The sequence below is a fragment of the Microbacterium sp. 05T445 genome, from assembly GCF_056395865.1.
This window is the reverse complement of the sequence record NZ_JBFTKJ010000001.1, coordinates 511,967-620,701: the sequence shown is the minus strand read 5'-3', so window position 1 is coordinate 620,701 and position 108,735 is coordinate 511,967. Positions and strand designations below refer to the sequence as shown.

Annotated in this window: 115 protein-coding genes (1 of these 115 running past the window's edge); 56 read left to right on the top strand and 59 right to left on the bottom strand. The window is 71.7% G+C overall.

Features of this window, described 5'->3' with window-relative positions:
- The first annotated feature begins 150 nt into the window (after window positions 1–150).
- From AC1DDU_RS02990 to rplL, 3 genes are all read left to right on the top strand, one after another.
- Entirely contained in the window at window positions 151–1,137 is a 987-nt protein-coding gene (locus AC1DDU_RS02990; protein WP_477431142.1) for a hypothetical protein, read from the top strand.
- A 396-nt stretch (window positions 1,138–1,533) separates the two neighbouring features.
- The gene (gene rplJ / locus AC1DDU_RS02985; RefSeq protein WP_310285091.1) at window positions 1,534–2,022 is read left to right on the top strand and encodes a 50S ribosomal protein L10; all 489 of its coding nucleotides are present in this window, start codon (window positions 1,534–1,536) and stop codon (window positions 2,020–2,022) included.
- A gap of 48 nt (window positions 2,023–2,070) precedes the next feature.
- Complete coding sequence (rplL, locus tag AC1DDU_RS02980; RefSeq protein WP_477431141.1) at window positions 2,071–2,454, top strand: 50S ribosomal protein L7/L12; 384 nt, start codon at window positions 2,071–2,073, stop codon at window positions 2,452–2,454.
- 78 nt (window positions 2,455–2,532) lie between these two features.
- On the opposite strand, the gene AC1DDU_RS02975 is transcribed toward rplL, so the two are convergent.
- The gene (locus AC1DDU_RS02975) at window positions 2,533–3,582 is read right to left on the bottom strand and encodes a LacI family DNA-binding transcriptional regulator (RefSeq protein ID WP_477431140.1); all 1,050 of its coding nucleotides are present in this window, start codon (window positions 3,580–3,582) and stop codon (window positions 2,533–2,535) included.
- Window positions 3,583–3,825: 243 nt separating this feature from the next.
- On the opposite strand from AC1DDU_RS02975, the gene AC1DDU_RS02970 reads away from it, so the two are divergent.
- The 4 genes from AC1DDU_RS02970 (at window position 3,826) to AC1DDU_RS02955 (ending at window position 10,103) form a co-directional block, all read left to right on the top strand.
- Complete coding sequence (locus AC1DDU_RS02970; protein ID WP_477431139.1) at window positions 3,826–5,154, top strand: ABC transporter substrate-binding protein; 1,329 nt, start codon at window positions 3,826–3,828, stop codon at window positions 5,152–5,154.
- 90 nt (window positions 5,155–5,244) lie between these two features.
- Window positions 5,245–6,585 (top strand): carbohydrate ABC transporter permease, encoded by a 1,341-nt coding sequence (locus AC1DDU_RS02965; protein WP_477431138.1) that lies wholly within the window; start codon window positions 5,245–5,247, stop codon window positions 6,583–6,585.
- On the top strand, window positions 6,585–7,562 hold the full coding sequence (locus AC1DDU_RS02960; RefSeq protein WP_477431137.1) for a carbohydrate ABC transporter permease: 978 nt from the start codon (window positions 6,585–6,587) through the stop codon (window positions 7,560–7,562). Before AC1DDU_RS02965 ends, AC1DDU_RS02960 begins: the two co-directional genes overlap by 1 nt.
- A 90-nt stretch (window positions 7,563–7,652) precedes the next feature.
- The gene (locus tag AC1DDU_RS02955; RefSeq protein WP_477431136.1) at window positions 7,653–10,103 is read left to right on the top strand and encodes an HAD-IC family P-type ATPase; all 2,451 of its coding nucleotides are present in this window, start codon (window positions 7,653–7,655) and stop codon (window positions 10,101–10,103) included.
- Here AC1DDU_RS02955 and AC1DDU_RS02950 read toward each other — a convergent pair whose 3' ends face one another.
- Genes AC1DDU_RS02950 through AC1DDU_RS02940 form a run of 3 tightly spaced genes read right to left on the bottom strand, consistent with a single transcriptional unit; the run spans window position 10,104 to window position 11,960 of the window.
- Window positions 10,104–10,547, bottom strand: coding sequence for a hypothetical protein (locus AC1DDU_RS02950; protein ID WP_477431135.1), 444 nt, complete (start codon window positions 10,545–10,547; stop codon window positions 10,104–10,106).
- Between the two features lie 28 nt (window positions 10,548–10,575).
- Complete coding sequence (locus tag AC1DDU_RS02945) at window positions 10,576–11,247, bottom strand: DUF305 domain-containing protein (RefSeq protein ID WP_477431134.1); 672 nt, start codon at window positions 11,245–11,247, stop codon at window positions 10,576–10,578.
- Window positions 11,248–11,249: 2 nt separating this feature from the next.
- Complete coding sequence (locus tag AC1DDU_RS02940) at window positions 11,250–11,960, bottom strand: DUF3105 domain-containing protein (RefSeq protein WP_477431133.1); 711 nt, start codon at window positions 11,958–11,960, stop codon at window positions 11,250–11,252.
- Between the two features lie 315 nt (window positions 11,961–12,275).
- On the opposite strand from AC1DDU_RS02940, the gene AC1DDU_RS02935 reads away from it, so the two are divergent.
- Window positions 12,276–13,619, top strand: a complete 1,344-nt coding sequence (locus tag AC1DDU_RS02935) for a multidrug effflux MFS transporter (protein ID WP_477431132.1) — start codon at window positions 12,276–12,278, stop codon at window positions 13,617–13,619.
- A gap of 10 nt (window positions 13,620–13,629) precedes the next feature.
- Here the strand turns inward: AC1DDU_RS02935 and AC1DDU_RS02930 are convergent, their stop codons facing one another.
- Both AC1DDU_RS02930 and AC1DDU_RS02925 read right to left on the bottom strand, forming a co-directional pair.
- Entirely contained in the window at window positions 13,630–14,127 is a 498-nt protein-coding gene (locus tag AC1DDU_RS02930; protein WP_477431131.1) for a nitroreductase family deazaflavin-dependent oxidoreductase, read from the bottom strand.
- On the bottom strand, window positions 14,127–14,624 hold the full coding sequence (locus AC1DDU_RS02925) for a nitroreductase family deazaflavin-dependent oxidoreductase (protein ID WP_477431130.1): 498 nt from the start codon (window positions 14,622–14,624) through the stop codon (window positions 14,127–14,129). Before AC1DDU_RS02925 ends, AC1DDU_RS02930 begins: the two co-directional genes overlap by 1 nt.
- Window positions 14,625–14,692: 68 nt before the next feature.
- Here AC1DDU_RS02925 and AC1DDU_RS02920 point away from each other — a divergent pair, with 68 nt between their 5' ends.
- From AC1DDU_RS02920 to AC1DDU_RS02895, 6 genes are all read left to right on the top strand, one after another.
- The gene (locus AC1DDU_RS02920; protein WP_477431129.1) at window positions 14,693–15,355 is read left to right on the top strand and encodes a phosphatase PAP2 family protein; all 663 of its coding nucleotides are present in this window, start codon (window positions 14,693–14,695) and stop codon (window positions 15,353–15,355) included.
- A gap of 4 nt (window positions 15,356–15,359) precedes the next feature.
- Window positions 15,360–17,315: a helicase HerA-like domain-containing protein gene (locus AC1DDU_RS02915; protein ID WP_477431128.1), complete on the top strand. Its 1,956-nt coding sequence runs from the start codon at window positions 15,360–15,362 to the stop codon at window positions 17,313–17,315.
- A 67-nt stretch (window positions 17,316–17,382) separates the two neighbouring features.
- The gene (locus AC1DDU_RS02910; RefSeq protein ID WP_477431127.1) at window positions 17,383–18,024 is read left to right on the top strand and encodes a DUF305 domain-containing protein; all 642 of its coding nucleotides are present in this window, start codon (window positions 17,383–17,385) and stop codon (window positions 18,022–18,024) included.
- Between the two features lie 47 nt (window positions 18,025–18,071).
- Window positions 18,072–20,549, top strand: a complete 2,478-nt coding sequence (locus tag AC1DDU_RS02905) for an FdhF/YdeP family oxidoreductase (protein ID WP_477431126.1) — start codon at window positions 18,072–18,074, stop codon at window positions 20,547–20,549.
- 25 nt (window positions 20,550–20,574) lie between these two features.
- A complete protein-coding gene (locus tag AC1DDU_RS02900; protein ID WP_477431125.1) occupies window positions 20,575–21,054 on the top strand; it encodes a MogA/MoaB family molybdenum cofactor biosynthesis protein in 480 nt (159 codons plus the stop codon).
- A complete protein-coding gene (locus tag AC1DDU_RS02895; protein WP_477431124.1) occupies window positions 21,054–21,482 on the top strand; it encodes a molybdenum cofactor biosynthesis protein MoaE in 429 nt (142 codons plus the stop codon). Before AC1DDU_RS02900 ends, AC1DDU_RS02895 begins: the two co-directional genes overlap by 1 nt.
- 9 nt (window positions 21,483–21,491) lie before the next feature.
- Here the strand turns inward: AC1DDU_RS02895 and AC1DDU_RS02890 are convergent, their stop codons facing one another.
- The 6 genes from AC1DDU_RS02890 to AC1DDU_RS02865 are packed head-to-tail and all read right to left on the bottom strand — an operon-like array spanning window position 21,492 to window position 25,488.
- Window positions 21,492–21,725, bottom strand: coding sequence for a MoaD/ThiS family protein (locus AC1DDU_RS02890; protein ID WP_477431123.1), 234 nt, complete (start codon window positions 21,723–21,725; stop codon window positions 21,492–21,494).
- The gene (locus tag AC1DDU_RS02885) at window positions 21,725–21,994 is read right to left on the bottom strand and encodes a DUF6457 domain-containing protein (protein ID WP_477431122.1); all 270 of its coding nucleotides are present in this window, start codon (window positions 21,992–21,994) and stop codon (window positions 21,725–21,727) included. Before AC1DDU_RS02885 ends, AC1DDU_RS02890 begins: the two co-directional genes overlap by 1 nt.
- On the bottom strand, window positions 21,991–22,635 hold the full coding sequence (gene mobA / locus AC1DDU_RS02880; protein WP_477431121.1) for a molybdenum cofactor guanylyltransferase: 645 nt from the start codon (window positions 22,633–22,635) through the stop codon (window positions 21,991–21,993). Before mobA ends, AC1DDU_RS02885 begins: the two co-directional genes overlap by 4 nt.
- Window positions 22,632–23,123 (bottom strand): cyclic pyranopterin monophosphate synthase MoaC, encoded by a 492-nt coding sequence (gene moaC / locus AC1DDU_RS02875; RefSeq protein ID WP_477431120.1) that lies wholly within the window; start codon window positions 23,121–23,123, stop codon window positions 22,632–22,634. Before moaC ends, mobA begins: the two co-directional genes overlap by 4 nt.
- Entirely contained in the window at window positions 23,120–24,367 is a 1,248-nt protein-coding gene (locus tag AC1DDU_RS02870) for a molybdopterin molybdotransferase MoeA (protein WP_477431119.1), read from the bottom strand. Before AC1DDU_RS02870 ends, moaC begins: the two co-directional genes overlap by 4 nt.
- Window positions 24,364–25,488 carry a ThiF family adenylyltransferase gene (locus AC1DDU_RS02865; RefSeq protein WP_477431118.1) on the bottom strand — a complete coding sequence of 375 codons (1,125 nt, stop codon included), beginning with the start codon at window positions 25,486–25,488 and terminating at the stop codon, window positions 24,364–24,366. The genes AC1DDU_RS02870 and AC1DDU_RS02865 overlap by 4 nt, the downstream gene beginning before the upstream one ends.
- A 56-nt stretch (window positions 25,489–25,544) precedes the next feature.
- Between AC1DDU_RS02865 and AC1DDU_RS02860 the strand changes: the two genes are divergently transcribed.
- The gene (locus tag AC1DDU_RS02860; RefSeq protein ID WP_477431117.1) at window positions 25,545–25,721 is read left to right on the top strand and encodes a hypothetical protein; all 177 of its coding nucleotides are present in this window, start codon (window positions 25,545–25,547) and stop codon (window positions 25,719–25,721) included.
- A 155-nt stretch (window positions 25,722–25,876) separates the two neighbouring features.
- On the opposite strand, the gene AC1DDU_RS02855 is transcribed toward AC1DDU_RS02860, so the two are convergent.
- Genes AC1DDU_RS02855 through AC1DDU_RS02845 form a run of 3 tightly spaced genes read right to left on the bottom strand, consistent with a single transcriptional unit; the run spans window position 25,877 to window position 28,688 of the window.
- Entirely contained in the window at window positions 25,877–26,797 is a 921-nt protein-coding gene (locus AC1DDU_RS02855) for a hypothetical protein (protein ID WP_477431116.1), read from the bottom strand.
- Between the two features lie 14 nt (window positions 26,798–26,811).
- A complete protein-coding gene (locus AC1DDU_RS02850) occupies window positions 26,812–27,663 on the bottom strand; it encodes a hypothetical protein (RefSeq protein ID WP_477431115.1) in 852 nt (283 codons plus the stop codon).
- Window positions 27,660–28,688 carry a hypothetical protein gene (locus AC1DDU_RS02845; RefSeq protein WP_477431114.1) on the bottom strand — a complete coding sequence of 343 codons (1,029 nt, stop codon included), beginning with the start codon at window positions 28,686–28,688 and terminating at the stop codon, window positions 27,660–27,662. Before AC1DDU_RS02845 ends, AC1DDU_RS02850 begins: the two co-directional genes overlap by 4 nt.
- A gap of 210 nt (window positions 28,689–28,898) precedes the next feature.
- Between AC1DDU_RS02845 and AC1DDU_RS02840 the strand changes: the two genes are divergently transcribed.
- From AC1DDU_RS02840 to AC1DDU_RS02815, 6 genes are all read left to right on the top strand, one after another.
- Window positions 28,899–29,291, top strand: coding sequence for a TOBE domain-containing protein (locus AC1DDU_RS02840; RefSeq protein WP_477431113.1), 393 nt, complete (start codon window positions 28,899–28,901; stop codon window positions 29,289–29,291).
- Window position 29,292: 1 nt separating this feature from the next.
- A complete protein-coding gene (modA, locus tag AC1DDU_RS02835) occupies window positions 29,293–30,096 on the top strand; it encodes a molybdate ABC transporter substrate-binding protein (RefSeq protein ID WP_477431112.1) in 804 nt (267 codons plus the stop codon).
- Window positions 30,093–30,926 carry an ABC transporter permease gene (locus AC1DDU_RS02830; RefSeq protein ID WP_477431111.1) on the top strand — a complete coding sequence of 278 codons (834 nt, stop codon included), beginning with the start codon at window positions 30,093–30,095 and terminating at the stop codon, window positions 30,924–30,926. The genes modA and AC1DDU_RS02830 overlap by 4 nt, the downstream gene beginning before the upstream one ends.
- On the top strand, window positions 30,923–31,987 hold the full coding sequence (locus AC1DDU_RS02825) for a sulfate/molybdate ABC transporter ATP-binding protein (RefSeq protein WP_477431110.1): 1,065 nt from the start codon (window positions 30,923–30,925) through the stop codon (window positions 31,985–31,987). The genes AC1DDU_RS02830 and AC1DDU_RS02825 overlap by 4 nt, the downstream gene beginning before the upstream one ends.
- Window positions 31,988–32,050: 63 nt before the next feature.
- Complete coding sequence (locus AC1DDU_RS02820; RefSeq protein ID WP_477431109.1) at window positions 32,051–32,662, top strand: GNAT family N-acetyltransferase; 612 nt, start codon at window positions 32,051–32,053, stop codon at window positions 32,660–32,662.
- Between the two features lie 47 nt (window positions 32,663–32,709).
- Window positions 32,710–34,269 (top strand): SDR family oxidoreductase, encoded by a 1,560-nt coding sequence (locus tag AC1DDU_RS02815; RefSeq protein ID WP_477431108.1) that lies wholly within the window; start codon window positions 32,710–32,712, stop codon window positions 34,267–34,269.
- Here AC1DDU_RS02815 and AC1DDU_RS02810 read toward each other — a convergent pair.
- From AC1DDU_RS02810 to AC1DDU_RS02790, 5 genes are all read right to left on the bottom strand, one after another.
- Complete coding sequence (locus AC1DDU_RS02810; RefSeq protein ID WP_477431107.1) at window positions 34,261–35,205, bottom strand: capsular polysaccharide synthesis protein; 945 nt, start codon at window positions 35,203–35,205, stop codon at window positions 34,261–34,263. The genes AC1DDU_RS02815 and AC1DDU_RS02810 overlap by 9 nt on opposite strands.
- Before the next feature lie 39 nt (window positions 35,206–35,244).
- Window positions 35,245–36,942: a thiol reductant ABC exporter subunit CydC gene (cydC, locus tag AC1DDU_RS02805; RefSeq protein ID WP_477431106.1), complete on the bottom strand. Its 1,698-nt coding sequence runs from the start codon at window positions 36,940–36,942 to the stop codon at window positions 35,245–35,247.
- A complete protein-coding gene (cydD, locus tag AC1DDU_RS02800; protein WP_477431105.1) occupies window positions 36,939–38,624 on the bottom strand; it encodes a thiol reductant ABC exporter subunit CydD in 1,686 nt (561 codons plus the stop codon). Before cydD ends, cydC begins: the two co-directional genes overlap by 4 nt.
- Window positions 38,625–38,777: 153 nt before the next feature.
- A complete protein-coding gene (cydB, locus tag AC1DDU_RS02795; RefSeq protein ID WP_477431104.1) occupies window positions 38,778–39,815 on the bottom strand; it encodes a cytochrome d ubiquinol oxidase subunit II in 1,038 nt (345 codons plus the stop codon).
- A 17-nt stretch (window positions 39,816–39,832) separates the two neighbouring features.
- The gene (locus tag AC1DDU_RS02790) at window positions 39,833–41,278 is read right to left on the bottom strand and encodes a cytochrome ubiquinol oxidase subunit I (RefSeq protein ID WP_477431103.1); all 1,446 of its coding nucleotides are present in this window, start codon (window positions 41,276–41,278) and stop codon (window positions 39,833–39,835) included.
- A 225-nt stretch (window positions 41,279–41,503) separates the two neighbouring features.
- On the opposite strand from AC1DDU_RS02790, the gene moaA reads away from it, so the two are divergent.
- On the top strand, window positions 41,504–42,592 hold the full coding sequence (moaA, locus tag AC1DDU_RS02785) for a GTP 3',8-cyclase MoaA (protein WP_477431102.1): 1,089 nt from the start codon (window positions 41,504–41,506) through the stop codon (window positions 42,590–42,592).
- Window position 42,593: 1 nt separating this feature from the next.
- Entirely contained in the window at window positions 42,594–43,511 is a 918-nt protein-coding gene (gene fdhD, locus AC1DDU_RS02780; RefSeq protein WP_477431101.1) for a formate dehydrogenase accessory sulfurtransferase FdhD, read from the top strand.
- Window positions 43,512–43,516: 5 nt separating this feature from the next.
- Here the strand turns inward: fdhD and AC1DDU_RS02775 are convergent, their stop codons facing one another.
- Window positions 43,517–44,125 carry a helix-turn-helix transcriptional regulator gene (locus tag AC1DDU_RS02775; protein WP_477431100.1) on the bottom strand — a complete coding sequence of 203 codons (609 nt, stop codon included), beginning with the start codon at window positions 44,123–44,125 and terminating at the stop codon, window positions 43,517–43,519.
- A gap of 54 nt (window positions 44,126–44,179) precedes the next feature.
- Window positions 44,180–44,542, bottom strand: a complete 363-nt coding sequence (locus AC1DDU_RS02770; protein ID WP_477431099.1) for a hypothetical protein — start codon at window positions 44,540–44,542, stop codon at window positions 44,180–44,182.
- A 289-nt stretch (window positions 44,543–44,831) separates the two neighbouring features.
- Between AC1DDU_RS02770 and AC1DDU_RS02765 the strand changes: the two genes are divergently transcribed.
- Window positions 44,832–46,259 carry an amidase gene (locus AC1DDU_RS02765; RefSeq protein ID WP_477431098.1) on the top strand — a complete coding sequence of 476 codons (1,428 nt, stop codon included), beginning with the start codon at window positions 44,832–44,834 and terminating at the stop codon, window positions 46,257–46,259.
- Between the two features lie 48 nt (window positions 46,260–46,307).
- Here the strand turns inward: AC1DDU_RS02765 and AC1DDU_RS02760 are convergent, their stop codons facing one another.
- From AC1DDU_RS02760 to AC1DDU_RS02750, 3 genes are all read right to left on the bottom strand, one after another.
- Window positions 46,308–46,505, bottom strand: a complete 198-nt coding sequence (locus tag AC1DDU_RS02760) for a hypothetical protein (protein ID WP_477431097.1) — start codon at window positions 46,503–46,505, stop codon at window positions 46,308–46,310.
- Window positions 46,506–46,607: 102 nt separating this feature from the next.
- Window positions 46,608–47,624, bottom strand: coding sequence for a CdaR family protein (locus AC1DDU_RS02755; RefSeq protein WP_477431096.1), 1,017 nt, complete (start codon window positions 47,622–47,624; stop codon window positions 46,608–46,610).
- A gap of 84 nt (window positions 47,625–47,708) precedes the next feature.
- Window positions 47,709–48,713 (bottom strand): alpha/beta hydrolase, encoded by a 1,005-nt coding sequence (locus AC1DDU_RS02750; RefSeq protein ID WP_477431095.1) that lies wholly within the window; start codon window positions 48,711–48,713, stop codon window positions 47,709–47,711.
- A 124-nt stretch (window positions 48,714–48,837) separates the two neighbouring features.
- Here AC1DDU_RS02750 and AC1DDU_RS02745 point away from each other — a divergent pair, with 124 nt between their 5' ends.
- Window positions 48,838–49,581: a sulfurtransferase gene (locus AC1DDU_RS02745; protein WP_477431094.1), complete on the top strand. Its 744-nt coding sequence runs from the start codon at window positions 48,838–48,840 to the stop codon at window positions 49,579–49,581.
- Window positions 49,578–49,985 carry a DUF3054 domain-containing protein gene (locus AC1DDU_RS02740; RefSeq protein ID WP_477431093.1) on the top strand — a complete coding sequence of 136 codons (408 nt, stop codon included), beginning with the start codon at window positions 49,578–49,580 and terminating at the stop codon, window positions 49,983–49,985. Before AC1DDU_RS02745 ends, AC1DDU_RS02740 begins: the two co-directional genes overlap by 4 nt.
- A gap of 12 nt (window positions 49,986–49,997) precedes the next feature.
- Here AC1DDU_RS02740 and AC1DDU_RS02735 read toward each other — a convergent pair whose 3' ends face one another.
- From AC1DDU_RS02735 to AC1DDU_RS02715, 5 genes are all read right to left on the bottom strand, one after another.
- Window positions 49,998–50,297 carry a hypothetical protein gene (locus tag AC1DDU_RS02735; RefSeq protein WP_477431092.1) on the bottom strand — a complete coding sequence of 100 codons (300 nt, stop codon included), beginning with the start codon at window positions 50,295–50,297 and terminating at the stop codon, window positions 49,998–50,000.
- A gap of 128 nt (window positions 50,298–50,425) precedes the next feature.
- A complete protein-coding gene (locus tag AC1DDU_RS02730; RefSeq protein WP_477431091.1) occupies window positions 50,426–51,340 on the bottom strand; it encodes an ABC transporter substrate-binding protein in 915 nt (304 codons plus the stop codon).
- A 28-nt stretch (window positions 51,341–51,368) separates the two neighbouring features.
- Window positions 51,369–52,094 (bottom strand): ABC transporter permease, encoded by a 726-nt coding sequence (locus tag AC1DDU_RS02725; protein ID WP_477431090.1) that lies wholly within the window; start codon window positions 52,092–52,094, stop codon window positions 51,369–51,371.
- Entirely contained in the window at window positions 52,091–52,765 is a 675-nt protein-coding gene (locus AC1DDU_RS02720) for an ABC transporter permease (RefSeq protein ID WP_477431089.1), read from the bottom strand. Before AC1DDU_RS02720 ends, AC1DDU_RS02725 begins: the two co-directional genes overlap by 4 nt.
- Entirely contained in the window at window positions 52,762–53,586 is an 825-nt protein-coding gene (locus AC1DDU_RS02715; RefSeq protein ID WP_477431088.1) for an ABC transporter ATP-binding protein, read from the bottom strand. Before AC1DDU_RS02715 ends, AC1DDU_RS02720 begins: the two co-directional genes overlap by 4 nt.
- Window positions 53,587–53,733: 147 nt before the next feature.
- Here AC1DDU_RS02715 and AC1DDU_RS02710 point away from each other — a divergent pair, with 147 nt between their 5' ends.
- Entirely contained in the window at window positions 53,734–55,149 is a 1,416-nt protein-coding gene (locus AC1DDU_RS02710) for a dihydrolipoyl dehydrogenase family protein (RefSeq protein WP_477431087.1), read from the top strand.
- Between the two features lie 60 nt (window positions 55,150–55,209).
- On the opposite strand, the gene AC1DDU_RS02705 is transcribed toward AC1DDU_RS02710, so the two are convergent.
- Both AC1DDU_RS02705 and AC1DDU_RS02700 read right to left on the bottom strand, forming a co-directional pair.
- On the bottom strand, window positions 55,210–56,016 hold the full coding sequence (locus AC1DDU_RS02705) for an SDR family NAD(P)-dependent oxidoreductase (protein ID WP_477431086.1): 807 nt from the start codon (window positions 56,014–56,016) through the stop codon (window positions 55,210–55,212).
- Window positions 56,017–56,092: 76 nt separating this feature from the next.
- Window positions 56,093–56,566: a MarR family winged helix-turn-helix transcriptional regulator gene (locus AC1DDU_RS02700; RefSeq protein ID WP_477431085.1), complete on the bottom strand. Its 474-nt coding sequence runs from the start codon at window positions 56,564–56,566 to the stop codon at window positions 56,093–56,095.
- A 141-nt stretch (window positions 56,567–56,707) separates the two neighbouring features.
- Between AC1DDU_RS02700 and AC1DDU_RS02695 the strand changes: the two genes are divergently transcribed.
- Both AC1DDU_RS02695 and AC1DDU_RS02690 read left to right on the top strand, forming a co-directional pair.
- Window positions 56,708–57,268, top strand: a complete 561-nt coding sequence (locus AC1DDU_RS02695; protein WP_477431084.1) for a PadR family transcriptional regulator — start codon at window positions 56,708–56,710, stop codon at window positions 57,266–57,268.
- Window positions 57,269–57,363: 95 nt separating this feature from the next.
- Window positions 57,364–59,061 carry an ABC1 kinase family protein gene (locus tag AC1DDU_RS02690; RefSeq protein ID WP_477431083.1) on the top strand — a complete coding sequence of 566 codons (1,698 nt, stop codon included), beginning with the start codon at window positions 57,364–57,366 and terminating at the stop codon, window positions 59,059–59,061.
- Between the two features lie 34 nt (window positions 59,062–59,095).
- Here the strand turns inward: AC1DDU_RS02690 and AC1DDU_RS02685 are convergent, their stop codons facing one another.
- On the bottom strand, window positions 59,096–59,503 hold the full coding sequence (locus AC1DDU_RS02685; protein WP_477431082.1) for a gamma-glutamylcyclotransferase family protein: 408 nt from the start codon (window positions 59,501–59,503) through the stop codon (window positions 59,096–59,098).
- Window positions 59,504–59,608: 105 nt separating this feature from the next.
- Between AC1DDU_RS02685 and AC1DDU_RS02680 the strand changes: the two genes are divergently transcribed.
- Both AC1DDU_RS02680 and AC1DDU_RS02675 read left to right on the top strand, forming a co-directional pair.
- A complete protein-coding gene (locus tag AC1DDU_RS02680; protein WP_477431081.1) occupies window positions 59,609–60,289 on the top strand; it encodes a DUF1345 domain-containing protein in 681 nt (226 codons plus the stop codon).
- A gap of 34 nt (window positions 60,290–60,323) precedes the next feature.
- Window positions 60,324–60,941, top strand: a complete 618-nt coding sequence (locus AC1DDU_RS02675) for a GyrI-like domain-containing protein (protein WP_477431080.1) — start codon at window positions 60,324–60,326, stop codon at window positions 60,939–60,941.
- Between the two features lie 49 nt (window positions 60,942–60,990).
- Here the strand turns inward: AC1DDU_RS02675 and AC1DDU_RS02670 are convergent, their stop codons facing one another.
- Complete coding sequence (locus AC1DDU_RS02670) at window positions 60,991–62,070, bottom strand: type I restriction endonuclease (RefSeq protein ID WP_477431079.1); 1,080 nt, start codon at window positions 62,068–62,070, stop codon at window positions 60,991–60,993.
- A gap of 149 nt (window positions 62,071–62,219) precedes the next feature.
- Between AC1DDU_RS02670 and AC1DDU_RS02665 the strand changes: the two genes are divergently transcribed.
- Window positions 62,220–62,597: a PH domain-containing protein gene (locus AC1DDU_RS02665; RefSeq protein WP_477431078.1), complete on the top strand. Its 378-nt coding sequence runs from the start codon at window positions 62,220–62,222 to the stop codon at window positions 62,595–62,597.
- Window positions 62,598–62,684: 87 nt separating this feature from the next.
- On the opposite strand, the gene AC1DDU_RS02660 is transcribed toward AC1DDU_RS02665, so the two are convergent.
- The 4 genes from AC1DDU_RS02660 to msrB all read right to left on the bottom strand — a co-directional run bounded on the left by AC1DDU_RS02660 (window position 62,685) and on the right by msrB (window position 65,965).
- Complete coding sequence (locus AC1DDU_RS02660; RefSeq protein WP_477431077.1) at window positions 62,685–63,587, bottom strand: hypothetical protein; 903 nt, start codon at window positions 63,585–63,587, stop codon at window positions 62,685–62,687.
- A gap of 139 nt (window positions 63,588–63,726) precedes the next feature.
- Window positions 63,727–64,872 carry a hypothetical protein gene (locus tag AC1DDU_RS02655; RefSeq protein WP_477431076.1) on the bottom strand — a complete coding sequence of 382 codons (1,146 nt, stop codon included), beginning with the start codon at window positions 64,870–64,872 and terminating at the stop codon, window positions 63,727–63,729.
- Window positions 64,873–64,946: 74 nt separating this feature from the next.
- Window positions 64,947–65,501, bottom strand: a complete 555-nt coding sequence (msrA, locus tag AC1DDU_RS02650; protein WP_477431075.1) for a peptide-methionine (S)-S-oxide reductase MsrA — start codon at window positions 65,499–65,501, stop codon at window positions 64,947–64,949.
- Window positions 65,498–65,965 (bottom strand): peptide-methionine (R)-S-oxide reductase MsrB, encoded by a 468-nt coding sequence (gene msrB / locus AC1DDU_RS02645; protein WP_477431074.1) that lies wholly within the window; start codon window positions 65,963–65,965, stop codon window positions 65,498–65,500. The genes msrA and msrB overlap by 4 nt, the downstream gene beginning before the upstream one ends.
- Window positions 65,966–66,173: 208 nt before the next feature.
- On the opposite strand from msrB, the gene AC1DDU_RS02640 reads away from it, so the two are divergent.
- On the top strand, window positions 66,174–66,635 hold the full coding sequence (locus tag AC1DDU_RS02640; RefSeq protein WP_477431073.1) for a VanZ family protein: 462 nt from the start codon (window positions 66,174–66,176) through the stop codon (window positions 66,633–66,635).
- On the opposite strand, the gene AC1DDU_RS02635 is transcribed toward AC1DDU_RS02640, so the two are convergent.
- Window positions 66,608–67,705 carry a sensor histidine kinase gene (locus tag AC1DDU_RS02635; RefSeq protein ID WP_477431072.1) on the bottom strand — a complete coding sequence of 366 codons (1,098 nt, stop codon included), beginning with the start codon at window positions 67,703–67,705 and terminating at the stop codon, window positions 66,608–66,610. The two genes, AC1DDU_RS02640 and AC1DDU_RS02635, sit on opposite strands and share 28 nt — an antisense overlap.
- Window positions 67,702–68,361 carry a response regulator transcription factor gene (locus AC1DDU_RS02630; protein ID WP_477431071.1) on the bottom strand — a complete coding sequence of 220 codons (660 nt, stop codon included), beginning with the start codon at window positions 68,359–68,361 and terminating at the stop codon, window positions 67,702–67,704. The genes AC1DDU_RS02635 and AC1DDU_RS02630 overlap by 4 nt, the downstream gene beginning before the upstream one ends.
- Window positions 68,362–68,448: 87 nt before the next feature.
- Here AC1DDU_RS02630 and AC1DDU_RS02625 point away from each other — a divergent pair, with 87 nt between their 5' ends.
- Together AC1DDU_RS02625 and AC1DDU_RS02620 are read left to right on the top strand one after the other, a co-directional pair.
- Window positions 68,449–69,048: a M15 family metallopeptidase gene (locus AC1DDU_RS02625; protein ID WP_477431070.1), complete on the top strand. Its 600-nt coding sequence runs from the start codon at window positions 68,449–68,451 to the stop codon at window positions 69,046–69,048.
- 64 nt (window positions 69,049–69,112) lie between these two features.
- A complete protein-coding gene (locus AC1DDU_RS02620; protein ID WP_477431069.1) occupies window positions 69,113–71,146 on the top strand; it encodes an acyltransferase family protein in 2,034 nt (677 codons plus the stop codon).
- Here the strand turns inward: AC1DDU_RS02620 and AC1DDU_RS02615 are convergent.
- From AC1DDU_RS02615 to AC1DDU_RS02580, 8 genes are all read right to left on the bottom strand, one after another.
- Window positions 71,137–72,051: a GNAT family N-acetyltransferase gene (locus AC1DDU_RS02615; protein WP_477431068.1), complete on the bottom strand. Its 915-nt coding sequence runs from the start codon at window positions 72,049–72,051 to the stop codon at window positions 71,137–71,139. The genes AC1DDU_RS02620 and AC1DDU_RS02615 overlap by 10 nt on opposite strands.
- Window positions 72,041–72,970: a Gfo/Idh/MocA family oxidoreductase gene (locus AC1DDU_RS02610; RefSeq protein WP_477431067.1), complete on the bottom strand. Its 930-nt coding sequence runs from the start codon at window positions 72,968–72,970 to the stop codon at window positions 72,041–72,043. Before AC1DDU_RS02610 ends, AC1DDU_RS02615 begins: the two co-directional genes overlap by 11 nt.
- A gap of 3 nt (window positions 72,971–72,973) precedes the next feature.
- A complete protein-coding gene (locus tag AC1DDU_RS02605) occupies window positions 72,974–73,975 on the bottom strand; it encodes a hydroxyacid dehydrogenase (RefSeq protein ID WP_477431066.1) in 1,002 nt (333 codons plus the stop codon).
- Entirely contained in the window at window positions 73,972–75,036 is a 1,065-nt protein-coding gene (locus AC1DDU_RS02600; protein ID WP_477431065.1) for a dihydrodipicolinate synthase family protein, read from the bottom strand. Before AC1DDU_RS02600 ends, AC1DDU_RS02605 begins: the two co-directional genes overlap by 4 nt.
- Window positions 75,036–76,070, bottom strand: coding sequence for an NAD-dependent epimerase/dehydratase family protein (locus AC1DDU_RS02595; protein WP_477431064.1), 1,035 nt, complete (start codon window positions 76,068–76,070; stop codon window positions 75,036–75,038). The genes AC1DDU_RS02600 and AC1DDU_RS02595 overlap by 1 nt, the downstream gene beginning before the upstream one ends.
- A gap of 36 nt (window positions 76,071–76,106) precedes the next feature.
- Window positions 76,107–77,009 (bottom strand): carbohydrate ABC transporter permease, encoded by a 903-nt coding sequence (locus AC1DDU_RS02590; protein WP_477431063.1) that lies wholly within the window; start codon window positions 77,007–77,009, stop codon window positions 76,107–76,109.
- Window positions 77,006–77,911 carry a carbohydrate ABC transporter permease gene (locus AC1DDU_RS02585; RefSeq protein ID WP_477431062.1) on the bottom strand — a complete coding sequence of 302 codons (906 nt, stop codon included), beginning with the start codon at window positions 77,909–77,911 and terminating at the stop codon, window positions 77,006–77,008. Before AC1DDU_RS02585 ends, AC1DDU_RS02590 begins: the two co-directional genes overlap by 4 nt.
- A 64-nt stretch (window positions 77,912–77,975) precedes the next feature.
- Window positions 77,976–79,217 carry an ABC transporter substrate-binding protein gene (locus AC1DDU_RS02580; protein ID WP_477431061.1) on the bottom strand — a complete coding sequence of 414 codons (1,242 nt, stop codon included), beginning with the start codon at window positions 79,215–79,217 and terminating at the stop codon, window positions 77,976–77,978.
- Window positions 79,218–79,421: 204 nt separating this feature from the next.
- Here AC1DDU_RS02580 and AC1DDU_RS02575 point away from each other — a divergent pair, with 204 nt between their 5' ends.
- From AC1DDU_RS02575 to AC1DDU_RS02535, 9 genes are all read left to right on the top strand, one after another.
- A complete protein-coding gene (locus tag AC1DDU_RS02575; protein WP_477431060.1) occupies window positions 79,422–80,603 on the top strand; it encodes an ROK family protein in 1,182 nt (393 codons plus the stop codon).
- A complete protein-coding gene (locus AC1DDU_RS02570) occupies window positions 80,600–81,595 on the top strand; it encodes a Gfo/Idh/MocA family protein (RefSeq protein ID WP_477431059.1) in 996 nt (331 codons plus the stop codon). Before AC1DDU_RS02575 ends, AC1DDU_RS02570 begins: the two co-directional genes overlap by 4 nt.
- On the top strand, window positions 81,592–82,617 hold the full coding sequence (locus tag AC1DDU_RS02565) for a Gfo/Idh/MocA family protein (RefSeq protein ID WP_477431058.1): 1,026 nt from the start codon (window positions 81,592–81,594) through the stop codon (window positions 82,615–82,617). The genes AC1DDU_RS02570 and AC1DDU_RS02565 overlap by 4 nt, the downstream gene beginning before the upstream one ends.
- 33 nt (window positions 82,618–82,650) lie before the next feature.
- Complete coding sequence (locus tag AC1DDU_RS02560) at window positions 82,651–83,856, top strand: aminotransferase class III-fold pyridoxal phosphate-dependent enzyme (protein WP_477431057.1); 1,206 nt, start codon at window positions 82,651–82,653, stop codon at window positions 83,854–83,856.
- The gene (locus AC1DDU_RS02555) at window positions 83,853–84,602 is read left to right on the top strand and encodes an amidohydrolase family protein (RefSeq protein ID WP_477431056.1); all 750 of its coding nucleotides are present in this window, start codon (window positions 83,853–83,855) and stop codon (window positions 84,600–84,602) included. The genes AC1DDU_RS02560 and AC1DDU_RS02555 overlap by 4 nt, the downstream gene beginning before the upstream one ends.
- Complete coding sequence (locus AC1DDU_RS02550) at window positions 84,599–85,408, top strand: amidohydrolase family protein (RefSeq protein WP_477431055.1); 810 nt, start codon at window positions 84,599–84,601, stop codon at window positions 85,406–85,408. Before AC1DDU_RS02555 ends, AC1DDU_RS02550 begins: the two co-directional genes overlap by 4 nt.
- A gap of 86 nt (window positions 85,409–85,494) precedes the next feature.
- Complete coding sequence (locus AC1DDU_RS02545) at window positions 85,495–86,454, top strand: NAD(P)-dependent alcohol dehydrogenase (protein WP_477431054.1); 960 nt, start codon at window positions 85,495–85,497, stop codon at window positions 86,452–86,454.
- A gap of 109 nt (window positions 86,455–86,563) precedes the next feature.
- Complete coding sequence (locus tag AC1DDU_RS02540) at window positions 86,564–87,757, top strand: serine hydrolase domain-containing protein (RefSeq protein ID WP_477431053.1); 1,194 nt, start codon at window positions 86,564–86,566, stop codon at window positions 87,755–87,757.
- A 76-nt stretch (window positions 87,758–87,833) separates the two neighbouring features.
- Window positions 87,834–89,105, top strand: a complete 1,272-nt coding sequence (locus AC1DDU_RS02535) for an HNH endonuclease signature motif containing protein (RefSeq protein WP_477431052.1) — start codon at window positions 87,834–87,836, stop codon at window positions 89,103–89,105.
- Window positions 89,106–89,177: 72 nt separating this feature from the next.
- Here AC1DDU_RS02535 and AC1DDU_RS02530 read toward each other — a convergent pair whose 3' ends face one another.
- Complete coding sequence (locus tag AC1DDU_RS02530; protein WP_477431051.1) at window positions 89,178–90,197, bottom strand: serine hydrolase domain-containing protein; 1,020 nt, start codon at window positions 90,195–90,197, stop codon at window positions 89,178–89,180.
- A gap of 121 nt (window positions 90,198–90,318) precedes the next feature.
- On the opposite strand from AC1DDU_RS02530, the gene AC1DDU_RS02525 reads away from it, so the two are divergent.
- On the top strand, window positions 90,319–90,663 hold the full coding sequence (locus AC1DDU_RS02525) for a DUF2200 domain-containing protein (protein ID WP_477431050.1): 345 nt from the start codon (window positions 90,319–90,321) through the stop codon (window positions 90,661–90,663).
- On the opposite strand, the gene AC1DDU_RS02520 is transcribed toward AC1DDU_RS02525, so the two are convergent.
- The 7 genes from AC1DDU_RS02520 to AC1DDU_RS02490 form a co-directional block, all read right to left on the bottom strand.
- Window positions 90,594–91,457, bottom strand: a complete 864-nt coding sequence (locus tag AC1DDU_RS02520; RefSeq protein ID WP_477431049.1) for an FAD:protein FMN transferase — start codon at window positions 91,455–91,457, stop codon at window positions 90,594–90,596. The two genes, AC1DDU_RS02525 and AC1DDU_RS02520, sit on opposite strands and share 70 nt — an antisense overlap.
- Window positions 91,454–92,023, bottom strand: coding sequence for an FMN-binding protein (locus AC1DDU_RS02515; protein ID WP_477431048.1), 570 nt, complete (start codon window positions 92,021–92,023; stop codon window positions 91,454–91,456). The genes AC1DDU_RS02520 and AC1DDU_RS02515 overlap by 4 nt, the downstream gene beginning before the upstream one ends.
- A 14-nt stretch (window positions 92,024–92,037) precedes the next feature.
- Window positions 92,038–93,459, bottom strand: a complete 1,422-nt coding sequence (locus AC1DDU_RS02510; protein WP_477431047.1) for a ferredoxin reductase family protein — start codon at window positions 93,457–93,459, stop codon at window positions 92,038–92,040.
- Window positions 93,460–93,490: 31 nt separating this feature from the next.
- Window positions 93,491–93,997, bottom strand: a complete 507-nt coding sequence (locus AC1DDU_RS02505) for a hypothetical protein (protein WP_477431046.1) — start codon at window positions 93,995–93,997, stop codon at window positions 93,491–93,493.
- A gap of 90 nt (window positions 93,998–94,087) precedes the next feature.
- Window positions 94,088–95,113: a sensor histidine kinase gene (locus AC1DDU_RS02500; RefSeq protein WP_477431045.1), complete on the bottom strand. Its 1,026-nt coding sequence runs from the start codon at window positions 95,111–95,113 to the stop codon at window positions 94,088–94,090.
- Window positions 95,110–95,793 (bottom strand): response regulator transcription factor, encoded by a 684-nt coding sequence (locus tag AC1DDU_RS02495; protein WP_477431044.1) that lies wholly within the window; start codon window positions 95,791–95,793, stop codon window positions 95,110–95,112. Before AC1DDU_RS02495 ends, AC1DDU_RS02500 begins: the two co-directional genes overlap by 4 nt.
- A 143-nt stretch (window positions 95,794–95,936) precedes the next feature.
- Window positions 95,937–96,911, bottom strand: coding sequence for an aggregation-promoting factor C-terminal-like domain-containing protein (locus tag AC1DDU_RS02490; protein ID WP_477431043.1), 975 nt, complete (start codon window positions 96,909–96,911; stop codon window positions 95,937–95,939).
- 249 nt (window positions 96,912–97,160) lie between these two features.
- Here AC1DDU_RS02490 and AC1DDU_RS02485 point away from each other — a divergent pair, with 249 nt between their 5' ends.
- Entirely contained in the window at window positions 97,161–98,462 is a 1,302-nt protein-coding gene (locus AC1DDU_RS02485; RefSeq protein WP_477431042.1) for a M18 family aminopeptidase, read from the top strand.
- A 6-nt stretch (window positions 98,463–98,468) separates the two neighbouring features.
- Here AC1DDU_RS02485 and AC1DDU_RS02480 read toward each other — a convergent pair whose 3' ends face one another.
- Complete coding sequence (locus tag AC1DDU_RS02480; protein ID WP_477431041.1) at window positions 98,469–100,100, bottom strand: FAD-dependent oxidoreductase; 1,632 nt, start codon at window positions 100,098–100,100, stop codon at window positions 98,469–98,471.
- A 145-nt stretch (window positions 100,101–100,245) separates the two neighbouring features.
- On the opposite strand from AC1DDU_RS02480, the gene AC1DDU_RS02475 reads away from it, so the two are divergent.
- Entirely contained in the window at window positions 100,246–100,971 is a 726-nt protein-coding gene (locus AC1DDU_RS02475; RefSeq protein ID WP_477431040.1) for an NUDIX hydrolase, read from the top strand.
- Window positions 100,972–100,980: 9 nt separating this feature from the next.
- Here AC1DDU_RS02475 and AC1DDU_RS02470 read toward each other — a convergent pair whose 3' ends face one another.
- Window positions 100,981–101,559, bottom strand: coding sequence for a DUF2510 domain-containing protein (locus tag AC1DDU_RS02470; RefSeq protein WP_477431039.1), 579 nt, complete (start codon window positions 101,557–101,559; stop codon window positions 100,981–100,983).
- Window positions 101,560–101,632: 73 nt separating this feature from the next.
- On the opposite strand from AC1DDU_RS02470, the gene AC1DDU_RS02465 reads away from it, so the two are divergent.
- Window positions 101,633–102,034 (top strand): PPOX class F420-dependent oxidoreductase, encoded by a 402-nt coding sequence (locus AC1DDU_RS02465; protein WP_477431038.1) that lies wholly within the window; start codon window positions 101,633–101,635, stop codon window positions 102,032–102,034.
- A 62-nt stretch (window positions 102,035–102,096) separates the two neighbouring features.
- On the opposite strand, the gene AC1DDU_RS02460 is transcribed toward AC1DDU_RS02465, so the two are convergent.
- Entirely contained in the window at window positions 102,097–102,972 is an 876-nt protein-coding gene (locus AC1DDU_RS02460) for an SDR family oxidoreductase (RefSeq protein ID WP_477431037.1), read from the bottom strand.
- A gap of 111 nt (window positions 102,973–103,083) precedes the next feature.
- Here AC1DDU_RS02460 and AC1DDU_RS02455 point away from each other — a divergent pair, with 111 nt between their 5' ends.
- From AC1DDU_RS02455 to AC1DDU_RS02420, 8 genes are all read left to right on the top strand, one after another.
- On the top strand, window positions 103,084–103,446 hold the full coding sequence (locus AC1DDU_RS02455; protein ID WP_477431036.1) for a winged helix-turn-helix transcriptional regulator: 363 nt from the start codon (window positions 103,084–103,086) through the stop codon (window positions 103,444–103,446).
- A 1-nt stretch (window position 103,447) separates the two neighbouring features.
- Window positions 103,448–103,843 (top strand): nitroreductase family deazaflavin-dependent oxidoreductase, encoded by a 396-nt coding sequence (locus tag AC1DDU_RS02450; RefSeq protein ID WP_477431035.1) that lies wholly within the window; start codon window positions 103,448–103,450, stop codon window positions 103,841–103,843.
- A 233-nt stretch (window positions 103,844–104,076) separates the two neighbouring features.
- Window positions 104,077–104,871: a 23S ribosomal RNA methyltransferase Erm gene (gene erm, locus AC1DDU_RS02445; protein ID WP_477431034.1), complete on the top strand. Its 795-nt coding sequence runs from the start codon at window positions 104,077–104,079 to the stop codon at window positions 104,869–104,871.
- Between the two features lie 152 nt (window positions 104,872–105,023).
- Window positions 105,024–105,632 carry a dihydrofolate reductase family protein gene (locus AC1DDU_RS02440; RefSeq protein WP_477431033.1) on the top strand — a complete coding sequence of 203 codons (609 nt, stop codon included), beginning with the start codon at window positions 105,024–105,026 and terminating at the stop codon, window positions 105,630–105,632.
- Window positions 105,629–106,714 (top strand): DNA glycosylase AlkZ-like family protein, encoded by a 1,086-nt coding sequence (locus AC1DDU_RS02435; protein WP_477431032.1) that lies wholly within the window; start codon window positions 105,629–105,631, stop codon window positions 106,712–106,714. Before AC1DDU_RS02440 ends, AC1DDU_RS02435 begins: the two co-directional genes overlap by 4 nt.
- Window positions 106,715–106,737: 23 nt before the next feature.
- Window positions 106,738–107,247, top strand: a complete 510-nt coding sequence (locus AC1DDU_RS02430; RefSeq protein ID WP_477431031.1) for an N-acetyltransferase family protein — start codon at window positions 106,738–106,740, stop codon at window positions 107,245–107,247.
- A 101-nt stretch (window positions 107,248–107,348) separates the two neighbouring features.
- Window positions 107,349–108,557, top strand: coding sequence for an ROK family protein (locus AC1DDU_RS02425; protein WP_477431030.1), 1,209 nt, complete (start codon window positions 107,349–107,351; stop codon window positions 108,555–108,557).
- Window positions 108,554–108,735, top strand: the 5' end (the start) of a protein-coding gene (locus tag AC1DDU_RS02420) for a carbohydrate ABC transporter permease (RefSeq protein WP_477431029.1). 775 nt of this gene lie beyond the right edge of the window; 182 of the gene's 957 nt are visible here — the first part of the coding sequence; its start codon is at window positions 108,554–108,556; its stop codon lies beyond the right edge, outside the window. The genes AC1DDU_RS02425 and AC1DDU_RS02420 overlap by 4 nt, the downstream gene beginning before the upstream one ends.

The window sequence follows — 108,735 nt, the reverse complement described above, 5'->3', positions numbered from 1 at the left end:
GCGGCTCGGCGGCGTACGGCGAGCCGGTGTGGGGGGAGGGGTGGGCTCCGTTCCTCCCCAAGAGCGCTGTGGTCGGACCGCGGGGAACGTCATACACAGGAGCGGGAGTGGGCCGGGTAGGGCCCGCGAGGAGAGAGCAGGATGCGGAGGATGCCGCGTCAGATCTCGATCGAACAAGCGCTGGGCGTCGTGCGCACGCGGGGCGATCTGGCCCGCGAGGGATGGCGGGAGCGGCGCATCGCCCAGGCTCTGGAGGACGGCTCGCTCCGGAGGCTGCAGCGGAACCGCTACGTGCTCGACGCGCACTGGGCCGATCTCTGGCCGGAGTCGCGCCACCGGAACGAAGCGGTTGCGGCGTTCAGCGAGATGCGGGACGGCGGGGCCGTCGCTGCGTACGATTCCGCGGCTGTGGTGTGGGATCTCCCGCTCTACCGTCACGTTCCCGCCGCGGTCCACGTGACGATTCCCGGTGGCACGCACCTGCCGAGCCGTCGCGGGCTGCGCAGACACACCGACGCGCTTCCGCCGGAAGATGTCACGACCCGCGAGGGGATACGTTGCACGACGCTGGAGCGGACCGTCTTCGACCTCGCCCGCACGCTTCCCTTCGAAGCGGCGGTCGCCGCTGCCGACGCGGGGCTGCGCCAGACCGCGTGCATCGGCCGTCACTATGACGAGAGCCTCGCCGCGCAATGGCGGGAGCGGATGGGGCAGCGCGCGGCCAGGGCGTCCGGGCGACGTGGCGTCAGACAGGCGACCGAGGTGATCGCGGTCGCCGATGGTCGTGCCGAGTCGCCTGCGGAGAGCGTCGGGAGAGCTCAGCTGCACCGGCTCGGTTTCCGCACGCTTCGACTCCAGGTGCCGGTCGCCGGCCCGCACGGCCGGGAGTACCGCGTCGACATCGAGATCGAGGAGCTCGGCGCCTTCGTGGAGATCGACGGGGTGGGGAAGTACCAGGACGAGGCGCTGCGTTCCGGCCGCACCATCGAGCAGGTGCACATCGCCGAGAAGCGGCGCGAGGACTGGATCCGGGGTGTCACCCAGCAGAGGTTCGTGCGAATCGAGGAGCGCCACGTCGCCAGCGCCGATCGGCTGGCGCAGCGACTCACCGCATTCGGCATCCCGCTGCCTCGCTGACCCACCCCCTCGGGTGGCGGTCGAAGACATACGGCTTCGCCGAGGCATCACGCTCGGCGCGCGGGAGACACGCGTTCTCGGCGAGGACGTGCGGTCTCGCTGTTCCGCCCGCGTGGTGACGGGCGAGCGGGTGGGCGCGATTTGGCGGAGGCGGCGGCATCCCGTACCCTTATGGGAGCCGAAGACCGCCGGTCATCGACGTGCGTGCGAACGCATGGAGATCGAAGCACTGCAATGCAGGGGCCCGCGCAGGTGTCACGAACGATTCTCCTTCGGGAATCCAGCTCCGTGCGCTTGCGCCGGAGCTTTTTTGTTGCCGTGACGAGATGGGATGACCCTGAGCCTTCGGCCGGCGCCCCGCCATCGCGGAGCGTCTCATACACACAAGGAGTGACCATGGCGCAGAAGGATGCATCGGTTGCCGAGCTCACGAAGAACTTCGAGGACTCGAACGCCGTTCTGCTGACCGAGTACCGCGGTCTGACGGTTGCCCAGCTCAAGCAGCTGCGCAACAGCATCCGTCAGGACGCGGAATACGCCGTGGTGAAGAACACGCTGACCAAGATCGCCGCGAACAACGCGGGGATCACGTCGCTGGACGAGGACCTCAAGGGTCCGTCGGCCATCGCGTTCGTGCACGGTGACTTCGTCGCCACCGCGAAGGCTCTGCGTGACTTCGCCAAGGCCAACCCGCTTCTCGTGATCAAGGGCGGCGTTTTCGAGGGCAACTCCCTCAGCGCCGACGAGGTCAACAAGTACGCCTCGCTCGAGAGCCGTGAGGTTCTGCTGGCGAAGGCCGCGGGCATGATGAAGGCGACGATGGGCAAGGCTGCCGCGACCATCGACGCGCTTCGCGAAAAGCTGGAGACCGCCGAGGCCGCGTAAGCGACAGGCGATCTCTTCCCACAACCCCATCTATCTAGGAGATACATCATGGCGAAGCTCACCACTGAGGAACTGCTGCAGCAGTTCGCCGACCTGACCCTCGTCGAGCTCAGCGAGTTCGTGAAGGCGTTCGAGGAGAAGTTCGACGTCACCGCTGCTGCTCCCGTCGCCGTTGCCGGCGCTGCGGGCGCGGGCGGGGCCGCTGAGGAGGTCGAGGAGAAGGACTCGTTCGACGTCATCCTCGAGGCTGCCGGCGACAAGAAGATCCAGGTCATCAAGACGGTCCGCGAGCTCACCTCGCTCGGCCTCGGCGAGGCCAAGGCCGTCGTCGACGGTGCCCCGAAGGCCGTCCTCGAGGGCGCCAACAAGGAGACCGCCGAGAAGGCCAAGGCCGCTCTCGAAGAGGCCGGCGCGACGGTTACCCTCAAGTAATCCCGCGCTGCTCTGCAGCGATTCCACGAAGACCCCGGATGCTCGCATCCGGGGTCTTCGTCATGCTCGGGCGCGCGATCAGGCCGTGCCGAGCGGGCCCACGCCGATGATCGCGGACGCGTCGTCGTCGACCGGCGCGGTGGAGTTGCGCACCACCAGCGGCGAGGACTCGTACAGCCGGTGCGTCGGGGCGTCGGGATCGTCGAGCTGCCACATCAGCAGTCGCACCGCCGCGCGCCCCTGCTGATGCGGCCGCTGCTGCAGCGTCGTCAGCGAGAACATGTCCGCATAGGCGTGGTCGTCGATCCCGACGACGCTGAGGCGCTCGGGAACGCGGATGCCGAGCCGCCGCGCCGCGATGATCGCACCCACCGCGACCTCGTCGCACACTCCGGCGATCGCCGTCGGGCGGGTGCGCCGGTCGCCGAGCAGCTCGACGGCGGCGCCGTAGCCCCCGGGCATGGTCACCTCGGACTGGATGTGGCGGGTGGATGCCGCCAGCCCCGCGTCGCGCATCGCCGCGAGGTACCCGTCGAGCCGGCGCCCGTCGCCGAAGCTGGTGCGGCGGCCGTCGGGATCGCCGCCGAGAAAGACGATGTCGCGGTGCCCCAGGCCGATGAGGTGGTCGGTGGCGATGCGTGCGGCGGCCTCGTCGTCGATCGACACCGCGTCGGTGCCGACGTCGTAGCCGCCCACCGTCACGACCGGCTTGCCGAAGTCGACCAGCCGCTCGAGCTCGCGGGCGTTGGGTTCGATGCCCACCGCGATGAGCCCGTCGAACCTCTTGCGGGCCAGGAAGTGCTCGAACATCTCGCGTCTTGCGGCGGACTCGGGCGGCGCGCCGTACAGCGCGAGGTCGTAGCGGTGCTCGAGGAGCGCGTCCTGGACGCCTTCCAGCACCTGCGCGAAGAACCACCGGTCCAGCGAGGGCATGACGACCCCGACGGTCTGGGTGCGCCCCGTCACAAGGCTCACCGCGCTCGTGGTGGGGACATAGCCCAGCGCGGTGGCGGCATCCTGCACCCGCGTACGGGTCGCCTCCGAGACGTAGCCGGCGCCGGTGAGGGCACGGGAGGCCGTCGACTTCGACACGCCTGCCGCCCGCGCCACGTCGGCGATGCCCGCCATCGGGTCCTCCTCCTACCTCCCGGGACGCCGCCGTCGCGCGGGATTCTGGAACCGGTTCCCGGCTCATCTTGCCCTGATGCCTGGCGCGAAACCACCCTGGGTTTCGGTGTTTATCGAGTTGTGATCGTTGGTCATTGTGCCGTGTTGCGGCATCCCCTAGCGTGAGCATGGAATCGGTTCCCGATCTCAAAACGTGCGGAATCCGAAGGTGTTTCCGCGATCTCGAAGAGGAGGCAGACGAACATGAGTGCTTTGCGATCACGTCGTCGACACGGCTACATCGCGCTGGGGCTGACCACGGTTGCTGCGCTGGCTCTCGCCGGCTGCGCCGAGGGTGGCGACTCCGGTGACTCGGGCGAGGGGAAGACCGTCCAGATCGCGGGCGGCATCACCGGCTCCGAGGCCGACAACCTGCAGAAGTCGTTCGAGCAGTTCACGAAGGACACCGGCATCAAGGTCGTCTACACCGGCGACAAGGGCTTCGAGGGCAACATCGTGACCAAGGTCGCCGGCGGTTCGGCACCGGACATCGCGATCGTCCCGCAGCCCGGTCTGCTCGCCTCGCTCGTCGGCACCGGCGAGGTCAAGGAGGGCACCAAGGCGGTCTCCGACAACGTCGACAAGTACTGGGCTCCGGCCTGGAAGGACTACGGCAGCGTCGACGGCACGTTCTACTCCGCGCCGATGCTCGCCAACGTCAAGGGCTACGTCTACTACTCGCCGAAGAGCTTCGCCGAGTGGGGCGTCGAGGTGCCCACCACGTGGGACGAGCTGCTCACGCTGACGAAGACCATCCGCGAGAAGACGGGGGAGGCCCCGTGGTGCGCGGGCTTCTCGTCCGGTGACGCGTCCGGCTGGCCGGGTACGGACTGGGTCGAGGACCTCGTCCTGCGCCAGGCGGGTGCGGACGTCTACGACAGCTGGGCTGCCGGCGACACCCCGTTCACCGACCCCGACATCGAGGCGGCGTTCAACTCGGTGGGAGACATCCTCCTCAACCCGGACTACGTGAACGCGGGCTTCGGCGACGTCAAGAGCATCAACTCGACGGCGTTCGGCGATGTCGCGGCGAAGGTCGCGGACGGCACGTGCGCACTCACGCACCAGGCGTCGTTCCTGACCGCCAACCTGCTGACGGTGCAGACCGCCGACGGTCAGACCCCGACGATCGCCCCCGACGGCGACGTGTACGCGTTCGTGCTCCCCGGCCCCACCGCCGGCGAGGTCTCGATCGAGGGTGGCGGCGAGTTCGTCACCGGGTTCTCGGACGACGCGAACACGCAGAAGGTGCTCGAGTACATGTCGACGCCCGAGTTCGCCGATGCCCGCGTGAAGCTGGGCGGCGCGATCTCGGCCAACACCGGCGCCGACCCGTCGCTGGCGTCCAGCGAGTTCCTGACCGAGGCGATGACCCTCCTGCAGGACCCCGCGACGACGTTCCGCTTCGACGCGTCCGACCTCATGCCGGCCAGCGTCGGCTCGGGTTCGTTCTGGCGCGGCATGGTCGACTGGATCGACGGCAAGCCGACGCCGCAGGTCCTGAGCGACATCCAGGCGGGTTACCAGAACTGACGCACCGCACCTCGGTGCCGGGTCCGCGCACGACGTGCGGACCCGGCCCAGGGTGACGTCATCCGTCGACGACGACGGGGGAAGGCTGAAATGTCTCAGACCGCAACATCGGCGGATCAGGCGCAGACGACGCCCCCGCCCGCACCCGGGAGAAGGAAGCTCTACTCGCAGCGGACGACGCGCCTGGTCGTCACGATCGGGTTCATCCTGATCGCGGCGCTGATCGTCTTCCTCATCCTGAGCCCTCCCAACCCCGACGCGAAGCCGGTGTCGTTGGGCTTCTCTTTCAACTCGTTCTTCCGGTGGATCGGCGAGCTCGGGCCGATCGTCCAGATCCCCATCGTGATCGTCATCTTCGCCGCGGTCGTGGGGGTGCTGCTCATCCTCATCGAGTTCGCGCCGCGGCCCGGCACGGGGTACTTCTGGCTCCGGCTCGTCTCCTGTTTCGCGATCCCGTTCCTCGCGTTCATGATGCTGCGGCCGTACCAGAACGCCGCCATCTACGTCATTCCCATCGCCCTCATCGTGGGCGGCCTCCTGTTCTACGCCGACTACCGCGCTCGTGAGGGGGCGGGGTACCTCTATCAGCTGGTGCTCTTCCTCGCTCCGGCGGCGATCCTGCTGCTCGTCGGGCTCATCTACCCCGCGATCTCGACGATCATCCAGTCCTTCTTCGACAAGACCGGCGAGAACTTCGTCGGGATGGACAACTACGTCTGGGCATTCACGAACCCGCAGGGCTTCTGGTCGATCATCAACACGCTGATCTGGGCGATCTTCGTCCCGATCTTCGCCACGGTCGTCGGTCTCGCCTATGCGGCGTTCATGGAGCGGGCGCGAGGTGAGCGCCTGCTGAAGGTGCTCGTGTTCATGCCGTTCGCCATCGCGCCGGTGAGCATCAGCCTCATCTGGAAGTTCGTCTACGACTACCGGCAGGGCAACCAGATCGGCCTGCTCAACGCGATCGTGGTGGCCTTCGGCGGGGAGCCGGTGCGGTGGCTGGACACCTGGCCCCTCGTCAACACCTTCTGCCTGCTGATCGCGTTCGTGTGGGCGCAGACCGGCTTCGCGATGGTGATCCTCTCGGCGGCGATCAAGGCGGTGCCCGCCGAGCAGATGGAGGCGGCGCAGCTCGACGGCACGACGGCATGGCAGCGGTTCATCAACGTGACGGTTCCCGGCATCCGCACGTCCATCGTGGTCGTGCTCACCACGATCACGATCGCCGCGCTGAAGCTGTACGACATCGTCGCGGTGATGACCGGCGGACGTTCGAACTCGACGGTGCTGGGCTTCGAGATGGTCAACCAGCAGCAGCGGTTCCAGAGCTACGGGCACGCGGCGGCCCTGGCGGTGCTGATCTTCGTGTTCGTCGCACCGCTCATCGTCTACAACGTCATACAGCTCCGCAAGCAAAGGGAGGTGCGGTGATGGCCACCGTCGAGACCGCAGCGACCCCGAAGTTCGACAAGGCCGCAGCGCGCAAGGTCGCCAGAGACACCCGCAGGAACGAGTCGAGGGCGCAGAAGCGGCTCACTTCGCCGGTGGCGACCGTGATCGCGATCGCCATCGCGTTCCTGTGGACCATCCCCACTCTGGGCCTGCTCATCACCTCCTTCCGGCCCGGCGCCGACTCGGCGACGACCGGCTGGTGGACCGTGTTCACCAACCCCGACTTCACGCTGGGCAACTACCAGGAGGCGCTGACCTCGGGGGGCACCGCGCTGACGCTGGGCGCGTCGTTCCTCAACTCGCTGGCCATCACGATCCCCGTCACGGTGTTCGTGATCTCCATCGCCGCGCTGGGCGCCTACGCCTTCGCGTGGATGGACTTCAAGGGCCGCGGGTTCCTGTTCGTCGCGATCTTCGCTCTGCAGATCGTGCCGATCCAGATGGCCCTCGTCCCACTGCTGAGCCTCTTCTCGCGAGGACTCGAGATCGGTGAGGTCACCGTCTTCCCGGGCCTGGAGCTGCGGGAGATCGACCATAGCTTCGCAACCATGTGGATCGCCCACGTGATGTTCGGACTGCCGCTGGCGATCTTCCTGCTGCACAACTTCATGGCGGAGATCCCGTCCGACGTCATCGAGGCGGCTCGCGTCGACGGTGCCGGTCACGGCCAGATCTTCTTCCGCATCATCCTGCCGCTGTCGATGCCGATCCTCGCGTCGTTCGCGATCTTCGAGTTCGTCTGGGTGTGGAACGACCTGCTGGTGGCGACGATCTTCGCGCCGACATCGTCTTTGCCGATGACGCAGACACTGAACTCGCTATCGGGTTCGTGGGGCGACCGATGGTACTTGGTGTCGGCGGGCGCGTTCCTCGTGCTCCTCGTGCCGATGATCGTGTTCCTCGCACTGCAGCGGTTCTTCGTACGCGGCCTGATGGCCGGTGCGACCAAGGGCTGACCGGGGCTCTGAAGAGGATGCCGCGGGCCGGGCGCCGAGCGCCTGCCCGCGGCATCCGTCCGTCCGGCGCCGGGTCGCTAGCCTGATCGCATGGATGCCTCCGCGGACGCCCGCGCCGACGCCCCCGCCGCGCTGCGCGGCCTGAGCGCCACGGAGGTCGCGGAGCGCGTCGCCGCGGGCCAGGCGAACGCGCACACGGCGGACACCAGCCGCAGCGTCTGGACGATCGTGCGGGCGAACGTGTTCACGCTGTTCAACGGCATCGTGTTCGCGTGCTTCTTCGTGCTGTTCGTGCTGGGACGCTGGCAGGATGCGCTGTTCGGGCTCGCCGCGTTCGCGAACTCGATCATCGGGTGCGTGCAGGAGTTCCGTGCCAAGGCGGCGCTGGACCGGCTCGCCCTGCTGAGCGCACCGCTGGCGCGGGTGCGGCGGGAGGGCGTCGAGGCGGAGATCGCGCCCGGCGAGGTCGTGCTCGACGACATCCTGGTGCTGCGGGCAGGCGACCAGGTTCCCGCCGATGCCGATGTGGTCGACAGCCGCGGGCTGCAGATCGACGAGTCGATGCTCACCGGCGAGTCGGACGCCGTCGACAAGCAGCCCGGCGACGAGGCGCTCTCCGGCTCGATCGTTGTCGCCGGCGAAGGCGCGGCGCACGTCACCCGGGTCGGGGCCGACTCGTACGCCAACCGTTTCGCGGGCGAGGCGAAGCGGTTCTCGCTCGTCGCGTCCGAGGTGCGCAACTCGGTCAACCGGGTCCTGAAGTGGATGAGCTGGATCATCGGGCCGGTCGGACTCCTGGTCTGCAACGCGCAGATGATGGTCTTCGGCGGCTGGGTGGCGGCGTGGGAGAGCGGCGACTGGGTGCAGGCGATCGTCAACACGATCGCCGCCGTGACGGCCATGATCCCGCTCGGTCTGGTGCTGATGACCTCGATCGCCTTCGCCGTGGGGGCCGCCAAACTCGCCGGTAAGCAGGTGCTCGTCAACGAACTGCCGGCCGTGGAGGGCCTCGCGCGCGTCGACGTCATCTGCCTCGACAAGACCGGCACCCTCACCGCCGGCGAGATCGTGTTCGACGCGCTCCACGTGATGACCGAGCCCGCGGCCCCCAACCTCGAGAGCTCGGCCGATCGTGGTGTCGAGGCGGTCCTCGGGTGGTTCGGGGCGGCACCCGACGCGAACGCCACCGCGCGGTGCCTGCGCGAGCCGTACCCGGTCGCGGCACCGCTGGACGCGGCGGCGTATATCCCGTTCTCGTCGGCGCGGAAGTGGAGTGCCGTCTCGTTCGAGACCGGGCCCGTGGGAACGTGGGTGCTCGGCGCGCCGGAGATGGTGTTCGGGGATGCCGCAGCCGACCGGTCGACCGACCTCGGCCGCACGGTCGCCGACCTCGCCTCGACGGGGCGGCGCACCCTCGTCCTGGCGCGCGCCGACGGGGTGCTCACCGCCGCCGACGTCGACGCCGAGCGTCTCCCGGTGCACCCGGCGGCGGCCGCGGTCGTGACGTTCCAGGAGCAGGTGCGCCCGGACGCCGCGCAGACGCTGGAGTACTTCGCGGCGCAGGGCGTCGGCATCCGGATCATCTCGGGAGACAACCCCCGCACCGTCGCCGCGATCGCCCGTGCTGTCGGGCTGGACGCGACCGACGGGTTCGACGCCCGCAAGCTCCCCGACGACGAGACGGAGCTGGGCGAGGTGCTCGAGCACAACCTCGTGTTCGGACGGGTGACGCCCGAGCAGAAGAAGCGGATGGTGATCGCGCTGCAGCAGCGCGGGCACACTGTCGCGATGACCGGCGACGGCGTGAACGACGCCCTCGCCATCAAGACCGCCGACCTCGGCATCGCGATGAACTCGGGCTCGGCGGCGACGAAGGCTGTCGCGCGCATCGTCCTGCTCGACGGACGCTTCTCGCACCTTCCCGAGGTCGTCGCCGAAGGGCGCCAGGTGATCGCCAACATCGAGCGGGTGTCGATGCTGTTCTTCACCAAGACCGCGTACGCCACCGGACTCGCGGTGCTGTTCGGGCTGCTCGTGCTCGCCTTCCCGTTCCTGCCGCGTCAGCTGTCGATCACCGACGGGCTCACGATCGGGATCCCCGCGTTCTTCCTGGCGCTGCTGCCCAACACGCAGCGATACGTGCCCGGGTTCCTGCGCCGTTCGCTGAGCTTCGCGATCCCCGCCGGCGCGGTCATCGCGATCGCCCTCACCCTCTACACGCTCGGTGCGATGTCGCTGGGCGTGGACCAGGCGCAGCTGCGGACCGGGTCGACGATCATCCTCGCGATCGTCGGCATCTGGGTGCTCACGGTGCTGTCGCGGCCGATCACGCGCCTCGAGGCGCTCATCATCGGCACCATGTTCATCGGGCTGGTGGGCGTGTTCACGCTCCCGCTCGCGGCGGAGTTCTTCCAGCTCGTCGACCCCGGCGAGGACGTGGCGTGGCTGGTCGCGGTGGTGACGTCGCTCGCGATCGGTGCGATCGAGATCGTGCGGTTCTTCCACCGCCGCTTCGTGGCGCGCTCCCTCGCGCGCGGCTGATCACGCCGCGGGGGCGGGATCCGGTTCCGTCCGGCGGAAGTGCCGAGCGCCCGGGGGCGCCCACAGCGCGATGAGGATCAGCGTCTCGACCGCGAGATCGAGGATCGAACCCCAGTCCCAGCCGTCCGTCGTGAACACGGTGATCAGACTGAGGACGAGCAGGACGCCGAGGTACACCGTCGCGAGGGTGCGCGACAGCCGGCTGCCGCGGGCGATCCCCGATGCGACGGCGAGCAGCAGCAGGCCGAAGAGGATGACCGCGGCGCCGAGCAGCGAGACGGGCAGCACGTCGGCCCGGTCCACGCCGTAGCGGCTCAGCAGCACCAGGGTGCCCAGGACGACGTTCGCGATGGCGCTGATGTACACCAGGATCACCGCGATCGTCACGATCACGGGGCGCCGCCGTCGAGGCGTCGGCGCGGTCGCGGAATCCTCGGCGGTCACGCGACCACTGTAGCGAGCGGATGCCGCGTCAGCCGGTGCAGCCCAGCCGCACCTGCATCGCCTGCATGGCGTCGAGCTCGGCCGTCTGGCCCGTCTTCATCGCTTCGGCGACCTCGAGCGCACGCGCATCGGTGCCCTGTTCGAGGAGGGCGTCGGCCATCGGGATCGCGCCCTCGTGGTGCCGGATCATCAGTGTGAGGAACCGGCAGTCCGCCTCGGTGCCCGTGGCCGCCTGCAGTGCGGCGATCTCGTCGGCGGAGGCCATGCCCATCGCCTGGCGGGCCTCCTCGTCGGTCATCGGTGCGGAGGCGGTGCCGCCGTGCCCTTCGTGGCCGGTGGCATCGGCATCCATCCACTGCATCATCGGGCCGCCCGACTGCGACAGACCCCACTGCACCAGCCAGTCGTACATCTCGCCGCGCTGCGCGGCCTGACCGGTGGCGATGTCGTAGGCGAGCACCCGCAGCTGCTCGTCGTCGGTCTTGCGGTAGATGTCCATCGCGAGCTCGATCGCCTGCGCATGGTGGACCTGCATGTCGCGCGAGAAGCCCGCCTCGGGGGAGTCGGTGCCAGGAGTGAGCGGGCCCTGGGAGCCGAACGTCGAGAAGCGTCCGACGGCGAAGGCGAGCGCCGCGATCAGCACCAGCGCCACGCCGACGACGGCCCAGCGGGCCCGCCCGGTCGCGGCCGAGTCGGTCACGGCTACTTCTTGCCGGGCGCGTCGTACGCGCCGGTGCAGGCCGCGTTCGGCTCGGGCGCGTTGGTGCTGCGCCAGTAGGCGCGAATGAACTCCTCGATGCGCTCGTCGTCGGGGGAGTCGACCTTCAACTGCGCGTTCCAGGCGGTCACCGCGATCGGGGTGTCCAGTCCCTCGTAGGGCGAGAGCACCGAATAGGTCGACGGCAGCTCGGCCTCCAGCGCGGCGACGTCGTCGTCCGACACCTGCGCGGGGTCGTACGTGATCCACACCGCACCGTGCTCGAGGGAGTGCACGGCGTTCTCGTTCGGGACGGGCTGCGTGTAGACGCCGCAGTTGAGCCACATCACGTTGTGGTCGCCGCCGGTCGGCGGGGTCTGCGGGTAGTCGACCGTGCCCTCGACGTGGTTGGAGGTGTTCTTGTAGGTCTGCACGCCCTCGATGGCGCTGCCGTCGCTGTCGCCGCGCGCGTAGCTGGGCGGCGGCTTCGGGGCGAAGACGATGGATGCCGCGATCGCCGCCACGACCACCACGGCCGCCGCCGAGCCGACGATCCACCACACGGTCTTGCTGCGGCGGCGCTTGGCGACCTGCCGCTGGTACTCGGCGAGCTTCTCCTGGCGCTTCTGCTCGCGCTGCTGCTTGACGCTCAGGTCGATCCGGGCCTGCGTGGCCGGGTTGCCGCTCTTGCGCTTGCCTTCGGGGGTCGGGGTCATGCTCGTGATCTCTGCCAATCGCTGAACAGGGGTCTGGGCACCGGGCTCGTGCCGCGCGACGCGGCCCTCGGGTTGTCGTCATCCTATGCGGACGCATCTATGTCGCCGCTGGGAATCCGGTATCATGGCTCTCGAATCGATTCGACGATGTGCCGGATCGATCGCGAGTCGCGATGCCGATCGGCAGCATCGGACGATCCGCACCTCTCTCGGCCCCGTGAACAAGTGCGCCCTGAGCCGGCCCGGCCGGTATCGACGCCGCCCCGTCTCGCCCTCGTTCCCGTCAGGGGACCCCTGTCTCGAATCGAAGTCCCCGTGCTCGACACCGCCTCCGTTCCCGTCCACAAGCCCGACGACCGCGTGCCGCCGGTGCCGTCGTCGACGGGCGCGATCCGCACGCTCGGCAGCAACCCGGCCACCGCGCCGATCGTGCTGCACCCCGGCGACTCGATCCCTCACCGTCGGCGCGTCCTGTACATCGTGCTGCTCGGCGCGCTCACCGCCCTCGGTCCGTTCACGATCGACCTGTACCTGCCGGCGTTCCCGGTGCTCGAGGCCGACTTCGACACCACCGCCGCGGCGATCCAGCTGACGCTCACCGGCACCATGATCGGCTTCGCGCTCGGCCAGCTCATCGTCGGACCCCTCAGCGACAAGGTCGGCCGCCGCGTTCCGCTGCTGTCGGTGACCGCGCTGCACGTCGCGGCGAGCGTCGCCGCCGCCCTTGCGCCGACCCTCGAACTGCTCTCGGCGGCGCGCGTGCTGCAGGGTGCAGGTGCCGCGGCCGGCGGCGTGGTGGCCGCGGCCATCGTGCGCGACCTGTTCGGCGGGCGCCGCCTGGTCGTGATGCTGTCGCGGCTGGCCCTGGTGTCCGGCGTGGCCCCGGTACTGGCGCCGCTGGTCGGGTCGGCGCTGCTGGCGGTCATGCCGTGGCGCGGCGTCTTCGTCGTGCTCGCGGTGTACGGCGCGGTGATGCTCGTCTCCGCGCTGGTCTTCCTTCCCGAGACGCTGCCGCCCGCGCGACGCAGCGAGCGCGGCTCCACGACCGTGTGGCAGCGCTATCGCAGCGTGTTCACCGACCGCGTGTTCATCGGTGTGCTGATCATCGGCGGCATGACGTTCTCGGGCCTGTTCTCGTACCTGTCCAGCTCGTCGTTCCTGTTCCAGCAGCAGTACGCGTTCAGCCCGCAGCAGTACGGCCTGCTGTTCGCCGCCAACTCGGTCGGCGTCGTGGTGGGCGTGCAGGTCGCATCCCGTCTGGCATCCCGCTTCGGCCCGCAGTGGGTGCTGGCCTGGTCGACCGCGGTGCTCGTGGTCGCGGCATCCGCCATCATCGTCACCGACCAGCTCGGCTTCGGACTGTGGGGCACGGTCGTGCCGCTGTTCGTCTTCATGACGGCGTGCGGGTTCACGTTCCCGTGCGTCCAGGTGCTGGCGCTGGACCGCCACGGCAAGGCCGCGGGCACGGCGCAGTCGATCATCGGCGCGACCAACTTCGGCGTCGCGGGCATCATCTCGCCGCTGGTGGGCTGGATCGCGAAGGATGCCGGCATCACCGCCACCACGATGGCCTCGGTCATGGTCGGCTGCGCGCTCGTCGGCGTGCTCGCGCTGTGGCTCGTCGTGCGGCCCCGCACGGTGGAGCGGCTCGCGCCCTGACCCGGCCGGTTCAGGGCTGCGGCAGGCGCCGCACCGGCTGCAGCACGAAGATCCGCGCGGTGCGGCCGGAGTCGCGCTCGTACTCCCGGTAGTCGGGCCACTGCGCCTCCATGATCGCCCAGGCGGCGTCACGCTCGTCCTCCGGCACGAGCGACGCGCGCACCGCCATGCGGCGCCCACGGACCGTGATCTCGGCATCCGGATGGGCGAGGAGGTTGGCCGTCCATGCCGGGTGCTTCGCACCGGCCCAGTTGGTCCCCGCGACGAGGGCGCGGCCGTGCCCGTCGGCCGTGTACATCAGCGGCGCATCACGCGGCTCTCCCGATTTCGCGCCGATCGTGTGGAGCACGAGCGACGGCACGAGGAACGCGGTCAGCTGCACGCGTCCGCGGGTGATGCGGGAGACGATTCGCTCCAGCGACGGCAGCACCGTCGTCGCGAAGCGGCGGAACGGCCGCGTCCGCGAGATCGGAGCGGTCAGTCCGCGGACGACGTCGACGGCGGGCATCAGGGTTCCTCTCGGACGGGCTGCAGGCGGAACAGCCGCACGGTGCGGCCTGACTCGCGCTCGTAGTTGCGGTAGCCCGGCCACTGCGCCTCGATGAGCGCCCACACCTCGTCGCGCTCCGCGTCGGGGACGGGCATCGCGCGCACCGGCAGACGGCGACCGCGGACGGTGATCGCGGCGTCGGGGCGGGCGAGCAGGTTGGCGGTCCAGGCCGGATGCCGCTCCCCGGCGAAGTTCGTGCCCGCCACGATCGCGCGGCCGTGCCCGTCGGGGGTGTACATCAGCGGCACGTCCCGCGGTGCGCCCGACTTCGCGCCGACGGTGTGGAGCACCAGCGACGGCACCAGCAGGGCGCTCAGCTGCACGCGCCCGCCCGACACCCAGGCGACGAACCGCTCGACCGGCGGCAGGAACGTCGGTCCGATCACGCGGCGGAACACGCGGGTGCGCGTGAGCGGTGCGATCACGGCACGGACGACGTCGACGATGGCGGCCATGGTCCCATCTTGCCGGTGCGCGACCCGGTTCGATGCGCGAGCTGTGGCGGGACCGGCAGAATGGGCCCATGGGTGGCGCGCAGCGGCGGGTGGGGGCATCGGTCGCCGTGTTCGCGGTGGTGGGCGCCATCCTCGTGGCGATGTCGTGCGTGCTGGGGTGGTGGATCTCCTCACTCGACGAGCCGCTGGCCGTCGACACCGCGTGGAACGCCGCGATGTCGGAGCTGTGGCATCCCGCGCTCATCGGCTTCTCGCGTGTCATGAACTGGGTGGGCGGCGGTTGGGTCGGTGTGATCTTCGTGCCGATCGGCGCCGCGATCGGGCTCATCGTGCTGCGCCGCCCGTGGGCGGCCGCATACTTCCTCGCCGCCGAGGCGGCATCGGCGGCCGGCGTGCAGGTGCTCAAGCACGTGTTCGGACGCGTGCGCCCCGAAGACATCCTCGTCATCTCGGACTACGGCTCATACCCGTCGGGGCATGTCGCCAACGCCGCGACGATCGCCGTCGCGGCGGTGGTCATCTTCCCGCGGGTGTGGGTGGGCCTGATCGGCGCCGCGTGGGTCGTGCTGATGGCGTTCAGCCGCACCTACCTGCACGCGCATTGGCTGAGCGACACCGTCGGCGGCGCCCTCGTCGGTGCGGGGGCGGCGCTGCTCGTCGCGGCCGCGTTCGCCGTGCCGCTGCTGCGGGAGCGACCGGATGCCTCCTCCGGAGCCGCCTGGCTAGGCTGAGCGCATGACCGCGCCCGCCACGCCCGATCCCGCCGTCGCCGCCGCCGAGGCCGAGCTCGCCCGTCTGCGGGCCGAGGCAGAAGCCGCCGAAGCGCAGCTCAAGGCCGCTCAGGCGAAGGCCGCGCTCGCCGCGGCCGAAGCCGAGGCGGCGAAGTCCCGCGCGGCCGGTGCCGCCCCGGCCGCGAGCACCGGTGCGCCGGCCGACGCCCCGGTCGCCGTCGACGCACCGGCTCCGGAGGCGACGACGCCCCCGCCCGCCACGGCCGCCCCGGTGCCGGAGGCCGAGCTGCAGCCCGTACCCTCGGCGCAGTCCGGTCCGCTCGGCGACGAAGACGTCCAGAAGGTCGTCGCCGGCTACACGTTCGAGGCGGCCACGCTCGACCTCGGCGCCCTCATGAACGGCGACCCGGTCGCACAGGCGCAGATCCGCATCCCGCTTGCGATGATGAACCGCCACGGACTGGTTGCGGGCGCTACCGGCACCGGCAAGACCCGCACGCTGCAGGGCCTTGCCGAGCAGCTGGCCGCCAAGGGCGTGCCGGTGTTCGCGGCCGACATCAAGGGCGACCTGTCCGGCGTCGCGACGCCGGGGGAGCCGAGTGAGAAGCTGCTCGCGCGCACACAGGCGATCGGGCAGGACTGGAAGCCGGAGGCATCCGTCACGGAGTACTTCGCGCTCGGCGGCATCGGCAAGGGTGTGCCGGTGCGTGCGACGGTGTCGGGCTTCGGGCCGCTGCTGCTCAGCAAGGTCCTCGGCTTGAACGACACGCAGGAGTCGAGCCTCGGCCTGGTGTTCCACTACGCCGACGCCAACGGCCTCGCGCTGGTGGACCTGTCGGACCTGCGCGCGGTGCTCACCCACCTCACGAGCGACGAAGGCAAGGCCGAGCTCAAGGAGCTCGGCGGGCTGTCTGCGGCGACGGCGGGCGTGATCCTGCGCGAGCTGATCACCTTCGCCGATGCCGGCGCCGACGTCTTCTTCGGCGAGCCCGAGTTCGACGTGGCGGACTTCATCCGCACCGCGCCGGACGGGCGGGGCATCATCAGCCTGCTCGAGGTGCCCGGCGTCATCGACAAGCCGGCGTTGTTCTCGACGTTCCTCATGTACCTGCTGGCCGAGCTGTTCGAGATCCTCCCCGAGGTGGGGGATGCCGACAAGCCCAAGCTCGTCTTCTTCTTCGACGAGGCCCACCTCCTCTTCAAGGACGCCTCGAAGGACTTCCTCGCGGCGATCGTGCAGACGGTGCGCCTCATCCGCTCCAAGGGGGTCGGCGTCTTCTTCGTGACGCAGACCCCGAAGGACGTGCCCTCCGACGTGCTGGCGCAGCTCGGCTCGCGCGTGCAGCACGCGCTGCGCGCCTTCACGCCCGACGACGCCAAGGCGCTGCGTGCGACGGTCGGCACCTACCCGAAGTCGGGCTACGACCTCGAGCGGGTGCTGCAGGAGCTCGGCACCGGCGAGGCGATCGTGACCGTGATGAGCGAGAAGGGGGCGCCGACGCCCGTCGCCTGGACGCGGCTGCGCGCCCCGCAGGGCCTGATGTCGCCGACGCCCGACCCGGCGATCGAGGCCGCGGTGAAGGCATCCCCGCTGCTGGCGAAGTACGGCACCGCGATCGACCGCGAGTCGGCGCGCGAGATCCTCGCAGCCAAGATGAAGGCCGCCGACGACGCGGCCGCGGCCGAGGACGCCGCACTCGCGAAGGCGAAGGCGGATGCCGAGTACGCCAAGCAGAAGGCCGCGATCGACAAGCAGCAGGCCGCCGCCGACAAGGCCGGCGCCGCCGCGGAGAAGAAGGCGCAGCAGGAGTACGAGCGGCTGCTCAAGAAGACGGCGGGCACCACCCGCACGTCGCGGTCGGCCCAGAAGTCGCCGCTGGAGCAGATTCTCAACTCCAAGTCGACGCAGACGATACTGGGTGGGGTGATCCGCGGGATCTTCGGCACCGGCAAGCGCTGAGGCATCCCGCCCCGAGCGCAGCCGCTCCGAGGTGCGGGCGGATCCCTCCCGATCCGGAAGGTCCCTGGTGCGCCGCAGAGCTGTCGCCGTCGTCGCGCTGACGCTCGCCCTGGCGACCGCCGCGGCGGGCATCGCGCTGGCCGTGGCAGCCGGTGCGGCGAGGACGACGGATGCCGCGGCCGCGGCATCCGCTTCTCCGTCCGCGTCGGCGCCGGCTCCGGTGACGGCCGACGACTACTGCTACGTCGAGGCGATGATCTACTACCGCGTCAAGGAGCAGGAGCTCGCGCAGACGCTGCTGCGCAAGGACGGCATCGCCCCGGAGGCCGAGGAACTCGCCGGCCGGCTGGCGGGAGCGGATGCTGCCGAGCTCGACGACCTGCGCGAGTGGTACGTGTCGTGGGCCGATGCGCGGCCCGCGGAGCCGCCGACCGACGGGCCGTGCGGCGGTCACGGCGCCGACCACGCCCAGATGCCGGGCATGCCGGCCTGGAGCGCGCTGCAGGGGTTCGTCGACGCGCAGCACCCGGACGCCGAACAGCGGTTCGCCGAGATCCTGCGGGCGCAGAACGCCGGGATGATCGCGCTCGTGACGCTCATCCTCGAGGGCGACCCGCACCCCGCCGTGGCCGCGTCGGCACGGGAGGTGCTCGAGCGGGCCGAGACCGACGCCGCGGCGCTGGACGGGATCTCCGACACGGCACCCTGATCGGGTGGGGAGGCCCCGGCGGGCCGGGCGAGGCATAGCCTGGGAGCATGGCGACGAAGCCTCCGACCACCGACATCGACGAGACCCGCGTGCGCACCACGCGGCCGAAGAAGGTCGCTGTCGGGGTGCCCGGCGTGCTGCACGCGCTGGAGACCGCGGGGGCGCAGATGGGCATCGCCCGCTCGGTGCAGACGCTGCGCCGGGTGAACCAGAAGGACGGCTTCGACTGCCCCGGCTGCGCCTGGCCGGAGGAGGACCGCCGTCACGTCATCGAGTTCTGCGAGAACGGCGCGAAGGCGGTCGCCGAGGAGGCGACGCTGCGCCGCGTCGGCCCGGGGTTCTTCGCCGAGCACTCGCTCGACGAGCTGCGCGCCCACGACGACTGGTGGCTCGGGCAGCAGGGGCGGCTCACGCACCCGATGGTGCTCGACGACGGCGCGACGCACTATCGCCCGATCTCGTGGGACGACGCACTGGCGCTCGTCGCCGACGAGCTGAAGGGCCTCGACGATCCCGACGAGGCGGTGTTCTACACGTCGGGACGCACCTCGAACGAAGCGGCGTTCCTCTATCAGCTGCTCGTGCGGGGAGTGGGCACCAACAACCTCCCGGACTGCTCCAACATGTGCCACGAGTCGTCCGGCTCGGCCCTCAACGAGACGATCGGCATCGGCAAGGGCACCGTGTCGATCGACGACATCCACAACGCCGACCTGCTGATCGTGGCCGGACAGAACCCGGGCACGAACCACCCGCGCATGCTGTCGGCCCTCGAGAAGGCCAAGCAGCGCGGCGCCACGATCATCGCCGTGAACCCGCTGCCCGAGGCCGGGCTGATGCGGTTCGAGAACCCGCAGACGGTGCGCGGCATCGCCTTCGGCGGCACCAAGCTCGCCGACCAGTTCGTGCAGATCCGCCTCGGCGGCGACCAGGCGCTGTTCCAGGCCGTCGGCAAGCACCTGCTCGAGGCCGAGGCGGCGGACGGCGGGGTGCTCGACCACGACTTCATCGACACCCACACGAGCGGCTTCGAGGCGTATCGGCAGGCGATGGCGGATGCCTCGTGGCGCGACCTCGTCGCGGCCACCGGACTGCCCGAGAAGGCGCTGCGCCGCGTCGGCGAGACCGTGCGCGCGTCGAACGCGACGATCGTGTGCTGGGCGATGGGACTCACGCAGCACAAGCACGCCGTGCCGACCCTGCGCGAGATCGTGAACGTCCTTCTGCTGCAGGGCAACATCGGCCGTCCGGGCGCCGGCGTGTGCCCCGTGCGCGGGCACTCCAACGTGCAGGGTGACCGGACGGTGGGCATCTACGAGAAGCCGTCGGCGGCGTTCCTGGATGCGCTGGACGCCGAGTTCGGCTTCGCCGCCCCGCGCGAGCACGGCTTCGACACCGTCGGGGCGATCCGCGCCATGCGCGACGGCCGGGTGCGGTTCTTCATGAGCATGGGCGGCAACTTCGTCTCGGCCACACCCGACACGGCGGTCGTCGAGGCAGGGATGGCGAGAGTCGGGCTCACGGTGCACGTGTCGACCAAGCTGAACCGCTCGCACGTCGTGACCGGGCGCCGGGCGCTGATCCTGCCGACGCTGGGACGCACCGATCGCGACCGCCGCGGCGGCCGCGAGCAGCGCGTCACCGTCGAGGACTCGATGGGCGCCGTGCACGCCTCGCGCGGCCGCCTCGCCCCGCCCGACGAGTCGCTGCCGAGCGAGGTGGCGATCGTCTCGCGGCTGAGCGCGCTGCTGTTCGGGAACACGGATGCCGCCTCGCGGTCGTTGAGCGAGCGAGGAACGAGCGAGACGAAACGCACCGGACCTCCCGACGAGTCCGGCCCCGCGACCGCGTCCGAGACCTCCGATCGCGGGCTCGCGGAGCACGGCGCCGTCGAACCCGAGCAACCCGATCCGGCCGGGCTGCGGCATCCGTCCAACGTGCCTCACGCGGACTGGGCCGCGCTGGAGAGCGACTACGCGCTCATCCGCGCGCACATCGAACGCGTCGTGCCGGGCTTCGACGACTACGAGGAGCGGATCGACAAGGGCGGTACGCTCCACCTGCCCAACGGGCCACGCGATGCGCGCCGCTTCGCGACCCCGGACGGCAAGGCGCGCTTCACGGTGAATCCCCTGGAGTACCCGAGGATCCCGCGCGGACGCCTGCTGCTGCAGACGGTGCGCTCGCACGACCAGTACAACACCACGATCTACGGCAAGGACGACCGGTATCGCGGCATCCACGGCGGCCGTCGTGTCGTGCTGGTCAACGCGAAGGACATCGTCGCGCTCGGCTTCGCCGACGGTGACGTCGTCGACCTGGTGTCGGAGTGGGTACGGCCCGACGGCACGATCGAGGAGCGTCGGGCCGAGCAGTTCCGCATCGTCGCGTACCGCACGCCGCGCGGCAACGCCGCTGCGTACTACCCCGAGACGAACGTGCTGGTGCCGCTGGACTCGGTCGCCGACGTGTCGGGCACGCCGACCTCCAAGTCCGTGGTGGTGCGTCTCGAACGCCGCGGGTGACCGGCCCGGTGCCTAGGCTGGGGGAATGACCCGCGCCGCCGTCATCACCGTGTCCGACCGCTCCGCCGCCGGGGTCCGGGAGGACACCAGCGGACCGGTCGCGGTCGCGGCCCTGCGGGATGCCGGCTTCGACTGCGGGGATGCCGTCATCGTGCCCGACGGTGCCGACAGCGTCGAGCGGGCGCTCACCGCCGAGGTCGTCGCGGGCGTGAAGCTCATCGTCACGACCGGCGGCACGGGCGTCGCGCCGCGGGACCAGACGCCGGAGGGCACCGCGCGCGTGGTGACCCGCGAGATCCCCGGCATCGCCGAGGAGCTGCGGCGACGCGGCGCGGCCGAGCTGCCCGCGGGGATGCTGACCCGCGGGATCTCGGGCGTCGTCGATCCGCACGGGGTGCTCGTCGTGAACCTGCCCGGCTCTCGTGGGGGCGTGGCATCCGGGATGCCCGTCGTGCTGTCGGTCGCCGCGCACGTGCTCGATCAGCTCGGCGGAGGGGACCACTGATGGCCGCCGTGCGCCTCGCGGCCATCAGCGCCGAGCCGCTCGACCTCGACGCGCACCTGCGTGCGATCGACGACTCGCGCATGGGGGCGGTGACGACGTTCGTGGGGCGCGTGCGCGATCACGATCCGGATGCCGCGGCAGCGGTCGTCGCGCTGGAGTACTCCGCGCATCCTGACGCCCAGGCGACGCTCGAGCGGCTGGCGTCCGCCGCCGCCGGGACGACGGGCGCGCTCGTGGCGGTGTCCCACCGGGTCGGGACGCTCGCGGTCGGCGACGCCGCCGTCGTGATCGCGGTCGCCGCCGCGCACCGCGCCGAGGCGTTCGAGGTGTGCCGCACGCTCATCGAGTCGATCAAGACCGACCTGCCGGTGTGGAAGCGACAGGTCGAGACCGACGGCACGGCCACCTGGCTGGGCCTCGGCGGCTGAGCCCTCGCGTCAGCCGCCCGCGAAGGGCGGCAGCACGTCGACGAGGTCGTCGGCGCCGAGCGCGGTGTCGTCGGGGACGCGCGCGCCGCCCACCAGCACGGCGCAGCGGGGGAGGATGCCGCCCAGGCCCGGGTATGCGGCCGAGACCGCTTCCCGTAGTGCGCCCAGCGTGGGCTCGGTGCGCCGCTCGCTGTCGTGGCCGGTGGCCTCCTGCGCGGCGGCGAAGTAGCGGACGACGGCCACTAGACCTCCCACTCCTTCGCCATCGCCGCGATCGCCGTCACTGCTGCGGCGATGTCTTCGGGCGAGCCGCCCGAGCGCCCGGCGACGAGGCCGGCGGTGAAAGCGCTGAACGGAGCCGCCGGACGCGCGACCCCGACGGCCACATCGCGGGCGAGGTCGAGGATCAGCGACACCGGAAGGTCTTCGGGGGCGAGCCCGAACCGCTCGCGCAGCGCCGCCGCCCAGGCATCCAGCGCTTCGGGCGGAAGGGTGCGGGACTGCTCGCTCATGACGACTCCTCCGGGTCGGCTGCCGGGCGCACGCGTGCGCGCGCCTCTTCCAGATCCTCCCACGTGTCCACGTCGCGGGTGAGGGCGTCCGGCGCCGCGACCACGGCGATCGCGAGGTCGTCGAGCAGCACGCGCACGGGGGCGTCGCGTCCGGCATCGGGAAGAGCGGATGCCGCCTGCCGCAGCGCGCTCGTCCGGTACACGCCGATGAGCCATTGCGGCCGGCTGGCGGCGTCGCCGAGGCACATCCCGTCGGTGTCGGCGGGCAGCAGGATCACGTCGCGTGTCAGGCGTGCGACCGCGGGGGCGATGCCCGGCAGGTCGCACGCCAGCAGCAGGGTCCAGTCGGGGCCGCCTGCGGCGGGCCAGGCCTCGAGTGCGGCGACGATCGCCGCGGCCGGACCGCCGAACGGGGGCTCCTCCCGGAGCCAGGCGACCGGGAGCGTCTCGTCGAGCACCGGGCCGACCACGACGACCGGGTCGGCGCCCGCGCTCCGCGCGGCGTCCACGGCGGCGCCCAGCAGCGTCCGTCCGCCCACCTCGAACAGCGGTTTGGCGGCGCCGCCCACCCGCGTCGCACGACCCCCGGCGAGGAGGATCGCCCCGACGCCGCCGGGCACGGGGCCGCCGGGACGCGTCATCCCTCGCCCGGGCGCTGCCAGTCGCCGCTCTTGCCGCCGGTCTTGGCCACGATCCGCACGTTCTCGATCGACGTGCTCTTGTCGAGCCCCTTCACCATGTCGACCACCGCGAGCGCGGCGACGGACACCGCGGTGAGCGCCTCCATCTCGACGCCGGTGCGGTCGGCGGTGCGCACCGTCGCCTCGATCGCCACTCCGTCGTCCTGCACCACTAGATCGACGGCGGCGCCGTGCACCCCGATGACGTGGGCGAGCGGGAGCAGCTCGGGGGTGCGCTTGGCCGCCTGGATGCCCGAGATGCGGGCGACGGCGAGCACGTCGCCCTTGGGGACCGCCCCGTCGCGGAGCGCCGCGACGACCTCCGGCGCGCAGCGTACGAAGCCGCGCGCCGTCGCGGCGCGGACCGTCGGCTGCTTCAGCGTGACGTCGACCATGCGGGCGTTGCCGGCATCGTCGAGGTGGGTGAACGTCGGCGGCTTCGTGCTCATGAGATCAGCATGACATCGACGAGGTCGCCCGCGACCACGGCGTCCACCTCGGCCGGCACGATCGCGTACGCCTCGGCGCGGCCGAGCCCGCCGGCCAGGTGCGAGCCGCCCGACGTCGCGGGCATCGCGCGCCAGCGGCCGGGGTCGGAATGGTCGATCGTGACGGGCAGGTACTGCCGGCGGCCGGGCGGCGTGCGCCAGCCGGTGCCTGCGGGCAGCGAGAGGGTCGGGCGCGCGAGGACGCGGCGGCCCTGCAGCCGCAGCAGGGCGGGGCGCACGAACACCTCGAACGAGACCGCCGCGCTCACCGGATTCCCGGGCAGCCCGAACAGCAGGACACCGGACGGCAGGCGCCCGAATCCCTGCGGCTTGCCGGGCTGCATCGCGACCTTGGAGAACGTCATGGTTCCCGTGAGCGTCGTCTTGACCACCTCGTAGGCGCCGGCGCTCACCCCTCCGGAGAAGATCACGACGTCGGCGGCGCTCGCCGAGCCGGCCGCGGTCACCTCCGCCAGCAGTGACTCGAGTTCGGCGCCCTCGTCGGCCACGCTCGCGCGGCGGACGATCTCGGCGCCCTCCGCCGCGGCGAGCGCCGCCAGGAGGAAGCTGTTCGACTCGGGGATCTGCCCGCGGCGCAGCGGCGATCCGGGCTCGACGAGTTCGCTGCCGGTGGAGATCACGGCGACACGCGGCGGGCGGGAGACGACCAGATCGGCCACACCCGCCGCGGCGGCCGCGGCGACCTGCAGCGGTCCGAGCCGCTCGCCGGCCGGGAGTACCTCGTCGCCGAGGCGGGCGTCCTCGCCGGCGCGGCGGATGTGGATGCCCGGGGCTCGGGGCGCCTGCAGCACCGAGATCGCGCCGAGCGAGTCGGCGAGGCCCCCGGCGGTGTCCTCGAACGGCACGATCGCGTCCGCGTCGGACGGCAGCGCGGAACCGGTCATGATGCGCACGGCCTCGCCTGCGGCGAAGCCGGGGTCGTCGGCGCTGCCGGCCGGCAGGTCGGCCACGACCCGCAGCACGGTCGGCGCGTCGGGAGCGGCATCCTTCACATCCGCGAAGCGCACCGCGAATCCGTCCATCGCGGAGTTGTCGAACACCGGGATGTCGACGGCGGCCCGCACCGGGGCGCGCAGGGTGCGCCCGTGCGCGGTGGCCAGGGCGACGGTCTCGACCGGAAGAGGCTCGGCGACGGCGGCCAGCACCTCGGCGAGCTGCTCCTCGACGCTGCGCAGACCGCTCACGCGCGCACCGCCGCTTCGAGGTCGCCGGTCCACGCGGCGATGCCGCCGGCGAGGACGGATGCCTCCACCCCGGCGTCGCGCAGCACCCCCGCCGCGCGCTGCGCCCGCATGCCGACCTGGCACACCACGATCACGGGGTGCGCGCGCAGCTGCGAGGGATCGGCGAGCAGCTCGCCCAGCGGCAGCAGCGTGGAGCCCGGGATGACCCCGCGCTCGGTCTCGAACGGTTCGCGCACGTCCACCAGCACGGCGCCGGCGCGCTGCGCGGCCACCGCCTCCGCCGGAGTCACCTGCGGGATCGCGTCGACCCGAGGCGAGGCATCCGCCGTCTCGCCACGAGTACTGGACTCGATGCGGGCGGGTCTCAGCGGCACCTCGTCGGTGCGTCCGCGGAGGGCGTCGATGACGAGCACGCGGCCGAGGAGCGGATCGCCGATCCCGGTGAGCAGTTTGATGGTCTCGGTGGCCAGCAGCGACCCGACCTGCAGGCACAGCGAGCCCAGCACTCCGACGAGCGCGCACGACGGTGCGTCGCGCCCGGCGTCGGGCGGGTAGAGGTCTGCCAGGCGGACGGGCACCACGCCTGGGGGTGGTGCCGACCAGAACACGGTGACCTGCGCGTGGAACTCCTGCACGACGCCCCACACGAGCGGCACGCCCAGGTCCTCGCACGCTGCGGCGACGGCCTCGCGCGTCTCGAAGGTGTCGGTGCCGTCGACCACGACGTGCGCACCGGTGAGCAGCTCACGGGCGTTCTCGGGAGTCAGGCGCGCCCGCACCGGGCGGACCACGGTCGTCGGCGACAGCTCCGCCCCGATCCGCACCGCGGAGTCGACCTTCGGGAGCCCGACGTCGCCGACGCGGTGCATCACCTGCCGTTGGAGATTGGATGCCTCCACCACATCGTCGTCGATGACCGTGATCGTGCCGACACCCGCGGCCGCGAGCGCGAGCACGACCGGGGACCCGAGGCCGCCGGCGCCCACGACGGCGACGTGCGCGGCGGCGAGGCGCCGCTGCGCCTCATCGCCGAACCCGGCGAGCACGCGGTGCCGCGCCGTGCGCGTGCGCTCGTCGTCGCTCAGCGCGGCGACCGGCTCCACAAGTGGGGGAAACGCCATGCCCTCAGGCTAGCCGCGGGGGTGCCGGTCGGGGTCTGTACGCACTTCCCTGGTTCGTGTTCGTCGTCATGGGCATCGGGCCGCTCGTGGCGCTGTTCCTCGTCGTCGCCGTCGTCCGCGACGACATGTCGCCGCTCGCTGTCGTCGTCGGGTACCTGACGCTGCTTGTACCGGGCCCGTGCGCCTACTTCGTCGCTTCCTTCGGCCCGGGCATGAGCCTGGCCGACACCTGATTCATCTCAGGCGCCCCCTACTCGCCCTGGTATCTGCTCCTGGACGCGACGAGCGGCATCGCGCTGATCGCGCTGATCGCGCTGATCGCGGTCGTCATCGGCACGAGCGTCGCGGGGCGGCGGCGCGCTGCAGTGGTGCCCGGCTGACGGCCGGCTCACCTCATATAGCGGTCCAGGAGGATCGCGACGCGGTTGGTCACCGGCTTCATGATCGTCGCGGGTTTGCCGTTGTGCCGCGAGCAGATGGGGATGATCATCACCGTGGCGTTCGTCCCGGGGTTGATGATCTGGCGCGTGCCGGCTCCGAGCACGATGTGGCCGCCCACGAGCCGCTGATTGCAGGCGAAGTTGGACTGCTTCTGGACGCCCGGCGTGGCGACCGCGGGGAACTGCCACGAGCTGCACCGGGTGATCGGGACGTTGGAGTGGAGCTGCCACAGCTTCAGCCACGGCATGCTGCGCACCTTGGGGTCGCGCGTGCTGCCGATCACGTTGCGGAAGCGGCTCTTCGGCGACAGCGTCAGCGTCTTGTTGTAGACGGACTCGACGCGGACGATGCGATCCGCGGATCCGTACGGGAGCCTGGGCGAATACAACTCGAGGAACTCTCCGTCCCGGTACACGGCGTACAGGCCGGATGGCGAGGCGGAGGGCGCCCGGCGCACGCCGACGTTCAACCCGGGCACGCTCGCGAGTGCGCTGATCACCGCGTCGTTCGCCGCCGTGGCCGCGTCGGTCAAGAACGCCTGGAGGGCCCGCGGATGCTGCTCGGCCGGCGCGGCCTCGTCGCCGATCCACCCGCCGGTGCGGGCCGGCACGATGCGCAGGGTCTCTTGCGAGGGGTAGCCCGGTCCGGACACCGTCACAGTCTCGGCCGGTTCGTCGTATTCGTATCCGAACTCGACGATGCCGGTGAGCGCACTGCCGTCAGCCAGGGTCGCGAAAGCGATCGGCTGGGATCGGAACGTGTGGATGCCGTTCCGCAGCGCCAGGGAGACGGTGGCGGATCGCGGCGCGGAATCGACGTCGATCGGGGAACCGACGGGGCCCGGCAGCGGCACCACGACTTTCAGCACGATGGGCGGGCTCTCTACACCGGCGCGGGCGAGAAGCTCATCGGGATCATCGGCACGATGCCGCTGTCGACGGCAGCGATGCACACGTCGAGGTTGCGGGTGCTCCCGTCCGGCTCGGTGACGTCTCCGCTCTTGAGGAGCCTCAGGCGCTCGATCAGCTGCCAGAAGCACACCACCACCGGTGCGGCGGTGTCGTTGCTGATGAACTGGTCGATGGCGACGGACGACCCTTCGTGGATCGTCACCGTGTCGGTCCGCTGAGACGACGCCGACAGCGACGCGGACGCCGCCGCCGAGAAGGGCCCCCAGCCGGCCGAGACCGACATGCCCAGCTCTGCGCGGATCTGCTCGGACGTCGATGAGGTGCCGGTACGGCCCGACACCTGGGTCATCGTCTTCTGGACGAACGACTTGGGCGGCAGGGAGAAGGATTCCGGCGACTTGCGCCAGAACTGCTCACGCGTGAACGTGATCCGCACGTTGCCGTCGTCCGACGCGGTGACCCACTCTCCGACGCCGACGGCCCACGGCTGTGAGTCGGGCGGCATCAGGCGCTCCTGACTGATCTGGGGTGGCGGCGAGATCATGAACGGGCCCGTCAGGATCAGCGCATCGACGATGATCGTGGTGGGAGTCGTGACCTGCTCGGTGCGCGGCGTCATGCTCACGATCGCCCCGGAGGCGGTGAGCAAGACCCGCACGAAGGGGTCGACGATGGGGAACTTGCCCACGTCCCCGGGGTCGACGGTCCCCGCGAACCTCGCCTGCACCGCGCCGGCGGCGGGGTTGAAACCGTACACATCGATCGACAGCGGCAGGTCGTTGCGGATGATGGTCAGGGGGGCCGTGGATGCCTCGTGATTCATCGCTCGTCCTCTCGTGGCGCCGGGGACCCGGCTTCGGACGGCCCCGCGTACAGCGCGGGATCAGAGGGCGGGAACGGGTTGCCGTCGGCGTCGTAGACGCGCGGGATCGGCGGCAGCACGACGTTCTCGATCATCGCCTTGAGCGGGTAGGCAGCCGATTTGTGGATGATGTAGTACCGATCGACGAGCTGCCACAGGAGCACGACCATGGGGATCGCGTAGGGGTTGCTGTACTCCCGCTGGACGGTGGCTGTCGTCTCGTCCGAGATCGTCACCTCCTGACTCGCGCTGGAGGTGCGCCCCATCGACGCCGACAGGCTCGCCGATATCGGCCCCCAGCCCAGCGAGGTCGAGATGTCGATCATCGTCGCCACCTCCTTCATGTCCGAGGTCGAACTGGTGACCCCTGACGTCTCGGTCTGGGTGACGGAGAGCCCTGCCTGCGGGGGGAGCGAGTACGAGTCGGCGGCCTTCTGCCAGCACTGGGTCCGGACGACGATGAAACCCTTGGGAAGTGTCCCGGTGCCGACGACGATCGGCGGCGAGTCGCCTGGCAGCGGCGAGCCCGACGACGCCGGCGTGGGCAGGACCCCCGGGATCCCTGGCAGACCCGGGTTGTTCACCTCTCCGAGGTCGTCCGGCCCGACTGCCACGGTCTCGGTCGCCGCCGCATTGAAACTCGTGACGTAGGCGCCCGAGCACGCCTCGATCAGGACGTAGGTGTACGGCGCGTCATCGGGTGCGGTGATCGTGGCAGACGTCGGTGTTCCGGGCACCCCGCCGAGGATCTTTCCCGTCATCATCCGTCGGCCGTCCGCGCGGACCGCGTAGACGACGACGGCGATGGGGAGCGAGAGCAGGAGCGTCCAGGTCGACGTCGCCTGCGCAGCATCTGCCTGCCCGCGCCGCGCAGCCGCGGCCCTGTCTCGCAGCTGCGCCGCGTATGCGTCCGGCAGCGGCCGGAATGCGTCCCCCAACGCCGCGAAGAAGCCGTAGGCAACCGCCTGATGGTCGAGCCGGTCCATCGGTGCGCCCCCTGCCCCATGCCCCCGTGCGGGCGGATCATCGGTTCGGATCGACGGGCAGGGCTGCATCGCCCGTGCCCCACCCACCGCGAAACGTAGCACCACCGGGGGAGGAAGCCACAGGGGGTCTGCGGCGAGGGGGCGCCGGTCTCCGCTTCTGCGGACATGGAACCCCCACTGGACCCGCATCTGCGGTGCTAGCGTGACCGCATGGCCGACTACAAGATCGCAGAGGCGGCGCGCCTCCTTGGCGTCAGCGACGACACGGTGCGCCGGTGGATCGACGCCGATGTGCTCCCGACGACCGGGGCATCGCCCATCGAGATCCCCGGCGAGGCGCTCGCGGCGCGTGCCGTGGAGCTCGCCGAGACCCCGCACGATCCGGCGGACGTGCTCTCGAGCGCGCGCAACCGCTTCGTGGGACTCGTCACCAGGGTCCAGGTCGACGGCGTGATGGCGCAGGTCGACATCCAGTCCGGACCGCACCGGGTCGTGTCGCTCATGTCGGCCGAGGCGGTGCGCGACCTCGCTCTCGAGCCCGGATCCCTCGCCGTCGCCGTCATCAAGGCCACGTCCGTCATCGTCGAGACCCCGAAGGGCTGACATGCGCTTCACACGATTCCTGCGTGCAGCGGCCGTCGTCGCCGCCGTCGGGCTGCTCGCGGGCTGCGCGAGCAGCGCCGACCAGGATCCCGCAGCGACCAGCGGGCCGACGGCCGAGGCAACGCCCGAACTCTCGGGGGACCTCACCGTCTCGGCGGCGGCATCCCTCAAGGCGGCGTTCGACGAGCTGTCGACGCGGTTCGAGCAGCAGCATCCCTCCGTCGACGTGCAGCCGATCACCTATGACGGCTCGTCGACCCTGGCCACCCAGATCATCGAGGGGGCCCCGGTCGACGTGTTCGCCTCGGCGGACGAGAAGAACATGCAGAAGGTCGTCGACGCGGGTCTGGCGACCGACCCGCAGCTGTTCGCGTCGAACACGCTCGTGCTCGTCGTACCCGCGGGCAACCCCGGCGGCGTCGACGCACTCGCCGATCTCGCGGACCCCGACCTCACGGTCGTGCTGTGCGCCGCGGAGGTGCCCTGCGGCTCGGCGTCGTCGACGCTGCTGTCCAACGCCGGGGTGACGGCGAGCGTCGACAGCTATGAGCAGAATGTGACCGCGGTGCTCACCAAGGTCGCCGCCGGTGAGGCCGATGCGGGGCTGGTGTATGTGACGGATGCCGCCACCACCGACGACGTCGAAGCGATCGAGGTCGACGGGGCGGCCGAGGTCGTCAACCACTATCCGATCGTCGCGCTGACCGGCGCGGCGAACCCCGAGGTCGCCGCCGCGTTCGTCGCGTTCGTGCGCGGCGATGAGGGCCAGGAGGTGCTCGAGGCCCTCGGCTTCGGAGCGCCGTGACCGCAGTGCAGGCCGAGGCCGCGCGCGGTCACGAGGAGAGGACGGGGTTCGTCCCCCGCATCCTCGCGGTGCCGGCCGTGGTCGGCCTGGCGCTGCTGGTGCTGCCGCTAGGCGCTCTGGTGCTGCGGGTGCAGTGGTCGACGCTGTGGACCGACGTCACGTCGCCGCAGGCGCTGTCGGCCCTCGGCCTGTCGCTCGTGACCGGCGCGGTCGCGACCGTCGTGTGCGTCGTGCTCGGCGTGCCGCTCGCGCTCCTCATCGCACGCAGCCCGGCGCGACGTGCGGCGGTGCTCCGGGCCGTCGTGACGGTTCCGCTGGTGCTGCCGCCGATGGTGGGCGGCGTCGCGATGCTGTTCCTGTTCGGCCGCACCAGCTGGCTGGGCGGAGTGCTCGCGGAGTGGGGCATCCGCATCCCGTTCACCACGACCGCGGTCGTGCTCGCGCAGACCTTCGTCGCGCTGCCGTTCCTGGTGCTGGCGCTGGAGGGATCGCTGCGCACCACGGGCACCGGCTACGAGCAGGCGGCAGCAGGACTCGGCGCCGGGCGCTGGACGATCCTCGCCCGCGTGACGCTGCCGCTGGCGGCTCCCGGCCTGGTCGCGGGTGTCGTGCTCTGCTTCGCGCGGGCGATCGGCGAGTTCGGCGCGACCGCGCTGTTCGCGGGCAACGCCCCGGGGGTCACCCAGACCATGCCGCTCGCGATCTACACGGCGTTCAACGGCGCCGGGGTGTCGCAGGGCAGCGCGGTGGCGCTGTCGCTGCTGCTGCTCGTGACGGCGGTCGGCGTGCTGCTGCTGGTGCGGGCGTGGCGGGCGGAGGCACCGCGATGACCTCCGCCGCGCCGGAGGACGGACTCGACGCTCACGTCGCGGTGCGCCGTGGCGGGTTCGCGCTGGACGCGGCGCTGCAGGTGCCGGCGGGCGGGGTGGTCGCGCTCATGGGACCCAGCGGCGCGGGCAAGTCCACGCTGCTCGGCGTGCTCGCCGGGCTCACCGGGTTCGACAACGGGCACGTGCGGCTGCGGGGACGCACGCTGGATGCCTCGCCCGATCGCCGCACGGCGCCGGCGTCGCGCGGGGTGGTGCTGCTCGGCCAGGACCCCCGGCTCTTCCCGCACCTGAGCGCACAGGAGAACGTCGCCTTCGGGCTGCGCGTGCACGGTGCGACCAAGCCGGCCGCGGTCGCCGGAGCCGCCGACTGGCTCCGGCGTGTCGGCCTCGACGACCTCGGCGGGCGCCGGCCCGCGCAGCTGTCGGGGGGCCAGCAGCAGCGCGTCGCGCTCGCGCGCGCGCTCGCGACGGCGCCCGCCGCGATCCTCCTCGACGAGCCGCTGACCTCGCTCGACACCGAGACGGCCGGCGACGTGCGGGCGCTGCTGCATCAGCAGCTCGCGGCCACGCGCACGACCGCGGTCGTCGCGACCCACGACGCCGTCGACGCGGTCGCCCTCGCGAGCGCTCTGGTGGTGCTCGAGGACGGCCGCGTGACGCAGTCCGGTCCCGTGCGAGAGGTGCTCGCTTCGCCCGCCACCCGGTTCGTCGCGGCGGTCGCCGGACTCAATCGCGTCGTCGGACGGCAGGATGCCTCGACCTGGCGTGCCGGGGCCCTCGTGCTCCCGCAGGCGGCGGCAGCCACGGATCACACGTCCGGCGAGACGGCCGCCGTGTTCGGGCCGGGCGAGGTGCGGATCCTCGACGGTCCGCCCCACGGCCTGGGGGAGTGGCGCGCCCAGGTGGTACGGCTGGAGCAGACCCCCGCCGGCGTGCGCGTGCGCACCGCCGAGCCCGACGTGGCCGTCGACCTGCCGGCGAGCCGCGCGGCCGGACTGGAGCCCGGTGCGACGCTCACGCTCGCCGTGAGCCCCTCGTCGGTGCGCTTCGTCGCTGCATGATCAGCGTGCTCGGGTGACACCGGCTCCGACGCCCGCGTCGCGGCACCGCCCTAGACTCACGGGGTGACCCGCATCCGTCCCTTCCGTCCCGGTGACGAGCCGGCGCTCTCCGACATCTGCCTCAAGACCGCCGATGCGGGAGCAGACGCCACGGGGCTGCTCGACGATGACGACCTGTGGGGCGAGATCTTCGTGCTGCCGTACGTCGCACGCCACCCCGAGCTCGCCTTCGTCGTCGAGAGTGACGACGGCCGGGTGGTCGGCTACATCGTGAGCGCCCCCGACTCGGCGGCGTTCGAGGACTGGTTCGCGCACGAGTGGTGGCCGCGATTCCACGAGCGCTGGCCGAAGCCCCAGGGCGAGCCGCTGCCCGTCAGCGCCTCGCGCCAGGACGGCCTTGTGCGGTACGCCTACGCGCGGCACGGCGGCTCACAGCCGTTCGGCGAGGAGTACCCCGCGCACCTGCACATCGACCTGCTGCCCGAGACCCAGGGACAGGGCCTCGGACGCCGCCTCATCGCGACGCTCGAGCAGGCGCTGCGCGAGGCGGGCGTTCCGGGACTGCACCTGGTCGCGGCCGCCGACAACGCCGGCGCGGTCGCCTTCTACCCGCGTGTGGGGTTCGACGCGCTGCCCTCGCCCGAGGGCGCCGCCGTCTTCGCCAAGCGCCTCTGACGCGCGCCGCCGCTGCGGACGTCGGACCCGCGACATAGTCTGCCCCTGTGGAGGATGTGTCGGCACCGACCGGTCGTGAGCCTGCTCTCGCGGCCCGCCCGCGGCCGGACGGCAGCGCCCCGCGCGCCCTCGTGCTCGGGGCGACGGGCTACATCGGCGGCCGCCTCGTGCCGCGGCTGCTCGCGGCGGGGTATGTCGTGCGCGTCCTGGTGCGCGACGCTTCGCGCGCCGCAGCCTTCCCGTGGGGCGCGGAGGTCGAAGTCGTGCCCGGCGACGCCGTCGATGCGGCGTCGGTGCGCGAGGCCGTGCGCGACGTCGACGTGCTCTACTACCTCGTCCACTCGATGTCGGGCGGCAAGGACTTCCGCGATGCCGATGCCCGCGCCGCCCGCACGGTCGCCGAGGCCGCTGCCGCCGCCTCGGTGGGGCGCATCGTGTACCTCGGCGGACTGCATCCCGATGGCGTGCGCCTGTCGCCGCACCTGCGGTCGCGCGTCGAGGTCGGCCGCACGCTCCTCGGCAGCGGCGTGCCGACGCTGGTCCTGCAGGCGGGCGTGGTCATCGGATCGGGCTCCGCGTCGTTCGAGATGGTCCGGCACCTCACCGAGGTCCTGCCGTACATGCCGGCGCCGAAATGGGTGCGCAACCGCATCCAGCCCATCGCCGTGCGCGATGTGCTGCACTACCTGCTGGGCGCAGCCCGCGTGCCCGCCGACGTCGATCGCGCGGTCGACATCGGCGGTCCCGACGTTCTGCGATACGGCCAGATGATGAACGGCTACGCGGTCGAGGCGGGCCTGCGGCAACGTCCGATCGCCGCGCTTCCCGTGCTCACCCCGCGGCTCGCCTCGCACTGGGTCAACCTCGTGACGCCCATCCCGCGGTCGCTCGCACGGCCGCTCGTCGAGTCGCTTCAGAACGAGTGCGTGGTGAAGGAGCACGATGTCGACGCGCTCATCCCGCCGCCCGAAGGCGGGCTCCTGCCGTACCGCGCCGCCGTCCGGCTGGCGCTGCGTCGCGTCGAGGCCGACGAGATCGAGACCAGCTGGCAGGACGCCCCGGTGCTGGGTGCGCCGAGCGACCCGCTGCCGAGCGACCCGGACTGGGCCGGGCGCGTGGTCTTCACCGACACCCGGTCCGCGCACACCTCGGCCTCTGCCGAGGCGCTCTGGCAGGTGATCGTGGGCATCGGCGGCGAGAACGGCTGGTACTCGTCGCCGCTGCTGTGGGCGGTGCGGGGCTGGATGGACCGGCTGGTCGGCGGCATCGGGCTGGCCCGCGGCCGGCGCAGCCGAGGGCGGCTCGCCGTCGGCGATGCGCTCGACTTCTGGCGCGTGGAGGCCTTGGATCCGGGGCGCATGCTTCGCCTGCGGGCCGAGATGAAGGTGCCGGGGCTTGCCTGGCTCGAACTGCGTGCCGCCGCCGACCCCGATCGCGGCGGGTCGCGCTACGACCAGCGTGCCGTGTTCTTCCCGCGCGGGCTCGCCGGACGCCTGTACTGGCTGGCCGTCCTCCCGTTCCACGGGTTCATCTTCGCCGGCATGGCACGCCGGATCACCGCCGTGGCCGAGGCCGCCACGGCAGGTCCTCGGCCGCGGTCAGCGTGAGAGCAGGTCGGCTCCCGACACGAGCCGGTCGAGCACCGAACCCTGCGGCACGTCGTCGTACTTGTAGCTGAGCTTCTGCACGATCGACGTGCCGGCGACGAATCGCATCGCGTCGGCATCCCACGGCTGCATCATGCCCAGCTGCAGCAGGTGGCTCGCGGCGCTGGAGAGCGTCGGCACGGCATCCCACTGCCCGCGGAACTCGGGCACGAGATCCAGCAGCACTTCGAAGATGCGGTGGTACAGGAAGTAGTCCGGGATGCCGCCACCCGACCGCCACCAGGCATCCAGCGCGAGCCGCTGCAGGCGGATGAGCGGGGTGTGCGGCACCGCGGCGATGAACCAGTTGCCGATCTGGCGGCGAGTCCACCGCGGGTAGAGCGCTCCGGCGGTGAGCAGCGGCGCCACCGCCTGCGGCAGCGGCGCGGGTGCCCAGCAGGTGGCGTCGACCCAGATGCCGCCCAGTCGGTCGAGCACGCTGACGCGCACGAAGTCGGAGAAGTGCGCGGGGTGGTCCTTTTCGAGCGCGTCGGCGACGGCATCCGGGATCTCCACCAGTTCCCGCGCGGACGCGCCGTCGAGCACGGTGAGCGGAGTCGGCAGATTGGCGTGCAGCCGCGTCATCTCGGAGATGCAGGCCTGCACGAGCGGGGGAGCCGTGTCGAGCGGGGAGTTCCAGAACGTGTACAGCCGCAGCGCGTCCGGATCGGCGCGTGCCCCGTCGCGGTCGGCGATGATCCTGCCGTCCCTGCGGGTGCCCGTCTCCGCCGGGAGCCCCGCGGCGGCGCGAAGCTCGGGCAGGCGCGGCCGCAGGAAGTCCGCGAACGTGCGATAGGCGGCGATCGCCGCCACCGGGTCGACGGTGTCGCGGAACCGCTCCGCGCGCTTCAGCTGCGCATCGAGCCCTTCCAGTGGGTTCGGGATGCCGTCGCTCACGCGCTCAGCCTACGGCCGGCCCGGTGATGCCCGCAGAGGTCACGCCGCGATGCGGCCGTCCTCGATGCGCACCACGCGGTCGACGAGCGCGTCCGGCACGGCGACGTGCGAGATCAGCACGACGGCCTGGTCGTCGCGGACCGCGCCCAGCAGGTCGGCCAGGAGCAGGTCGGATGCCTCCGGGTCTACGCCTGCCGTCGGCTCGTCGAGCACGAGCACGGGGAAGCCTCGCAGCAGCGCCCGCGCGAGGGCGATCCGCTGCGCCTGCCCGCCCGACACGAGCGCGCCGCGCTCACCGACGCGGGCGCCGAGGCCGCCGCGCTCGCGCAGCCACGGCCCGAGGCCGACCCGCTCGAGCGCCGCCTCGAGCTCGTCGTCGGTCGCGGTGTCGCGCGCGAACAGCAGGTTCTGGCGGATGTCCTCGTCGAAGAGCATCGGATGCTGCTCGCACAGGCCGACCGTGAGCCGCACGTCATCCGGGGCGAGGTCGTGCGCCGAACGTCCGCCGATGTCGTAGCCGCCCTCGGTCTCGAGGAACCGCACCAGGGCGTGCGCGAGCGTGGTCTTGCCGGCGCCGCTGGATCCGATCACGAGGATGCGTTCGCCGGGCCGCACCGCGAGGTCGACGTCGTGGAGCGCCGCAGCGTCCGTCCCGGGCCACCTCACGTCCGCGGTGCGCAGGCGCAGCCCGTCGCCGAGAGCCGGCGCGGCGCCGGTGGGGGCGATTTCCTCCGGCGCGACCTCGGCGGGGGCCGTCGCGGGCAGCGCGTCGGCGATGCGCTCGGCCGAGGCGCGCACCTGCCGCCACGACGACGCCGCGAGCGGCACCGACGAGAACACCTCGAAGACGGCCATCGGCACCAGCACGACCACCGCGAGTCCGGGACCGGTGAGGGAGCCGGATGCCGCACCCGGTGCCGCGACGAGCACAGCGGCGATCGAGGCCGCGCCGGCCAGCAGCGACACCAGCGCGGCGGTGCCCGCCTGCGCTCCGGCGCGCCGCACGACGGCGCGGCGCAGCGCGGCGTCGGCGCGGGCGATGCGCTCGCGGCTGTCGGGCTCGGCGCCGAACGCGGTGAGCACGTCGAGGCTGCCGATGTGGTCGAGCACGGCATCTGCCAGGCGCGCGCGCAGCGGCGCGATGTCGCGCTCGGCGCGGGCTCCCGACATCCATCCCCACAGCGTCGCCACGGCGGCGGCGACGAGGAGGCACGCCAGGAGCGTGAGCGCGGCGGGCCACCACACGAACGCGACGAGCACCACGGCGCCGAGGGCGACGAGCGCCGACGACACCAGCGGCTGCACCACCCGCAGCGGCAGGTTCTGCAGCTCGTCGACGTCGTCGACGAGGGCGCCCAGGACCGAGCCCCGGCGGGTGCGCGTCAGCCCGTCGGGCGCCAGCGGAACGAGGCGCCGCACCAGGTCGGCTCGGGTCGAGGCGAGCTGCCGCAGTGCGGCGTCATGGCCGGTGAGGCGCTCGAGGTAGCGGAAGGCGGCGCGTGAGATCGCGAAGAACCGCACGCCGACCACGGCGAACGACAGGTACAGCACCGGGGGCTGCTCGCTGGCACGGACGATCAGCCAGGCGCTCACCGCGAGGAGGGCGACTGCGGATGCCTCCGACGCGAAGCCCGCCGCCAGCGTCCACCAGAACCGTCGCGCCGGCGGCATCGCGCCTCGCAGCACGTCGGCGGCGCGGATGCCGCCGCGAGCGGGCATGTCGGTGCCGGCGCTCATGCGGACACCTCGCTCGTGGCGATCCGGACGACGTCGTCGGCGATCTCGCGGGCCGACGTGCGGTGCGAGATCAGCAGCACCGTCGCGCCCTCGTCGGCCAGGCGACGGATGCCGCGCCACAGCCGGGCCTCGGTGTCGGGGTCGAGCGCGGAACTCGGTTCGTCGAGCGCGATCACGGGAGCCGAGCCTCGCAGATGCCGGTAGAAGGCGCGGGCGACGGCGACCCGCTGCGCCTGGCCCCCTGACAGTCCGGCGCCCTGCACGCCGAGCTCCTGCGCGGGGTCGAGGCCGTCGGCGCAGGCCAATGCGAGGGCGCGCTGCACCTGGGCCTGGTCGGGTGCGGGGTCGCCGAGCGCGACATTGCCCGCGATCGTACCGGTGAGCAGTCCGGGTCGCTGGCCCGCCCACGCGAGCCATTCCGAGGGCGCCAGGGCGCGCACGTCCGTCTCGCCCCACGTGGCGTCGCCGTCGTAGGGCGCGGCACCGCGGAGCGCGGCGAACAGGCTGGACTTCCCGGCGCCGCTCGGGCCCTCGAGCAGCGTCACGGTGCCGGGTGCGGCGGTCAGGTCCACGGGAGGCAGCATCCGCTCGCTGCGATGCACCCGCACACCGCGAACGGTGAGCACGCGCGGGGCGCCCGCGGTGACGGCGGAACGGCTGCCCTCGGCGGACGGGACGGACGGGAGCGCCCGCGCGGCGTCGAGCACGTCGAAGACGTCGTCGGTGGCCGCGACGCCTTCCGACGCCGCGTGGAACTGCACACCCACCTGACGCAGCGGCAGGTACGCCTCGGGCGCCAGCAGCAGCACGAACAGGCCCACGGCGAGAGTCAGCGACCCGTCGATGAGGCGGAACCCGATCGACACGGCGACGATGGCCACCGAGATCGACGCCAGGAACTCCAGCGCGAAGCCCGACAGGAACGAGACGCGCAGCACGCGCATCGTCTCACGACGGTACTCGTCGGTGACGCGCTCGATGGATGCCGCGGCCCGATGCTGGCGGCCGAACACCTTGAGCGTCGACAGCCCCTGCACGGTGTCGGCGAACCGCGAGGCCAGTCGTTGCAGCGTGCGCCACTGCCGCTGCTGCACGGCGCGCGTGGCCAGGCCGATCAGCACCATGAAGATCGGGATGAGCGGGAGGGTGAGCAGCACCGTGAGCCCTGAGATCCAGTCCTGCGACCACATCACCAGGATGATCAACGGCGTCGCGATGACCGTCTGCACCAGTTGCGGCAGGTACCGGCCGAAGTACGCCTCGAGCGCGTCCAGCCCGCGGCCGGCGGTGACGGCGAGCGCGGCCGAGTTGCGAGCGCCCAGCCATTCCGGGCCGAGCACGCCGACCGCGTCGACGAGCGCCGCACGCAGCTGCGTCTGCACGCGCGAGGACGCCCGGGCCGCGACCGCCTCCCGCGCCCACAGCAGCACGGCACGCACGGCGACGACGAGCGCGAGGGCGCCGAGGGTCGGGGCGAGCTCGGCCGGCGGCATCCCCTCGACGGCTCCGGTGATCGCGCGCGTGAGCAGCCACGCGAACGCGACGATGACGCCGGTCTGCGCGAGGGCGATCGCGGCGATCGCGACGAAGAACCACCGCGACGCGTGCGCGTACTTCAGCAGTCGCGGGTCGACGGGCTTGCCCGACGTGCGGGCGGGGCCGTCGTCGTGCTTCTCGTCCATTGCTCCTTCGACCCTACCCGGCGCCCGTGCGGCCGCATCCCGCCGCATCGACCCGGATCATGCCCGGACTGCGCGAGGCCCAGAGGCCGCGGGGCGACCTCGACGATCCCCGAGTGGAGGCGGATGCCGCGGCCCGCGGCATCCGCCTCCTGCTCAGTGCACCGGCGTCGCGGCGGCCGTCTCGATCCGCGAACGGGTGACGCGCTTGCGGAAGATCCAGTACGTCCAGCCCTGGTAGGCGAGCACCAGCGGCAGGAAGATCAGCGCCGCCCACGACATGATCGTCAGCGTGTAGTCGGTGCTCGACGCGTTCTCGATCGTGAGGCTGTTGGTCGCCATGTCGACCGTCGAAGGCATCACGTAGGGGAACAGCGCGAACCACACCGCCAGCACCGCGGTGACGATCGTGAAGGCGCCGAACCCGAAGGCCCAGCCCTCGCGACCGCGGGCGTTGGAGATCCACGACGCGATCAGCAGCACGGCGGCGATCGCGGAGAGGATCGCGGTGATCATCGCGAGGTCGCGGCCCTCCGAGAAGGCCATGACGATCGTCCACACCAGGAACGCCGCTGCGACGACGATCGTGATGAGGCCTGCCCGGCCGGCGAGGCGCCGTGCGTCGGCGGCGACCTGCCCGTCGGTCTTCAGCGCGACGAAGTACACGCCGTGCGTGAAGAACAGCAGCAGGGTGGTCAGGCCGCCGAGGAGGCCGTACGGGTTCAGCAGGGTGAGCAGCGACCCGGTGAACTCGTGGTTCGCATCCAGCGGCACGCCCTGCACGATGTTCGCGACCGCGACGCCCCACAGCAGCGCGGGAACGGCCGAGCCGATCACGATCATCGTGTCGAAGCCCTTCTTCCAGCGCAGCGAATCGCGCTGGTGGCGGTACTCGAACGAGACGCCGCGCAGGATGAGGGCGAGCAGGATCAGCAGCAGCGCCAGGTAGAACCCGCTGAACAGGGTCGCGTACCACTCTGGGAACGCGGCGAACAGGCACGCGCCGGCGACGATGACCCACGTCTCGTTGAGGTCCCACACGGGGCCGATGGTGTTGATGACCTGGCGGCGGCTGACGTCGTCCTTGCCGAGGAAGGGCAATGACATGCCGACACCGAAGTCGAAGCCGTCGAGCACGAAGTAGCCGACGAAGAGGAATCCGACGATCCAGAACCAGAGGTAGGCGAGATCCATGATGTGCTCCTAGACGCTCAGTAGACCGTCGTGGGGGTGTCTTCGACCGCCTGGGCGCGTTGGTCGGGCGCTCCCGGCTCGGGCAGGGGCTCGGGGCCCTTCTTCGAGGTCTTCACGATGAGGCCGATCTCGACGATCGCCAGCGCCGCGTAGATGGCGGTGAATGCGATGAGCGAGATCAGCACCGTCCAGCCCGGCACGGAGGGCGAGACGCCGTCCTCGGTCAGCATGAGGCTGAACACGATCCACGGCTGGCGGCCCATCTCGGTGAAGACCCAGCCGACCAGGATCGCGAAGAGGGATGCCGGCCACGCCCAGATCGCCAGCCGCCAGGCCCACGCCGGCACCTCGCGCTTGGCCTTCTTGCGCGTGAGCCACAGGCCCACGACCGCGACCAGGGCCGCGACGCCGCCCAGGCCGATCATCCAGCGGAACGCCCAGTAGGTGACCCACAGGACCGGGGCGAAGTTGCCGTCCACCTGGTCGGCGAACTGCGGGAACATCTCGGTCGTGTAGAGCGCGTTGAGGTCGTTGATCCCCTCGACGCAGCCGTCGAGGGAGTGGGTCGACAGCAGCGCCAGCAGATACGGCACGCGGATCGAGAACAGCTCGCTGGTGCCGTCGGGGGTGCCGAGCGTGAAGATCGAGAACGACGCATCCGCGCCGCACGCGCTGTCGAACATCGCCTCGGCGGCCGCCATCTTCATCGGCTGCGTCGCCACCATGACCAGGCTCAGCTGGTCGCCCGAGATCGCGACGCCCGCGAACGCGATGATCAGGCCCCACAGCCCGTACTTGAGCGAGGAGCGCATCATCTCGACGTTCTGCTTGCGCAGCAGGTGCCACGCCGAGACCGAGATGATGACGCCCGCCGTCATCATGAACGCCGCGAACAGCGTGTGGGGGAGCGCCGCCAGCGCCACCGGGTTGGTGAGCACGGCGAAGAAGTCGGTCATCTCGGCGCGAGAGCCGTCCTCGGCCATCTTGAAGCCGACGGGGTTCTGCATGAACGCGTTGGCGGCGAGGATGAAGTACGCCGAGAACCAGGCGCCGATCGTGGCGATCCAGATGCTCGCCAGGTGGAGGGCGCGCGGCAGCTTGTCCCACCCGAAGATCCACAGACCGATGAAGGTCGCCTCGAAGAAGAAGGCCATCAGGCCCTCGAAGGCCAGCGGTGCTCCGAACACGTCGCCGACGAACCGCGAGTAGGCCGACCAGTTCATGCCGAACTGGAACTCCTGCACGATGCCGGTGACGACGCCCATGGCGAAGTTGATGAGGAAGATCTTCCCGAAGAACCGCGTCAGGTGCAGCCACTTCAGGTTGCCGGTGCGGAACCAGGCGGTCTGGAAGATCGCGACCGTCAGCGCCATTCCGAGCGTGAGGGGCACGAACAGGAAGTGGTACAGCGTGGTGAGGCCGAACTGCCAGCGCGCCAGCAGCAGAGGGTCCAGCAGATCCACGAGCGTATCTCCGATCGTTCCGGACTGATGCGACCACCGTAACATGTGGTCAGACCACACGGGCATGGTCTCCCAGAAGGTGCCCGGTGGTTACAGATTCCCAGGATTCCGGGACCGATGCGAGGGGCCCCGCCGTGAATAATCGAACTGCTGCGGCGCCCGCGCTGCGCAGCGCGACTACCCTCGAACCATGGCGAGCCGGACGCAGCGGACGGGGTGCTCCGCGTGAGCGCGATCCCCGTCGTGATCGGACGGAGGCTCCCGCTGCCGTCGGCGGTGGGGACGCTCCCCGGCGCGCCCGGCGCACCGCTCGTCGACACGCACGGGCGCGTGCACCGCGACCTGCGGATCTCGCTCACCGACCGCTGCTCGCTGCGCTGCACGTACTGCATGCCCGAGCAGGGCAACGAGTGGCTCGCGAAGACGAGCATCCTCACGCTCGATGAGATCGAACAGGTGGCGCGGGTGGCCGCCGCCGACGGCATCACGACCTTCCGGCTCACCGGCGGCGAGCCGCTGCTGCGCACCGACATCGTGGAGGTCGTGCGCCGGCTGGCCGCGATCACCGGACCGGCCGATGCGCCGGTGCAGATCGCGATGACGACGAACGGCATCCGCCTGCCCGAACTGCTGCCGGGACTCGTCGAGGCGGGCCTGGGGCGTCTGAACATCTCGCTCGACACGCTGCGGCCCGACCGCTTCCGCGAGCTCACCCGCCGTGACCGGCTGGACGACGTGCTCGACGGCATCGCGGCGGCTGCGGCATCCGGTCTTCGGCCGCTCAAGCTCAACGCGGTCGCGATGCGCGACGTGAACGACGACGAGCTCGTCGACCTCGTGGAGTTCGCCATCGCGCACGGCGCGCAGATGCGGTTCATCGAGCAGATGCCGCTGGATGCCGGACACACCTGGGACCGCTCGCGCATGGTGACGCAGGACGAGATCCTCGCCGCGCTCGCCGCGCACTGGGAGCTCACTCCGGTGCCCGGGCGCGGCGGCGCCCCCGCCGCCCGGTGGACGCTCGACGGCGGACCGCACACTGTGGGCGTCATCGCGTCGGTGACCGCGCCGTTCTGCGGCGACTGCGACCGGCTGCGCCTGACCGCCGACGGGCAGCTGCGCAACTGTCTGTTCTCCACCACCGAGTACGACCTGCTGCCGATCCTGCGGCAGGGCGGGGCGCCGGCCGAGCCCGTCGAGGAGGGGATCGATCGGATGCTGCGCTCCTGCGTGCACGGCAAACTCCCCGGGCATGCGATCAACGACCCTTCGTTCCTGCAGCCCGCGCGTGGCATGAACGCGATCGGCGGCTGACGTGGGACGCCTCACCAGCCGCACGCCTGTCACCCGCATCGCCCTCGGCGAGGACGATGTCGCGGTGCGGCGCCGTGCCGACACGCTGGTGGTCGAGGAGCCGCTGGAGATCCGCATCGGCGGCGAGCCGCTCACCGTCACGATGCGCACCCCCGGTCACGACCTGGAGCTCGCCGCCGGCTTCCTGGTGTCGGAGGGCGCGATCTCGGCGGCCGGCGACCTGCGCTCGGCGATCCACTGCGGCGGCCCGGGCACCGCGCCCGGCGGGGGCGTCGTCACGACGCCGCTCCTGACCATCGGCTCGGCGCCGCCTGCCTCCGCCTCGGGCGAGAACACCTACAACGTGCTCGACATCGCGCTCGCGCCGGGGCTCGCGGGCCCGGTCACCGACATCGCGCGCAACTTCTACACGACCAGCTCCTGCGGGGTGTGCGGCACCGCCTCGATCGACGCGATCGAGAAGCGGTCGCGCTTCGACGTGTCGACGGACGCCGCGCCCGTCGCCGCCGCCACGATCTCGTCGCTGCCCGATGCCCTGCGGGCCGGGCAGGCGGTGTTCGAGAAGACCGGGGGGCTGCACGCCGCGGCACTGTTCGACGCGGCGACCGGCGAGCTCCTGGTGCTGCGCGAGGACGTCGGAAGGCACAACGCCGTCGACAAGGTCGTCGGCTGGGCCGTGCTCGACGGCCGCCTGCCGCTGCGCGGCACCGTGCTGCAGGTGTCGGGCCGGGCGAGCTTCGAACTCGTGCAGAAGGCCGTGATGGCCGGCATCCCGATCCTCTCGGCGGTGTCGGCGCCGTCATCGCTCGCGGTCGAGCTCGCGGCGGCCTCCGGGCTCACGCTGATCGGGTTCGTGCGGGGCCGGTCGATGAACGTCTACGCGCGACCCGACCGGGTGGGCGTGCCCGTCGCCGGCTGAACGGATCAGTCCCGGGTCGCCGCCAGCTGCACCACGCATTGCGTGGGGTCGCACGACGGCGCGATGCCCTCGACCCGCAGCGGGCCGCCGGCCTGCGCGAGGACGCTGTCCATGAGTCCGACGTGCACACCGCACAGGATGCCGCGGTGCTCGGCCGCCGAGGCGTGCGGGCACGGCGTCAGGTCGACCGTGAGCTCGCGCTCGTCGACCAGGGGCTCGAAGCCCGCGTCGCCGAGATCCTCGACGAGGGCGTCGAGCTGGTGGAGGGCGTCGGGGCCGAGTTCGGCATCCGTGTCGGTCCCGTAGACGCGGCGCAGCATGTCGCCGCGTCGGGCGGCCTCTTCAGCACGGCGCAGCGCGACAGGGCTCGACCCCTCGTCCGCGCCGGTGGCCGCCGAGTACAGCACGCGCGGGCGCCCGCGCGTGGTGCGCCGCTCGGTCTCGGCGATCACGTAGCCCGCGTCGATGAGGCGCTGCACATGCTCGCGCACGGTGTTGGCGTGCAGCCCGGTGGCCTCGACCAGCTCGGCGATCGCCCGCTGGGGCCGCTGCTGGAGCAGGTGCATGATCTCGACGCGGGAATAGCTCGAGATCGCGCTGTACCCGGTCGTCATGCTCCCATTATCGCCCGGGGCCGCGTGGCACCCGGGCGCGCCGTCCGGCGCAGGTCAGAAGATCTGGCCGAAGACGAGGATCACGATGAAGAACAGCGCGAGGATGCCGATGATGATCCCGAGCGTCTTGCCCGACAGCTTCGCCACGCCCCAGCCGACGAGCACGGGCACGGCGAGCAGGAACGCGGCGACGATCCACCAGAACGCCGAGTAGGCGCCCGATCCCGCCTCTTCGAGACGTCCGCCGAAGAGCTGCTGCGTCGCAGGGTGGGTGGCGAAGCGGACGGCGATCGAGATGGGGACCGCGACGAACGCGAACACGACGAGACCGATGAGCCAGCCCCACAGGACGGGGCTGCCGTTGCCGGAGAGGACGCCGCCGTGGAGTTCGGGTTCCTGCTGCTTGCCAGATGCCATGCGCAAGAGCCTAGTGGCGCGGCGCCGGACGACGCGGCCGATTCCGCCGAGCATGGCACTGTCCGTCGGTCTGGGGACGGACGGACAGCGTCGGGGCGCCGAGGATAGCCGGTTGGGGGAGCGGCTCTCCGCGCTCACCATCCGCGAGCGCCGTCCGGCGGGGGTGTCGGTCGCAGCGGCGATCGCGGGGTCTCCCACGATGTTAAGCCCGACAGCACCGAGGCAACAGAGGGGATTGCGTTCTCAGTGCTGGAGTGGTAGCTGCTGTGCGTGGTGGGATGGAGGCACCATGACTGCGTCGCACCCCGCCTTCGCCACCGCCGTCGAGATCGCGACGTCCGTCCGCCGTCGCGAGGTCACCGCGTTCGAGGTCGCGCAGGCGCATCTGGAGCGCATCGCCGCGGTCGGCACCGTCCTCAACGCGCTCACCGTCGTGTTCGCGGATCGCGCGCTCGCCGCCGCCGCCGACGTCGACGCCGTGCTCGCCGCAGGCGGCGATCCCGGCCCGCTCGCGGGCGTGCCGATCTCGGTGAAGGAGAACATCGACCTGACGTGGTCGGCCACCACCAACGGATGGCGTGGCCTGGCCGGCGCGGTGCCGGAGCGCGACGCGACGATCGTCCGGCGTCTGCGTACCGCCGGAGCGGTGCCCGTCGGACGCGGCAACATGCCCGACTTCGGCATGCGGTGGGACACCGACAACGACCTGTTCGGCCGCACCGTGAACCCGTGGGACCCTGAGCGCAGCGCCGGCGGCTCCAGCGGCGGCGATGCCGTCGCGGTGGCCGCGGGTCTCAGCGCCATCGGCCTGGGCAACGACTTCGGCGGATCGCTGCGACTCCCCGCGTACGCCGCAGGCGTGTGCGGCCTCCGCCCCTCGCGAGGACGGGTGCCGCGAGCGGCCGTGGCGGGGCATCCCGTCGCCCTGACGCTGCAGGAGTTCTCGGTGAACGGCCCGATGGCACGCAGCGTCGCCGACGTCGCGCTCACGCTCGAGGTCATGGCGGGATGGGATGCCGACGACCCGGTGTCGCAGGATGCCCCGCACCTCGACGAGGGCGCGGTGCCTCGCAGGGTCGGCGTGGTCCGGAACCTCGGCGGCGCTCCGGTGGACCCGGAGGTGGCGGCGGGCATCGACCGGGCGGCGGCATCCCTCGCGCGCGCGGGCTGGGAGGTGGTCGACGTCGACGCTCCGCTGCTCGAGGAGGCGGCCGTGCTGTGGCGCCGGCTGGCCTGCACCGACATGCTCGTCTCGCTCGATCCCGCGGAGCTCGGTCAGCCGCTGGGCCGCTCCGCCACCCGGTTCCTGCGCGACAGCACCGCGGCTGCCCGTCCGTACGAGTCGGCGGCGGACTATGCGTCGGCGTGGGCGCGCCGAGCGGTCGTGGCGGCGCAGTGGCGACGCCTGCAGGTCGACGTGCCGCTCATCCTCGGGCCGGTGTCGGCGTCGCGCATGCGCGCGCCCGACTACGACCTCGGCGGCGAAGAGGCCGCCGACATCGCGTGGCGCGACCTGTGGCTGACCGTCGCCGTCAACTTCCTGGGGTTGCCCGCGCTGGCGCTTCCCGCGGGGATCGCGGCCGACAGAATGCCCGGCGGCGTCCAGCTCATCGGGCCGATGTTCGCCGAGCGCGCCGTGCTGGCCGCCGGACGCGATGTCGAGGCGGGCGTGCCCGCACTGCCACCGCCGCCGGGCGCCGTCTCGGCCGGCGAGTGACCCGAGCCGGGCGATCGATCGCCGCCGTGACGTCGGGCGGACGTCGACCTAGCGGAACGGCGTCTCGGGCGTGCTGGGGAACGGTGGTTCTTCGGGATGCGGGGCGAGCGGCTCGTCGGGCCACGGCGCGGGCGGCTCGTCGGGGTACGGGGCCGGTGCGTCCGGACTCGGCGCACCCGGTCCCGGCGGGACCTCGCCCGGCCCGGGCTGATCGGGCAGCGGCTCGGGGATCGTGGGATCTGTCATGGTGCCTCCTGCGTCGCCCTCCGAGGAGGGATGCCTCCAGCCTGGGCTGCGCGCGGCGGCCCAGCCAGGGCCTTGACCCCGCCGGTGCGCCCGGGTAGTGGCTCAGCGCTCGGCGTCGAACCGCGTGGCGGCCAGCCGATGCAGCATCAAGGCCACGTCCAGCCGCGTCCGGCCCCGGGCGCCGGCCGGGTCGTAGCCGAGGCGCGCCGGGAGCTCCTGCATCCGCGCGCCCATCGTCGAGTGGTGCACGCCGGCGATCGCGGCGAGCGAGCGCTGGCTCGCGCCGGCGGCGAGGGCGCGCAGCATCCGCTCCGTCCAGGTGGCGCCGAGCACCGCGTCGATCGCGAGGACGTCGGGGTGCACGGTCGCGCGACGGTCCTCGGCCTCGGCCAGTTGCAGCAGCGGGCCGAGGTCCGCGGCGCGCACCACGGGTTCGTCGTCGTCGGCCAGGCGCAACGCGACCAGGGCGGAGCGCCACGACTCGCGGACCTGCGCCACACTCCCCGCCGCGATGCCGATGCCCGCGTGGCCCGCCGGTGGACGGTCGTCGGGTGCGAGCACCGCGCGTGCGATGCCGAAGCGGGTGGTCACCACGGCATGCGGGAGCGGGCGGTCCAGTGGCGCGGCCAGCGGCACGGCGATCGCGTGGATCACGGTGTGCGCGCCCAGTGCGAGGCGAGCGGATGCCTCCTCCCGCTCCTCGTCCGACGCATCGCCGGCCAGCAGCACCTCGACCGCGCGCCGTGTGGGGGCGCTGGTGTCGAGACGGGCGGACTGGATCGACAGTGCGATTGCCAGGCGCTCGAGCACCATGGCGTCGTTGGCATGGGGCGCGCCGGAACGCTCCAGCCACACCACCGATCCCTCGGCGGACGGAACCGACATCCAGCCCTCGGGACCCCCCGACGGGAGCTGCTCGCCGTCGGGGCCGAAGCGGCGCGCCTCTCCGGGACCGGCGGTCACGCGACCGATCGCAGCGCCGCTGAGCACAGCCGCACCGCGGAGCATCCCCTCGGCGCCGACGCGGCCGTCGACGAGCTTGTCGAAGTACGCGATGACCTTGAGAGTCTCGCTCGCCTGGGGGTCGAGGGCGCTGAGTCGTCCCACGAGTTCCTTCATCGGCATCCCCTCGACGCGGATCGTCGCTGCCCTGTCGCCGTCGCGCGCTGAGCCCTACCCTACGCGGGCGGGGCTCAGCCCGGATCAGGCCTCGAGCATGCGGGTGATCCAGCGGTTGCGGGTCTCGATCATCGCCAGCGAGATCTGGGCCTGCGGCGCGAAGCCGTCGAACCCGTGGAAGCCGCCCGGCCAGACGTGGAGCTCGGCCACGCCGCCCGCGGCCCAGATGCGCGACGCATAGGCGACGTCCTCGTCGCGGAACACCTCTGCGCTGCCCACGTCGATGAACGTCGGCGGGAGGCCGGAGAGGTCTTCCGCGCGCCCGGGCGCGGCGTAGATCGACACGTCGTCGGTGCCGCGGCGCTCGCCCAGCAGCGCGTTCCATCCGGTGAAGTTGCTCGTGCGGTCCCATACGCCGATGCCCTGGATCTGGTGCGACGACACCGACTCGTTGCGGTCGTCGAGCATGGGATAGATGAGCAGCGAGGCACGCAGCGGCGGGCCCTGACGGTCGCGCGCCAACAGGGTCACTCCCGCCGACAGCCCGCCGCCGGCGCTCGCACCTCCGACGAGCAGACGCGAGGGGTCGATGCCGAGCTCTGCGGCGTGGTCCGCCGTCCAGACCAGGCCCGCGTAGCAGTCCTCCACCGGCACCGGATCGGGGAACTCCGGCGCGAGCCGGTACTCGACGCTCACGACGACGGCACCATGGCTGGCGATGAACGGCAGGAACGCCTGCACGCCCATGAACCGGTTGCCGATCACCATTCCGCCGCCGTGGATGTGGTAGATCCCGGGGCCGGTGGTGGTCTGATCGGGGCGCCGGTAGATCGACAGGACGATCTCGCCGCCGTCGTGGCCGGCGATGGTGCGCTCCTCGTGGACGGCGCCCACCTCGGCCACCAGGTCGTCGAGGGACGGATCCACCGGCATCTGCCGCATCAGCGGGATCATGTCGGGAGTGAGGGTGGGCTTGATGACGTCGGCGACGACGACGAGGGCGGCGCTCAACTCGGGATCGAAGGGTGGGGCGGTCAGTTCGGGCATCGTGATCTCCATCGTTCCTGTCGCCGCGGCACTGCGACGCACTTCGATCCTCGGCGGCGGGCGACGGATGCCGCGACCGCCGGGTGCGGCCGGTTCTCCGCTGCGCACCCGCCAGGTGGCGGGCCGCCCGATCAGCCGAGGGCTCGGGCGTCCGTAGGCTGGAGGGGTGGCATCCATTCTCAACGTCTCGGCGTACCTGTTCACGCACATCGCCGATCCGGCGCAGCTGCGCCCGGTGCTGCGCGAGCGCGCCGTCGAGGCGGGGCTGAAGGGCACGATCCTGCTCGCCGAGGAGGGCATCAACCTGTTCCTCGCCGGTGACGCCGACGCGGTGCGCGGGTTCATCGGTGCGCTGCGAGCCGATCCCCGGTTCGGCGCGCTGACCACGAAGGAGAGCTGGTCGGACGAGCAGCCGTTCGGCAAGATGCTCGTCAAGGTCAAGCGCGAGATCATCCGCATGGACCACCCCGCCATCCGGCCCGAGGCGGGCCGCGCACCGGCGGTGGCGCCGACGACGCTGCATCGCTGGCTCGAGCAGGGGCACGACGACCACGGCCGCGAGGTGGTCGTGCTCGACACCCGCAACGCCTTCGAGGTGGACTACGGCGCTTTCGCCGGGGCGGTGGACTGGCGCATCGAGCGGTTCACGCAGTTCCCGGGTGCGGCGGCGGCGGCCGCTGCCGACCTCGCGGGCAAGACCGTCGTGAGCTACTGCACCGGCGGCATCCGCTGCGAGAAGGCGGCGATCTACCTGCGCGAGGTGGGTGTGGACGCGTACCAGCTCGACGGCGGGATCCTCGGCTACTTCGAGCACGTCGGCGGCGCGCACTGGAACGGCGACTGCTTCGTGTTCGACGAGCGCGAGGCGCTGACGCCTGGTCTCGCGCCGCGCGAGGGGGTGCCGGCATGACCGCCGAACAACAGAACCGCGGATCCGCATCGGTTGCGGGACGAGGCCGGTCCATCGCGCTGGCCCTGGTGCTGGACGTGGTGCTCGTCGTCGCGTTCGCCGCGATCGGGCGTGCCAGCCACGACTCGGACGTGTGGCTGGGACTGTGGCAGACGGCCTGGCCGTTCCTCGCGGGACTCGCGCTCGGCTGGCTCGTCACCCTCGCGTGGCGCGCCCCGCTCGCGCCGGTGGGGACGGGCGTGGGCGTATGGGCCGTCACCGTGGCGGGCGGGATGCTGCTGCGCGCGGTCACCGGTCAGGGGATCGCGCTGCCGTTCATCATCGTGGCGTCGGTGACCCTGCTCGTCGCCCTCGTCGGGTGGCGCGTCGTGGCCGCGGTGGTGCAGCGCGCGCGTCGGCGCTGAGCGCCGGCCCGCTCACGGGGCCTTGCGCAGCCCGGTCTCGATCACGATGCGGTTGCCTTCGATCACGCCGGGACCGTCCCCGGGAACGGGGGCCGGTGCGGGGGTGATCTGCTCGGCGTCCCACACCGCACGGGCGTTCTCGGCGGTCGGGTAGAAGAACTCCTCGACGCCGAGGAGTCCGCCCGAGGAGTGCGCCGGCGACTCGCCGCGCTGTCGGCGGCGCCGCGTGTCGAACGCGAACCACAGGAAGTACACGGGCAGCGCGATGAGGGCTGTGACCACGCCCCACATCATCACCTCGCCCATCGGCATGATCTCAGCGTACGTCCGCGTCCGCCGTGGGGCATCCCCCGCGGGGCGGAGGCGCCGGCGACTCGGCTGGGCATGGATCTGCCGGGCGGCGGAGCGATCCGCCGCCCGGCAGACGGGCGGGGCTTCGATCAGCCGAGGTCGTTCGCGGCCAGCCAGTCCGCCGCGATGTCCTCCGCCGAGCGCTGGTCGACCGTCGACTCGACGTTGAGGGCCACCAGGCCCTCGGGGGTGAGGGCGGCACTCACGGCGTTGATCACGTCGGCGATCTCGTCGGCGATGTCGGCGTTCACCAGCGGGACGACGTTCGAGGCGAGGAAGAGGCCCTTCGGGTCTTCGAGCGTCACGAGGTCGTCGGTCTTGATGCGCGGGTCGGCGCTGTAGACGTTGGCCACCTGGATGTTGCCGGCGACCAGTTCGTCGACGGTCGTGTCGGCCGTCGCCGAGAACGACACGGTGACGTCGTACACGTCCTTGAGACCGGTGGGACCGTACGGACGCTCCTCGAGCTCGGGCGCACCGCCGAGCACGAGCCCGTCGATGCCGGCGAGGTCGGCGATCGAGGTCAGGCTGTGCTCCTTGGCGAAGGCCGCCGTCACGTTGTAGGAGTCCTGGTCGGTGGCGGGCGACTGGTCGAGGACGGTGAGTCCGTCGGGGAGCGCATCCTTCAGCGCCGCGTAGACATCATCAGGGGTGGTCGCCGTGGTGTCGGGCTCGAGGTACTGCAGCAGGTTGCCGGTGTACTCCGGGAAGAGGTCGATGTCGCCCTTCTCGATCGCCGGCATGTAGGTGTCGCGCTGGCCGATGTTGAACTTGCGATCGACCGTGAAGCCGGCGCCCTCCAGCGCCTGGGCGTAGATCTCGGCGATGATCTCGTTCGAGTAGTACTGCTGCGAGCCGATGACGATGGTCGACGAGTCGGTCGCGCCGCCGCTGTCGGTGCTCTCCCCGCTGAGGGGATCGTTGGAGGAGCAGCCGGCGAGGACGAGCGCGGCGACGGCGGTTCCGGCGAAGGCCAGAGCCAGGCGGGTGCGTGCGGTGGACATTGTCGTACCTCCGGTGTGGTGGTGGGGATCAGCGAGACGTCTGCAGAGCGGGCAGCGGTGCGCGCGCCGCGCGCCGCTGACGGATGCGGGGCCCGTCGGTGCGGGGCACGGCGAACCGGGCGAGCAGGGCGAAGAGGCCGTCGAGGGCGAGAGCGAGGGCGGTGACGACGATGGCGGCACCGAGGACCTCGGGGAAGTCGTTGAGGTTGAGCCCCTGGATCATGTAGTACCCGAGCCCGCCCAGGCCGACGTAGGCCGCGATGGTCACGGTGGCGACCACCTGCAGCGTGGCGGAGCGGAGGCCGCCGATGAGGAGTGAAAGGCCCAGTGGCATCTCGATACGGAACAGGATCTGCCACTCGGTCATTCCCATGGCGCGGCCCGCGTCGATGACGGTGCGGTCGATCGCCTCGACCCCCGAGTACGCGCCGGCGAGGATCGACGGGATCGCGAGGACGACGAAGACCGTCACCGCCGCCTCGGTCTTGAGGTTGACGCCCATGAGGAGCACCAGCAGCACGACGAGTCCGAGGGCGGGCAGGGCACGGGCCGCGCCCGACAGGAACACCGCGATCTCGCGGCCCCGCCCGGTGTGGCCGATGAGCCAGCCGATCGGGATGGCGATGACGGCGGCGATCGCGACGGACCCGAACGTGAACGCCAGGTGCTGCGCGATCGCGGTGGGCAGGGGAAGCGACCCCTCCAGTCGGTCGGGCGAGAAGATCCAGGCGAACGCCTCGGCGAAGAAGTTCATGCGACCACCGCCTGCACCCGCGCGGCCCGGCGGGGAGAGGTGCGGCGCGTCCACGGCAGCAGCAGCCGCCCGGCGAGGACCAGGAGTGCGTCGACGATCACCGCGATGATCACCACCGCGACGACGCCGGCGAACACCTCGGCGATGATGCGGCGCTGCGAGCCGTTGGTGAAGAGGTAGCCGAGGTTCTGGACGCCGATGAGGGCTCCGACGGTCGCCAGCGAGATCGTCGACATCGCGGTCACCCGCAGGCCCGCGAGGATGACCGGCCCCGCGAGCGGGAGGTCCACGGTCCAGAAGCGCCGCCACGCGCCGAATCCCATCGCGACGGCGGCCGACCGTGTCACGGGGTCGACGGAGACCAGGCCGTCGGTCACCGACCGTGTCATCAGCGCGACCGCGTAGATCGCGAGCGCCATGATCAGCGGCGCCTCCGAGAAGAGCGGAAACCCGAAGATGACCGCGAGCAACGGGAAGAGCGCGAACGACGGGATCGTATACAGCAGCCCGACGACGGTCAGCACGCCGCCGCGCAGCCTGGTGTAGCGGAACGCGAGCCATCCGATCGGCACCGCGAGGGCGAAGCCCAGCGCGATCGAGATCGCGCTCTGGCGCAGATGATCGAGCGTCAGCGCCCAGATGAGGTCGAGGTTGTCGAGCACCCAGCTCACGTCTCGCCCTCCACGAGCACGCCCTGCGTGCGGCCGGCGGTGTCGACGAGCACGGTGCCCTGGGCCGTCTGCTTGGCGCGCAGCGCCCGCGTGCCGCGCTCCACGCCGATGAACTCGGCCACGAAGTCGCTGGCGGGGTTCTCGATGATCTCGCTGGGGCTGCCGATCTGCGCGATGCGGGCGCCCTTCTCGAGGATCACGACCTGGTCGCCCAGCAGGAACGCCTCGTCGATGTCGTGCGTGACGAACACGATCGTCTTGTCGAGCTCCTTCTGCAGCCGCAGGGTCTCGGCCTGCAGCTCCTTGCGCACGATGGGGTCGACGGCGCCGAACGGCTCGTCCATCAGGAGGATGTTGGGGTCGACGGCGAGCGCCCGCGCAACCCCGACGCGCTGCTGCTGGCCGCCGGACAGCTGGCTCGGGTAGCGCTTGGCGAGCACGCGCTCCAGGCCGACGACATCCATCAGCTCCAGCGCGCGCTCGCGGGCCTTGGGGCGCGGCACGCCGTTGAGCACGGGGACGGTGGCGATGTTGTCGACGACGGAGAAGTGGGGGAGGAGCCCGGCGTTCTGCAGGACGTACCCGATGCCGCGCCGCAGCGTCACCGGGTCGCGGCTCGAGATCGGCTCGTCGTCGATCGTGATGACGCCGCCGGTCGGCTCGACGAGCCGGTTGATCATGCGCAGCAGCGTCGTCTTGCCGCTGCCGGACGACCCGACGAGCACGGTGGTCTTGTGCGCGGGCATGAGCACGCTGAAGTCGTCGACGGCGACGGTGCCATCCGGGTACCGCTTCGAAACCGCACGGAATTCGATCGCCATACTGCCCTTTCGGCCGGGCTCCCAGATAACCACAGGCCACCGACACCGGGGCAAGGGGGCAGCGGATGCCGGGGCCCGCGGCATCCGCTCGCCTCATGGTGCCGGGGGCCTGGCCGGGTGTCGCCGCGCGCCGCTACGTTGGGGCGCATGACTGCTCGGGAGTATGACCTGATCGTCGTCGGCGGCGGGCCCGTCGGAGAGAACGTCGCCGATCGCGCGGCCCAGGGCGGCCTGTCGGTCGTCGTCGTCGAGAGCGAGCTGGTCGGCGGTGAATGCTCGTACTGGGCGTGCATCCCGTCGAAGGCCCTGCTGCGTCCCGGCGCGGCGCTCGCCGCTGCGCGGCGCGTGCGCGGGGCCGCGGGAGCGGTGACCGGCACGGTCGACGTGGCCGAGACGCTGCGGCGCCGCGACGGCCTCGTGCACGACTGGGACGACACGTCGCAGGTCGACTGGCTGCGGGGCGCGGGCATCGACCTGGTGCGCGGCCACGGGCGGCTCAGCGCGGAGCGCGAGGTGACGGTCGACGCGGCCGACGGCACCGAGGTCGTGCTCGTCGCGCGCCATGCTGTCGTGGTGTCGACCGGGTCGGACGCCCTCGTGCCCGACATCCCGGGGCTGCGCGACGCGAAGCCGTGGACGAGCCGTGACGCGACCGGCGTGCAGGAGGTGCCGGCGTCGCTCGCGGTGCTCGGCGGCGGCGTCGTCGGGTGCGAGATGGCGACGCTCTACGCGTCGTTCGGCATCCCGGTCACGGTCGTCGCCCGCTCGGGGCTGCTGCGGGGCATGGAGCCGTTCGTGGGCGAGGCGGTGGCGAAGGCGCTCGCGGATGCCGGCGTCGACGTGCGCTCCGGCGTCGACGTCGATCGAGTCGCGCGCGACGCCGACGGCGTGGTGCTGACGCTGTCGGACGGCACCGAGGTGCGCGCCGCCGAGGTGCTGGCGGCCACCGGCCGCGGTCCTCGCACGGCCGACCTCGGGCTGGAGACGGTCGGCCTCGAGCCCGGCGCCTGGCTCGACGTCGACGACACGCTGCGCGTGCGCGGCATCGACTGGCTGTACGGCGTCGGCGACGTCAACCGCCGGGCGCTGTTCACCCACCAGGGCAAGTACCAGGGGCGCGCCGCGGGCGACGTCATCGCGGCACGGGCGCGCGGCGACGAGGTCCACGACGCCCCGTGGGGCGCGCACGTCGCGACGGCGGACCACGTCGCAGTGCCGCAGGTCGTCTTCACCGATCCCGAGGTGGCGGCCGTGGGCCACACCGAGGCCTCGGCACGCACGGCGGGCCTCGGCATCCGCGTCCTCGACTACGACCTGTGGTGGCTCGCCGGCTCGAGCGAGCGGGCCGACGACTACCGCGGACAGGCCCGCGCGATCGTCGATGAGGAGCGCCGCGTGCTCGTCGGCGCCACCTTCGTGGGGCAGGACGTCGGCGAGATGCTGCAGGCGGCCACCATCGCGATCGTCGGCGAGGTGCCGATCGACCGGCTCTGGCACGCGGTGCCGGCGTACCCGACCATCAGCGAGGTGTGGCTGCGCTGGGTGGAGGAGTACGGCCGCTGACGGTCCGCGCAGGCGCCGCCTCCGCGCGAGGGGTCGCGGAGACGGCGCGGTCGGGATGCGTCAGGCGGCCGACGGGTCGTTCCACGACCAGATGTCGTCGCCACGGAGCGTGGCGTCGGCACCGCCGTCGCAGTAGATCGTCTGACCGGCCAGGTGCGTGTTGGCCGGGCTCGTGAGCCACACCAGCAGTTCGGCGATCGAGGTGGCGGGCTGGTGGTGGTTCAGCGGCATCGGAACGGCCGCGTCGACCATGGCGGCGCCCTCGGGGGAGGCCAGCAGCTCCGCGGTCATCGGAGTGATCACGGTGCCCGGCGCGACGGCGTTGAGGGCGATGCCCGATCCTGCCCAGTCCTCGGAGATCGACGCGCGGCGCACCCAGCGCGAGAGCGCGCGCTTGGACGAGGGGTAGTTGAGGTATCCGACCTCGGGGCCCTTCGCGGCCAGCTCGTCGCCCAGTGCGACCGCGGTCGCCTCGTCGCCGGCGAGCGCGGCGGCGACGAGCGCCGGGGCCACAGGCTGCAGCGTCGCCATCGACGACACGACGGCCGCGCGCGGAGCGTCCGAGCGCCGCAGCGCGGGCAACAGCGCCGTGAGCAGCTCGGTCACGCCGAAGTAGTTGATCGAGATCGTCTTGCCGATGGGAGCGCTGATGCCGGCGCACGCGATCACACCGTCGATCACCCCGCCGGTCTTCTCGACGGCCTGGGCGGCGGCATCCGCTCGTCCCTCGGGCGTGCTGAGGTCGGCGTCGATCTCGGCGCCGCGCAGGTCGATGCCGACGACGGTGTCGCCGTGGCTGCGCAGCAGCGCGGCGGTGGCGGCGCCGATTCCGGATGCGGAACCGGTGACGACGTAGGTGCGGGTCATGTTCATCTCCTCGGGGTTCGACGCACGGGTGGGCGTCGCGGCTGTGCCGCGGGTGAGCGGCGGGTGCGCCCGGACCTCAGGGCCGGGACGGGTCGGGGGAGTCGGCGAGCAGGCCGTCGACGAAGCGCTGCAGCAGGCGGCCGAAGGCTGCGGCATCCGCCTCCGGCCAGTCCGCGAGCGCATGGCGCACCATCTCGTGCCCGGCCGAGACGAGGCGGTCGTAGGCGTGGGCACCGCGGGCGGTGAACGACACGGTCGTCGCCCGGCCGTCGTCGGGGTCGGCGGACCGGGCGACCAGGTCGTCGGCCATGAGCCGCGCGATGAGCTTCGACATCGTGGGGCGGCTCAGGTGCAGCTCATCGGCCAGGGCGCTGGGGCGGGCGGTTCCGCCGCGCAGGCCGAGCGTGTAGATCGCGCGGATCTCGGTCGGGTCGAGCGTGACTCCGACACCGCTCGCGACGCGTTCCTGCACCTGGCTGGACGACCAGCGCGACATCAGCCGGGTGAGAGAGGCCAGCAGTTCGGCGGGGGGTGCGGCATCCGTTCCCATGCGTCGAGCCTACGCCTTTGATTGCCCGAGGCAACCAAATTCGCCCGCGACCCACAGCGGATGCTCAGCGGACCCCCTTGTTCGCCGATATATCGGTACGTATCGTCGAGGTATCGGCACACGCTCGTTCGGGAGGTCGTCATGAACGGTTCGTATCAGGGATTCGGTCCGCGCCCCGGAGGCCAGGGATCCGGTATTCCGGGCAGTCTGTGGGACGCGATGGATCAGCTGCGTGACGTGTTCGAGCGAGGCTTCTCGCCGCGCGTCGGACGCGGTGACGTGCGCGCCGCGGTGCTCGCGATCCTCGCCGAGAAGCCCATGCACGGGTACCAGATCATCCAGGAGATCGAGGCCCGCAGCGGCGGCGCCTGGAAGCCGAGCCCGGGCTCGGTCTACCCCACGCTGCAGCTGCTCGCCGACGAGGGACTCGTCGCCGCCGAGGAGTCCGGCGGCAAGAAGACGTATTCGCTCACCGAGGCAGGCCGCGCCGAGGCGGCGGCGGCCGAGGGGCAGTCGGCCCCGTGGGAGTCGTTCGGCACGCGCGACGCGGGCCGCACCACGGCACTGCCCAAGGCCGGCGCAAAGCTCGCCCAGGCGGCCGCGCAGGTCGGCCGCGGCGGCACGCCCGAACAGGTGGCGGCGGCCGTCGAGGTGCTCGACGAGGCGCGGCGTAAGCTCTATTCGATCCTGGCCCAGGACTGAGACCGCGTGCCGACGGACGTCGGCCAGACCCCACGGGTTCTGCGGAGCTCGACACCGGCTCGCCGGCGCCGACGCTCCGGGATCGAGGAGATTCGATGGCCGACGACCCGCACGTGCGCGCCCGCTATCGGCGGATCCTGCGCTTCGCTGCGCGATACATCGTGCAGGCGTGGTGGTTCGAGCTGGTGCTGCCGCGGTTCGGATTCGGCGCGCTCGCCGCGCGCGGCCGCGCCCAGCGGCTGCAGAACATCGCCCGCCGCTTCCACACCCTGGCGGTCGAGCTCGGCGGGCTGATGATCAAGGTCGGCCAGTTCCTGTCGTCGCGGCTGGACGTGCTGCCGCCCGAGATCACCAAGGAGCTGGAAGGGCTGCAGGACGAGGTGCCGCCGGTGCCGTTCCCCGAGATCCGTGCGCTCGCCGAGGCCGAGCTCGGCATCCCGCTCACCCGCGCGTTCGACTGGATGGACGAGACCCCGGTGGCGGCGGCATCCCTCGGGCAGGCGCACCGCGCCCGGCTGACGCCGGCGGATGCCGCGGAGACCGGGTTCGCCGACGTCGTCGTCAAGGTGCAGCGGCCGGGCATCGAGGCGATCGTCGACGTCGACCTCATGGCGCTGCGACGCGTCGCGGGGTGGCTCGACCGTGTGCGCGTCGTGCGCGACCACGTCGATCCGCCGGCGCTGGTCGAGGAGTTCGCGAACACCAGCCGTGAGGAGATCGACTACCTCCACGAGGCGCAGAACGCCGAGCGGTTCGCCGATGAGTTCGCCGACGACCCGCGGGTGGGGGTGCCGGTGGTCGCGTGGGAGCGCACCACCCGTCGCGTCCTGACGCTGTCGGACGTCACGGCCATCAAGATCAACGACGTCGACGCGCTGCGCGCCGCGGGGATCGACCCGTCGGAGGTCGCGTCCGAGTTCGCCGACGTGATGTTCGACCAGCTGTTCATGCACGGCTTCTTCCACGCCGACCCGCATCCGGGGAACATCTTCGTGACGCCGGCCGCGCACCCCCGCGAGGGGGAGCGGCCGTGGAGGCTCACGTTCGTCGACTTCGGCATGATGGGCGAGGTCCCCGATTCGCTCCGGCACAACCTCCAACAGCTGGTGATCGCGGTCGCCGCGCGCAACAGCAGACAGATGATCGACAGCATCCGCGCCGTGGGCGTGCTGCTGCCCTCGGCCGACACCGGGGAGCTCGAGCGCGCGATGACCGCGCTGTTCGCCCGCTTCGGCGGCATGGGGTTCGCCGAGCTGCAGAAGGTCGACCCCCGCGAGTTCCGCGACTTCGCGACCGAGTTCGGCGATGTGGTGCGCTCACTGCCGTTCCAGCTGCCCGAGAACTTCCTGCTGATCGTGCGCGCGGTCTCGCTCACGAGCGGCATGTGCAGCTCGCTGGACCCCGAATTCAACATCTGGAACGCCGTCGAACCGTACGCGAACCGGCTGCTGCGCGACGAGCGCGGCAACGTCGTGGGCGCGTTCGCCCGCGAGGCCGCGTCGGTGGCGGGCATCGTCGCACGGCTGCCGCGCCGCCTCGACGACATGGTCACGCGCATCGACGACGGACGCCTCGTGGCGGACGTCCCGAAGCTGGATCAGCGCCTGCGGCGCCTCGAGCGACTGATCCGCCGCGTGGTCTCGGCGGTGCTGTTCGCCGCGCTGCTGATCAGCGGCGCCGTGCTGCGCACGCAGGACCTCACGATCGGCACCGTGCTGATGGTCGTGTCGGTGCTGCCCCTGCTGCACGCCGTGTTCGCGGGCTTCTCGGGCCGGCGCGGCCGCGGCGACTGAGCCGCCCAGCAGAGCGGATGCCGCGCCACGCGCGTCAGCCCTGCGCGAGGTCGGTGGCCACGATCGTGTAGTCCCCGCCGACGATCTCGGGGCCGAGGTCGGTGTCTCGGTTCCACACCAGCACGACAGCCTCCTCGAGGCCGGTGCGGGTGCGCACCCGCACCCACCGGGCGTCGTAGCCGTACAGCAGCTCCTCGTCGACGATGACGCGATTGACCTCGTCGCCCGGGCGAAGCAGGAGCAGCTCGCCGTGGCAGGAGGCATCCGCTCCTGTTCCGATCGTCAGCACCGGGTACTCCATCGAGGAGTGCCAGAACAGCCGTCCGCGCACGGATGCGGGCTCCGAGCGGACGACGTGGTCGCGCAGCATCGGCCACAGCGCCATGCCGGGCCGGAGACTGCCGTAGACGAACAGCGGCACGGTGGTGGGCGGGAGGGGCACGCTGACACGCTACCCGCGGCGCCCCGCCATTGCGGCAGTGAGCGCGCGGCGGGATCCGGATCGAGCCGCGGTCGGTCGTACGACGTGGCGGCACCACCCGCTACGGTGGCACGCAGGAACTCGTCCTCGGGGGTGCGTGTGGTCGGTGCGGCGATCGTGCGGGTCGTGGACCTGCTCGTGCAGCTCGCCCTCATCGGGCTGGGACTGGTCATCGTCCTCGCCGAGGACGACACGAGCATCGTCGAGGCGCTGGCCGCATGGAGCGCGCTCGGGGCGGCGTACTGGCTGGCGTCGGTGATCGCGATCGGTGTCACGGTGCGGCGTCCCGGTGGCCGGGAGCCCCGTCGGCTCGGGAGGTTCGACCTGCATCCGGTCGTCGCGGCGATCACCGTCACGGCGACGTTCCTCGCGAGCATCGTGGGTCTGGTGGCCGTCATCGAGATCCTGGTGCTGCGCGACGACCCCCACTGGGCCGGGTGGGTCGAACCGATCGCGGTGTGCGCGATGCTGCTCTCCTGGGCGCTGTACCACTGGGGCTTCGCGCGGATCTACGACCGCCGGTACCGGCAGGCGCATGAGCCGCCGCTGATCTTTCCCGGCACACCGACCCCGCGCCTCGCCGACTTCGTCTACTTCTCGTTCACGAACGCCACGACGTTCTCCGTCTCGGACGTCCAGGTCGTCTCCACCCGCATGCGGTGGACGGTCGTCTGGCACACCACGACGAGCTTCTTCCTGAACGCGCTCATCATCGTGCTGGCCTTCAGCACCATCATCAACGGCTGACCGCGGCCGACGGCATCCCGAGAGGAACCGCATCATGACCAAGGTCGATCTCAAGAAGTCGATCGCCGCCTACACGGCACCGCGGGGGGCGTTCCAGGACATCGAGGTGCCCCCGATGCGCTACCTCATGGTGGACGGCCACGGCGACCCGAACTCGACACCGGAGTACGGCGATGCCGTGGCCGCGCTGTTCGGAGTCGCGTACAAGCTCAAGTTCTTCAGCAAGAACGAGCTCGACCGGGACTACGTCGTGATGCCCCTGGAGGGGCTGTGGTGGTCGGACGACATGGCGACCTTCACGACGCAGCGCGACAAGTCACGCTGGAGCTGGACGATGCTGAACCTCGTTCCCGACTGGATCGACGCGGGCGACGTCGAGCGCGCGCGCGAGGCGGTCGCCGCGAAGGGAGTCGCACCGGCCGTCGAGCGCCTGCGGCTCGCCGAGCTCGTCGAGGGCCGGTGCGTGCAGACCCTCCACGTGGGGTCGTTCGACGATGAGGCGCCCGTGCTCGACGAGCTGCATCACCGTGTCATCCCCGAGGCCGGCCTGCGCATGCGCGGCCTCCACCACGAGATCTACCTCGCCGACCCTCGGCGCACCGCTCCCGAGAAGCTGCGTACGATCCTGCGGCAGCCGGTCGAGCCCGCATAGCGGAGCGACGGATGCCGCGACCCGGCCGGGGTCGCGGCATCCTTCGCGATCAGCGGTAGCGGACGACAGCTTCGCGGATGGCGTCCGCGTGCGCGTAGATCTCGTCGAGTGACTCGATCGGGTGCCGGGTCTCGACCTTCTCGTCGTCCAGGACGCCGAGGTACTTCTGCTTCGCGTTGAAGTGCAGGCGTGCGATGGGCTTGCGGTTGTTGTCGTCCAAGAGGACGGCGAAATAGCTCTTGGCGTCGCGGTGTGTGATTCGCTGAGGCTTCACCTCACCGCAGGCGATCGCCTTGACGATCGTGTAGCCCTCGAGCTCCTCGAGGGTGGTCTCGATCTCTGTGTCTCCGCTGAGGTCGTCCTCCGCGATGGGCTGCGACGCGACAGTGGAACTGTCGCCTCCTTGATTCATCCCTGCCCCGAGCGCGGTCTTGAGGCGATCATTGACGCTCTCGGTGAGGAACTGTCGCGAGGCTTTGGTCACCAGGGAGGTGAACTGGTCGCGAACCTTCTGCGTGTACGAGCCTTCGTAGACCTTGGCGGTGAAGAACTTGACCCACTCGTCCGTCGGCTCGCGGAACTGACCGGCGATCTCACGCTTGAGTGCGCCGACGTACTTCAGCTCCTCGGCTGCACTGATGATCGAATCCAGGTCGAAGCTCTCCTTACTCAGCTTCTGAACCTCGGGGATCAGGGTCTCGTCGATGTCGAGCAGGTCGAGTACGAGGAACGGCTTGGCGTCCATCCGATTCGGTGCATCCAGGTCTGTGAAGAACTGCCACACCACACCGTTAGTGAGGGCTGCGATTCGCGCGTTCGTCGTCGAGAAGTAGCGGAACAGCTGCGAAGCGTGCTCGATCTTCGGAGCGCCCGTCGATGCCTTGCACTCGATGAGGATCTGAACCTCGCCGCCACGCATGATCGCGTAGTCGACCTTCTCGCCCTTCTTGATCCCGACGTCTGCAGTGAACTCAGGCACCACCTCCAGCGGATCGAAGACGTCGTAACCGAGAATCGTCGAGATGAACGGCATGACGAATGCGTTCTTCGTCGCTTCTTCGGTGCCGATCGCGCCCGCCTGATTGGTGACCTTCGTTGCCAGTGCGGACAATCGATCCTGGAATTCCATGGTGCTCCCCGTATGTATTAGCCCGCATGGATCCTATTGGTCGTGCCGGCTTTCGGGATCGAGCGCCGAGTCGTGTCGTTGGTTGCAGCGCGATGGATACGGTGGGCTGAGTCGCGCGGCGTGGGCCGAGCGAACTTCGGAGGAGAGCCATGCCTGAAACCGCCGCCATTCTCGCCTGGACGTTGCAGCAGGAGATTCCGACGCCCGCTGATGTGCAGAGCCTGCTGGTCGAGGGCGAGCAGGCGATCGCGTCTTTCAAGACATTCCGGGACTCGGCGACGTTTACGACGAAGCGTCTGATCGTGCGGGACGCTCAGGGCCTGACCGGCAAGAAGGTCGAAATTCACTCATTGCCTTACAGCTCGATCCACATGTGGTCCACCGAGAACGCCGGCGGCATGCTTGATCGCGATGCCGAGGTGGAGCTTTGGACCAAAGCGGGTCACATCAAGGTGAAGCTCACCAAGGGAGCTGACGTCCGCCGAATCGACAGCCTGCTCGCCTGGGCCGTCCTCCAGAGTCACTGAGGCTCGCACCAGCTTCACGCGTTCGCGATCCGTACCGACGGGTGCACGACGGATGCCGCGACCCGGCCGGGTCGCGGCATCCGTCGGTCACTTCTTGTGCGCTGCGGCGCCCGCCGGGCTGTCGGTGGGATCCGCCGATGCGTCGCCGGGGCTGCGGGAGATGAGGTTCGTCGCCCACCGTTCGTTGAAGCCGGCGAGGAAGCCGACCGAGCCCCAGAAGAACCAGCTCTGGATGCGGCCGTCGGGGATGGTGAACACCGCCGCGAGAAGTCCGCTCTTGAGGAAGAACACCACTGCGGCGGCGAAGAACCAGCCGAGGTAGATGCGGTACTGGGCGGCGCCGCTGTTAGCGACCTCGATGGTGAGGTTGCGCACCCGGTGCAGCCGCAGCAGCACGCTCACGCACGCCCCGGCCGCGCCGGCACCGACCGCGACGAGCACGTCGCGCAGCGCCTCGCCCTGGTCCGCGGGAAGCGGTCCGCCGAGCCACAGCCGGATCACCGCGGTGGCAGCACCGCCGATCACGAGCAGCACCAAGAAGGTCATCAGCACGCCGCGGAACAGGTCGTGCGCGTACAGCCGGCGGGCGATCTCGCCCTCGCGTCGCGCAAGGAAGTCCTTGGCGAAGCGCACCTGCGCGTCCAGTGCCGCCAGCTCCGCGGTGCGGCGCTTCGGGTCGGACAGGCCCACCGCCGCGATGCGCACGGTCTCGTGCACGAGCTCGTCGAAGAGCCGGGCGTCCTCGTCGTGCCCGCGCAGGACCAGGCGGCCACGAAGCGAGAGTTCATCGAGGCGTCCGAACTGGCGCGGCGCCTTCGCGGCCACGCTCTGCGCCTGCTCGCGAAGCTCGGCATCGGTCGTGTGGAGCAGTCCGAACACCGGATCCGGCTCCGCCAGCGGCCTGCGCGCGAACGAGCGGGCGAGCCACGGCATGATCACGGACGACCTGTCCGCGAAGCCCACCCGAGGGGCGGCTGTCGATCCGGTCATGATCGCTCCTTCCGCCGGTCCTCGCCGGGGCTGAATGCGCCCGACGCCGGACATCCACAAGGAGCGCCCGGTCGGCGCCGGTGATACCCGGGCGCACGAACGAGCCGGATGCCCCGACCCCGCCGTCCGCGGGGCGGATTCAGCGGAAGAACCCCAGGATCATCTCGTCGATGATCGACCACAGGGCGTACGTGGCCGCGACGACCGCGATCACGATCCAGATCCAGTGGGGCCCGCTCTGCCGAAGACGTCGGCCGGGCATCGCCACGCCCCGCGGCGGACGCACGATGCGGGGCATCCCGTCGTCGTCGCCGACCCTGGTCTCGCCCAGCCGGTCGTCGCGCCAGCGCCGCCACTGCGCGAACTTCGCGGAGAGCGCGTCGATGGTGGTGAGCAGCCACTCCCACGTCGCGGGGTCGAGGGTGGAGAGGTCGCGTCGCGCGTAGAGGAACAGCCGGTCGTCGACGATCTCGACGTCGAGGGCGGCGGCGTTGTCTATGAAGCGCGCCATGATGTCGGGCGTGAAGATGTACAGCGCGTCCTTCTCGTAGCCGCGCGGCGCGTACAGCGTGAAGTGGCTGTCGAAGTCGCCCTCGAGGCCCAGCCGCTGCGCGGGGTCGAGGGTGATCGGGAGGCTGGTGGCGCCGAGCGCGTTGTTGCCGGTGGCGTCGAGCACGATGTGGGGCAGGTGGTTGCCGATGCGCACGGTGGCCAGCCCCCACCGGTGGGTGCGCGCGTTCTTGCCCGACCCGGTCGTGAACTCGAAGTTCGCGATCGTCAATCCGCGTCCGGTGCCGGCCCTGGCCGCAGCGGCATCGGGCGTGTCGCCGACGGCATCCCACATCCGCTCGTCGACGCCGAGCGAGAACAGCATGCCCGGCAGGTCATCGGCCGGCCCCAGCGGGCGGTAGTCGAGGCCGTTGGCGCGCGCGAACCGTGCCAGGCGGAACTGACGCCGGCCGCTGCGGGCGGCGCGGTTGCGCACCACGGCGGCGATGGTGATCGCGGGGATGAAGGCGAGGACCCCGGCGCTGACGAGCTGCAGCGCCCACTCGCTGAGGGTCGACGGGAGGAGCTGGTCGGCGCTGATCAGCATCGCGAGCCAGACCGCGGCGAGCGCGGTGAACACCACGAAGACGGTGACGTCGCCGGCACTGATCCTGCGGCCGTTCCCACGGATCTCGGCCGGCAGCGTCTCCCGGTACGCCCGCAGCGCGGCAGCATCGATCGGCTCGGTCAGAGCAGTCGTGTCGACGGTGGACGAGTCGGCGGCTCGTGTCGGCATGGGAGCCAGGCTATCGAGCGCAGACGCACGGATGCCGCGACCCGGCCGGGTCGCGGCATCCGTTCTCATTCGCTCTACGCGGTGGCGTCGGCGCGCTTGGGCAGCACCCATCCCGCGCGGGGGAAGTGGCAGGTGTAGCCGTTGGGATAGCGGATCAGGTAGTCCTGGTGCTCGGGCTCGGCCTCCCAGAACGGGCCCTCTGGCTCGATCGTGGTGACCGCCTTGCCGGGCCACAGACCCGACGCGTCGACGTCGGCGATGGTGTCGCGCGCGACCTCGGCCTGCTCGGACGAGAGCGGGAAGATCGCCGACCGGTAGCTGGAGCCGATGTCGTTGCCCTGCCGGTTCAGCGTCGACGGGTCGTGGATCTGGAAGAAGAACGCCAGGATGTCGCGATACGTCGTCTGCGCCGGGTCGAAGACGATCTCGACCGCCTCCGCGTGACCGGGGTGCTTGCGGTAGGTGGCGTGCGCGTTCTCACCGCCGGTGTAGCCGACGCGCGTGCCGAGCACGCCGGGCTGGCGGCGGATGAGGTCCTCCATGCCCCAGAAGCAGCCGCCGGCGAGGACCGCCGTCTCGGTGCCCGGGGTGCGGGTGATCTCTCCGGTGTCGAAGGGTCCGCTGGTCATGATGCGTGCTCCTGGTTCTCGGTGGGGAAGAGGTCTCGGTACGCCGCGTAGCCCTCCGCCTCGAGCTCCGAGACGGGGACGAAGCGCAGCGCGGCGGAGTTCATGCAGTATCTCAGGCCGCCGGCGTCCCGTGGGCCGTCGCTGAAGACGTGGCCGAGATGGCTGTCGGCTCCCGACGAGCGCACCTCGGTGCGGGGCATGAACAGGGTCCAGTCCTTCTTGGTGGTGACCGCGTCGGGCTCGATCGGCCGGGTGAAGCTCGGCCATCCGGTGCCGCTGTCGTACTTGTCGCTCGATGAGAACAGCGGCTGGCCCGACACGACATCGACGTAGATGCCGGGCTCGTGGTTGTTCCAGTAGGCGTTGCGGAACGCAGGCTCGGTGCCCTCGTTCTGCGTGACCCGGTACTGGGTGTCGGTGAGGCGGCTCAGGGCCTCGGGGGTCTTGCGGTAGTCGTTGCTCACGGTGTGGCTCCTCCTCGGACGACGCGGCTGGCTGCGGCGTCATAGGAGAGAACGGATGCCGCGGCGCTTTTGGTCCCGCGAACCTGGGAGCCCGCTGCGAGTTCGCGCCGGCGGGGTCTGCAGGCGCCGGCGCATACGCTCCCGCAACATCGCCCCGCCTGGACTGGACGTGACGTCCCCGATCGGGGGCGGGCAGGGAGAGAACCGCATGACCGACTCCACGACCACGCCGCGCCGCGGCATCCGCACGCTCGCGCTGCTGGCGGCCGCGGCCGTCGTCATCGTGCTGACCCTCGCGCCGCGTTCGATCGTCGCGCCTGCGCGCGGCGAGTTCCTCCAGCTCGTGGACCGCTTCTCGCCGCTGCTCGCATGGCTTCCCGCCGGCGACGCCGAGCGGGTGCTCAACACGCTGCTGTTCATTCCGCTGGGCGCGGCAGTGGCGCTCCTGCTGCCCCGTCGCGGGTGGCCGCTGGCGGTCGTCGCCGCCGGGGCGGCCTCGGCGGGCGTGGAGTACCTGCAGACGTCGATCCCGGGCCGCGTGCCCGATCTCGACGATGTGCTGTGGAACACCGCGGGCGGCGCGATCGGCGCGATCACGGTCACCGTCATCCGGCTGGCGGTCGCCGTCGCCCGTCGCGCGGGTCAGCGGGGGAGTGTCACCCGCACGTGAAGTCCGCCGTCCGGCAGCGCCTCGACGCGCAGCGTGCCCCGGTGGGCGCGCACGATGGACGCGACGATCGCCAGCCCGAGACCGGCGCCTTCGTGCCCGCCGTCGGCACGGCGGGCACGGCCGGCACCACGGACGAAGGGCTCGGTGAGCGTCGCCGCGAGGGCGGGGTCGAGGACCGGGCCGCTGTTGGACACCGACAGCTCGACGGGGGAGGAGCCCGTCACGACGATCTGCACCCAGCCGCCGTCCACGTTGTGCACGACGGCGTTGTGCACGAGGTTCGCGACCAGCTGCGCGAGGAGGGTGGGGTCGCCGGTCACCGTCGCCGACCCGGGCGAGGTGTGCAGTCGGATGCCGCGGGCAGCGGCATCCGACTGCTCCGCCTCGATCTCGTCGGCGACCAGCGCTGTCAGGTCCACGGCCGTCGTCGCCAGCTCGCTGCCGCGGCCTGCGCGCGAGAGCGCCAGCAGTGCCTCGATGGTTGAGATCGCCCGCTCGTTGGTGGCGCCGATGCGGCGGAGCACGAGGTCGATGTCGCGGCCGTCGGGATCCGCCTCCGCGACCTCGACGATCGTGCGGATGACGGCGTGCGGCGTGCGCAGCTCGTGCGAGGCGTTGGCGGCGAACCGCCGCTCCTCGTCGATGGTGTGCTGCACACGGTCGAGCATGGCGTCGATCGTGTCGGCGAGATCGGTCAGCTCGTCGCCGGAGCCCGGGAGCGCGATCCGCTGGTCGAGGTGCCCGTCGCGGGCGCGGCTGGCGCCCGCGGTGATCTGCGCCAGCGGACGCAGCACGATACCGGCGAGCAGCCAGCCCCCGACGAGGCCGAAGACGACCAGGCCCGCCATGGCCCACCATGCGTACTTGACGAAGACCTCGACGAGGTCGGACCGGTTCGGCGCCCACCCGCCGCTCTGGACGAACAGCGCCCCTTCGGGCACGAACCGCAGCAGCAGGAACCCGACGACGAACAGCGCGACGCCTGCCACGATGAGGAAGCCCGCGTAGCTCAGCGTGAGGCGGACCCGCACCGAGAGCCCGCGCGGTCTGGGGGACGCGTCGCCGATCATGCGCTCATCCGATAGCCGACCCCGGGCACCGTCTCGATCGCCCACGGCTCGCCGAGACGCTTGCGCAGCGTCGAGATGGTGATGCGCACGGCGTTGGTGAAAGGGTCGGCGTTCTCGTCCCACGCGCGCTCGAGCAGGTCCTCGGCGCTGACCACCCCGCCGCCTGCCGCCATGAGCACCTCGAGCACCGCGAACTGCTTACGGGTGAGCGCCACGTAACGGCCGTCGCGGAAGACCTCCCGCCGGAACGGATCCAGACGCACCCCCGCGACCTCTACCACCGGTGGGGTGCCCGTAGCGGGCCGCCGCCCCAGGGCCCGCAGGCGCAGCACAAGCTCGCGCAGCGCGAACGGCTTGGTTAGGTAGTCGTCGGCGCCGCTCTCGAAGCCGGAGGCCTTGTCGTCGAGCCGGTCGGCGGCGGTCAGCATCAGGATGCGGGGAGCGGCGGCCCCGGCGGACAGCCGCCGAGCGATCTCGTCGCCGTTCGGACCGGGGATGTCGCGATCGAGCACGACGACGTCGTAGGCGTTCACCGAGAGCTGCTCCAGGGCGGTGTCGCCGTCGCCGGCGATGTCGGCGGCGATCGCCTCCAGGCGCAAGCCGTCACGGATCGCCTCCGCGAGGTAGAGCTCGTCCTCGACGATCAGCACGCGCATGGGACCAGCGTAGGTCGCCGGGTGTATCGGCAGCGTATGCGCAGACGCTTACGCCGTCGCAACAGGCGCACGCGTGGGATGGGTGCCATGTACGAATCCCTCGGCACCTCATCGATCGTCCGCCCGCCGTCCCGCCTGCGGTGGCTGACGTTCCTCGGGCTCGGCGTCTGCCTGGCGGCGCTGCTGGCCGCACTCGCGATCGTCGCGGCGCAGACCCTGCTTCCGTCGGGGCTGTCGGCCTTCACCCCGACCGCCGAGGACGGCTACCGCCCCGACGGCACGGTGGTCACCCTCGAGGACGAGGATCTGCCGATGATCAGCCGGCTCGAGCCCGGCCTGCGCGACGCGCTGCGGCAGGCGGCCGCCGACGCCGCGAACGAAGGCATGCCGTTCCAGGTGACCAGCGGCTGGCGCAGCGAGCGGTACCAGCAGCGCCTGCTCGAGGATGCGATCGAGCAGTACGGCAGCGAACAGGTCGCGCGCGAGTACGTCGCGACCCCCGACCGGTCGATGCATGTCACGGGCGAGGCCGTCGACATCGCGCCGGTCGACGCGCAGGTCTGGCTCAGCGCCTACGGCGCGCGGTACGGCATCTGCCAGACGTATGCGAACGAGCGATGGCACTTCGAGCTCGCGACCGAGCCTGGAGGGGTGTGTCCGCAGATGAAGACGGATGCCGCCGGCTGACGCGTCCGACGGCCCGCGTCAAGGGGGGTGCTGCCGTTCACGCCGTCCGCCTACACTGCCTCGCGTGGCGGAACGAGTTCTCGCGCGGCCCGACCGCTCGGGCTTCCGCGCCGACATCCAGGGACTGCGCGCGATCGCGGTCGGGTCGGTGGTGCTCTACCACGCGGGCGTGCCGTTCCTTCCGGGCGGCTATGTCGGCGTCGACGTCTTCTTCGTGATCTCGGGGTTCCTCATCACGTCGCATCTGCTCGGGCAGTTGGAGGATCACGGCCGGCTGCGGTTCGCGGAGTTCTACGCAAGGCGGGCCCGCCGCATCCTCCCCGCCTCGTTCGCCGTTCTTCTGGCGTCGGTGCTCGCGGCGCTCATCTGGTACCCGCCGCTGCTCATGCGCGACGTCTGGACGGGGGCCGTCGCGACGGCGCTGTACGTGCCGAACTACTTCTTCGCCGTCCAGAGGTCGGACTACCTCGCCGAGTCGTCGAACCCGTCGCTGTTCCAGCACTACTGGTCGCTGGGGGTCGAGGAGCAGTTCTATCTGCTGTGGCCGGCGCTGCTGGCCGTCGCGTGGGCGGTGGTGCGGTCGCGGCGGGCACTGCTGGCGGTGCTGGTGGGGGTCGTCGCGGTGTCGTTCGCGCTGTGCGTCGGGCTCACGTCCACCGCGCAGCCGTGGGCGTTCTTCTCGCTGCCCTCCCGCGCGTGGGAGCTGGGGGTCGGCGGGGTGGTCGCCGTACTCCTGCAGCACCGCCGGGGGATCGTGCGAGGCCGGTGGGCCGCCGTCGTCGGATGGGGCGGGATCGCAGCGGTGGCGGCATCCGTCCTGCTGTTCTCCTCCGACACGCTGTTCCCCGGGACGGCGGCCGCGCTGCCGGTGCTCGGCACCGCCGCGGTCATCGCCGCCGGGCGGTCCCGCGGCGGGCCCACCCGCGTGCTCTCCACGCGCGCGATGGTCTTCGTCGGCACCATCTCGTACTCGCTGTACCTGGTTCACTGGCCCGCGCTGGTGCTGCCGGGGGCGGCGATCCCCGGACCGCTGCCGCTGTGGGCGACGCTGTTCATCGCCGCCGCCTGCGTGCCGGTGGCCTGGGCCCTCTACCGGTTCGTCGAGGATCCGGTGCGCCGGGCGGCGCCGCTGACGCGGTCGCCGGCGCGTCTGACCCTGATGGGCGCCGCCGCCGGCTCGGTCGCCTGCCTCGTCGTCGCGACGGGCGCCTACGCCGTCGCCGACGCGCGCCCGCTCGACGCGGAGCGCACCGCGTCGCAGACCGTCATCGCAGGCCCGCCGCGCGGCACCGACTACGTGCCGGCGAATCTCGCACCCGACCTGCGCGACGCCAGGTCGAGTCTTCCCGAGGTCTACGACGACGGCTGCATGCGAGGGATCGCGGCGACGGATGCCGACGGCTGCGTGTACGGCGACCCGGCCGCGCCCCGGATCCTGTTGTTCGGGGACTCGCACGCCGCGCAGTGGTTCCCGGCCCTGGAGGCGTTCGCCGCGTCGGCAGGGTACTCGGTCGAGGTGCAGACCAAGAGCTCGTGCCCCGCCGCAGACATCGAGACGCTCCGCCGCGGAACGCCGTATCCGCAGTGCCCCGCCTGGCGTGACGCGGTGATCGCGCACATCAACGCCTCGCCGCCGGCGCTCGTCGTGGTCGCGACGTTCACCGACCCGGAGCTCGCGCCCGGCGTCGACGACGACGCCAAGACCTGGGATGCCGCACTCGGCCGCACCCTCGACGCCCTGCACGCGCCGATCGCGGTGATCGCCGACACTCCCGACATGCGGGAGGACCCCGCGCCGTGCCTGTCGGCGCACCTCGCCGACGCCGAGGTGTGCAGCAGGCCGCGATCCGTCGCTCTGGCGGGTCCCGCGCGCGAGGCGGAGCTCTCGGCGACCGCGGAACGCGGCATCCCGCTGCTCGATCTCAACGACTACCTGTGCGACGCCGAGCGATGCCCGCCGATCATCGGGAACACGCTGGTGTACCGCGACTCGCACCACCTCACGGCCGACATCAGCGGCGACATGGCCGGTGTCCTGGGCGCGGCGCTGACGCCGCTGCTGCCGCCGGGTGCTCCGGCCGCGGGCGCTCAGAAGTAGTCGGCGGCGCCGAAGTGCCGGACGCCGTCCAGGCGCGGCTGTCGCGCGATCGTCAGGGTCATGCCGGTGGCATCGGTCGTCCACCGCGCCAGAGGGGCGAACGCGCGCACCGCGGCGATGTCGTCCGCCCGCTGCGGGGCGGCGATGTCGCAGTGCTCGACGCGGCTCTCGCTCCAGTCCTGGCCGATCGCGCCCAGGAGCGCTTCCCGTGCGCCTGCGGGGGCGGTCGCGGATGCCGCGAGTTCCGCGAGGATCCCGGTGCGCTGCTGCACACCGGCGACGGCGTACGCGACCGGGGCGCCGTCGCTGTCGATCGTGTAGAGGGTCATGCCGTGCAGGCGCACCTCCGCCATCGTCCACTCGATCGCCGAGCGGACCGGCGCCAGGACGAGCCCTTCGCGCGACTGCTCGTACACCGCGTCCGATGACGCCAGCGTGCCCGGGCCGATCGTGGTGCGGCGCGCGGATCCTCTGCCGCCGAGCGCGGCCCACGGTCCTCGTGCCGCCCGGTGCATCGTGAACGGCTCGAACCCGCTCGACCGGTACACCTCGGGGGTGTCGGTGAACAGCAGCGCCCAGTCGGCGCCGGCGCGACGGGCGGACTCCACCGACGCCGACACCAGGCGGCGGGCCAGCCCGCGCCCGCGCGCCCGCTCGGCGACCGCGACGCTGCCGATGCCGTGCACCGCCGCGACGCCGTCGACGACGCGCAGCCGCTTGGGCAGGCCGTAGATGGATCCGACCACGCCGTCGGCGTCGACGGCGACGATCGTGTGCGCCAGCCGGTCGGGATCGACGAGCCACTGGTCGGGTGACAGCGGCGGCGCGAAGGCGCGCGCCCACAGTGCGGCGAGGTCCGCCGCGTCTTCGGCGATCGCGGATCGGAGCTGCGGCTCAGCGTGCATCGGAGGGTCCTCCGTCCGCCGGGGCGGCGTCGTGGCGGGAGCGCGCCGCCTGCGCGGCCGCGAGGGCGTTGCGATAGACCGCGCCGGTGCGCGCGGCATCCACCGGCTCGTCGCCCGCGGCGAATCGGACGATCGCGTCGGCGGTGCCGAGGTAGCCCAAGCCGGCGAGGTCGTCCGGAAGCACGATCTCGTCGAGCCCGTCGTCCGTCCACACCCGCACGGCGTAGCGGTCGGGACCGGCGACGCCGGAGATCGTGACCGACACCGGGATCGCGTCGACGCGCGCGTGCACCGTCGCCAGCAGTTCGGATGCCGTCGGCACGGCGCCGACCACCCGGGTCGCCGCCGCGACGTCCGCCGCCGCGCCGGGGAGGACGACGTCCAGCATCTCCCAGGCGTGCACGCCGATGTTGATCATCGTCCCGCCGGCTCCCGACGGGTCGTCCTGCCAGCGTCGGGCGGGATCGAGGAAGCCGGCGATGTCGTGCTGCGCGAGCACCTCGACCGCCCGCACCTCGCGGCCGGCCGTCCGGTCGGCCAGCGCGCCCAGCGCAGGGGCGAAGCGCAGGACCGACGATGTGAAGCGCCGCGCGGGAGGCAAGGCCTCCCAACGCATGAGGCCGGCGGCGTCGGCGGCGATCGTCTTGTTGAAGAACACCGGCACGCCCGCCTGCGCGCAGGCCCGCGCGACGTCGACCGCCCGGCCGGTGCGCGGGGTGGCGACCACGACATCGGGGCCGGCGATCAGCAGATCGTTCAGGCGCGCGAACTCGGGCGCGCCGAAGCGTCGTGCGAAGTCCCGGCGCCGGTCACCGTCGTCGGCGTCCCAGACGCCGAGCGGCACAGCTCCCCGCGCCGCGAGGTTCACGGCGTCGGTGAAGGGGTGCGAGTGCGCGACTCCCGCGAAGGCGACCCGCAACGCTCAGCCCATCGCGGCGAGCATGTCGCGGTCGACCGCGTGTTGCAGAGGGCGTCCGGCGGCGAAGGCCTCGACCTCGTCGGCGACGATGCGGCCCTGGTCCCGGCGCCCCTCGACCGTTCCGGCCGCCCGGTGCGGCGTCAGCAGCACGTTCGGCAGCGTGCGCAGCACGCTGTGCGCCGGCAGCGGCTCCTCGTCGAAGACGTCCAGCGCGGCCGAGATGCGGCCGGTGCGCAGCTCGGCCTCCAGTGCGGCCTCGTCGGTCAGCCAGGACCGCGCCGTGTTCACGAGTCCCGATCCGTCCGGCATCAGCGCCAGCTCGCGCGCTCCGATCATGCGATGCGTCGCGGGGAGGGTCGGGGCGTGCAGCGCCACGATGCGCGCGCGGCGCAGCGCACCGTCGAGGTCGGTCTTCTCCGCGCCGAGTGCGGCCGCCTCGGCGGCGTCGACGGTCGGGTCGACCAGCAGCGGGACGGCGCCGAGGGCGCGGATCAGCTGCAGGTACGACCGGCCGGTGCGCGAGGCGCCGATCACGGCGATCGGTGCACCGAGGATCTGGTGCTGCGCTCCCACTGCGGGGTCGTACCAGCCGCCCGGCGTGCGCAGCGCGTCGTTCATCTCGGCCACGCGGTGCAGCAGCGCCAGCGTGAAGGTCAGCGACACCTCCGCCACCGGCCGCGCCATGCCGAGCCCCGCCTGAGTGACCAGGATGCCGCGGCCGAACAGCTCGTCGGTCAGGAACGGCTTGACCGTCGCACCGGTGTGCGCCACGAGGTCGAGGCGCGGCATCCGCTTCAGCAGTTCCGCGTCGAACGGGGCGGCGCCCCAGCTCGTGATGACCGCCCTCGTCGCGGAGAGGTCGGGGACGTCCGCGAGGCGATCCACGCGCAGGCTGCCGCCGCCCAGCGCCCGCGCCGCCGCACCGAGCCGCTCGAGGTCGGGCTCGGAGAAGAACTCCGCCATCAGGTCGGTGGTGACGGCGGCCACGAGCACGGGGGAGGTCATCGCAGCCATTCTCCGAGATGCTCGGCGATGAACGCGTCGTCGTTGAGCTCGGGGTAGGCGCAGCGCACGCGCGCGATCTCGTCCGCCTGGCCGGGCGAGAGCCCCTCCGCCGGGTCCAGGCACCAGATGCCCTCGAGCAGGCCCTGCTGGCGCAGCATCTCGTGCACGCCGGCGATCACGCCGTGGAAGTCGTTGCCCGGATCGAAGACCGCCTGGTTCACATCGACCAGGTCCGAGGCCATCCGCCCCAGGTCGGAGTAGGCCTCGCGATCGCCGGCGGCCGCGCGCCGCGAGAGCTCCAGCAGCGAGACGGCGGCACGCGTGCCGACGGCCCACTGGCCGAGGAGGCCTCCCACGAACCGCAGCGTGCGCGGGCCGTCCGGGGACTCGACGTGGAACTCCGACAGCAGGTCGGCCACGATCGCGTCGTCGTTGCCGGTGTACAGCGCGATCTCGTCGGCACGACCGGATGCCGCGACACCGCGCACCAGCTCCAGCGTGCGGTAGCGGTCGAACGGCGCCGCCTTGACCGCGACGACCGACGGGATCGACGCGAACTCCCGCCAGAAGTCCCGGTCCAGCACGGGTCCCCCGATGGCGGTCTGCAGGTAGAACCCGACCACGGGCAGCACCTCGCCCACGGCGCGGGCCCGCTCCAGCAGCGCGCGCTCGTCGGCGCCCGCCACCCGCGGGCTGACCAGCACCGCGTCGTAGCCGAGCGAGCGGGCGAGCTCGGCCTCGGCGACGGCCTGCACGGTGCCGCCGGCGACGCCCGCGATGCGCACGACGTCGGGGTCGCCGTGCGCGTCGAGCTCTTCGGCGGCGAGGGCGAGCACCGGCTCGAACAGGGCGTGCTCGGCGTCGCGGATCTCGAACTGCGTCGTGTGCACGCCCACGGCGAGCCCGCCGGAGCCGGCGGCGAGGTAATAGCGGGTGAGCGCGCGCTGACGCCGTTCGTCCAGCCGCCGGGCCGAGGTCAGTGCGAGCGGATGCGCCGGGATCACGGCGCCACGGGTCAGGGTGCGTGCGGCCTCTGGCCGCAGGGAGGGCACCGAGGTCATCAGAACCTGCCGTCCCGGACGGCCCACTTGGTGGGCTTCGCCGACATGGGATGCCCCGCCTCCACCCACGCCGCCTGCAGCCCGATGAGGGCATCGGCCGAGAGCGCGGGGTAGCCGAACAGCGCCATGCATCGACGCGAGTCGTTCAGGAGCGCGGTCGGCTGAGGCTCGTCGACGAGTTCGACGTCGTGGCCGAGCAGCTCGCCGAAGCGCCGGGCCACCGCCGCGACGCTCAGCGTCTCGGGGCCGGTGAGGTTGACGGTGAACACGTCGGCCGAGGCGTGGCCGAGGCTGCGCAGCACCACCTCGTTCGCGTAGCCCTGCCACACCACGTTGACGTTGGCGGTGGCGACCGACACCGGCTGCCCGGCGTGCACGGCACTCGCGATGTCGGCCAGGACGCCGTAGCGCAGATCGATCGCATAGTTGAGGCGGATGATCGACACCCGTGTGCCGCGCTCCTGGGCGCCGAACTCGAACACGCGCTCGCGGCCCAGGCACGACTGCGCGTACTCGCCGATGGGCGCCGGCGCGACCTCTTCGGAGGCGCCGCCGGAGGATGCCGGCACGAACGGATACACGTTGCCCGTCGACATCACCGCGATCGCGCTGTCGCGGTACCGGCGGACGACACGGTCGGGGAGCGCGGCGTTGACGGCCCACGCCCACGACGGGGCGGTGGCGGCGCCGAACTTCGCGCCGACCATGAACACGACGTTCGGGGCGTCGGGCAGCGCCGCCAGGTCGTCGCGCTCGATAAGGTCGAACGGCACGACCTCCACGCCGGCCGCCTCCAGGCGCTCGCGCACGGCGGCGTCGCCGAAGCGGGAGACGGCGTGCACCCGGTCGCCGGTGCGGCCGGCGGCATCCATCGCCCGTCGTGCGAGGATCGCGAGCGTCGGCCCCATCTTGCCGCCGGCGCCGAGGATCACGAGGTCGCCCTCGCCTTCGGCCATGTCGGCGATCAGTGCCGCGCTCGGAGCGGTGAGGGCGTCCTCGAGCTCCGCCTCGCCGGCGAAGGGGTGAACTGTCACGTGCGGGTCCTTTCTGTACGTGATGGGGGCCACGGTTCAGCCCTTGATGCCGGTGCCCGTCACGCCCTCCTGCACGTACCGCTGGGCGATGAGGTACGCGAAGAAGATGGGCGCGAGGGCGACGACGGAGCCGGCGAGCATCGTGCTCAGCGGCACGTTCTGCTGCTGCAGCGACGAGATGCCGACGGTCAGGGTGAACATGGCGTTGGACTTGGCGATGATCAGGGGCCACAGGAAGTCGTTCCAGTGCCACAGGAAGACGAAGATGCCGAGGGTGGCGAGGATCGGCTTGCACAGCGGCAGCACGAGCTGCAGGAAGATGCGGAACTCTCCCGCACCGTCGATGCGCGCGGCCTCGAACAGCTCGTCGGGCAGGTTCTGGATGAACTGGCGCATCAGGAAGACGGCCTGGGCGTTCGCGAGCGTCGGCAGGATGAGGCCCCAATAGGTGTCGACGCCGCCGATGCCCGCCATGAGGATGAACATCGGGATCAGCGTGACGTGGAACGGCACCATCACCATGGCCAGGAACGACCAGAACATGACCTCCTTGCCGGCGAAGCGCTTCTTGGCGAAGGCGTATCCGGCCAGGGCCGACAGGAACAGCACCGCGACGACCGACACCAGCGAGTAGATCAGGGTGTTGCCGAGCCAGCCGAGGATGTTCTGCCCCGACAGCACCTGCTCGTAGGAGTCGAACGAGATGTCCTGCCATGGCAGCAGCGAGCCGGGAAGCTCGACGACCTGCCCGGGCTTCAGGCTCAGCACGATCATCGCGTAGAACGGGAAGAAGGCGAGGATGCCGGCCAGGCTCAGCCAGATCCAGCGGACGACGATGCCGAACCGCGTCGGCTCGAGAGCGCGGAAGGAACGGTTGCGGGGCTCGGAAGTGCGCGTGGGCGCCTGCGGGGCGGCCTTCGGCTGCGTCAGGGTCGTCATTTCTGCCTTCCGATCACGAGACGCTGAATGAGGGCGACGACGAGCGTCATGACGAAGAGAGCGACGCCGATGGCGGCCGCATAGCCGTAGTCGAAGTACTTGAAGCCCTGGTCGTAGAGCATGTAGACGAGCGAGTAGCTCGCGTTGGCAGGGCCTCCCTGCGTCATCACGTAGATCACGTCGAAGACCTGGAACGCGGCCGTCGTCTCGATCACGGCGAGGAAGAACACCGTCGGCTTGAGGTACGGCAGGATGATCGACCGGAACCGCTGCCAGGAGTTCGCGCCGTCCATGAGCGCGGCCTCTTCGAGCTCGCGGGGGATGTCCTGCATCGCGGCGATCATGATCATCATCCCGTAGCCGAATCGCGACCAGACGCCGACGATGACGATCGCGGGGATCACCAGCACGGTGCTCCCGAGCCACGAACCGCCCAGGCCCAGCGGAGCCATGAGCTGCGACCACGGGCCGTTGCCCGAGAAGATCCACACGAAGATCGCCCCGGCCAGCACCAGCGACGTGATCACGGGCAGGAAGAAGAGCGAGCGGAAGAACCGCGCGCCGCGGAACGCCCGCCTCACGCCGAGCGCCATCGCCGTCGACAGGACGAGCGAGATCGGCACCGCGAAGATCGTGTAGATGAGCGTCGTGCCCAGCGCCCGCCAGAAGAGCGGGTCGGCGAGCATGCGCTGGAAGTTCTCGAGCCCCCGCCACGCGATCTCGCCGGAGATGTCGTAGTCGAAGAAGCTCAGCGCGACGCCGGCGATGGTGGGGCCGAAGCGGAACGCGATGAACAGCAGGAAGGCCGGCAGCACGAAGAGGAACGCCACGCGCGCTTCGCGCCGGGCCAGCACTCGCGCCACGCCGCTCTTCGGCCGCTGTGCCGATGTCGCCGTCGTCATTTTCATTGCACCTCGGGTCATGGTGAGGGGGCGCACGGACGCGCCGTGCGCCCCCTCAGCCGTGCTACTTGTTCAGGAGCGGTGCGGCGGCATCCGCTGCGGAGGACAGCGCGTCGGCCGGGGACTTCTGCCCGAGCAGCGCTGCCTGGATCTCGGGCGAGAGCACGCCCATCAGTGCGCGCGAGCTCGTCGCGAGCTGGCCGACCGTGGCGTTGGGCACGTACTTCTCGACCTCGCCCAGCAGCGGGTCGTCGGCGTAGAGCGGCTCGGTGTCGCTCAGGGCGGAGAAGAACCCGGATGCCAGCAGGTAGGGCCGGGCGACGTCGGCGCCGGTGGCGTACTCGGCGAACTCGGCGGCAGCCTGCTGCGCCTTGGAGCCCTTGAGCACCGAGAGCGAGCCGACCGTGCCGTAGGCGACGGACTCCTTCTCGGTCAGCGGCGGGAGGACCTTGACGTTCTCGGCGCCCCAGAACGGCTCGACCTCGGGGACGGCGTTGCTCCACGTGCAGCCCACCTTGCCCTGGGCGACCGCGGTCTGCTCGATCGGCACGTTGGTGGTGATGGCCTCCGGGTCGAGCGCCTTCGCCTCGGCGAGCTCGGTGATGAACGACAGGGCGGCCTCGCCCTCGGGGCTGTCGAATCCGACGTCGCCGTCCTTCGTGTACACCTCGCCGCCGGCCTGCCAGAGCAGCGGGTAGTAGGTGAGGTTGAGCGTGTTCTCGGGCGATGCCGGGTAGTTGAGGACGTACATGCCCTTCTCGGCGAACTTCGGTGCGATCTCGCGCACGTCCTCCCACGTCTCCGGGAACTCCGTCACGCCCGCGGCGTCGAAGGCGGCCGCATTGCACAGCAGCGGCATGGCGCTCGTGAGGATCGGCGCGCCGAGGATGTCGCCGTCGATCGTGACCGACTTCTTGACGTTGGGGAGGAGCTCCTCCTGGCGGTCCTTGCTGAGGAGGTCGTTCAGGGGCTGGATGGACTTCTGGTAGGCGGCGAGCTGATCGGGGATCAGGTAGACGAGGTCCGGGCCCTTGCCGGCGGCGATGGCGGTCTGCAGCGCCTCGTCCCGATTGGCCCAGGGGTAGATCTCGTAGTCGACCGTGATGTCGTCGTGCTCCTTCTCGAACGCCGCGATCGTGTCGTCCCAGAACTGCTTGTGGGTCGCCTCGTCGGCGATGACGGGGTAGAGCCAGACGGTGACCTTCTGTTCGCCCGCGGCCTGGCCGCCGGTGCCGGCGGAACAGCCCGCCAGGAGAGCGATGGTGGCGACGCCTGCGGCGAGGCCGGTGAACTTGCTGACGCGCATGGTGCTCCTTTGCTGAAACCGTGCAGGGGGTCGACGCTTATTATGACACTGCGATGTGATAATTAGTCAAGTGCGGATTCCCGTGAGCCCTTCAAGTCGCAACCTGCAAACGGTTGCTGGGCGCGGGATCGGCCCATCACTATTCCGTGAACACGCTGTGCTATTTTGATCGCACCCACGGCGAAGACGACGAGAGGAGGCGCGATGTCGAACCCGGTGCAGACCCCGATCGTCGCGCGCACCGCCCAGCAGCTGCGTGACGGCGGTCCGGCCACGGTCAACGACCTCGCCATCACCCTCGGCCTGTCGCGCACATCGGTCGAGAACGCCGTCGCCGTCCTCGGCGACACCGGCCTGATCGTCGAAGCCACGGCCGCGGTCGGCCGCGGCGCCGGACGCCCCGCGCGCCGGTACGTCTTCGACGTCGATGCCGGCGCGGTCGTGGGCGTCGACATCGGCGCCGCCAGCATCCGCGTGGTGATCGCCGATCTCGGCGGCAACGTGCTGACGCAGCAGACCTTCGCCGGTGTCGCCGAGGAACGCGACGGCGCGTCGAAGCTCGCCGCCGTGATCGCCGACGTCCACCGGGCGCTCGGCGACGCGGGCCTCGCCGTCTCGCGCATCCGGGCGATCGGCGTGGCGCTGCCGGGCATCGTCGACGACGCCGGGAGGGTCACCGCCTCGGTGGTCATCCCCGACTGGTCGGGCATCGACATCGGCTCGCACATCCGCCAGGCTTTCGGGTGTCCTGTCGCCGTCGACAACGGCGTGCGGCTGGCCGCCGTGGCCGAGCACCATCTGGGCGTCGCGCAGCTCGTCGACGACGTGCTGTACCTGTCGGTCGGCAACCGCATCGCGATGGGGCTGATCCTCGGAGGACGGCCGAGGCGCGGCATCCACAATGCCGCCGGCGACATCGGCCGGCTCGCCTTCCGCGGGATCGACACCGAGACCGGCCAGATCACCTGGCGCGCGGGCGACACCGCCGCCGACGTGTTCGGGCGCGCCCGCGGCGGCGACGCGGCCGCCGCGGCCGAGATCGACGCGTTCGTGACAGAGCTCGCGCACGGCATCGCGACGCTCGTGCTCACGGTGGACCCGGCGATGATCGTGATCGGCGGGGGACTGTCCGCCGCCCACGGCCAGCTGCTCGACCCGCTCCGGGAGCGGCTGCAGCGCTTCATCGGGCTTCCCTTCCAGGTGCCGATCGCAGAGGCGCGTCTGGGAGCGGATGCCGCCGCCCACGGCGCCCTCGTCCACGCGTTCCGCCGGCACGCCACCGCCGTCTACGGGATCGAGGGCCTTCCCGTGCCCTCGGTCACGCCGCTGCCCATGGATGGATCGGTGCCGAGCGCCGATCCCCGACTCATCGAGGAGAGACTGTGACCGAACTGCGGGTCGGCCTCATCGGCGCCGGAGGGATCTCGCGGGTCCATGCGGACGCCTGGCGTGAACTCGGCGTCGACGGCTATGTGACGTCGTTCGACGGCGCGGCGGAGATCGCCGCCGAGTACGGCTTCCGCGAGGTGGCCGACGTCGACGAGCTCCTCGAGCTGGTCGACCTCGTCGACATCGTCACCCCGAGCGGCACGCACGCAGACCTCGCGCTGCGGGCGATCGCCCGCGGCAGGCACGTGGTGTGCGAGAAGCCGCTCGCGCCGAGCGCCGAGGATGCCGCCCGCGTCGTGCGCGCCGCCGAAGAGGCGGGCGTGCGACTGTTCCCGGCCCATGTGGTCCGCTACTTCGGCGAGTACGAGCGCATCAAGCGCGCCGTCGACGCGGGCCGCCTCGGCGAGCTCGCGGTGCAGCGCTTCAGTCGTGCCGGGTCCGCCCCGGCGAGGTCGTGGTTCTTCCGCGAGAGCACCGGGGGCGGTCTCATCCGCGACCTCATGATCCACGACATCGACCAGGCGATCTGGTTCGCGGGGCCGGTGGCCTCGGTGTACGCGGTGCAGAACCCGCCGACCGTCGACGACCTCGTCGTGCCGCCGGTCACGTCCCACGTGGTGCTGACCCACCGCAGCGGCGTGATCAGCCACCTGCACGCCAGCTGGGTCGCGCCCGGGATGCCGTTCCGCACGAGTGYGGAGGTCTCCGGGTCGGCCGGGCGCATGCGATACGACAGCGCGGAGGACCGGGTCAGCCGCACCGACGCCGTGGCGGCGGACGGCCCGAGCGACTACCTGCCGCCGATGTCGCCGCAGGACAGCCCCTACTACCTCGAGATCGCCGACTTCGTCGCCGCGCTCGCGTCGGGCGGTGAAGCGCGCATCTCGCCGCGCGAGGGCGTCGAGGCCGTCGCCGTCGCCGAAGCCGCGTACGCCTCGATCGCGGCGGGCGCATCCATCGCACTCGAGATCCTGGAGCCCGTCCGATGACCGCCGTCACCCCGCTGCGCATCGCGGTGCTGTCGTTCGCCCACACTCACGCCCTCAGCTACGTCAACGCGCTGCAGTCGATGCCGGGCGTCGAGCTGATCGCCGCCGACCCCGACGGCGCCGCCGCGCCGGATGCCGCGCCGCGCGGCGCGGCGCTCGCCGCAGAGCTGGGCGTCGACTACGTCGACACGTACGACGAGGCGTTCGCGTGGCGGCCCGACGCCGTCGTGATCGCCGCCGAGAACGCCCGTCACCGCGCGCTGGTGGAGCGGGCCGCCGCGGAAGGCGCGCACGTGCTGTGCGAGAAGCCTCTCGCGACGTCGGTGGAGGATGCCGAGGCCATGCGCGACGCGTGCGAACGGGCCGGCGTGCTCCTCATGGTGGCCTACCCCGTGCGCTTCGCGCCGTCGTTCCGTGATGCGCTGGCGCAATTGCGCAGCGGACGGCTCGGCCGCGTGCTCGGAGTCGTCGGCGCCAACAACGGCAAGCTGCCGCAGGATCGCGCGTGGTTCACCGACCCGGCGCTCGCCGGCGGCGGGGCGCTCGTGGACCACGTCGTGCACTGCGCCGATCTGCTCGACGAGCTGCTGGGCGAGCGGCCCCGCTCGGTGCGGGCCGTCTCGAACGGCACGCTGTACGCCGACCGCGGCCTCGCGGTCGAGACCGGCGGCCTGGTGACGCTGCAATACCCCAGCGGGGTGATCGCGAGCATCGACTGCTCGTGGAGCTGGCCGGTCTCGTCGCCGACATGGGGCGGGCTGACCCTGCAGGTCGTCGCCGAGCACGGCACGGTGACGGTCAGCCCGTTCGCACAGGGTGTCGCGGGCCACGACGCGCTCGGCGAGACGTGGGACCCGGTGGGCGCCGACCTCGACGGGCTGCTCCTCGCCGAGTTCCTCTCGGCCGTCCGCGAGGGACGCCGCCCCCAGCCTGATGCCGGCGTCGGGGTGCGCACCGTCGAGATCGTGAAGGCCGCGCAGGCGTCGGCCGAACGCGGCGGCGACGTCGTCGTGCTGGCCTGACGCGGAACCGTCGACGACGAGAGGGCAGTCCCCATGACCGAGAGCTGGCGGCAGCGCGCCCTGGCCGTGATGCCGGTGGGCTCCAGCACCAACTCGAAGGCGCCGGCGCTCCTGCCCGACGAACCGGAGGTGATCGTCCGTGGTCGTGGCGGGCGCGTGTGGGACGACCGGGGCCGGGAGTTCATCGACTTCCGGTGCGCGCTCGGCCCCGTCACCCTCGGCTACGCCGACCCGCGCGTGGACGCGGCGATCCGCGCGCAGCTCGACGACGGCATCCTGTTCGGCCACCCGCATCCCTTGGAGACGACGACCGCCGAGCTGTTCTGCTCGCTCGTTCCCGGCGCGGAGGGCGCCCGGTTCCTGAAGACCGGCGGCGAGGCGCTGGCGGCGGTCATCCGCATCGCCCGCGCGCACACCGGGCGCGACCGCATCGTGCAGATCGGCTACAACGGGTGGCTGAACTCGCTGGCCCCGGGCGCCCGCGTGCTGCCCGGTGCGACCTCCGCTGCCGCTGTCCCGGGGGTGCCGGCGGCGCTCGCCGCGCTCCATCATGCCGTCGACTGGGACGACCGCGCGGCCCTCGAGCGGCTCTTCGCCGATCGCGGCTCCGAGATCGCGCTGATCCTGGTCGCGGCCGACTATCCGTCCGTCCCCGACGCCGCCGGGTTCTACGCGTTCCTGCGGGGGCTCGCCGACCGGCACGGCGCCCTGCTCGCGTACGACGAGATGGTCACCGGGTTCCGGGTCGCGCTCGGCGGCATGGCCGAGGCCACCGGCATCCTTCCCGACCTCGCGGTGTACGGCAAAGGAGTCGCCAACGGGATGCCGCTGTCGGTGTACTGCGGTCGCCGTGAGGTGCTCGGGGTGCTCGACCGTGGCGAGGTCGTGGTCACCTCGACGTACGGCGGCGAGACGCTGTCGCTGGCCGCGGCCTCGGCGACCATGGCGATCATGCGGGACGAGGGCGTCCCCGCGCGGCTGCGCCAGCTCGGAGGGCGCCTGCAGGACGGGCTGAACGCGCTGTTCGAGCGGGCGGGGGTCGCCGTGCGCCTAGAGGGGCATCCGACCTGCCCGCAGCTCGTCGGCGATCCCGCACTGATCGAGCGGTTCCTGCGCGCGGCGTTCGCGTGCGGGGTGTCGTTCTACCGGGTCGCCTACGTGAACGCGGGGCACACGGATGCCGACATCGCCGACGCGCTGCGCCGCTGCGCGCTCGCGCTGGAGGACGCCGGGCGATGACGGTGATCGACGCGCACACGCACCTCGACGACGGCCGGTTCGATCCCCGGGTGCTCGAGCTCGGCGACGAACTGGGCATCGACCTGTTCCTGTGCACCGACATCGGCGCGTTCGTCGCGCACCCCGGCCTCGACGAGGTGCGCGAGATGAACCGCACGCTGGTGCGGGAGCTGCGACGTCATCCGGATCGGCTCCGCGGCTACTGCTACGTCAATCCCCGGTTCGGCGCGGCCACCATGGACGATCTGCGCCGCAACGTCGAGGACCACGGGATGATCGGCGTCAAGCTCTGGATCGCGACGCTCGCCGACGATCCACTGTGCGACCCGATCCTGGAGTACGCCGCACGGCGACGGCTGATCGTGCTCGCGCACGCGTGGCGCAAGACGGTGGGGCGCTTCCCGTACGAGTCGACGGCGGAGCACATCGCCCGGGCCGCGGCGCGGCATCCCGACGTCCGATTCGTCATGGCGCACCTCGGCGGACAGCCGGAGTCGGCGATCGACACCGTCCGGCCGTACCCCAACATCGCCGTCGACACCTCCGGGACGATCATCGGGACGGGTGAGGTCGCGCTCGCCGTAGACCGGCTCGGCGCCGATCGCGTGGTGTTCGGGTCGGACCTGCACCACGTGGATCTGGCGGCCAACGTGGGCAAGGTCCTCGGGGCGGGCCTGGGAGCGGATGCCGAGCGACGCGTGTTCGGCGCCAACATGGCGCGCTGGCTCGCGGAGGTCGAGCGATGACGGCGCCCGCGCGCGAGCTGCTCGACGCCTTCGCAGGACTCGACGCGGTCGACACGACGTGCCATGTCGGTCAGTGGCCCTATCGGCTCACCGCGGGTGCGTCCTCCGACGACCTTCGTGCCTATGCGCAGCGGCACGGCCTGCGTGCGCTGTGGGTGTCGCACCTCGCGACGCTGACGGGGTTCGACACGCGCACCGGCAACGAGGCACTGCTGCGCGAGACCGGCGACGACCCGCTGTTCCGGCTCTTCGCCGTCCTCGATCCCGACGCCCCCGGGTGGCGGAGCGAGCTCGCCTGGGCGGTGGAGAGCGGGTTCGCGGGCATCCGGCTCGTCCCCGGCGACCACGGGACGACGCCCGAGCGGATGCTCCCGGTCCTCGAGGACGCGGCGGCATCCGGGATGCCGGTGCAGATCCTCGTGCGCCTCGACGACGCCCGGGTGCGGCATCCGCGCTCCCCGGCGCGCGACGTCCCGCTGCACGAGCTCGCCGACGTGGTGCGCGCCGCGCCGGTGCACCCGCTCGTGCTGAGTGGACTGAACCGGGCCGACTGGTCGGAGCTGAGCAGGCATCTCGGCGACGACGTCCCCGGTCACGTGCTGATGGATCTCTGGCATGTGAACGGGCCGACGTTCGTCGCCGACCGCTGGGGCGACGACCCGGGGCGATGGGTGTTCGGCAGCGGCTTCCCGGTGCAGACCCCGGAGGCCACGATGCTGCAGCTCATGGTCGCGAAGCTCGACGACGAGCCGCGCCGACGCATCACCGGCGGGAACGCCGCCGCGATCCTGCCGCGTCGCGGCTGACGTGCGCGGCCCTCGCTCGGGTGTCCGAGGCGGCGGCGGGCAGCAGGCCCGTTGTGCGCGGGGGAGGCGCCGCGCACGATGGAGGCATGCGCGCGGTCGTCTACGAACGGTACGGCACACCCGACGAGCTCGAACTGCGTGAGGTGCCCCGCCCGGTGCCGGGCGCGGGCGAGGTGCTCGTGGAGGTGGTCGCCACCTCGGTGAACCTCTCGGACTGGGAGGGGCTGCACGGCAGCCCGGCCTACGCACGGCTGGGTGGCCTGCGCCGCCCGCGGCGCACGATCCTCGGCTCCGACATCGCGGGCAGGGTCGTCGCCGTCGGCGCGGGAGCCGACGGGTTCGCCGTCGGCGACGAGGTGTTCGCCGACACCATGCCGCGCTACGGCGGGTTCGCCGAGTTCGTGTCGGTCCCCGTGCCGGCGCTGGCGATCAAGCCTCCGCAGCTCTCGTTCGCCGAGGCATCCGCTCTCCCTCAGGCCGCGGCCATCGCGACGCACGCCGTCGCGCTGGCCGAACCCGGCATGCGGATGCTTCTCAACGGCGCGGGCGGCGGCTCGGGGAGCCTCGCCGTCCAGCTCGCGGTCGCGCGCGGCGTGCGTGTCACCGCGGTCGACAACGCCGGCAAGCTCGACTTCCTCCGGAGGCTGGGAGCGGAGGAGGTGATCGACTACCGCGCGGACGACTTCACCCGCCACGGCCCGTACGACGTCATCGTCGACCTCGTCGCGCAGCGTTCCGTGTTCGCCTATCGCCGCGCGCTCGCGCGGGGTGGGCGCTGCGTGATGGTGGGCGGAACGGTGCGCACCATGCTGCGGATGCTGACCGTGGGAGCGGTCGCGGGGGCGCTGACCGGCCGGCGACTGGGACTGCTCATCGTGCATCCGGGGCCGACCGCGTTCGTCCCCGTCGCGGAGGCGTGCGTGCGCGGCGAGGTCGACGTGCACATCGACCGTGTCTTCCCGCTCGAGGAGGTGCCGCGGGCGCTCGCCTGGCACGGCGAGGGCAGAGCCCTGGGCAAGGTGGTGGTGGCCGTCCGAGACGGCTGAGCGAGGATGCCGCCGCCCGGCGCGGGTCTTGCCGTCACCCTGGTAGGCACGACAGGCTGGCCGGACGCGGCGCGCACGCGTCGCATCGTCGACATCGGGGGGATGAGCGATGAGCGGACACACGTCAGCGGCCGCGCGCGGCGCGCGCACCCTGGTCGGGATCACCGCGATGGGGGTCGTGGCCCTGCTGCTCGGGTCGTGCGCCGCCTCACCGCCTCCCGCGGAGCCGTCCGCGACCGCACCCGCGCCGGCGGTGATCCGTCCGGCAGCGCCGGAGGGCGATCTGCCGGAGGCGCTGCAAGCCCTGCTGCAGCAGACGCTCGAGTCGACCATGGCCGAATACGGCGTGCCCGGCACGGCCGTCGGCGTCTGGGTGCCCGGGCAAGGGTCGTGGACGAGTGCGGCGGGCGTCGCCGACATCGACGGCGATGTCCCGGTGACCACCGAAATGCAGTGGCCGCTGCGGAGCATCACCAAGTCCTACACCGTCACCGTGCTCCTCCAACTCGTCGACGAGGGGAAGCTGAGCCTCGACGACACGATCGACGCCTATGTCGACGACGTCACGGATGGCGACCGGATCACGCTGCGTCAGCTCGCCGACATGTCCAGCGGCAACGCGGACTACACGAATCAGGCGTTCGTCGACGCGTTCTCCGCCGATCCGGAGCGGATCTTCACCCTCGACGAGCTCAACGGCTTCATGCTCGGCGAGCCGGCGCAGTTCGACCCCGGCACGCGCAAGGTGTACACCAACGCCAACACCAACCTGCTCGGGGCCGCCATCGAGTCGGTCACGGGGGAGTCGTTCGCCGACGTGCTGGCCGAGCGGATCCTCGAGCCGCTGGGTCAAGACGGCACGCGCTACATCGTGGATGCCGCCAGGTGGACGACCCCGCACCCGGTCGGCTACGCGCCGGCCGAGGGCGGGATGGAGCCCCAGCCCGACAACATGTCGGTGTTCGGTCCCGCCGGGTCGATGATCTCCAGCCTGGACGACGCACGCGTGTGGGGCGAGACGCTCGCGACCGGGGCGCTGCTGGAGCCTGCGACCCAGGCCGAGCGCCTGCAGGGCGCGCCCCTGGAAGTGGGGCCGCCCTACGACCAGTACGCGCTCGGCATCGGCGAGACCGGTGGCTGGTGGGGGCACAACGGCGAGGGCTTCGGATTCACCGCCGCGGTGTTCCACAACCCTGAGTCGGGCGCGACGATCGCGGTCTTCATGAACGCGTCGAACCTGGAGCCGAAGGTGCATCCCGCGGATCAGTTGTTCCGGCGCTTGTCGGAGGTGCTCGCCGGGTAGATCCGTACCAGGGTTCGTCACAGAGAGGGCTCACGAGAGTCGTCTAAATGTCCGAACCCCTCGTTAGTCTCGAGGCATGTTCTTCGATCCTGAGATCCCGGAGGTGCCGATCCCGGACGCCCTCGATCTCGTGGTCGAGGTCGACGGCATGATGGCGATCCTCGCCGCGCAGCGGCTCGAACGTCTCGACGGACTGCGGCGTGAGGCGCTTGCCGACGCGGAGCGCCACGGCCGCGTGCTGACCGACGTCGTCGAGCGCGGCATCCGGCTCGAGGTCGCTGCCGCCCTGCGGATCACCGAGCACGCCGCGGGCGAGATGATCCGGCTGGCGGATGCCGTCGTCCAGCGGTATCCGCAGGTGCTGGACTCGCTGGAGCGGGCTCGCATGACCGAGCGGCACGCCGAGACCCTCGTGACCGCGATCGACGCGGTCGAACCCGAGCTGCGGCCGGCGCTCGTGCAGCAGGCGATCGCGCTCGCCGAAGCGCAGCCGGTGGGCGCGTTCCGGCGGCAGCTGCGCAGGCTCGTCGACGCGGCGCGCGCGGTGACCCTCGCCGAACGCCACCAGGAGGCCGTGGCCACGCGGCGTACCGCCGTCGAGTCCGCCGATGACGGTATGGCCTGGCTGCACCTGTACATCCCGGCGGTCGAGGCCTTCGCGATCCACGCGAGGTCCACGGCGATGGCGAAGGCCATCGTCGCCCACCCCGAAGAACAGCGCACGCTCGACCAGGTGCGTGCCGACGTGATCTGCGACCTGCTGATCGACGGCGACACGGCCTCGGTGGCCGCCGAGGCGCGCGGCATCCGCGCCACGGTGACCGTCACGGTCCCGGTGCTGGCATTGACCGGGCGCGGTGAGTCCGAACGCGCCGCTGCGGGCCTGGCCCCCGCCGTCGTCGAGGGCATCGGGCCGATCCCGATCGAGCGCGCGAGAGAGCTGGCAGGAGGGGCGGACGCGTGGATGCGGGTGCTGACACACCCCGAGACCGGCGCGGTGCTCTCGGTCGGTCGCGATCGGTACCGGCCGCCGCCCGAGCTGCGGCGACTGGTGCGGTGGCGTGCCGACCGATGTATGGGCCCGGGGTGCGGGATGCCGGCCTCCCGGTGCGAGATCGACCACACCATCGCCTGGGAGCACGGCGGCGCGACATCGATAGACAACCTCGCGCCGCTGTGCAAGGGCCACCACCTGGTGAAGCACCACGGCGGGTGGGAGGTGTCGCATATTCCCGGGAGCGGGGGAGCCCTCGAGTGGACATCGCCGGCGGGGCGCCGATACGTCGTCGAGCCCGAGCGCCGGGTGCCCGTGTTCCGTTCCGCTTCCGAGCCGGATGCTCCGTTCTGAGCGCGGCCCGGTCTGCGCCGGGCACGGGCACGGGCACCGCTAGGCGCCGGGCACGGCGTGGGCGCGACCGGCCTACGAAGTCGACACCGCCTCGTCGATCGCGTCGGCGACCACGCGGACGACGGGCCATCCGCCCTCCGAGCTGTTGCCGAGGATGCTCGCCGTCGTTGCCGACGCCGGTAGGTGAGTGGAGCGGAACGACACCCCGGCGTCGTAGCCCTCGACGATGGCGACATCCGCGAAACGATGCAGCCACACGCCCATGCCGTATCGCTTGTGCTCGCTCGGCACGTCGAAGCGCGGACGCGTCATCTCCTCGACGGTCTCAGGGGAGACGATCCGGCCGTCGAAGAACGCCTGCCAGAACCGGTGGAGGTCGCCGGCCGTCGTGAACGCACCGCCGTCGCCGTTGCCGCGCACCGGCAGGTGCAGCGTGTTGGTGCGGTCGCCCTCGTCGAAGAGGTAGCCCGTGGCTGCCGTTCCCGGAAGCTCGTCCATACGCGGGAAGCCGGTGTGCTCGAGCCCCGCGGGTTCGAGCACCAGTGCATGCACGACGTCGTGGAACGTGCGGCCGGTGATCCGCTCGAGCAGGATCGCGAGCACGATGTACCCGCCGTTGCAGTACGAGAACCGCTCTCCGGGCGGGTACTTCTGCGGGAACCCGTCCACGATGGGCACGAACGCCTCGGCACTCGTGAGCGTGTGCACCGGGACGCCGAGCACGAAATCGGATGCCTCCCACTCGCCGTCCTCGTCGAGATAGTCACCGATCCCCGAGGTGTGGGTGAGCAGGTGCTCGACGGTGACCGCGTCGTCGATGAGCGGCAGGTCGCCCCCGAGGATTTCGCGGACCCGACCATCCAGTCGGAGATCACCCGCCTCGACCAGACGCATCACGGCCAGCGCCGTGAAGGTCTTGCTTCCGCTGGCCACGCCGAACTCGGTCTCCGGATGATTGGGCACCTCGTATCCGCGATGCGCGAAGCCGTACGCCCGCTCGAACACCCGGGTTCCGGCCACGTCGACGGCCACGACCCCGGTGAACGATCCCTTCTTCGCGGCCGCGGCGACGGCGGCGGCATCCACGTCCATGGTGTCCTCCTGATCGGTGGCGCGCCCTCGCCCCCAGTCAACCACCGGACCCGCGCTCCGTGTTGGCCATGCGGGCAGCGAGGCCGCTGACGCGCACGCCGTCAGGTATTAGCCTGGGCTTATGCACCGGATCTTCTCGATGAGCGTCGCCTCCGTGTATCCGCTCTACGTCACGAAGGTGGAGAAGAAGGGGCGCACCGCCGAAGAGCTCGACGAGGTCATCGAGTGGCTCACCGGCTTCGACGACGCCGAGCTGAAGCAGCACCTCGACGAGCACACGACGTTCGAGGACTTCTTCGCCGACGCCGACCTCAACCCGAACGCGTCGCTCATCACCGGGATGATCTGCGGCATGCGTGTCGAGCAGATCGAAGACCCGCTGATGCAGAAGATCCGCTACCTCGACAAGCTCGTCGACGAGCTGGCGCGCGGCAGGGCGATGGAGAAGATCCTCCGCACCCCGTGAGACCGAGGAGCCGTCACCACGCCGACCTCGACACCGTCGATCCAGCGACGCACGGCGCCCCGCGCACCGACCACCAGCCCCGTGGTGTCGCCCGCCTTCGAGATCCACGACAGATCGTCGAATCCGGCGACGACCGCCGCCGTCGCCCAGACGTCGGCGTGGGCGAGGCTCGCGGCGACCACCGTCGCCGAGACGACATCGCCTGCGGCGCTCCCCGAACGGGGGTCGACGATGTGCGCGCCCCGCTCCGCCGCACCGGATGTCGCCACCGCACCGTCGCGCACGGGAACGGTCGCCAGCACGCGCGACCGGTCCCGGGGGTCTGCGATCGCCACGTTCCACCTCCAGTCCGCGCCCGTCGCTGTGCGCAGCTGCATGTCGCCGCCCGCATTGATCCCGACCGCGATCACCCCGCGCTCGTCGAGCAGCGGCGCGAGGTGGCTGCGCGCGACACGTTCAACGGCCCAGCCCTTGACGTAGCCGGTCGGGTCGAACCCTCCCGCCCACCGCGCGGTGAACAGGCCCGCCGTGTCGGCCTCGGCCCGCGCGCACGCCTGCGCGACCTCGCCGACCCACGGATCGGCATCCGCCATCGACAGCTCGCCGCGCGCGATCCTGCGGATGTCGGAATCCTGCCGGTAGGTCGAGAACACCCGATCGACGCGGCGCAGCTCGTCGAAGCACGCGGCGATCGCCGCATCGTGTGCGGGGTCGCGTGCACCGCCCACCACATGCACGCTCACCGCAGTGCCCATGATCTCGGCCACCTCGACGTGCCGCGGAGGCCGGATCATGCGTGGGCCTGGTCGATCGCGCTCTGCAACGACGACAGGTAGCCCTGGCTCGTGTACGTCGCCCCCGACACCATGTCGATGTCGGCGGACTGCGCGGCGGTCGTCTCCGACGCGAGCAAGGGCAGCGCCCGCTCGTTGATCTGCCGGTCGCGCGGGTTGCTGGACGGGTACTCGGGCACCTGCACATCCGTGATGCGGCCGCCCGACACCGTGATCCGCACCTGCAGCGGACCGAATCGGGTGTTCACCGCGGACCCGGTGAAGGTCCCGTCGGCCAGTGCGGATGAGCCGGATGCCGCAGCCGAACCGGTGCCGCCCGCCGAACCCGTGCCGGTGCCGCCCGCCGCACCCGTGCCGGAGCTGCCCGTGTCGGTCGAGGTGCCGGTGTCGCTCGAGTCGGTCGAGGTGCCGGTGTCCCCGGACGTGCCCGTGGTGCCCTGGGACCCGGTCGCCGACGTGTCCACCGCCGGCGGCTGGGCGACCGTGTCGACATGCGAGGTGCGATAGCTCAGCAGCAGGACCAGCCCGCTCACCGTGGCGAGCACGGCGTAGACGATCTTCTTCATGACGGCTCCTCTGCTCAGACGGTGAAGGCTTCGGTGTGGATGCGATCGGGCGCGACACCTGCCGCGCGGAGGTCGCGTGTGACGGCATCCATCCACGGCACCGGGCCGCACACGAACGCGTCGTACTGGTCCAGGTCGGGCGCGAGGAACCGGATCGCTTCGGCGCCTCGCCAGGCGGCGTGCGACTCGGGGAGCCACGGTGACGCGGACTCTGCCCGCGGTCCGTCCAACGGCACATGACGCACGCCTCGATCGCGCACCAGGGCGGCGATCGCGTCCCGCCGCAGCGCCGCGTCGGGTGAGGAGTCGCGCGTGAGCAGGATCGCCTCGCCCGGCGCGTACGGCTCCGCCTCCAGCAGCGACACCAGGGGAGCGATGCCTGCCCCTGCGCCGATGAGGAGGAGTTTGGAGGCCCGGCGCACCTCGCCGGTGAGGCGCCCGTAGGGGCCCTCGACGAGGACGCGGGTCCCGGGGCGCAGCTCGGCGAGCCGCGCGGTGCCGTCGCCGACGACACGGGCCGAGATCGTCAATGCGCCACCCTGCGGCGCGGCCGACAGCGAGAACGGGTGCCCTCGCGACCAGCCCGGCCCGTCGAGGAATCGCCAGACGAAGAACTGCCCGCCGCGGGCGGCCGGCGCGCTGCGCTGCCGGCCGGCCATCCGCACGGTCACGCCGTCGGCGCCGTCGGGCTCCACCGCCGCCACACGCAGGTCGTGCCGCAGCGACCGCGCCAGAGGAACCCCCACGCGGAACACCACGACCGCGGCCGCCGCCAGTGCCCACAGCGTCCACCAGTACGCGGCGGCGGCGGGCGAGGCCGTGAAGTCGGCGCCCGCCCACAGCTGGTGCGGCACCGCGAGGCCCACGCCGAGGTAGGCGTACAGGTGCAGCAGATGCCAGGACTCGTAGCGCAGCCGGCGCCGGGCGCGGCGGATCGAGGTCACCGTGACGCCCACGATGAGCACGAGCCCCGCGGTGGCCAGCAGCATCCCCGGGTAGTCCCAGACGAACTCCCACAGCTGCACGAACGGATTCAGCGCGGCGGCCGCGGCGTATCCCCACACCAGGAGCACGACGTGGGCGAGCATCAGCCAGAACGACCAGAAGCCGACGTGTCGGTGCATGCGGGTGATGGCGTCTCGGCCGAAGCCGCGCTCGAACAGCGGCACCCGCGCCATCAGCAGGACCTGGTAGAGCAGCAGGTTCGCCGCCACCAGTCCGCACAGCCGCCCGGCGGCGCTGAGCGCGTCGGCTCCGCCGCCGAGCACGGCATCCACTCCGCCGCCGGCGACCCACAGCGCCGCGACGAACAGGCTGGTCAGCCAGATCGCGACGATCGCTCCCGCGTTCCACCAGGCCGCCTGGCGGGCGCTCGTCGCGGCGGGCGCGGGATGCCGCGCCGTCACCGAGGTGGAAGGGGTTGCGATCGTCGCCATGGGGCGCTCCTCTCAGGAGTGGATCAACCGGTCAGGAGCCGTCCGAGTCCGAGTCCGAACCCGAATCGTCGTCGCCGTCCGAGTCCGAACCCGAATCGTCGTCGCCGTCCGAGTCCGAACCCGATCCCGATCCGGAGTCGTCATCGTGTCCGAAGCCCGGTCCGCCGCCTCGCGGGCCATCGTCGGGTGCGCCGCGACCGGGCTGGCCCGGTCCGCCCCGCATGCCGTCCTCCTGGCTCCACCCGGCCGGGGCCCCGGGAAACGGGCGCGCGCCGTTCGCGGCCCATCCGGCGCCGAAGCCGACGCCCAGCAGCAGCACCGCGGCGACTGCGGCGCCGGTGACCTTGACCCACGTCCGACGCAGGAGCGGCGGCTTCGCGGGTGCGGCGACGGGGCTCTGCACGACGGGCGTCGCCGGGACCCCGGCCGGCTGCGGCTGCGGTTGGGGCGGGAGCGGCGTGGTGGCTGCCGTCGCGCCGGGGCCGCTCACGCCCGTCGCCGGGTCCGGGGAATCAGGGGTCGTGCTATTCTCGGTCATGACGCCACTGTCGCGCCGCGCCTCCAAGACAGTTCAAAGAGTCCGCCGATCTGGGCATTCTCATAGGTTCGCGGGAACGCGCGCCCAGCCTCACCGGCTCGTCGTGTGGTGGCGGTCCGTGGGCAGTTCGAGCAGGAACGTGGTCCCGGAGGGCGAGGTGCTCTCGACGCGTACCGACCCGCCGTAGCGGGTGGCGATGTCGCGCACGAGCGCGAGCCCCAGTCCGAAGCCGCGCGGTGCGCCGGCCCCGCCGGGCTCGCTCGACCGCGCGAAGCGCTCGAACAGGCGATCCGGGTCGATACCCGTGATACCCGTCCCCTGATCGGAGATCCGGATCTCGACCCGGCGCCCCGCCGCGCGTGCGCTCACCCGGATGGTCGTGCCGGCGGGGGAGTACCGCACCGCGTTGTCGAGCAGCGCGACGAGCGCGCGGGCGAGCGACGTGCGGTCGGCGGCCACCTCGAGCGGATCGGATGCCGCCGCCTCCAGCGCGACGCCGTGCTCGGCGGCCCTCGGCCCGATCAGGGCGAAGGCGTCGGCGGTGGCCGCCGTCACCGACGCCGTGGCCGTGCCGTCGCCCGGCGCGGCACCTGCCGACTCGGCGGCGACCAGCAGATCCGTCAGCACCGCGTCCATCACCGCCGCGTCGCGGTGGAGGTCGGCGAGCACCGCGTCGACGTCGCCGCCGCGCTGCGACCGATGCTGAGCGAGCTGGATCCGGCTCGTCAGGGTCGTGAGCGGTGTGCGCAGCTCGTGGCTCGCGTCGGCGACGAACGTGCGCTGCACCTCGAGCGCGTCGGCGAGCGGCTGCGCGGCCCGCTTCGACGCCGACCAGGCGATGAGGCCGAGCGCGACGACGCCGGCCAGTCCTACGGCGATCGCGATCGGCACGACATCGTCGATGTCGACCACCAGCGGTCCGCGCCCGTCGAGCTCGCCGCCGTGCGGGGGCCGACGCTCCGGGCGCGCGGTGGCGAGGATCACCGAGACCGTGACGATCGTGACGATCGCGACGACCGCCGCCGACGCGAGCCCCACCCACAGTCCGGTGCGCAGAGCCGCCTGCTGCACGCGCCGGCGATCGGCCGCGGTGGCGGCATCCGTCCTCGCGCTCATCGTGGCACCCCGCTGCGGTAGCCGCGCGCCCGCACGGTCTCGATGATCTCGGGCGTGGATTTGCGTCGGATGTAGTGCACGTACGTGTCGACGGTGGCGGCAGAACCTCCCGGGAACACGCTCGCGAGGATCTCGTCGCGCGTGAAGACGTGCTCGGGGCTCGACGTCAGCAGTTCGAGCAGCTGGGATTCCACCTGCGTCAGCGCGATCCGGCCCTCTGCCGGCGAGTACAGCGCCTGCGACGCCGGTGTGAAGACCCAATCGCCCAGCTCGCGACGGTCCCCGGCGCCGCGCCCGCGCCGCAGCGCCCGCAGTCTCGCGCGCAGCTCCTCGACGTCGAAGGGCTTGACGAGGTAGTCGTCGGCGCCGGCGTCCAGCCCGCTGACGCGGTCGTCGACCGTGCCGAGAGCCGTGAGCATCAGCGCCGGCGTCGCGATCCTCGCGGTCCGCACGGCGTCGACGAGCTCGACGCCCGACATGCCCGGCAGGCGTCGATCGACGACCATCACGTCGTACCGCCGGCCGAGCGCGAGCCGCAGCGCCTCCTCGCCGGTGACGGCGTGATCGACGGCGTACTCGTCCTCGAGCATCTCGACGACGATCGCGGCGATCTCGGTCTCGTCCTCGACGTACAGCAGCCGCGGCGACGAGGGGCGCGGCGACGCGGGCGACACGGACACGCCCTCAGTATCGTCCTGCGGTCTGCGAACCGACCCGGCCGGCCGCGATGGATCAGCTGTGAGTCGGCTGTCGCGGCGAACGCCGCGGGGCCCGATCAGAACGATCGGGCCCCGCGGACGGTGAAGCTGAGAAGTGAGAGGACTCAGTACCAGCCGGTCGACTGCGAGTGGCCCCATGCGCCGCACGGGCTGCCGTAGCGGCCCGAGATGTAGCCCAGGCCCCAGGCGATCTGCGTCGCCGGGTTGGTCTGCCAGTCGGCGCCGGCGCTGGCCATCTTGCTGCCGGGAAGGGCCTGCGGGATGCCGTAGGCGCCGCTGCCGCGGTTGTAGGCCTGGTAGTTCCAGCCCGACTCCTTGTTCCACAGCGACACGAGGCATCCGAACTGGTCGTCGCCCCAGCCGTAGTTGCCGAGCATCGCGCGAGCGGTGGCCTGCGCGTCGGCGGGGCTGGTGCCGCCCACCGCGCCGCCCGTGGCGTACACGGGGCGCGGGGCCGACGACGAGCTCGAAGGCTTCTTCGCCGCGGCGGCGGCCTCGGCGGCCTTGGCGGCGGCTGCGGCCTCGGCCTCCTTGCGGGCCTTCTCCTCGGCCTCCTGCTGCGCCTTCAGCGCGATGGCGGCGTCGAGCTTGCCGCGCAGGCCCGCGGTCTGCTCGCCGACGGAGGCGGTGAGCGCGGTCACGGCCGAGGTGAAGTCGGGGGTGTACAGCGCCGGCAGCGCCTGGGCCCGCTTGAGCTGCTGCACGGCGGTCTCGAGCCCGCTGGTGTCGACGGTGGTGTCGGGGGTCCCGACGTCCAGGCCCGACGCCGCGATGTCGGCGGTGACGGTGGTGGCCGCGGTGACGGCGGCTGCCGCGTCGGTGACGGCCTGGTCGGCAGCCGACGGCGCGGCGGCGTCGACCGTGTCCGACGAGATCGGGACGGTGTACGACGCGAGTGCGAAGGCGGGGGCCGCGCCGGACGCGTCGGCCTGCGAAGCGGGGGCCGCCGTGGTGAACCCGGCGGTGGCCACGAGTCCCACCGCGAGCGTCGCGACGACGAGGACAGGGCGGCGGCGGAGGCGGCGTTCTGCCTGGCGGATGGTGCGGCGGGCGGGCTGGGATGTCGTGTGGGAGCGCATAGAGAGACCGGGTTCCGTATCAGCGAAATGCGCCATCGGGCGGCGCGTCGTGACCGTTCGGGCGGACACAAGTCCCCGAGTCTTTATGGGGTTTCTGGACGGTTCCGGTGCGTTACCTGAACGTTACATGTGAGCGGTCCTCCCGAAAAGGCCAGATCACGGGGCCGCGTCGTGCCTGGATCGCCGCCTGGGAAGCGCCTCCGAACTACGATCGAAGCACCGCACACCGCTGATCGAGGAGGCTCGCCCGTGCCCTCATCCCCTGCTCCCGTCCCCGCGGAGGCCCTCGCCCACGCCGACGATCTTGCCGCGTTCGTGGCCGCGTCGCCGTCGAGCTTCCACACCGCCGCCGAGGTCGCGCGACGCCTCGAAGAGGCAGGGTTCACGCGCCTGCACGAAGCGGAGGAATGGCCCGCGCCGGCCGGCGGCAGGTTCGTGGTGGTGCGCGACGGCGCGACGATCGCGTGGGTGGTGCCGCCGTCTGCGACGGCGACGACGGGGGTGCACGTCTTCGGCGCGCACAGCGACTCGCCCGGTTTCAAGCTCAAGCCGCAGCCCACGACCGGAAAGCACGGCTGGCTGCAGGCGGGAGTGGAGATCTACGGCGGCCCGCTCCTGAACTCCTGGCTCGATCGCGAGCTGCGCCTCGCGGGGCGGCTGGTGCTCGACGACGGCACGACGGTGCTCACCGCGACCGGACCGCTGCTGCGGCTCCCGCAGCTGGCGATCCACCTCGACCGTGAGGCGAACGAGCACCTCGCCCTCGACAAGCAGGCGCAGACGCAGCCGGTGTGGGGCCTGGGGGAGGCCGCGTCGGCCGACATCCTCGGCGAACTCGCCCGCGAGGCGGGAGTGGATGCCGCCCGCATCCGCGGCTACGACATCGTCACCGCCGACGCCGCCCGCGGCGCGACGTTCGGGCTCGGCGACGTCTTCTTCGCGTCCGGTCGCCTCGACGACCTCGCCTCGGTGCACGCGGGCGTCGCCGCTCTGGAGCGCGCGGCCGACGGCCACGACGCCGACCACATCGCGATGCTCGCGGTGTTCGACCACGAGGAGGTCGGTTCGGGCACACGGTCGGGCGCTGCCGGCCCGTTCCTCTCCGACGTGCTCGAGCGGCTGTGGCTGTCGCTGGGCGCCGACCGGGAGCAGCAGCTGCGCGCGCTCGCCGCGTCGTGGTGCGTCTCGAGCGACGTCGGCCACTCGGTGCACCCGAACTACGCCGACAAGCACGACCCCGTGGTCCGGCCGTTGCTCGGCTCCGGCCCGATCCTCAAGATCAACGCGAACCAGCGTTACGCGACCGATGCCGCCGGCGCCGCCGCGTGGCACGGCTGGTGCGACGCGGCCGGCGTCACGAGCCAGGAGTTCGTCTCGAACAACGCCGTGCCGTGCGGGTCGACGATCGGTCCCATCACGGCGACCCGTCTCGGCATCCGCACCGTGGACGTCGGCATCCCGATCCTCTCCATGCACTCGGCGCGCGAACTCGCCGGGGTCACGGACCTGTGGGACCTCACCCGCGTCGCGGAGGCGTTCTTCCGGGACTGATCCGCGTCAGGCTGACGAGGTGCGCTCCAGCGCCAGGAACTGGTGCGTGAAGGCGATGGCCATGCCGCCCTCGCCGACCCCGGCCACCACACGCTTGACCGAGCCCGATCGCACGTCGCCGATCGCGAAGACGCCTGGAGCCGTCGTCTCCAGGGCGAACGGCCGGCGTGCCTGCGGCCAGCTGCCCGACTCGGCGGCGTCGGACCCCGTGAGCACGAATCCGCGGGGGTCGCGGGCGACCTCCGGGGGGAGCCAGTCCGTCTCGGCGTCGGCGCCGATCATCACGAACAGCACGTCCGCGGCCAGCCGGTTCGTCCCTTCGGTGCGGCGGTCGGCGACGTCCACTTCGCGCAGCGCATCGTCGCCGTGCAGGGCGACCACCTCGCTGCGGGTGAGGACCCGGATGGTGCTGTTGGCCGCGATCTGGTCGATGAGGTAGCGCGACATGCTGGCCTCGAGCGCCTCGCCGCGCACGAGCATCGTGACCGAACGCGCGTGGCGGCTGAAGAAGAGGGCCGCCTGCCCCGCCGAGTTGCCGGCGCCGATGATGCACACGTCCGCGCCCTGCGCGACGGCCGAGTCGCTGCGCGCGGCGCCGTAGTAGACGCCGCTGCCGAGGAACCGGTCGACCTCGGGGACGGGGAGCTTGCGCCACACGACGCCGGTCGCGAGCACCACGACCTGTGCGTGGACGGTGTCGCCGCCGTCGAGGGTCACCGTGCGTGTCGCCGGATCGAGCGCCTCGACGGTGCGCGTGACGACGATCTCGGCGCCCAGACGCCGTGCTTGGGTGAACGCGCGACTGGCGAGGTCGTCGCCCGAGATGCCGAACGGGAACCCGGTGTAGTTCTCGATCCGGGTCGACGTGCCCGCCTGCCCGCCGGGTGCGAACGTCTCGACGATGAGCGTGCGCAGCCCCTCGGCGGCGGCGTTGACCGCGGCGGTGAGCCCGGCGGGCCCGGCTCCCAGGATCACCACGTCGTAGTGGTCGGATGCCGGTGCCACCACGAGGCCCACCGCTTCGGCGAGATCCCTCAGCGGCGGGTCGATGAGCCGACGCCCGTCGCGAAGCTCGACGACGAGGGATCCGTCGGCGGCGGCCGCGGCATCCGGCTCCACGATCTCGACCTCCACCTCGTTGCGCCGCAGGAACCCGATCACGCGGTGCGCTCGGGCGCTGCGCCGTGGCGCGAGCAGGCGCAGGTCGGGCTTCCGCCGCTCGGCGGCCATCGTCTGCAGCGAGTCGAGGTAGCGGCGCGCCAGGCCCGCGACGCGGTCGGGCACCGAGGGGGCCAGGGCCGCCAGGGTGTAGTACACGGCGGGCTCGAGCTTGATCACGCGCGTGGCCTGGCCGGCACGGCCGCTCGCCGGGAACGGTGTGCTCAGCGTCATCGGCACCTCGCCGAAGAACTGGCCGGGTGCGCGCCTTCCGATCACCCGCTCCGCGCCGCCGACCACCTTGGTGATCTCGGCCTGGCCTTCGATCACCACGAACAGGGCGCGGTCGTCGCCCTCGTGCGCGAAGTACTCCCCGGGTGCCAGGCGGATGTCCTCCACGGCTCCCGCAAGATACGCCAGCCCCTCGTCCGGGACGGCCGAGAAGACGGGCAGGGCGCGCAGTGCGTCGGCGGTGATCATGCGGCTCCCCAGCGGCGCAGTCGTCCGCGGCGCGTGTGCGCCGTGCGGCGCGGGTGCGCCATGCCGGTGACCGTATCCGCGTGGCCGACCGCCGTCAACCCGCCGGGTGCAGGTCGATGTCGTCCGGGCGGCGTAGCCTGAACGGATGACGCACCCCACGTCGTCCCGCCGTGACGCGGCCGCCGGGGCCCGGTCCCAGCTGGCGGCGCTCGTGCGGGCCGCGGCCGTCGAGACCGAGCCGCTGGTGGACCTGCCGGTGCCGGCGGAGTCCCGCCCTGCCGCGGTGCTGATGCTCTTCGGCGTTCTCGACGACCTGGCCAGCGATCACGAGGCGCAGGCGCTCGCGGTCTCCCGCGACCTCGACGTGCTGCTTCTCTCGCGCGCCGCGACGCTGCGCGCCCATCCCGGCCAGGTCGCCTTCCCCGGAGGGCGCATCGACCCCGGCGACGACGGCCCGATCGACGCAGCCTTGCGCGAGGCGGTCGAGGAGACCGGGCTCGACCCCGCGGGCGTCGACGTGCTCGGCGCGCTCGGCGACATCCCGCTCGCGTTCTCGCAGCACCTGGTGACTCCGGTGCTGGGGTGGTGGCGGCATCCGTCCCCCGTCCGCGCGGTCGACGAGGCGGAGTCGTCGGAGGTGTTCCGGGTGCCTGTGGCCGACCTGCTGGATCCGCGCAACCGCGGTGTCACGGTCATCCGCCGCGGCGGCCAGGAGTGGCGCGGGCCGGGATTCCTCGTGGGGCATACGACCGGCGAGCACCTGGTGTGGGGCTTCACCGCCATGCTGCTGGACGGCCTGTTCGACCGCCTCGGCTGGACGGAGCCGTGGGACGACAGCCGCGAGCTGCCGCTCGTGCTGCCCGCCGAGTGACCGGCGTGCTCAGCGGTACCGGTAGTGGTCCGCGCTCGTGTTGACCCACGCGACGAACCGGCGGGCCTCGGCATCCTGCCCCGCGGAGAACCGTGAGACCCACACCTGCGGGGCGCCGGCGATCACGAGGTGCAGGGCAGCGCGGTCGATCGCACGGCCGAGGGTGCGCGGGGTGATCGGTCCGGCCGGCCCGAACATGCGCCGTTCGACGGCCGCCTTCGTGAACGCCGGTGCGCGCAGCAGTGCGTCGCCAATGCCGGTGGACGCCTCGACCCCGGCGACGGGCTGGCTCAGATCGCCGAAATGGATCCACCGTCCGTCGATCACCACGCCCGCGAACTCCTGCTCCTGACCGCTGTATCGGACGTCCCGCGTCCAGCGGCGGCCGTCCCACCAGCGGGTGCGGCCGCGCTGATCGTCGTACCAGCCGGCGGCGGCAGGGGCGGAGCCGGCGGGTCCGGCATCCGTGCGCAGCTGGACGTCGATCTCGCGCAGGTCGATGTACTGCTCGGTCCAGTGCGCGCCGTCCCACCAGCGCTGCTTGCCGGAGCCGTCGTCGTACCACCCGGGCGGGGGCTGGGTCGCCATGGTCCGAGAGTAGTTCGTGACGGACGATCTCGGGATCGCCCCTCGCTCCTCGCGGCGACGGCAGACTGGTGGCATGCCCTCCGTCGACGACCTCGTCTCCGCTGACCGCCGCCACCTCCTCGACCTCCCGGTGTACGCGCACCTGGGAACCATCCGGCCCAATGACTCCGTGCAGGTGAACCCGATGTGGTTCGAGTTCGACGGCGAGCACGTGCGCTTCACGCACACCAACTACCGCCAGAAGTACCGCAACCTGCAGCACAACCCGTCGATGTCGCTGTCGATCATCGATCCCGACCAGCCGTTCCACTATCTCGAGGTGGCCGGGCGCCTGGTCGAAGTGATCCCCGACCCGGAGGGCGAGTTCTACGTCCGGCTGCAGAACCGCTACGGCAACCCGAGCACCACGCCGCCGCGCGACAAGGAGGACCGCGTGATCCTCGTGATGTCGATCGACCGCGCGACCCAGCAGTAGGGCCAGACGGCGAAAAGGGGAGGATGCCGCGGGTCGCGGCATCCTCCCCTCGTTCGCGTGGATCAGGCGTCGACGCGCGCGACCGCCACGGCGGAACGAAGACCCTCGGCCACCGGGGTGGTCGGGCGGCCGAGCAGACGCGCGAGCGTCGGGTCGGCGTCGGCGAGCACGCCGCGTGCGATGCCGGCCTCCATCTCGGCGACGAAGCCGACGGTGCCGGCGTCCAGGCCCGCCTCGGTGAGCGCGGCCTCGAACTGCGCGCGCGGGACGGGCACGTACGCGACCTCGCGGCCGAGCGCCCCGGCGGCGGCAGCGGCCAGGTCGGCGTACGACACCGCGGTGTCGCCCGACAGCTCGTACGTGCGGCCGAGGTGGCCGTCCTCGGTGAGCACGACGGCGGCGGCCTCGGCGTAGTCGGCGCGACTCGCGGCGGCGACCCGTGCGTCGCCGACAGACGCTGCGATCACGCCGGTCTCGGCCGCGCGCAGCGCGTCGGGCGCGTAGTTCTCGGTGTACCAGTTGTTGCGCAGCACCACGGCGGGAACGCCGCTGGTGGCGAGGTGCTCCTCGGTCGCCTTGTGCTCGGGCGCGAGCACGAAGTCGATGGAATCGGCGTGGGCGAGGCTCGTGTAGACGAGCTTCGCGATGCCCGCCGCCTTCGCCGCGTCGATCACGTTCTTGTGGCCCTCGTACCGCTTGCCCGGCTCCGAGCCCGAGATCAGCAGCACGGCGTCGACACCCTCGAGCGCGGCGGCGACGGAGGCGGGCTGCGTGTAGTCGAGCGGGACGACGCGGATGCCGCGCTCGGCGAGATCGGCGACCTTCGAGGTCGTGCGCGCCCCGGCGACGATGTCGCCCGGGGCGACGCCGCGGTCCAGGAGGGCGTCGATGACGAGGTGGCCGAGCTGTCCGCCGGCGGCGGTCACGAGGATGGTCATGGGGTGTCCTTTCGGTGGGAGGCGCTCGGGGCGCGCCCAATCGACGTCAACGTCCCACTCGATCGGATACATTCCTTCCGTGTGGTACCCACTTTGAAGTAAGGTACCCACGTGGTGGTTAGTTTTGCGGAGATCCGGGCCGAATCCCCTGGCGTGTTCGACGAAGCCTGCCCGACACGGGTGGTGCTCGACCACGTCATGAGCAAGTGGGGCGTGCTCGTGCTGATGGCGCTCACCGACGGCACGATCCGTTGGGGAGAGCTGCGGCGCACGGTCGAGGGCATCAGCGAGAAGATGCTCGCCTCGACGCTGCGCACGCTCGAGAAGGACGGCTTCGTTGCGCGCACCTCGTACCCCGAGGTCCCGCCGCGCGTGGAGTACTCGCTGACACCCCTGGGCGACGAGCTGATGGAGCGCATGATGCCGCTCATGGCCTGGATCGGCGCACGTGCCGGAGACATCGTCGAGCGCTGAGATGTCCGACGCGACCCGCGAGCCCCGTCCACCGCGTGCGGCTCAGCGCGCCTTCGAGCCGGTCGCCAAGGCGCTGGCCGGCCGCCGTTGGTTCCCGCTGTGGGCGGTCATGCATCACCGCGGGCGCCGAAGCGGCACCGCCTACGCGACGCCCGTCGCCGTCGTGCCGACGACCGACCGCAGCATGATCCTCATCGGCCTGCCGTGGGGTGCGCACACGAACTGGGCACGCAACGTCGTCGCGGCCGAGGGTGCGACGCTGACCTGGCGCGGAAGAGAGGTCGCGGCGACGGCGCCCCGCATCATCGGGTGCGCCGAGGCCGCGGCGCTCTCACGGCCGATGTTCCGCGCCGTGGTGCGGCGGATGCCGGCGGCGATCGTGCTGCGCCGCGCCTGAGTCGCGCGAGCCCGGTAGGGTGGGGCGCATGGGAATGATCAAGAGCGCGCCGATGATGGCGTGCCCGTTCTTCATCCGCGACCGCCGCTCCTGACGGCGCCCCCGCGGAAGACGCGGCAGCGCGCCGTCATCCGGATGCCCTCGGCATCCGGTCGCGCGCCCTTTGGCGGCCTTCACGGCCGACTCCCGCACGGCGTGCGCCGGGTGCTCCACCATCTTCTCGGAGCGCTCCCATGCGAAACCCTTCTGCCCACGGTGGCCGACACGAACTCGGCCAGAACTTCCTCACCCACCGTCCGACGATCCGCGACATCGTCGACCTCGTCGCCGCCACCGACGGCGCGATCCTCGAGATCGGCGCCGGCGACGGCGCCCTGACCGTGCCGCTGTCCGGCCTCGGCCGTGATCTCACGGCGATCGACATCGACGAGCACCGCGTCCGCACGCTGCGCCGACGGGTGCCCACCGTCGCGGTCCAGCAGGCCGATGCACTGCGGCATCCGCTGGACCGCCCCGTGCTGGTGGGCAATGTCCCGTATCACCTGACCACGCCGATCCTGCGGCGCCTGCTCGCCGGGGGCGGGTGGACGCAGGCGATCCTCCTCACGCAGTGGGAGGTCGCACGCAAGCGCGCCGGTGTCGGCGGCGGCACGATGATGACCGCGCAGGCCGCGCCGTGGTTCGAGTTCTCGCTCCACGGCCGCGTGCCCGCGCGGTACTTCACGCCGATGCCCAGCGTGGATGGCGGCATCCTGCGCATCGCACGCCGTCGCACCCCACTCGTCGATCCGCGCGACCGCGGCGCGTACGAGCGGTTCGTCCGGGCGATGTTCACCGGGCGGGGCAGCGGCCTGGCCGCCCTGGTGCAGCGCAGCGGCGGGCTCGGCCGCGCGCAGGCGCGCGCCGCGGTGGATGGGCTCGGCGTCCGGCACGACCGGCTTCCGCGCGACCTGAGCCCCGAGCAGTGGGCGCGGCTGTGGCGGAGCGCCGCCGGACGCGGCGCCCCGGCGCGCGCCCTGCGAGGATGACCCCCATGGCCACCGTCGTGTTCAGCCCAGCGGGCAGCCGCCGAGCGCGTGCGCGCCGCCTATGCCGACGAGGACGGTGGCCCGGGGGCTGTCGGGCTGTCGGCGCCTCGGGCTAGCGTGGGGCGCGATCCCACGTCCCCACGGAGGTCCGCATGTCCACCGTCGTCGCCACGATGTCGATCTCGCTCGACGGGATCGGATCCGGTGTCCATCAGACCGAGGAGCGCCCGTTCGGGGAGGTGCCGCCGGAGGCGCTGCACAGCTGGATGTTCGAGACCCCCGATGAGAACCGTGCCGAGATCGACGCGATCGTCGACGCCGGCGCCTTCATCATGGGACGCAACATGTTCGGGCCGGTGCGCGGCGAATGGGACCGCGACTGGCGCGGCTGGTGGGGCCCGAACCCGCCCTACCACGCGCCGGTGTTCGTCCTCACGCACCACCCGCGGGAGTCGCTGGAGATGGAGGGCGGCACCACCTTCCACTTCGTCACCGACGGCATCCATGCCGCCCTGGAGCGCGCCCGCGAGGTGGCCGGCGGCCGGAACATCCACGTCGCCGGCGGCGTGTCGACGACGAACGAGTTCCTCGCGGCGGGCCTGATCGACGAGCTGATGCTGCAGATCACGCCGAACATCCTGGGCGGCGGACTGCGCCTCTTCGAGGGCGTCGGACCGGTGCGGCTCGAGCAGATCGCGGGCCGTCCGGCATCCCTCGCCACCCACGTGCGCTACCGCGTGCTGCCTGCGGAGGGCGCGTGACACCGCACCGGCTCACGCGGGACCAGGCGCGTCGGCTCGTCGTGCGGGCCCAGCTGCTCGACGCCCAGCGGCCGGGCGACGTCGTCGAGGTCGCCGAGCAGCTGACCTACGTCAAGATCGACCCGACGGCGACCATCGCGCCGTGCGAGCACACCGTGCTGTGGTCGCGCATCGGCTGGTCGTACGAGCCCGGCCAGCTGCGCAAGGCCGTCGAGGACGACCGGCTGCTGTTCGAGTTCGGCGGCACCTTCCGCCCGATGAGTCTGCTGCCGCTGATGCTGCCCGGCATGCGCCGATGGCCGGAGCGCGAGAGCAGCAGGCAGTGGCTCTCGGCGAACGCGGCGTTCCGCTCCGACGTGCTCGCGCGGCTGCGCGCCGAAGGACCGCTGCTGGCATCCGACATCCCCGACACCGCACAGGTCGGCCGCGCGCCCGACGGGTGGTCGGGGTCGAACCAGGTGCCGCACATGCTGGACTTCCTGGTGCGCCAGGGCGAGGTCGCGGTCACCGGCCGCGAGGGACGGCACCGCAAGTGGGATCTCGCCGAGCGCGTCTACCCGCCGGACCTGCCGGAGTACGACGAGGAGGAGGCATCCGCGCTGCTCGCCGCCCGCCGCCTGCAGGCCCTCGGGATCGCACGGCCGCACTGGTGGTGGACCGGCGTCGCCAAAGACACCGGGGAGCCCGCCGTCGTCGAGGGCAGCACCACGAAGTACCGCGTCGACCCGGAGGCGCTCGCCGCGCTCGACGATGACACCGGCGGCAGGGTCGCCTTCCTCAATCCCTACGACAGCCTGCTCTTCGACCGGAGGAGCCTGGAGGAGCTGTTCGAGTTCACCTACGTGCTCGAGCAGTTCAAGCCCAAGCCGCAGCGCCGATACGGGTACTTCGCCCACCCGATCCTCCTCGGCGACCGTTTCGTGGGGATGCTGGATGCCGAGGTCGACCGCGGCCGCGAGCAGCTCAAGGTCAACGCCGTGCACGAGTTCCTCCCGTTCGAGCCGGAGGAGACCGAGATGGTGCGCGCCGAGATCGCCGACCTCGCGGAATGGCTCGGCGTCTCGGTCACAGGGCTCGCCTGACCGACCGTCGGTACGCTCGAGGTGTGAACCCTCGCACGCTCGCCGGTGGCGCGACCCTCCGTGAGGCCCGGCCGGGCGACGAGTCCGGCATCCTGGAGCGCATCCGCGATCTGGCCGTCTACGAGCGCGAGCCCGACGCGGTGGCCAACACCGCCGAGGCGATCGCCGAGACGCTGTTCGGGCCGGATCCCCGCGCCTTCGCGCACGTCGTCGAGCGCGACGGGGAGATCGCGGGGATCGCCGTCTGGTTCCTCACCTACTCGACGTGGACCGGTCGCCACGGCATCTGGCTCGAAGACCTCGTCGTCGCCGAGGCCCACCGCGCGCACGGCTACGGACGTGCGCTCCTGGCCTCGCTCGCCGAGGTGTGCGTCGCACGCGGCTACACCCGCCTGGAGTGGTCGGTGCTCGACTGGAACGAGCCCGCGCTCGGCTTCTACCGCGCCCTGGGCGCCGAGCCTATGAGCGAGTGGACCACCCAGCGCCTGGACGGCGCGGCACTGGCCGCGGTCGCGGCGCAGGGTCGGGGCTGAGCGGCACGCGGCCGCGGGAACGACACCGTCGAGCCACCGGCTTGACGGATCGGTGAGGTGCGTTCTACAGTTTCTTCACGACTTAACAAAGGAGTGAAGTAATGCCTGCAGCGCGACCGCAGACCGACGTCAACCGGACGGCGATCCTGGCGCACCTCGGTGGCCACGGCCCGGCCTCACGTGCCGACCTCGCGCGCGCATTGGACGTCTCTCCCGCGCTGATCACGCAGCTCACCCGCGACCTCCTCGCCGACGGACTGGTCGAGGAGCTGGAGCAGGCCAGCAGCAACGGAGGGCGTCCTGCACGCATGCTCGGCCTGGTCTCGCAGGACGTGACGGCCGTCGGCGTGAAAGTCGCCCCTGATCACGTCGCTCTCGTCGAGGTCGGCATCGACGGCACCGTACGCCGATCGGAGACCAGCCCGTTCGACGCGATCTCGCCGCTGGCGACATCGGCCCTCGTCGAACGCGTGCGCGACTTCGTCGCCGCCGACGGATCCGGCCGCATCCTCGGTATCGGCGTCGGTCTGCCCGGCACGGTCGCCGAGCGCGGCATCGGCATCGTGGATTCGACCCAGCTCGGGTGGAATCAGGTGCCGCTCGGCGAGCTGCTGCGGCGGGCGCTCGAGCTGCCCGTCGTGGTCGAGAACAACGTCAATGCGCTGAGCGTCGCGGAGCAGCTCTTCGGCCAGGGCCGCGACTACCGCAACGTCCTCGTCGTGACGATCGGCAACGGCGTCGGCGCCGGGCTCGTCTCGGACGGGGCGATGGTGCGGGGGCGCGCCGGCGGCGCGGGCGACCTCGGCCACGTGCCGGTGCGCGAGGACGGACCGCTCTGTCAGTGCGGCAACCGCGGCTGCCTCGAAGCGATCATCGGCCAGGGCGCCCTGGTCAACGACGCCCGGTCCATCCGGCTCGTCGGCCCCGAGGAGGGCATCGACGAGCTGCGATCGCTCGCCGACCAGGGCAACGACGAGGCCCGCGAGATCTTCGCCCATGCAGGGCACCAGCTCGGTCGCGCCCTCGCGGGCGCCGTGAACCTCCTGGACCCCGACATCGTGGTGCTGCTCGGCGAGGGCGTGCAGGCGTGGGCGCACTGGGCGCCGGCCTTCGACAAGGCACTGCGCAGCGCACTCGTCCCGGGCAAGCGCGGCACCCCGGTGGCGGTCGAGCAGTGGGAGGACGATCGGTGGGCGCAAGGCGCCGCGGCCCTCGTGCTCGCGACTCCGTTCGACGCGCGCGGGGTCGCCGGTGACCAGGGCAGGCTGGTGCGCGAGCGTCTGGTCGCCTCGATGGAGGCCAGGCCGTGACGACGCTCGCCCTTCGATCGGCGGCATCCGAGACGCCCCCGCCTGATCGCGAGTCGGACTCGCCGCGTCCGCGCTCCCGGCGACGCAGGGTGACCTACGCCCTCACGATCGCCGTGTTCCTGCTGCCGAGCCTCATCCCCCTCCTGGCCTTCGTCATCGGGCCGATGATCTCGGCAGC

What these genes read in the sequence shown, in the direction of transcription:
- AC1DDU_RS02470 (WP_477431039.1), bottom strand. Translation starts at nt 101,559, where the DNA reads ATGGCGACCCAGCCCCCGCCCGGGTGGTACGACGACGGCTCCGGCAAG.
- AC1DDU_RS02755 (WP_477431096.1), bottom strand. Translation starts at nt 47,624, where the DNA reads ATGAAGGAACTCGTGGGACGACTCAGCGCCCTCGACCCCCAGGCGAGC.
- AC1DDU_RS02710 (WP_477431087.1), top strand. Translation starts at nt 53,734, where the DNA reads ATGACTGCTCGGGAGTATGACCTGATCGTCGTCGGCGGCGGGCCCGTC.
- AC1DDU_RS02550 (WP_477431055.1), top strand. Translation starts at nt 84,599, where the DNA reads ATGACGGCGCCCGCGCGCGAGCTGCTCGACGCCTTCGCAGGACTCGAC.
- AC1DDU_RS02735 (WP_477431092.1), bottom strand. Translation starts at nt 50,297, where the DNA reads ATGCCGATGGGCGAGGTGATGATGTGGGGCGTGGTCACAGCCCTCATC.
- AC1DDU_RS02905 (WP_477431126.1), top strand. Translation starts at nt 18,072, where the DNA reads ATGGCGACGAAGCCTCCGACCACCGACATCGACGAGACCCGCGTGCGC.
- AC1DDU_RS02740 (WP_477431093.1), top strand. Translation starts at nt 49,578, where the DNA reads ATGACCGCCGAACAACAGAACCGCGGATCCGCATCGGTTGCGGGACGA.
- AC1DDU_RS02665 (WP_477431078.1), top strand. Translation starts at nt 62,220, where the DNA reads ATGCCTGAAACCGCCGCCATTCTCGCCTGGACGTTGCAGCAGGAGATT.
- AC1DDU_RS02715 (WP_477431088.1), bottom strand. Translation starts at nt 53,586, where the DNA reads ATGGCGATCGAATTCCGTGCGGTTTCGAAGCGGTACCCGGATGGCACC.
- AC1DDU_RS02895 (WP_477431124.1), top strand. Translation starts at nt 21,054, where the DNA reads ATGGCCGCCGTGCGCCTCGCGGCCATCAGCGCCGAGCCGCTCGACCTC.
- AC1DDU_RS02635 (WP_477431072.1), bottom strand. Translation starts at nt 67,705, where the DNA reads ATGATCGGCGACGCGTCCCCCAGACCGCGCGGGCTCTCGGTGCGGGTC.
- rplL (WP_477431141.1), top strand. Translation starts at nt 2,071, where the DNA reads ATGGCGAAGCTCACCACTGAGGAACTGCTGCAGCAGTTCGCCGACCTG.
- AC1DDU_RS02930 (WP_477431131.1), bottom strand. Translation starts at nt 14,127, where the DNA reads ATGCCCGCCGTCGACGTCGTCCGCGGACTGACCGCTCCGATCTCGCGG.
- AC1DDU_RS02440 (WP_477431033.1), top strand. Translation starts at nt 105,024, where the DNA reads ATGTCCACCGTCGTCGCCACGATGTCGATCTCGCTCGACGGGATCGGA.
- AC1DDU_RS02625 (WP_477431070.1), top strand. Translation starts at nt 68,449, where the DNA reads ATGTACGAATCCCTCGGCACCTCATCGATCGTCCGCCCGCCGTCCCGC.
- cydD (WP_477431105.1), bottom strand. Translation starts at nt 38,624, where the DNA reads ATGGACGAGAAGCACGACGACGGCCCCGCCCGCACGTCGGGCAAGCCC.
- AC1DDU_RS02505 (WP_477431046.1), bottom strand. Translation starts at nt 93,997, where the DNA reads ATGACCGAGAATAGCACGACCCCTGATTCCCCGGACCCGGCGACGGGC.
- AC1DDU_RS02670 (WP_477431079.1), bottom strand. Translation starts at nt 62,070, where the DNA reads ATGGAATTCCAGGATCGATTGTCCGCACTGGCAACGAAGGTCACCAAT.
- AC1DDU_RS02560 (WP_477431057.1), top strand. Translation starts at nt 82,651, where the DNA reads ATGACCGAGAGCTGGCGGCAGCGCGCCCTGGCCGTGATGCCGGTGGGC.
- AC1DDU_RS02725 (WP_477431090.1), bottom strand. Translation starts at nt 52,094, where the DNA reads ATGAACTTCTTCGCCGAGGCGTTCGCCTGGATCTTCTCGCCCGACCGA.
- AC1DDU_RS02695 (WP_477431084.1), top strand. Translation starts at nt 56,708, where the DNA reads ATGAACGGTTCGTATCAGGGATTCGGTCCGCGCCCCGGAGGCCAGGGA.
- AC1DDU_RS02425 (WP_477431030.1), top strand. Translation starts at nt 107,349, where the DNA reads ATGCCTGCAGCGCGACCGCAGACCGACGTCAACCGGACGGCGATCCTG.
- AC1DDU_RS02840 (WP_477431113.1), top strand. Translation starts at nt 28,899, where the DNA reads ATGGCCGACTACAAGATCGCAGAGGCGGCGCGCCTCCTTGGCGTCAGC.
- AC1DDU_RS02530 (WP_477431051.1), bottom strand. Translation starts at nt 90,197, where the DNA reads ATGGACGTGGATGCCGCCGCCGTCGCCGCGGCCGCGAAGAAGGGATCG.
- rplJ (WP_310285091.1), top strand. Translation starts at nt 1,534, where the DNA reads ATGGCGCAGAAGGATGCATCGGTTGCCGAGCTCACGAAGAACTTCGAG.
- AC1DDU_RS02565 (WP_477431058.1), top strand. Translation starts at nt 81,592, where the DNA reads ATGACCGCCGTCACCCCGCTGCGCATCGCGGTGCTGTCGTTCGCCCAC.
- AC1DDU_RS02520 (WP_477431049.1), bottom strand. Translation starts at nt 91,457, where the DNA reads ATGATCCGGCCTCCGCGGCACGTCGAGGTGGCCGAGATCATGGGCACT.
- AC1DDU_RS02615 (WP_477431068.1), bottom strand. Translation starts at nt 72,051, where the DNA reads ATGCACGCTGAGCCGCAGCTCCGATCCGCGATCGCCGAAGACGCGGCG.
- AC1DDU_RS02915 (WP_477431128.1), top strand. Translation starts at nt 15,360, where the DNA reads ATGACCGCGCCCGCCACGCCCGATCCCGCCGTCGCCGCCGCCGAGGCC.
- AC1DDU_RS02920 (WP_477431129.1), top strand. Translation starts at nt 14,693, where the DNA reads ATGGGTGGCGCGCAGCGGCGGGTGGGGGCATCGGTCGCCGTGTTCGCG.
- msrA (WP_477431075.1), bottom strand. Translation starts at nt 65,501, where the DNA reads ATGACCAGCGGACCCTTCGACACCGGAGAGATCACCCGCACCCCGGGC.
- AC1DDU_RS02900 (WP_477431125.1), top strand. Translation starts at nt 20,575, where the DNA reads ATGACCCGCGCCGCCGTCATCACCGTGTCCGACCGCTCCGCCGCCGGG.
- AC1DDU_RS02865 (WP_477431118.1), bottom strand. Translation starts at nt 25,488, where the DNA reads ATGGCGTTTCCCCCACTTGTGGAGCCGGTCGCCGCGCTGAGCGACGAC.
- cydC (WP_477431106.1), bottom strand. Translation starts at nt 36,942, where the DNA reads ATGAGCGCCGGCACCGACATGCCCGCTCGCGGCGGCATCCGCGCCGCC.
- AC1DDU_RS02705 (WP_477431086.1), bottom strand. Translation starts at nt 56,016, where the DNA reads ATGACCCGCACCTACGTCGTCACCGGTTCCGCATCCGGAATCGGCGCC.
- AC1DDU_RS02640 (WP_477431073.1), top strand. Translation starts at nt 66,174, where the DNA reads ATGACCGACTCCACGACCACGCCGCGCCGCGGCATCCGCACGCTCGCG.
- AC1DDU_RS02500 (WP_477431045.1), bottom strand. Translation starts at nt 95,113, where the DNA reads ATGAGCGCGAGGACGGATGCCGCCACCGCGGCCGATCGCCGGCGCGTG.
- AC1DDU_RS02690 (WP_477431083.1), top strand. Translation starts at nt 57,364, where the DNA reads ATGGCCGACGACCCGCACGTGCGCGCCCGCTATCGGCGGATCCTGCGC.
- AC1DDU_RS02990 (WP_477431142.1), top strand. Translation starts at nt 151, where the DNA reads ATGCCGCGTCAGATCTCGATCGAACAAGCGCTGGGCGTCGTGCGCACG.
- AC1DDU_RS02575 (WP_477431060.1), top strand. Translation starts at nt 79,422, where the DNA reads ATGTCGAACCCGGTGCAGACCCCGATCGTCGCGCGCACCGCCCAGCAG.
- mobA (WP_477431121.1), bottom strand. Translation starts at nt 22,635, where the DNA reads ATGACGCGTCCCGGCGGCCCCGTGCCCGGCGGCGTCGGGGCGATCCTC.
- AC1DDU_RS02585 (WP_477431062.1), bottom strand. Translation starts at nt 77,911, where the DNA reads ATGACGACGGCGACATCGGCACAGCGGCCGAAGAGCGGCGTGGCGCGA.
- AC1DDU_RS02925 (WP_477431130.1), bottom strand. Translation starts at nt 14,624, where the DNA reads ATGGCCGCCATCGTCGACGTCGTCCGTGCCGTGATCGCACCGCTCACG.
- AC1DDU_RS02655 (WP_477431076.1), bottom strand. Translation starts at nt 64,872, where the DNA reads ATGCCGACACGAGCCGCCGACTCGTCCACCGTCGACACGACTGCTCTG.
- AC1DDU_RS02515 (WP_477431048.1), bottom strand. Translation starts at nt 92,023, where the DNA reads ATGAAGAAGATCGTCTACGCCGTGCTCGCCACGGTGAGCGGGCTGGTC.
- AC1DDU_RS02775 (WP_477431100.1), bottom strand. Translation starts at nt 44,125, where the DNA reads ATGACGACCGGGTACAGCGCGATCTCGAGCTATTCCCGCGTCGAGATC.
- AC1DDU_RS02825 (WP_477431110.1), top strand. Translation starts at nt 30,923, where the DNA reads ATGACCTCCGCCGCGCCGGAGGACGGACTCGACGCTCACGTCGCGGTG.
- AC1DDU_RS02760 (WP_477431097.1), bottom strand. Translation starts at nt 46,505, where the DNA reads ATGACAGATCCCACGATCCCCGAGCCGCTGCCCGATCAGCCCGGGCCG.
- AC1DDU_RS02555 (WP_477431056.1), top strand. Translation starts at nt 83,853, where the DNA reads ATGACGGTGATCGACGCGCACACGCACCTCGACGACGGCCGGTTCGAT.
- modA (WP_477431112.1), top strand. Translation starts at nt 29,293, where the DNA reads ATGCGCTTCACACGATTCCTGCGTGCAGCGGCCGTCGTCGCCGCCGTC.
- AC1DDU_RS02700 (WP_477431085.1), bottom strand. Translation starts at nt 56,566, where the DNA reads ATGGGAACGGATGCCGCACCCCCCGCCGAACTGCTGGCCTCTCTCACC.
- AC1DDU_RS02970 (WP_477431139.1), top strand. Translation starts at nt 3,826, where the DNA reads ATGAGTGCTTTGCGATCACGTCGTCGACACGGCTACATCGCGCTGGGG.
- AC1DDU_RS02480 (WP_477431041.1), bottom strand. Translation starts at nt 100,100, where the DNA reads ATGATCACCGCCGACGCACTGCGCGCCCTGCCCGTCTTCTCGGCCGTC.
- cydB (WP_477431104.1), bottom strand. Translation starts at nt 39,815, where the DNA reads ATGGATCTCGCCTACCTCTGGTTCTGGATCGTCGGATTCCTCTTCGTC.
- erm (WP_477431034.1), top strand. Translation starts at nt 104,077, where the DNA reads ATGCGAAACCCTTCTGCCCACGGTGGCCGACACGAACTCGGCCAGAAC.
- AC1DDU_RS02545 (WP_477431054.1), top strand. Translation starts at nt 85,495, where the DNA reads ATGCGCGCGGTCGTCTACGAACGGTACGGCACACCCGACGAGCTCGAA.
- AC1DDU_RS02660 (WP_477431077.1), bottom strand. Translation starts at nt 63,587, where the DNA reads ATGACCGGATCGACAGCCGCCCCTCGGGTGGGCTTCGCGGACAGGTCG.
- moaC (WP_477431120.1), bottom strand. Translation starts at nt 23,123, where the DNA reads ATGAGCACGAAGCCGCCGACGTTCACCCACCTCGACGATGCCGGCAAC.
- AC1DDU_RS02975 (WP_477431140.1), bottom strand. Translation starts at nt 3,582, where the DNA reads ATGGCGGGCATCGCCGACGTGGCGCGGGCGGCAGGCGTGTCGAAGTCG.
- AC1DDU_RS02940 (WP_477431133.1), bottom strand. Translation starts at nt 11,960, where the DNA reads ATGACCCCGACCCCCGAAGGCAAGCGCAAGAGCGGCAACCCGGCCACG.
- AC1DDU_RS02770 (WP_477431099.1), bottom strand. Translation starts at nt 44,542, where the DNA reads ATGGCATCTGGCAAGCAGCAGGAACCCGAACTCCACGGCGGCGTCCTC.
- AC1DDU_RS02960 (WP_477431137.1), top strand. Translation starts at nt 6,585, where the DNA reads ATGGCCACCGTCGAGACCGCAGCGACCCCGAAGTTCGACAAGGCCGCA.
- AC1DDU_RS02965 (WP_477431138.1), top strand. Translation starts at nt 5,245, where the DNA reads ATGTCTCAGACCGCAACATCGGCGGATCAGGCGCAGACGACGCCCCCG.
- AC1DDU_RS02605 (WP_477431066.1), bottom strand. Translation starts at nt 73,975, where the DNA reads ATGACCTCCCCCGTGCTCGTGGCCGCCGTCACCACCGACCTGATGGCG.
- AC1DDU_RS02955 (WP_477431136.1), top strand. Translation starts at nt 7,653, where the DNA reads ATGGATGCCTCCGCGGACGCCCGCGCCGACGCCCCCGCCGCGCTGCGC.
- AC1DDU_RS02510 (WP_477431047.1), bottom strand. Translation starts at nt 93,459, where the DNA reads ATGGCGACGATCGCAACCCCTTCCACCTCGGTGACGGCGCGGCATCCC.
- AC1DDU_RS02850 (WP_477431115.1), bottom strand. Translation starts at nt 27,663, where the DNA reads ATGAATCACGAGGCATCCACGGCCCCCCTGACCATCATCCGCAACGAC.
- AC1DDU_RS02630 (WP_477431071.1), bottom strand. Translation starts at nt 68,361, where the DNA reads ATGCGCGTGCTGATCGTCGAGGACGAGCTCTACCTCGCGGAGGCGATC.
- AC1DDU_RS02460 (WP_477431037.1), bottom strand. Translation starts at nt 102,972, where the DNA reads ATGACCATCCTCGTGACCGCCGCCGGCGGACAGCTCGGCCACCTCGTC.
- AC1DDU_RS02490 (WP_477431043.1), bottom strand. Translation starts at nt 96,911, where the DNA reads ATGCGCTCCCACACGACATCCCAGCCCGCCCGCCGCACCATCCGCCAG.
- AC1DDU_RS02580 (WP_477431061.1), bottom strand. Translation starts at nt 79,217, where the DNA reads ATGCGCGTCAGCAAGTTCACCGGCCTCGCCGCAGGCGTCGCCACCATC.
- AC1DDU_RS02730 (WP_477431091.1), bottom strand. Translation starts at nt 51,340, where the DNA reads ATGTCCACCGCACGCACCCGCCTGGCTCTGGCCTTCGCCGGAACCGCC.
- AC1DDU_RS02845 (WP_477431114.1), bottom strand. Translation starts at nt 28,688, where the DNA reads ATGGACCGGCTCGACCATCAGGCGGTTGCCTACGGCTTCTTCGCGGCG.
- AC1DDU_RS02885 (WP_477431122.1), bottom strand. Translation starts at nt 21,994, where the DNA reads ATGAGCGAGCAGTCCCGCACCCTTCCGCCCGAAGCGCTGGATGCCTGG.
- AC1DDU_RS02525 (WP_477431050.1), top strand. Translation starts at nt 90,319, where the DNA reads ATGCACCGGATCTTCTCGATGAGCGTCGCCTCCGTGTATCCGCTCTAC.
- AC1DDU_RS02535 (WP_477431052.1), top strand. Translation starts at nt 87,834, where the DNA reads ATGTTCTTCGATCCTGAGATCCCGGAGGTGCCGATCCCGGACGCCCTC.
- AC1DDU_RS02450 (WP_477431035.1), top strand. Translation starts at nt 103,448, where the DNA reads ATGTCCGACGCGACCCGCGAGCCCCGTCCACCGCGTGCGGCTCAGCGC.
- AC1DDU_RS02465 (WP_477431038.1), top strand. Translation starts at nt 101,633, where the DNA reads ATGCCCTCCGTCGACGACCTCGTCTCCGCTGACCGCCGCCACCTCCTC.
- AC1DDU_RS02540 (WP_477431053.1), top strand. Translation starts at nt 86,564, where the DNA reads ATGAGCGGACACACGTCAGCGGCCGCGCGCGGCGCGCGCACCCTGGTC.
- AC1DDU_RS02475 (WP_477431040.1), top strand. Translation starts at nt 100,246, where the DNA reads ATGACGCACCCCACGTCGTCCCGCCGTGACGCGGCCGCCGGGGCCCGG.
- AC1DDU_RS02600 (WP_477431065.1), bottom strand. Translation starts at nt 75,036, where the DNA reads ATGACCTCGGTGCCCTCCCTGCGGCCAGAGGCCGCACGCACCCTGACC.
- AC1DDU_RS02765 (WP_477431098.1), top strand. Translation starts at nt 44,832, where the DNA reads ATGACTGCGTCGCACCCCGCCTTCGCCACCGCCGTCGAGATCGCGACG.
- AC1DDU_RS02590 (WP_477431063.1), bottom strand. Translation starts at nt 77,009, where the DNA reads ATGACGACCCTGACGCAGCCGAAGGCCGCCCCGCAGGCGCCCACGCGC.
- AC1DDU_RS02675 (WP_477431080.1), top strand. Translation starts at nt 60,324, where the DNA reads ATGACCAAGGTCGATCTCAAGAAGTCGATCGCCGCCTACACGGCACCG.